The 103,845-nt window shown below is 44.7% G+C and carries 91 protein-coding genes, 1 pseudogene, 2 riboswitches and 1 other annotated feature (1 of these 95 cut by a window edge); of the genes and pseudogenes, 50 read left to right on the top strand and 42 right to left on the bottom strand.

Going from position 1 to position 103,845, the window contains the following annotated elements; all coding sequences use genetic code 11:
• A pseudogene (locus RH86_RS03050) lies at positions 1–1,045 on the top strand (hypothetical protein); the annotation flags it as partial.
• 188 nt (positions 1,046–1,233) lie between these two features.
• Positions 1,234–3,597, top strand: coding sequence for a DNA polymerase II (locus RH86_RS03045; RefSeq protein WP_009384905.1), 2,364 nt, complete (start codon positions 1,234–1,236; stop codon positions 3,595–3,597).
• Here RH86_RS03045 and RH86_RS03040 read toward each other — a convergent pair.
• Both RH86_RS03040 and RH86_RS03035 read right to left on the bottom strand, forming a co-directional pair.
• Positions 3,583–5,631 (bottom strand): EAL domain-containing protein, encoded by a 2,049-nt coding sequence (locus RH86_RS03040; RefSeq protein ID WP_009384903.1) that lies wholly within the window; start codon positions 5,629–5,631, stop codon positions 3,583–3,585. The two genes, RH86_RS03045 and RH86_RS03040, sit on opposite strands and share 15 nt — an antisense overlap.
• A gap of 221 nt (positions 5,632–5,852) precedes the next feature.
• Positions 5,853–6,620, bottom strand: coding sequence for a nucleotidyltransferase domain-containing protein (locus RH86_RS03035; protein WP_005599663.1), 768 nt, complete (start codon positions 6,618–6,620; stop codon positions 5,853–5,855).
• 178 nt (positions 6,621–6,798) lie between these two features.
• Between RH86_RS03035 and yeiP the strand changes: the two genes are divergently transcribed.
• Positions 6,799–7,365, top strand: coding sequence for an elongation factor P-like protein YeiP (gene yeiP / locus RH86_RS03030; protein ID WP_005599660.1), 567 nt, complete (start codon positions 6,799–6,801; stop codon positions 7,363–7,365).
• Positions 7,366–7,367: 2 nt separating this feature from the next.
• Positions 7,368–7,688, top strand: coding sequence for an HI1450 family dsDNA-mimic protein (locus RH86_RS03025; protein WP_005599658.1), 321 nt, complete (start codon positions 7,368–7,370; stop codon positions 7,686–7,688).
• Between the two features lie 137 nt (positions 7,689–7,825).
• On the opposite strand, the gene ihfA is transcribed toward RH86_RS03025, so the two are convergent.
• On the bottom strand, positions 7,826–8,122 hold the full coding sequence (ihfA, locus tag RH86_RS03020; protein ID WP_005599656.1) for an integration host factor subunit alpha: 297 nt from the start codon (positions 8,120–8,122) through the stop codon (positions 7,826–7,828).
• Positions 8,123–8,825: 703 nt separating this feature from the next.
• Between ihfA and RH86_RS03015 the strand changes: the two genes are divergently transcribed.
• The 7 genes from RH86_RS03015 to RH86_RS02985 all read left to right on the top strand — a co-directional run bounded on the left by RH86_RS03015 (position 8,826) and on the right by RH86_RS02985 (position 14,460).
• Positions 8,826–11,327: a response regulator gene (locus tag RH86_RS03015; RefSeq protein ID WP_009384901.1), complete on the top strand. Its 2,502-nt coding sequence runs from the start codon at positions 8,826–8,828 to the stop codon at positions 11,325–11,327.
• Positions 11,328–11,529: 202 nt separating this feature from the next.
• Positions 11,530–11,757 carry a hypothetical protein gene (locus RH86_RS03010; RefSeq protein ID WP_005599652.1) on the top strand — a complete coding sequence of 76 codons (228 nt, stop codon included), beginning with the start codon at positions 11,530–11,532 and terminating at the stop codon, positions 11,755–11,757.
• Positions 11,758–11,872: 115 nt separating this feature from the next.
• Positions 11,873–12,418, top strand: coding sequence for a septation protein A (locus RH86_RS03005; protein ID WP_009384899.1), 546 nt, complete (start codon positions 11,873–11,875; stop codon positions 12,416–12,418).
• Positions 12,419–12,578: 160 nt separating this feature from the next.
• The gene (gene yciA / locus RH86_RS03000) at positions 12,579–12,974 is read left to right on the top strand and encodes an acyl-CoA thioester hydrolase YciA (RefSeq protein ID WP_009384897.1); all 396 of its coding nucleotides are present in this window, start codon (positions 12,579–12,581) and stop codon (positions 12,972–12,974) included.
• 112 nt (positions 12,975–13,086) lie between these two features.
• Positions 13,087–13,383: a YciI family protein gene (locus tag RH86_RS02995; RefSeq protein WP_009384895.1), complete on the top strand. Its 297-nt coding sequence runs from the start codon at positions 13,087–13,089 to the stop codon at positions 13,381–13,383.
• Between the two features lie 2 nt (positions 13,384–13,385).
• Positions 13,386–13,778, top strand: a complete 393-nt coding sequence (locus RH86_RS02990; protein WP_009384893.1) for a GspS/AspS pilotin family protein — start codon at positions 13,386–13,388, stop codon at positions 13,776–13,778.
• Positions 13,779–14,238: 460 nt separating this feature from the next.
• Positions 14,239–14,460 (top strand): hypothetical protein, encoded by a 222-nt coding sequence (locus tag RH86_RS02985; RefSeq protein WP_005599637.1) that lies wholly within the window; start codon positions 14,239–14,241, stop codon positions 14,458–14,460.
• Between the two features lie 65 nt (positions 14,461–14,525).
• Here the strand turns inward: RH86_RS02985 and RH86_RS02980 are convergent, their stop codons facing one another.
• Entirely contained in the window at positions 14,526–14,783 is a 258-nt protein-coding gene (locus RH86_RS02980) for a DUF1289 domain-containing protein (RefSeq protein ID WP_009384890.1), read from the bottom strand.
• A gap of 152 nt (positions 14,784–14,935) precedes the next feature.
• Here RH86_RS02980 and RH86_RS02975 point away from each other — a divergent pair, with 152 nt between their 5' ends.
• The 6 genes from RH86_RS02975 (at position 14,936) to RH86_RS02950 (ending at position 20,928) form a co-directional block, all read left to right on the top strand.
• Positions 14,936–15,379, top strand: a complete 444-nt coding sequence (locus RH86_RS02975; RefSeq protein WP_005599633.1) for an META domain-containing protein — start codon at positions 14,936–14,938, stop codon at positions 15,377–15,379.
• A gap of 347 nt (positions 15,380–15,726) precedes the next feature.
• Entirely contained in the window at positions 15,727–16,869 is a 1,143-nt protein-coding gene (locus RH86_RS02970) for an ABC transporter substrate-binding protein (protein ID WP_009384888.1), read from the top strand.
• Between the two features lie 40 nt (positions 16,870–16,909).
• Positions 16,910–18,610: an ABC transporter permease gene (locus RH86_RS02965; RefSeq protein ID WP_009384887.1), complete on the top strand. Its 1,701-nt coding sequence runs from the start codon at positions 16,910–16,912 to the stop codon at positions 18,608–18,610.
• A complete protein-coding gene (locus tag RH86_RS02960; protein ID WP_009384886.1) occupies positions 18,576–19,244 on the top strand; it encodes an ATP-binding cassette domain-containing protein in 669 nt (222 codons plus the stop codon). Before RH86_RS02965 ends, RH86_RS02960 begins: the two co-directional genes overlap by 35 nt.
• A gap of 2 nt (positions 19,245–19,246) precedes the next feature.
• Positions 19,247–19,855 (top strand): CDP-alcohol phosphatidyltransferase family protein, encoded by a 609-nt coding sequence (locus RH86_RS02955; protein ID WP_009384885.1) that lies wholly within the window; start codon positions 19,247–19,249, stop codon positions 19,853–19,855.
• A 203-nt stretch (positions 19,856–20,058) separates the two neighbouring features.
• The gene (locus tag RH86_RS02950; RefSeq protein WP_223296318.1) at positions 20,059–20,928 is read left to right on the top strand and encodes a glycosyltransferase family A protein; all 870 of its coding nucleotides are present in this window, start codon (positions 20,059–20,061) and stop codon (positions 20,926–20,928) included.
• A gap of 39 nt (positions 20,929–20,967) precedes the next feature.
• Here the strand turns inward: RH86_RS02950 and RH86_RS02945 are convergent, their stop codons facing one another.
• The 4 genes from RH86_RS02945 to RH86_RS02930 form a co-directional block, all read right to left on the bottom strand.
• A complete protein-coding gene (locus RH86_RS02945; RefSeq protein ID WP_009384883.1) occupies positions 20,968–21,903 on the bottom strand; it encodes a class I SAM-dependent methyltransferase in 936 nt (311 codons plus the stop codon).
• An 8-nt stretch (positions 21,904–21,911) separates the two neighbouring features.
• Positions 21,912–22,607, bottom strand: coding sequence for a TIGR01621 family pseudouridine synthase (locus RH86_RS02940; protein ID WP_009384882.1), 696 nt, complete (start codon positions 22,605–22,607; stop codon positions 21,912–21,914).
• Positions 22,608–22,715: 108 nt separating this feature from the next.
• Positions 22,716–24,332 (bottom strand): methyl-accepting chemotaxis protein, encoded by a 1,617-nt coding sequence (locus RH86_RS02935; RefSeq protein ID WP_038219154.1) that lies wholly within the window; start codon positions 24,330–24,332, stop codon positions 22,716–22,718.
• Between the two features lie 170 nt (positions 24,333–24,502).
• A complete protein-coding gene (locus tag RH86_RS02930; protein ID WP_038219149.1) occupies positions 24,503–25,846 on the bottom strand; it encodes a sodium-dependent transporter in 1,344 nt (447 codons plus the stop codon).
• A gap of 389 nt (positions 25,847–26,235) precedes the next feature.
• Between RH86_RS02930 and cls the strand changes: the two genes are divergently transcribed.
• Together cls and RH86_RS02920 are read left to right on the top strand one after the other, a co-directional pair.
• Positions 26,236–27,690: a cardiolipin synthase gene (gene cls, locus RH86_RS02925; RefSeq protein WP_009384879.1), complete on the top strand. Its 1,455-nt coding sequence runs from the start codon at positions 26,236–26,238 to the stop codon at positions 27,688–27,690.
• A 146-nt stretch (positions 27,691–27,836) separates the two neighbouring features.
• Entirely contained in the window at positions 27,837–29,042 is a 1,206-nt protein-coding gene (locus RH86_RS02920; protein ID WP_005599619.1) for a cystathionine beta-lyase, read from the top strand.
• Between the two features lie 112 nt (positions 29,043–29,154).
• Here the strand turns inward: RH86_RS02920 and RH86_RS02915 are convergent, their stop codons facing one another.
• The 7 genes from RH86_RS02915 to pspA all read right to left on the bottom strand — a co-directional run bounded on the left by RH86_RS02915 (position 29,155) and on the right by pspA (position 36,556).
• On the bottom strand, positions 29,155–29,730 hold the full coding sequence (locus RH86_RS02915; protein WP_009384878.1) for a DNA-3-methyladenine glycosylase I: 576 nt from the start codon (positions 29,728–29,730) through the stop codon (positions 29,155–29,157).
• Between the two features lie 51 nt (positions 29,731–29,781).
• On the bottom strand, positions 29,782–32,880 hold the full coding sequence (locus RH86_RS02910) for an efflux RND transporter permease subunit (protein ID WP_009384877.1): 3,099 nt from the start codon (positions 32,878–32,880) through the stop codon (positions 29,782–29,784).
• Positions 32,873–33,958, bottom strand: a complete 1,086-nt coding sequence (locus RH86_RS02905) for an efflux RND transporter periplasmic adaptor subunit (RefSeq protein ID WP_009384876.1) — start codon at positions 33,956–33,958, stop codon at positions 32,873–32,875. Before RH86_RS02905 ends, RH86_RS02910 begins: the two co-directional genes overlap by 8 nt.
• 1 nt (position 33,959) lies before the next feature.
• Complete coding sequence (locus RH86_RS02900; RefSeq protein ID WP_009384875.1) at positions 33,960–34,991, bottom strand: efflux RND transporter periplasmic adaptor subunit; 1,032 nt, start codon at positions 34,989–34,991, stop codon at positions 33,960–33,962.
• Between the two features lie 198 nt (positions 34,992–35,189).
• Positions 35,190–35,606: an envelope stress response membrane protein PspC gene (gene pspC / locus RH86_RS02895; RefSeq protein WP_174269675.1), complete on the bottom strand. Its 417-nt coding sequence runs from the start codon at positions 35,604–35,606 to the stop codon at positions 35,190–35,192.
• Complete coding sequence (pspB, locus tag RH86_RS02890; protein ID WP_005599608.1) at positions 35,569–35,802, bottom strand: envelope stress response membrane protein PspB; 234 nt, start codon at positions 35,800–35,802, stop codon at positions 35,569–35,571. The genes pspC and pspB overlap by 38 nt, the downstream gene beginning before the upstream one ends.
• A gap of 85 nt (positions 35,803–35,887) precedes the next feature.
• Positions 35,888–36,556 carry a phage shock protein PspA gene (pspA, locus tag RH86_RS02885; RefSeq protein WP_009384874.1) on the bottom strand — a complete coding sequence of 223 codons (669 nt, stop codon included), beginning with the start codon at positions 36,554–36,556 and terminating at the stop codon, positions 35,888–35,890.
• A gap of 238 nt (positions 36,557–36,794) precedes the next feature.
• On the opposite strand from pspA, the gene pspF reads away from it, so the two are divergent.
• From pspF to RH86_RS02855, 6 genes are all read left to right on the top strand, one after another.
• Positions 36,795–37,796, top strand: a complete 1,002-nt coding sequence (pspF, locus tag RH86_RS02880) for a phage shock protein operon transcriptional activator (protein ID WP_009384873.1) — start codon at positions 36,795–36,797, stop codon at positions 37,794–37,796.
• Between the two features lie 193 nt (positions 37,797–37,989).
• Positions 37,990–39,609, top strand: coding sequence for an ABC transporter substrate-binding protein (locus tag RH86_RS02875; protein ID WP_009384872.1), 1,620 nt, complete (start codon positions 37,990–37,992; stop codon positions 39,607–39,609).
• Positions 39,610–40,572 (top strand): ABC transporter permease, encoded by a 963-nt coding sequence (locus RH86_RS02870; protein ID WP_009384871.1) that lies wholly within the window; start codon positions 39,610–39,612, stop codon positions 40,570–40,572. It abuts the gene before it with no gap.
• Positions 40,559–41,446, top strand: a complete 888-nt coding sequence (gene sapC / locus RH86_RS02865; RefSeq protein WP_005599599.1) for a putrescine export ABC transporter permease SapC — start codon at positions 40,559–40,561, stop codon at positions 41,444–41,446. Before RH86_RS02870 ends, sapC begins: the two co-directional genes overlap by 14 nt.
• Positions 41,446–42,441 (top strand): oligopeptide/dipeptide ABC transporter ATP-binding protein, encoded by a 996-nt coding sequence (locus RH86_RS02860; protein WP_009384870.1) that lies wholly within the window; start codon positions 41,446–41,448, stop codon positions 42,439–42,441. The genes sapC and RH86_RS02860 overlap by 1 nt, the downstream gene beginning before the upstream one ends.
• On the top strand, positions 42,438–43,223 hold the full coding sequence (locus RH86_RS02855) for an ATP-binding cassette domain-containing protein (protein WP_005599595.1): 786 nt from the start codon (positions 42,438–42,440) through the stop codon (positions 43,221–43,223). Before RH86_RS02860 ends, RH86_RS02855 begins: the two co-directional genes overlap by 4 nt.
• A 126-nt stretch (positions 43,224–43,349) precedes the next feature.
• On the opposite strand, the gene RH86_RS02850 is transcribed toward RH86_RS02855, so the two are convergent.
• Positions 43,350–44,255 (bottom strand): manganese-dependent inorganic pyrophosphatase, encoded by a 906-nt coding sequence (locus RH86_RS02850; RefSeq protein ID WP_009384869.1) that lies wholly within the window; start codon positions 44,253–44,255, stop codon positions 43,350–43,352.
• Between the two features lie 235 nt (positions 44,256–44,490).
• Here RH86_RS02850 and RH86_RS02845 point away from each other — a divergent pair, with 235 nt between their 5' ends.
• Positions 44,491–45,696, top strand: a complete 1,206-nt coding sequence (locus tag RH86_RS02845; protein ID WP_009384868.1) for a putative manganese transporter — start codon at positions 44,491–44,493, stop codon at positions 45,694–45,696.
• Positions 45,697–45,751: 55 nt separating this feature from the next.
• Here RH86_RS02845 and RH86_RS02840 read toward each other — a convergent pair whose 3' ends face one another.
• The 10 genes from RH86_RS02840 to RH86_RS02795 form a co-directional block, all read right to left on the bottom strand.
• On the bottom strand, positions 45,752–47,674 hold the full coding sequence (locus RH86_RS02840; protein ID WP_009384867.1) for a methyl-accepting chemotaxis protein: 1,923 nt from the start codon (positions 47,672–47,674) through the stop codon (positions 45,752–45,754).
• A 373-nt stretch (positions 47,675–48,047) separates the two neighbouring features.
• The gene (gene hisIE, locus RH86_RS02835; protein WP_009384866.1) at positions 48,048–48,683 is read right to left on the bottom strand and encodes a bifunctional phosphoribosyl-AMP cyclohydrolase/phosphoribosyl-ATP diphosphatase HisIE; all 636 of its coding nucleotides are present in this window, start codon (positions 48,681–48,683) and stop codon (positions 48,048–48,050) included.
• Positions 48,680–49,468 carry an imidazole glycerol phosphate synthase subunit HisF gene (gene hisF / locus RH86_RS02830; protein WP_009384865.1) on the bottom strand — a complete coding sequence of 263 codons (789 nt, stop codon included), beginning with the start codon at positions 49,466–49,468 and terminating at the stop codon, positions 48,680–48,682. Before hisF ends, hisIE begins: the two co-directional genes overlap by 4 nt.
• Positions 49,450–50,187: a 1-(5-phosphoribosyl)-5-[(5-phosphoribosylamino)methylideneamino]imidazole-4-carboxamide isomerase gene (gene hisA / locus RH86_RS02825; RefSeq protein WP_005599587.1), complete on the bottom strand. Its 738-nt coding sequence runs from the start codon at positions 50,185–50,187 to the stop codon at positions 49,450–49,452. Before hisA ends, hisF begins: the two co-directional genes overlap by 19 nt.
• 12 nt (positions 50,188–50,199) lie before the next feature.
• Entirely contained in the window at positions 50,200–50,814 is a 615-nt protein-coding gene (gene hisH / locus RH86_RS02820) for an imidazole glycerol phosphate synthase subunit HisH (protein ID WP_005599585.1), read from the bottom strand.
• Positions 50,815–50,823: 9 nt separating this feature from the next.
• On the bottom strand, positions 50,824–51,897 hold the full coding sequence (hisB, locus tag RH86_RS02815) for a bifunctional histidinol-phosphatase/imidazoleglycerol-phosphate dehydratase HisB (protein WP_009384864.1): 1,074 nt from the start codon (positions 51,895–51,897) through the stop codon (positions 50,824–50,826).
• A 91-nt stretch (positions 51,898–51,988) separates the two neighbouring features.
• Positions 51,989–53,029: a histidinol-phosphate transaminase gene (gene hisC, locus RH86_RS02810; RefSeq protein ID WP_009384863.1), complete on the bottom strand. Its 1,041-nt coding sequence runs from the start codon at positions 53,027–53,029 to the stop codon at positions 51,989–51,991.
• On the bottom strand, positions 53,029–54,330 hold the full coding sequence (gene hisD / locus RH86_RS02805; RefSeq protein ID WP_009384862.1) for a histidinol dehydrogenase: 1,302 nt from the start codon (positions 54,328–54,330) through the stop codon (positions 53,029–53,031). Before hisD ends, hisC begins: the two co-directional genes overlap by 1 nt.
• 4 nt (positions 54,331–54,334) lie before the next feature.
• Positions 54,335–55,231 carry an ATP phosphoribosyltransferase gene (hisG, locus tag RH86_RS02800; protein WP_005599578.1) on the bottom strand — a complete coding sequence of 299 codons (897 nt, stop codon included), beginning with the start codon at positions 55,229–55,231 and terminating at the stop codon, positions 54,335–54,337.
• Between the two features lie 52 nt (positions 55,232–55,283).
• Positions 55,284–55,418, bottom strand: a sequence feature (His leader region).
• Between the two features lie 216 nt (positions 55,419–55,634).
• Positions 55,635–57,230, bottom strand: a complete 1,596-nt coding sequence (locus RH86_RS02795) for a Na+/H+ antiporter NhaC family protein (RefSeq protein ID WP_009384861.1) — start codon at positions 57,228–57,230, stop codon at positions 55,635–55,637.
• Between the two features lie 111 nt (positions 57,231–57,341).
• Positions 57,342–57,525: riboswitch (Lysine riboswitch) on the bottom strand.
• 518 nt (positions 57,526–58,043) lie between these two features.
• Here RH86_RS02795 and RH86_RS02790 point away from each other — a divergent pair.
• Positions 58,044–58,451, top strand: a complete 408-nt coding sequence (locus tag RH86_RS02790) for an H-NS family nucleoid-associated regulatory protein (protein WP_005599573.1) — start codon at positions 58,044–58,046, stop codon at positions 58,449–58,451.
• Positions 58,452–58,558: 107 nt separating this feature from the next.
• On the opposite strand, the gene RH86_RS02785 is transcribed toward RH86_RS02790, so the two are convergent.
• A complete protein-coding gene (locus tag RH86_RS02785) occupies positions 58,559–59,863 on the bottom strand; it encodes an inosine/guanosine kinase (RefSeq protein ID WP_005599572.1) in 1,305 nt (434 codons plus the stop codon).
• A gap of 92 nt (positions 59,864–59,955) precedes the next feature.
• The gene (locus RH86_RS02780; protein WP_005599571.1) at positions 59,956–60,225 is read right to left on the bottom strand and encodes a hypothetical protein; all 270 of its coding nucleotides are present in this window, start codon (positions 60,223–60,225) and stop codon (positions 59,956–59,958) included.
• A gap of 322 nt (positions 60,226–60,547) precedes the next feature.
• Here RH86_RS02780 and mnmA point away from each other — a divergent pair, with 322 nt between their 5' ends.
• From mnmA to purB, 3 genes are all read left to right on the top strand, one after another.
• Complete coding sequence (mnmA, locus tag RH86_RS02775; protein WP_005599570.1) at positions 60,548–61,669, top strand: tRNA 2-thiouridine(34) synthase MnmA; 1,122 nt, start codon at positions 60,548–60,550, stop codon at positions 61,667–61,669.
• 27 nt (positions 61,670–61,696) lie between these two features.
• Complete coding sequence (hflD, locus tag RH86_RS02770) at positions 61,697–62,314, top strand: high frequency lysogenization protein HflD (protein ID WP_005599569.1); 618 nt, start codon at positions 61,697–61,699, stop codon at positions 62,312–62,314.
• 150 nt (positions 62,315–62,464) lie between these two features.
• The gene (gene purB, locus RH86_RS02765) at positions 62,465–63,835 is read left to right on the top strand and encodes an adenylosuccinate lyase (protein WP_009384860.1); all 1,371 of its coding nucleotides are present in this window, start codon (positions 62,465–62,467) and stop codon (positions 63,833–63,835) included.
• A gap of 146 nt (positions 63,836–63,981) precedes the next feature.
• On the opposite strand, the gene htpX is transcribed toward purB, so the two are convergent.
• Complete coding sequence (gene htpX, locus RH86_RS02760) at positions 63,982–64,851, bottom strand: protease HtpX (RefSeq protein WP_006714223.1); 870 nt, start codon at positions 64,849–64,851, stop codon at positions 63,982–63,984.
• Between the two features lie 349 nt (positions 64,852–65,200).
• Between htpX and RH86_RS20520 the strand changes: the two genes are divergently transcribed.
• A complete protein-coding gene (locus RH86_RS20520) occupies positions 65,201–65,368 on the top strand; it encodes a hypothetical protein (RefSeq protein WP_005599558.1) in 168 nt (55 codons plus the stop codon).
• Positions 65,369–65,473: 105 nt separating this feature from the next.
• Here RH86_RS20520 and bioD read toward each other — a convergent pair whose 3' ends face one another.
• Genes bioD through bioB form a run of 4 tightly spaced genes read right to left on the bottom strand, consistent with a single transcriptional unit; the run spans position 65,474 to position 69,151 of the window.
• On the bottom strand, positions 65,474–66,154 hold the full coding sequence (gene bioD, locus RH86_RS02755; RefSeq protein ID WP_009384854.1) for a dethiobiotin synthase: 681 nt from the start codon (positions 66,152–66,154) through the stop codon (positions 65,474–65,476).
• A complete protein-coding gene (bioC, locus tag RH86_RS02750) occupies positions 66,151–66,969 on the bottom strand; it encodes a malonyl-ACP O-methyltransferase BioC (RefSeq protein ID WP_009384853.1) in 819 nt (272 codons plus the stop codon). The genes bioD and bioC overlap by 4 nt, the downstream gene beginning before the upstream one ends.
• 3 nt (positions 66,970–66,972) lie before the next feature.
• The gene (bioF, locus tag RH86_RS02745) at positions 66,973–68,115 is read right to left on the bottom strand and encodes an 8-amino-7-oxononanoate synthase (RefSeq protein ID WP_009384851.1); all 1,143 of its coding nucleotides are present in this window, start codon (positions 68,113–68,115) and stop codon (positions 66,973–66,975) included.
• Positions 68,099–69,151: a biotin synthase BioB gene (gene bioB / locus RH86_RS02740; protein WP_009384849.1), complete on the bottom strand. Its 1,053-nt coding sequence runs from the start codon at positions 69,149–69,151 to the stop codon at positions 68,099–68,101. The genes bioF and bioB overlap by 17 nt, the downstream gene beginning before the upstream one ends.
• A 163-nt stretch (positions 69,152–69,314) precedes the next feature.
• Between bioB and bioA the strand changes: the two genes are divergently transcribed.
• Positions 69,315–70,601: an adenosylmethionine--8-amino-7-oxononanoate transaminase gene (bioA, locus tag RH86_RS02735; RefSeq protein WP_009384848.1), complete on the top strand. Its 1,287-nt coding sequence runs from the start codon at positions 69,315–69,317 to the stop codon at positions 70,599–70,601.
• 54 nt (positions 70,602–70,655) lie between these two features.
• Here bioA and RH86_RS02730 read toward each other — a convergent pair whose 3' ends face one another.
• Positions 70,656–71,330: a DUF2057 domain-containing protein gene (locus tag RH86_RS02730; RefSeq protein WP_009384845.1), complete on the bottom strand. Its 675-nt coding sequence runs from the start codon at positions 71,328–71,330 to the stop codon at positions 70,656–70,658.
• A gap of 88 nt (positions 71,331–71,418) precedes the next feature.
• Positions 71,419–72,411 carry a porin gene (locus RH86_RS02725; protein ID WP_009384843.1) on the bottom strand — a complete coding sequence of 331 codons (993 nt, stop codon included), beginning with the start codon at positions 72,409–72,411 and terminating at the stop codon, positions 71,419–71,421.
• A gap of 511 nt (positions 72,412–72,922) precedes the next feature.
• Between RH86_RS02725 and dinG the strand changes: the two genes are divergently transcribed.
• From dinG to RH86_RS20805, 9 genes are all read left to right on the top strand, one after another.
• The gene (dinG, locus tag RH86_RS02720) at positions 72,923–74,995 is read left to right on the top strand and encodes an ATP-dependent DNA helicase DinG (protein ID WP_009384841.1); all 2,073 of its coding nucleotides are present in this window, start codon (positions 72,923–72,925) and stop codon (positions 74,993–74,995) included.
• 74 nt (positions 74,996–75,069) lie between these two features.
• Positions 75,070–75,849 (top strand): sulfite exporter TauE/SafE family protein, encoded by a 780-nt coding sequence (locus tag RH86_RS02715; RefSeq protein ID WP_005599537.1) that lies wholly within the window; start codon positions 75,070–75,072, stop codon positions 75,847–75,849.
• Positions 75,846–76,394, top strand: a complete 549-nt coding sequence (locus RH86_RS02710; RefSeq protein WP_009384838.1) for a primosomal replication protein — start codon at positions 75,846–75,848, stop codon at positions 76,392–76,394. Before RH86_RS02715 ends, RH86_RS02710 begins: the two co-directional genes overlap by 4 nt.
• Before the next feature lie 2 nt (positions 76,395–76,396).
• A complete protein-coding gene (gene rsmS, locus RH86_RS02705; RefSeq protein ID WP_009384836.1) occupies positions 76,397–76,561 on the top strand; it encodes a pleiotropic regulatory protein RsmS in 165 nt (54 codons plus the stop codon).
• Between the two features lie 11 nt (positions 76,562–76,572).
• On the top strand, positions 76,573–77,712 hold the full coding sequence (locus tag RH86_RS02700; protein ID WP_009384834.1) for a cupin domain-containing protein: 1,140 nt from the start codon (positions 76,573–76,575) through the stop codon (positions 77,710–77,712).
• Positions 77,713–77,750: 38 nt separating this feature from the next.
• A complete protein-coding gene (gene xthA / locus RH86_RS02695) occupies positions 77,751–78,557 on the top strand; it encodes an exodeoxyribonuclease III (RefSeq protein ID WP_005599531.1) in 807 nt (268 codons plus the stop codon).
• Positions 78,558–78,755: 198 nt separating this feature from the next.
• The gene (locus tag RH86_RS02690; RefSeq protein WP_009384832.1) at positions 78,756–80,450 is read left to right on the top strand and encodes a type I secretion system permease/ATPase; all 1,695 of its coding nucleotides are present in this window, start codon (positions 78,756–78,758) and stop codon (positions 80,448–80,450) included.
• Positions 80,443–81,792 (top strand): HlyD family type I secretion periplasmic adaptor subunit, encoded by a 1,350-nt coding sequence (locus RH86_RS02685; RefSeq protein WP_005599527.1) that lies wholly within the window; start codon positions 80,443–80,445, stop codon positions 81,790–81,792. The genes RH86_RS02690 and RH86_RS02685 overlap by 8 nt, the downstream gene beginning before the upstream one ends.
• 97 nt (positions 81,793–81,889) lie before the next feature.
• Positions 81,890–81,969, top strand: a riboswitch (cyclic di-GMP riboswitch).
• Between the two features lie 32 nt (positions 81,970–82,001).
• Positions 82,002–84,977 (top strand): hypothetical protein, encoded by a 2,976-nt coding sequence (locus RH86_RS20805; protein WP_009384829.1) that lies wholly within the window; start codon positions 82,002–82,004, stop codon positions 84,975–84,977.
• Between the two features lie 197 nt (positions 84,978–85,174).
• Here RH86_RS20805 and fabV read toward each other — a convergent pair whose 3' ends face one another.
• The 6 genes from fabV to RH86_RS02650 form a co-directional block, all read right to left on the bottom strand.
• Positions 85,175–86,377 carry an enoyl-ACP reductase FabV gene (gene fabV, locus RH86_RS02675; protein ID WP_009384827.1) on the bottom strand — a complete coding sequence of 401 codons (1,203 nt, stop codon included), beginning with the start codon at positions 86,375–86,377 and terminating at the stop codon, positions 85,175–85,177.
• 196 nt (positions 86,378–86,573) lie between these two features.
• Positions 86,574–88,883 (bottom strand): acyl-CoA dehydrogenase, encoded by a 2,310-nt coding sequence (locus RH86_RS02670; RefSeq protein WP_009384826.1) that lies wholly within the window; start codon positions 88,881–88,883, stop codon positions 86,574–86,576.
• A 169-nt stretch (positions 88,884–89,052) separates the two neighbouring features.
• Positions 89,053–89,679, bottom strand: coding sequence for a TetR/AcrR family transcriptional regulator (locus tag RH86_RS02665; protein ID WP_009384824.1), 627 nt, complete (start codon positions 89,677–89,679; stop codon positions 89,053–89,055).
• Between the two features lie 456 nt (positions 89,680–90,135).
• Complete coding sequence (locus tag RH86_RS02660; RefSeq protein WP_009384822.1) at positions 90,136–90,552, bottom strand: GtrA family protein; 417 nt, start codon at positions 90,550–90,552, stop codon at positions 90,136–90,138.
• Positions 90,549–91,958, bottom strand: a complete 1,410-nt coding sequence (locus RH86_RS02655; RefSeq protein ID WP_009384821.1) for an ArnT family glycosyltransferase — start codon at positions 91,956–91,958, stop codon at positions 90,549–90,551. The genes RH86_RS02660 and RH86_RS02655 overlap by 4 nt, the downstream gene beginning before the upstream one ends.
• Entirely contained in the window at positions 91,955–92,959 is a 1,005-nt protein-coding gene (locus RH86_RS02650; RefSeq protein WP_009384819.1) for a glycosyltransferase family 2 protein, read from the bottom strand. The genes RH86_RS02655 and RH86_RS02650 overlap by 4 nt, the downstream gene beginning before the upstream one ends.
• A gap of 187 nt (positions 92,960–93,146) precedes the next feature.
• Between RH86_RS02650 and RH86_RS02645 the strand changes: the two genes are divergently transcribed.
• The 7 genes from RH86_RS02645 (at position 93,147) to RH86_RS02615 (ending at position 100,356) form a co-directional block, all read left to right on the top strand.
• Positions 93,147–93,824, top strand: a complete 678-nt coding sequence (locus RH86_RS02645) for a response regulator transcription factor (protein ID WP_009384818.1) — start codon at positions 93,147–93,149, stop codon at positions 93,822–93,824.
• Positions 93,821–95,080: a sensor histidine kinase gene (locus tag RH86_RS02640; protein WP_009384817.1), complete on the top strand. Its 1,260-nt coding sequence runs from the start codon at positions 93,821–93,823 to the stop codon at positions 95,078–95,080. The genes RH86_RS02645 and RH86_RS02640 overlap by 4 nt, the downstream gene beginning before the upstream one ends.
• Before the next feature lie 112 nt (positions 95,081–95,192).
• Positions 95,193–96,086, top strand: a complete 894-nt coding sequence (locus tag RH86_RS02635; RefSeq protein ID WP_009384816.1) for a 1-aminocyclopropane-1-carboxylate deaminase/D-cysteine desulfhydrase — start codon at positions 95,193–95,195, stop codon at positions 96,084–96,086.
• A 41-nt stretch (positions 96,087–96,127) separates the two neighbouring features.
• A complete protein-coding gene (locus tag RH86_RS02630; RefSeq protein ID WP_009384815.1) occupies positions 96,128–96,439 on the top strand; it encodes a DUF1496 domain-containing protein in 312 nt (103 codons plus the stop codon).
• Between the two features lie 206 nt (positions 96,440–96,645).
• Positions 96,646–97,620 carry a cytochrome-c peroxidase gene (locus tag RH86_RS02625; protein ID WP_038219145.1) on the top strand — a complete coding sequence of 325 codons (975 nt, stop codon included), beginning with the start codon at positions 96,646–96,648 and terminating at the stop codon, positions 97,618–97,620.
• Positions 97,613–99,982, top strand: a complete 2,370-nt coding sequence (locus RH86_RS02620) for an ATP-binding protein (protein WP_009384813.1) — start codon at positions 97,613–97,615, stop codon at positions 99,980–99,982. Before RH86_RS02625 ends, RH86_RS02620 begins: the two co-directional genes overlap by 8 nt.
• 125 nt (positions 99,983–100,107) lie before the next feature.
• On the top strand, positions 100,108–100,356 hold the full coding sequence (locus tag RH86_RS02615) for a hypothetical protein (RefSeq protein ID WP_009384812.1): 249 nt from the start codon (positions 100,108–100,110) through the stop codon (positions 100,354–100,356).
• 158 nt (positions 100,357–100,514) lie between these two features.
• On the opposite strand, the gene RH86_RS02610 is transcribed toward RH86_RS02615, so the two are convergent.
• Positions 100,515–101,945, bottom strand: a complete 1,431-nt coding sequence (locus tag RH86_RS02610) for an amidohydrolase (protein ID WP_009384811.1) — start codon at positions 101,943–101,945, stop codon at positions 100,515–100,517.
• A 337-nt stretch (positions 101,946–102,282) separates the two neighbouring features.
• Here RH86_RS02610 and RH86_RS02605 point away from each other — a divergent pair, with 337 nt between their 5' ends.
• Complete coding sequence (locus RH86_RS02605; RefSeq protein WP_005598529.1) at positions 102,283–102,801, top strand: Hcp family type VI secretion system effector; 519 nt, start codon at positions 102,283–102,285, stop codon at positions 102,799–102,801.
• A 135-nt stretch (positions 102,802–102,936) separates the two neighbouring features.
• Positions 102,937–103,845, top strand: the 5' portion of a protein-coding gene (locus RH86_RS02600) for a type VI secretion system Vgr family protein (protein WP_009384810.1). It continues 1,224 nt past the right edge of the window; only the first 909 of its 2,133 coding nucleotides appear in the window; its start codon is at positions 102,937–102,939; its stop codon lies beyond the right edge, outside the window.

Raw genomic sequence — 103,845 nt, 5'->3', positions numbered from 1 at the left:
CTCGTTAGTCGAACAATTTCCGATGCACGCGATTCCATCCGATACCGTAGAAGCGTTAAATCAAGCGGGGCTGCTTGAGCACCCCAACTATCGCGAATCATTTGGTACACGATTATTGCATCAAGCGAATGAAATTGATCCTGAACTCTTTGATGCTGCGGTTGCCGCCAAGCAAGGGGATTATCCTTCTGGCGATGAATACAGTGACACCGAACGTGCGGCGATTTTAGAGTTCTCTTACGAGTGGCTTAACTTTGAGCTATACGACTTGGGCTTAGAACGCGACCCAACCGCAAAGCGTTTAACCGAACTACTTTATCAACGCAGCCGAATTAAAGTCGATTCTCCGTTTTCACAAGCGCCGACACCGGAAATTTCACCAGAAAAAGGCCATGCCTCTGCTCGTAGCGGGTTAAGTTACCAATATAGTGACCACTATGGTCAACAAGCCACGTTAGAGTGGCGTGTTGCTTACCACGATTTATTGGATTCACAGCAAGGCTTTATTCCAGGAGCAAAAATCAGCTTCTTAGATACACAAGTCAGTGTCGATGAACAAGGCACTTCGCGCTTCGATCGTTTCTATCTCATCGATGCAATGGCTCTGGCGCCAAGCAATCGCATCTTTGATAGTTTGGCATGGAATGCGCGGATCGGTTATGACCGAATGCCAAACGACGGCAAGCTAGAAGGTCGCTGGTTCGGCCAAGGTGGTTACGGCAAAGCATGGGGCGATGCAAAAACGCTGCATTTTTACAGTTTACTGTCTGCTGAGATAAGTGGAGGTCAACTAACCGATTATGAGGCCACTTTCGGCGCCGGCATCGAAGCGGGTTTGATTTACCAACTCGCAGACCAACACCGGATTGGTCTAGAAGGCCAATTCCTTGCTCTGATAGATAGCGATGCCGATCAAAATGCCAAAGCAACCGCCAGTTGGCATTGGCAACTTAGTCGCAATACCGCATTGCGCAGCCAAGTGAGCTATTTTAATTGGGGAGAAGAAGAGTTAAGTGGCAAACTCACTGCCTATCTGTACTTCTAACCGAACCTGAGCGACCGACAAAGAGGGATACGTATTCGTATCCCTCTCCTTTTCTACTTCATTTTCATTCAACAATTCCAGCCACCAGCCGCTTTAACTTTGCGTCAGCTCGTCGACTCGTAATACAATCCCTAATCACTCCGCGACTATGCATCTATAATTCGCTCGCCATTGATAGGAATACATCGTTGACGATTCAACAAGGTTTTTTACTTACGCGCCAAGCTCGCGACCTCAATAACAGCACGCAAATTGAGCTCTGGCTGGCGACAGACCAAGGCCCCTATCAGCTGTTGGTTGATGGTGAGCGTCCAGTATTTTTCCTTGAACTGCAACAGCAAGCTGGTGCGATGCAAATTGCTGCGCAGCTCAATATTGCTTGTGAAATTAAACCACTACCACTGAAACATTTTAATCAAGCAGCGTTATGCGCTTGTTACTGCGATACCATTAAGGCTGCTCGTCAACTAGCTGAGAGCCTAAAACAACATGACATCACGGTTTATGAGGATGATATTCGTCTTGCTGACCGATTCTTGATGGAGCGTTTTATTCAAGGTGCGATTGAGTTCACTGGCTCTCAATCACAGCGTAAAGACCACACAAAAGTCACGCAGGCTAAATGCCGCAAAGCCTCTTACCAGCCTAATTTGAACGTCGTCTCATTGGATATCGAATGCTCTGAAAAAGGGGTGTTGTATTCGATCGGCTTAGCCAGTCCGATGGATAGCCGCGTGATCATGGTTGGAGAGTCGCAAGAATGTGATACGCCAATGCAGTGGGTCAGTAATGAAAAAGCGCTGCTCGAAGCTTTAATCGCGTGGTTTGCGGAATTTGACCCTGACGTGATTATTGGTTGGAACGTGATTGATTTTGACTTTCGATTGCTGCACAAACGCGCGGAATGGCACAATGTGAAACTCGCACTTGGACGGGCTAATCAAGCTAGCTTTTTTAGAAGCTCAAATACCACCCAGCAAGGTTTTATTTCTATTCCAGGTCGCGTCGTAATGGATGGCATTGATACACTCAAAACCGCCACTTATCACTTTCGTCGCTGGTCGTTGGAGTCTGTCTCTCAAGAGCTATTGGGCGAAGGAAAGCAGATTCACAACGTACACGATCGTATGGCTGAAATTAACCACATGTATCGTTATGATAAGCCCTCTCTGGCCCGTTACAACCTACAAGATTGCGTTCTCGTTAATAAGATATTTGAGCAGACACATTTACTCGAGTTTGCTATTGAACGTAGCAAACTGACTGGAGTGGAATTGGATCGAATTGGCGGCTCCGTTGCCGCCTTTACCAACCTCTATTTACCACAACTTCACCGCGCCGGTTATGTGGCGCCCAACTTGCAGCCGGAAAACTGGCTCGCGAGTCCCGGCGGTTACGTGATGGACTCGCTTCCTAATCTCTATGATTCGGTCCTAGTGTTGGACTTTAAAAGCCTCTACCCCTCGATTATTCGTTCCTTTTTGATCGATCCTTTAGGGCTGATAGAAGGACTCAAACTTGAATTAGGTAACGAAGCTAATCAAGCAGTCGCCGGCTTTCGCGGCGGTCAGTTCCATCGTAGCGCCCATTTTCTACCTAAGATGATCGAAAATTTGTGGGCAGCGCGCGATGAAGCCAAACGCAATAATGAAAAAGCCTTTTCGCAGGCAATCAAAATCATCATGAACTCTTTTTACGGTGTATTAGGTTCATCTGGTTGCCGTTTCTTTGATACTCGCCTTGCCTCAAGCATTACTATGCGTGGGCATGAGATCATGATACAGACCAAAAAACTGATTGAAGCCGAAGGTTATCAGGTGATCTATGGCGACACTGATTCAACCTTTGTCTCCCTCAATAGCCAAGTTTCACAAGCACAAGCCGATCTGATTGGACAATCGTTAGTCGAGCATATCAACCAATGGTGGACGCAGCATCTCAAGCAAGAATACAACCTCAACTCTATTCTTGAGATTGAGTATGAAACTCACTATAAAAAATTCTTGATGCCGACCATTCGTGGCCAAGAGACTGGGTCGAAGAAGCGTTATGCCGGATTAATTGGCGAAGGTGAAAAAGAAAAGATCATTTTTAAAGGTCTCGAAAGTGCGAGAACCGATTGGACGCCGCTATCACAATCTTTCCAACAACAGCTCTATCAGATGATTTTCCACGGTGAAGACCCATCCGATTATGTGCGCCAGTTTGTCGAGGATACCTTAGCGGGACGCTACGATGAGCGCTTGGTTTACCAAAAAAGATTACGTCGCAAATTAAGCGATTATCAGAAAAATGTGCCGCCACAAGTAAGAGCGGCGCGTATGGCTGATAATATCAATGAAAAGCTAGGCCGCGCATTACAATACCAAAATCGCGGCCAAATCGAATATCTGATGACCATCAATGGCCCAGAGCCAAAAGATTATCTCAGCAGTGCGATTGACTATCAGCACTATATCGACAAACAGTTAAAACCGGTCGCAGAAGCCATTTTGCCGTTTATCGGTCTCGACTTCAAAACCCTCAGTGAGCCGCAGTTAGGACTCTTCTAGCTCGCTAAGTACACGGTTACGATCCACCACATAGTGGCGCAACGCAGCTAAAGGAATCGACTTACTGTAAAACCAACCTTGAATCGATAGATGATTGCGCAATGGGATGCGTTCAAGTTGGCTTTCAGTCTCCACCCCTTCAACCACCACGGCTAAATCAAGGTCTTGAGCAACACTAATCAAGCCATTAAAGACCTTCTGCCCTTTAATGTTTTCAATCGTTTGCACGAAGCTACGGTCAATCTTTATTGCATCAATATCGAACATAGTGAGATAGCTTAGTGATGAGAAACCGGAACCAAAGTCATCAATATAAACTTTCGCCCCAACACTGTGTAGGGCGTGCAGTGAAGCGGAGACAAGATCCTTATCTAATAGTAGAGATTGCTCAGTGATCTCAACATGAACATATTCTCCTACTCTGCTGATATAGGAGGTTAACTGCGTCATGAGCTCAGTATCAATAATCGTTTCTGGCGTTAAGTTAACACTGGTCGGAACCGCCCACCCTTCAGCAATCGCAATCTTCAAGTCATGCACAACCTGAATCACCGCCCAGCGGTCAATGTCTTTCATCAACCCCGCTTGTTCGAAAGCAGGCAGAAATGCGCCCGGATATTCAATATTGCCTCGTTTATCCATTGCGCGAATCAGAGCTTCACTGCCAATCACTTGCCCCGTAACTCGACAAATTTGAGGTTGGTACTCCATACAAAATTCTTTTTCCGTAAACGTGTGCAGTTTGCGCTCCAGATCTTGCTGACGTTTATGAGCATTAACCAACTGAGTAACACGATCATCACTTAGGGTATGCGCTTCTTCTGCTCTTCTCGAATAAGTGGTATCAAGCGAGGAGAACTGGATGGTTTTTTCACCCATCGTTTTGTTTAGCATTAAAACAAAAGGTGCGTAAATCAAACCTGATACACCAATATTGAATAACTGCAATAAGCTGGCGTTGATATCGCCTTGTGTCACAATCCAAGCATTAAAAAAGACAGGACTGCTAAAAGGCATTCCCGTCACCGGAGCGCTCACTAATCCAAAACTGACCGCAAAATAAGCCACGATAGTATTGGCAACAGGGGCAAGTAAAAAAGGTAAAAACAATCTCGGATTAAAGATGATGGGTAAGCCGAACAACAGTACTTCATTGATGTTCAATAACCCCAATGGCAAACTCGCCAAGGCAATCAGTCGGTAAGCGCGATTGGTGCTTAATAGCAGTAGTGCGCACGTCAGACCTAAGGTGGCCCCCGCGCCGCCAACAAACGTAAATACAGCAAGGAACGAATGGTTAACGAAATGGTCAGTGACACCATAAGTCAGCATGTCATTTTGCGCGACATCAACAGCGCCTTGTAATACATCAACCCATGGCAATAAACCGTAGTATCCGTGTACACCAAGAAACCACAGGAACGAGTTCACCATGGCAAAAATCGCACCAAATTCTAATGGTGAATCACTGTATTGAATATCAAAAATAGATAAAACGCTGCTCGCTTCAATGATAAAGATTATTGAAGCATTAATCGCCAGCACACAAATACCCGCCAATACACAAGGCAAGATTAAGTTGAGTGATTCTTTTACAATCCGGCCAAGATGGTTGTTACGAACAAACTTCATCCAGCGCAGTTTATAGAGGTAGGAAATCAAAGGAACGGCATAGAGAGGCGTGATCATCGAAATGATCAATTCGAAGACAACGGTACTGCCAGTATAGCTAAATAATTGATTAAAAAGAGACAAATAAACAATCAGCACCAGCGCAATTGGAGGTCTTGGCAAACGCCAACGCATGGCCAAGATATACGCTAAAGCGGCAGTAAGTAGAATGGGGAAAAGGTCGTTAACGAAATAGTAGAGTTTAAACAGGGTGACGACCCATTGCTCATCTTTACCGAACAAAAATTCGCCAAGAGAAGCAACAAATAAGATCAATGAAATGATCATCAAACAAGGCAGTATCCACAGCAAGCCTTCGCGAACCGCCTGCAACTGCTCCGCAATGATCTTTTTCACTCTCATCAAACTCTGCGTAACGACAATTGACAATCTAATAGCCCCAATTTAACGTTTTATTATCTTCAATATAATAAAACAAACAATTACTTAGGGCTGTGAGGTCAATCACCTAACACGGTGCAGATAAAATCACCTAGTTGATATATACATCCGTTGTGTAAATATTTGTGACGCATTTCAATAGGTGCAAAAACCCATAGAGACAGCAAAAATACTTCGGTGACCTAGCCGATTCTAAATTCCGTTTTCTTATATTGCTTCACCAACCACTCGCCATATGAGTCCAATATTCCAAGCACAGAACGTTTTGCTACCACTCGGTTTGATAGCAAGATCACCAAGCGTTCAATTTCAACTTGGAAGCTTGGGTAGTAGCGAAGAAAATGCTTACCACAGGCCACAGGATCATCATGCCAACCCTTCGCGCGTGGGATCACCAGCGAATAACTCGCTCTGAGCAGTTTTTTAGCGATGATTTGCTGTGCTTTAAGTTGCTCAGCATCCTCTTTTGCACGCACAATTCGATTGCGATAGACCGACAACCAATCTTCCACATCCATATTCCAATGCTTAGCGATCTCCCAGCTTGGTTCATAATCGCCAAAGCACTCCGATAGATCTTCACCATGCACACAAACCGCGCAATGGCGTAATAAAAACCCCCATGAGAAAATGCTATCTAATGAGGCGATATCACTGACCAATGCGGTTTTGAAGGCCACTTCGGTTATATGTGGGTGTGACTTTTGAAAATGCCAACGCACCGTATTAAACACCGTACTGCGTTTATCAGCAAAGCTCTGCTGAGTAACGACAATAACGTCCAGATTGGAACGCTGTGGCACGGCAGTTTTACGCGCGACACTGCCAAAAACATAAACACTGTGCAGGTTATCACCCAAGCCCGAGCGTAAGAAACGCACCAAATCTTGGATCGCTTGACTATACTCAGCTTGAAACGGCAAGGCTGGATTAATTGTGGCTAAAATCATCAAAGAATCGTGGAATATGACAGATTATGGGACATGTTCTCTTAGTGTCGCTTTTCGATCAAGATAATCACGCTGAGAATCGCAGAAAACTCGCGATATCAGTGCGAGTTCAAATAGCATCTTCCAATTAGTTGGGTATATAATGCCGCCCTTACAACTCATATGAAGGAAATTGTTCATGCCTAAGGCGAGTGAGCTAAAGAAAGGTTTTGCGATTGAATCAAACGGCAAAATCCTACTGATTAAAGACATCGAAGTGACGACTCCTGGCGGTCGTGGCGGCGCAAAAATTTACAAATTGCGTTGTGTTGACCTAAACACTGGTGCACGTGCTGACGAGCGTTATAAGTCTGACGACGTAGTAGAAACTGTTGACATGTTCAAACGTCAAGTTGCTTTCTCGTATGTTGACGGTAATGAGTATATTTTCATGGACAATGAAGATTACACTCAATTTACTTTTAAGAAAGAAGAGATCGAAGAAGAGCTTCTTTTCATTACTGAAGAAATTAAAGGTCTTCAGGTTGTTCTGGTTAACGGCACAGCTGTTGCGCTAGAACTTCCAGCAACTGTTGAGCTTGTTATCGAAGAAACCGACCCTTCAATCAAGGGCGCTTCTGCGGCTTCTCGTACCAAGCCAGCTCGTTTTGCAACAGGCCTAACAGTGCAAGTACCAGAGTACATCGCAAATGGTGATCGCTTGATCATCAATACTGCTGAACGCAAGTACATGAGCCGCGCATAATTATGGCTGAACTCATTTCTTACGACGATGCAATCGACACCGCTTACGATATCTTTCTTGAGATGGCACCTGACAATCTGGAAGCTGTTGATGTGATTCTATTCACTGCTCAGTTTGAAGATCGTGGCGCAGCAGAATTGGTTGAGACCGGTGATGATTGGGCTCAACATGTCGGCTTTGATGTTGATAAAGAAATCTATGCGGAAGTACGTATCGGTTTGGTCAACGAAGAAAATGATGTGTTAGACGATGTTTTTGCTCGCCTATTGGTAAGCAGAGATCCTGAGCATAAGTTCTGCCATATTCTATGGAAGCGTGACTGATTAACCTCTCGTTATACAGTGACATCCGTATAAACAAAAACACCCAAGCTTAAGCTTGGGTGTTTTTTTATTATCGCGTATAAGAGAACTCCTCTCTTTCCACAATAATAAAACGACTTCAATCCATCGATAACGTGTTAACTGTCGCCCTTGATAGTCTCGACACGAGCTTTCAATTTTTGACCAGGGCGGAAAGTGACAACACGGCGCGCGCTAATCGGAATATCTTCACCCGTCTTAGGGTTACGTCCAGGACGTTCATTCTTTTCGCGTAGGTCAAAGTTACCAAATCCTGAAAGTTTCACTTGCTCGCCATTTTCGAGTGCTTTGCGAACCTCTTCAAAAAATGCCTCAACCGTTTCCTTGGCATCTCGTTTACTGTATCCAAGCTTTTCAAACAGGTTCTCTGCCAAATCGGCTTTAGTGAGCGCCATAGAATTTTCCTCAAAAGCTGTGTTAAACATCACTGTCGCTAGACAGCGCCAAAGCATTTCGCCTCGTCAATCAATAACATAGAGACATTACTTGGAAAGTGTATGCCAAGCTTCTGATTTTCGCCAACATTTTTATAGCAAGTTAACACTTTCCTCATAATTATCAGCGAGATAAACGTATCAAACATGGCGTTAATGTGATATTTAAAATTTAAATATCACATTAAATCAGAACTAAACTCCATATATATGCCAATTATGAGAATTAACAACTAATTGAGTCTATTTGATTTTTTTTGGATAATACGACTAAACTCATAAAAATCAGTTGCTTATAGCAAGCACTGCAACAAAAAAACCTTACATTGGTTGTTCTAATACAATCAACAACGAAAATTAACCTAATTCTAACAGATGAAATCGCGGCGGAATTCAATGCAAAAGCAACTTGATGCACATTAATTCACGAACTTTCGAAATATTTGTGATCAATCACTCGCGTGAACAAGCGGCCATCTATTTACAATATGCGAGCATCTGTGGGTTAATGACAAAGAAACGGCAACTTAAATAATAATGTTGGCTTAGATGAACAGTGATGTACCCGTCACTATATGGATGGGAAGCAGTTTGCTCCAATTTACTTTGTGGCTAAGAACCTTATGGTTCGCAAGCTTACGGCTACATTTTAACGGATGCTCAAATGTTTGAGCCTTTTGTGCACCCCATTTTATTGTTGCTGCTCGGTGTCGCGTCTCTGGTATTAGGCTGGACGGTTTATTTCGTTTACTCACTAAGGATATCTGGCGGCACGTTCGAACGAAAGATCAGTATTCCCTATCTGTTCTATTCGCTTTCTGTCTTTGCTTGGATCTTAAGCAATGCGTTTTTCTATTCTCCTTTGCTACTCCAAGTAGATAATGACGCCGTTGTCTTTATGGCATTATTCGCTAATCTCGCCTCGTCTTCTGCGTTCGCTTTTGCCTATCTCGTTACTCGCCAACTCGTCAGTGATATTGATTCCACACTCTCTAGATATTTGCAGAATGCACTTTTCATCGTGCTTATTTCGGCGGCTATTTATTGGAATCATCGTGCAGGCAGTACTGTCGAGGGGGTCTCTGTTTATGCGATCGGCCGATTTAACATTCAGCTTGGCGACCAAGCTACAACATTCTTTCTCTCTGCCATGGCTCTCATTGTTCTGTCGTTTCGTAATATTTTGCTTTATTCACGACACGCAAGGCCGCTACAACACATTAAGTCACTCTATATGTTGTTTGGCATCAGTGTATTTATGGTTTCAACCATTGTCATTCACGCTTTTATCCCACTCATTTGGGAGAGTTTCACCCTGTCATGGTTACCGCCAGCACTCGCTGTGACTGAAATGCTGCTGATGGGGTATGCACTTGTCACCTCGCGCTTCTACAGTAATCGGCACATTCTGTTTTCATTGTTATCCGTGCTGCTAGCCTGTATCACGGTCGCTCTGCCACTGGTGCTGCTGATTAATTCTATTTCACTCTACGATGCGGCAATCATCGTGACCCTATCTTGCCTAATGACAGGGCTTGCGTGGCGAGTTATTTTTCGTGCCACCACTCACCTCGCCAGTCAACTTGTGTATGGGCAAGCACTCTCTCCGACACAAAAACTCAATGCGCTGACCCGTGAGTTCCAAAAATCGACCCACTCTGCGATCAGTCAAATTGCACAAACACTTGATATTGACCAACACGATCTGCAATTGGTCTACAACTTACAAGATGAAAAGACATATACCTCACAACTGTACAATCAAAACAGTGTGATCATTTTTGAAGAAATTGAGGAACAGGTACTCACTCATTCCAGTGTCAGTTCCGTCTTAAAGCAGCTGTACGTAAAAATGAAGCGAGAGAGTGTTGCGCTCGTTTTGCCCATCTTTGATCACGAAGATCAAATGAGTCACTTACTGATTGCCCGCCAAAAGCGCAGTGGACACCTTTACTTCTGTGAGGAAATACATGCCTTGCAGTATGTCTTGAAGAAAGCGCAAGGGTATATTAATGCCGACAAAAAAGTGCATCAGGCGCAAGCATTGGCTAATTCAATCGCCCATGAAATGCGCAACCCGTTAGCGCAAGTTCAACTGCAGTTTGAACAACTCAATAACAAGCTGAAAATTAACGCACCAAAGATAGAGTTAGAGCAAGAACTTATCAAAGGTAAGGTAGCAATTGAGCGTGGCCGTCAGTTAATTGATATTATTCTTCGCGAAGTCAACGATGCGTCTCTTGAACAAGAGCCTGCCGTACAGACGTCAATTAAGCAGGCTATCGAACAAGCGGTTGAACGTTATGCTTTTGAATCTGACGAAATGCGTCAACGCCTGCACATCAGCATTGAGCAAGATTTTCATGCAAAAATCAACGACACCCTCTTTAACTTTGTGATATTCAATTTATTACGTAATGCCAGTTATTACTTCGATTCTTATCCACAAAGCCATATCGACATTCGAACCATTGTGGGGAAATATGAACACTTTGTGGTGGTACGAGATACCGGCCCTGGCATTCCTAAAAATCTCCAAGCACGTATTTTTGACGACTTCTATTCACACAATAAAAGTGGCGGAAGTGGCTTAGGCTTAGGCTACTGTCGACGCGTCATGAAAGCGTTTGGTGGTTCAATTCAATGTTATTCTAAACTCGGTCATTTCACCGAATTCCATCTGTCATTTCCTGTCGATTCACTGGTGAGCCCTGCGAACTCACCGGTAATAACAGAAGAAAACACCGCATTTATACCGATTGATATCGCGAAGCAAAATGATAACGCCGACAATGGATACACAATTTTGGTGGTTGATGACAAAGAAGTGCAACGTCAATTAGTAAAACTGCTACTTAATCAACTCGGTTACGATGCTATATTGGCAAACAATGGCCAAGTTGCACTAGAGATAATACAAAGTAATCCTGTTGATTTAGTGTTTATGGACATCCAAATGCCCGTAATGAATGGCTTTGAAGCGGCAACCATCATCAAACAAACCTATCCGCAGATCCCTGTCTATGCCCTTTCCGGTGAGTCGGGTCAGCGAGAATTAGATAAAATCCGTCAAATAATGGATGGCCACTTAACTAAACCGACATCTAAAGAAGCTTTACTCGCGACCATTCAAGGTGAAAAGCAAAAAACACCTGTCGACGCTTAGTGCAACATTATTCTCATTTTGCCTCTTTTATTGACGAGTAAATCCCAAGATCTTGGTTCAATTTAAGCGATTCATCCCCCAACGTCCTAATTACTCATTTCGGTTTATCATCCCAACGCTATCTATGTTGGCATCCAATATGCTTGTTGATCTGGTATCGAACTTCGCGATAAAACTCGCAGTACCCTATTGGAGAAATGTTATGGAGATGAAGCGCCACACCTACTATCACTTGATTCATCATGGCATTAAATGCTTGCTCGTGGATAGAATTGGCCACTTTACTGAGCCTGAATATCACCAATACCTTAATGTCATGACAGGAAAGTCAAGTTGCTTTTCAATGAGTAATGAGGAGCTTATCGGCACTGTCAATGCCTTACGTGATGAGGGATACCTGGAAGAATTAAAGACAACGATTCCCCACTAACACAACTGACCACAAGAGTGTCGTTTCGATTACACACGAACGGGTTGGTGTTCCTAGGTGAATTGGGTAGACTGAGAGCATTCCGATACTGATTCGATAGCTGCAGAACCTCACAATGAAACAATTGATCGATTTTATCCCTCTCATCATCTTTTTCGCCTTGTACAAGATGTATGATATTTACATCGCCACTGGCGCTCTTATCGTCGCAAGTGCCATTCAGATCATACTGACTTTTGCCTTATACAAAAAAGTCGAAAAGATGCAGCTGATTACCTTTTTAATCGTCGCAATTTTTGGTGGTATGACGATCGTTCTTCATGATGATAACTTCATAAAATGGAAAGTGACCATCGTCTACGCTATGTTTGCCGTTGGTTTGACGATTAGCCATCTAATGGGCAAGTCAGCCATTAAAGGGATGCTTGGTAAAGAAATTACCTTACCTGAACAAGTTTGGGCGAAAATCACTTGGGCGTGGGTCATCTTTTTCCTCATCTGCTCAGGATTAAACCTTTATGTCGCATTTAAATTACCCCTTGATGTATGGGTAAACTTTAAAGTCTTCGGCTTGCTAATCGCAACATTCGGCTTTACCCTGCTCTCCGGTGTATACATCTACAAGCACATGCCAAAAGAAAAAGAAGAGCACAGCGAGTAGCTTTGGTGCTTGGGCTGCGCTATATAGCTAATGACCTTCATTAGCCAAAGCAGTATAATAGTTGAATAAGCGACCATTGTTAGGTCGCTTTTTAGTAGATAACGCCGATTAATTTCAGTTCACTTAGCCGAACTGACGTCATTATGTTGTGGATGTCAAAATGAGTCAGGAAAACAGTTCACCAAGGGGGCAACTCCTTCTTCGTACTTTAGCCATGCCAGCGGATACAAATGCCAACGGTGATATCTTTGGTGGTTGGATCATGTCACAACTCGATTTAGCGGGCGGCATTTTAGCCAAAGAAATTTCTGGGGGTCGTATCGTAACCGTTTCAGTTTCGAGCATTACCTTTAAGAAACCGGTTCGAGTGGGCGATGTGGTGTGCTGCTATGGTGAATGTACCAAAATTGGTCGTACCTCAATGAGCATCGATCTTGAAGTGTGGGTCAAACCCGTCAAAGAGCATGGCATTGAAGATCGTTTTATGGTGTGTGATGCCACCTTTAACTACGTTGCGATTGACTCATCAGGCAAGCCACGCGCTATCGTTGTATAGCGAGTACGTTAAACATAACGAATTAGATTCACATTTTCCCTATGCGTTACTTTAAATTTTCCATCCCTCGCGTAGAGTTGCAATTTATCCCATCAGCTGACAAGGACACCATATGTGGTATGTAATTTTCTCTCAAGACGTAGAGAATTCACTTGAAAAAAGAATGAGCGTTCGCCCTGCACACTTAGAACGTTTACAACAGCTTCAAGATGAAGGTCGCTTGTTAACCGCAGGCCCAATGCCAGCTATTGACTCAGATAACCCAGGCGAAGCGGGATTCACAGGCTCAACGGTAATCGCTCAATTTAACTCGCTGCAAGACGCGCAAGATTGGGCAGATAATGACCCATACATTGCCGCTGGCGTTTATCAATCGGTTATCGTGAAACCATTTAAGAAAGTATTTTGATCATGAGAGCACGTTTGGCTTCAGCGTTACTGCTTGCCAGTTTTTTAATGGGGTGCGCCTCTGATGGAAATCAACAGCGCCAATTAGAATTGCTTGCGTCTAACCGTGCCAGTCTATTAGCTGCTGAACTGCCCTTAGAAGCGGGCCCTCTGTCGATCATGCGTGCATCGTCAAAAGGAACGACGATTGAAATCATGATGGTGTACAACCAAGAGCAGCAAGGTGCGAAACCATTGCAACAAGTGTTGACTACCAGCATTACTCGTTACTGTACCAACAAAGACACCAAGGCCAATTTGGATGCTGGATTAAGCTACCGAATTAAAATGCGCAATAGCCGTGGTCAATTGATGGCTGACGAATTTGTATCACAAGAGACGTGCACGACAAAATAAGCGATTAAGCGGTAACGCAAACAACTTATCGTGAACCACTAAAGAAAAAGCCTGCGACACTTCATTGTGCGGCAGGCTTTTTTGTTCGCGCTCAACCAAACGCCACCACCATCAGCGCTAAGCCAATAAATATACACAAAGTAAATTTCAGTAACGCACCTAGCTGACGACTTCCGCCGTTCGGCGCTTTATTACAACATGACATATATCTTTCTCGACTGAAGTTTTCACTCTCAGGTTAAGCCCTACCCTTACGGTAAGGTCAATATGAATATTTTATTGCAGATACCTTACAATGAAAGTTGGTTAAATATATGGCTATTCATACCTTTAACTACTCATTCACTCCAATTACAAGCATAAATAAAGCTTAGTAATAGAAAAATTATCTAAAAGTGCATTGACGCTCGAGGATTGGAGTTCTAACTTTTTTAAAGGCAGAACAACAGAGGATCCCGTTATGAAACGTGCTAGCAATACTTACCGTCTTCAACTTATCAAGGAAGTCGCGACGAGGCAGCATCGACTGAAAAGCGGTGATCCCATGGCGGAATATGTACAACATCTAATTGATGATGAGCCAGAGTTCGATAAAAACTACGAAGCAAACCATCGTTTTTCAGGATGCCACTTTGATGACCATGCTGGCGGCTGGGTGAGTGATAAATGGGGAATGAAATAACTAAGCGAGAAAAAGCGGATGAGTCGAAATGAATAGCTTAAACCATAGCAAAAGATCTCGTTCATTTAATCGAACAAGTCGCTTTGTGAATTGATCACCTCTTCGCTTTCATTGTTAGGCTGCGCGCCATTGTCGCGCAGTTTTTTACGCCGATAACGTTGGCGACACAGCTTAATCACATGCAACTGCTGCGCAGAGGTCATTGATAGCCAATTAAAGCGTTCTTCACGCTTACGCATGCAACCTTTGCAATAGCCTTTTTCGTCAACCGAGCAGACCCCAACGCAGGGACTTTGGATAGAAAAGAACTCTAACTGCTCCATACTCCCTCCATAAGTAGGTGAATTACAAAATAAAACATCAAACTATGACCAAAAGCTAACACAAACTTTGATGCATCACTTATAATTATGACCATTGAAGCTTTAATCAAGTATACATGCGTATACCTTATTGTTTTTTGGAGTTTATATCTATGAAGCTTAGTTCAAAAAAGCTACTTGCAGCACTTTCTCTTCCTATGCTGATGACTGCGTGTGCAAGCAATGGTGATGATGTGAAAGAAATCACAGCAGCCGATCTACAACACCACAACTGGTCTCTAATCAGTGTTGATGGTAAAGCAGTAACTGCAGAAGAAGGCCAAGCTCTGCCAAATCTAGAAGTCGGCGAAAAAATGACGGCAAATGGTAATGCAGGCTGCAACAACTTCTTTGGTCAAGCAGAACTGAAAAACAATCAATTCCGCATTGAAAAAATGGCACTAACCATGAAAATGTGTATGGGTGAGTCAATGGATGTTGAACAAGCATTCTCACAAACGCTTTCAGATTGGAGTGACATGACACTGACTAAAGATGGTCTAGTGTTAAAGAACGATGCGCACACGCTAACGTTCAAACTAAGTGATTGGAAATAATCTCCCCTCACTTAGCTTTGCAATATTCTAGCAGCCTTTATTGGCTGCTTTTTGTTCTCTTGAAACAGCGCATTTCTCTATTCTGCCTAGCCAAGCTCTGCGATTCCCTCTCGCTTAGATAGTCGTTTATTCGAACCCGATTGCCTTGAGCCCCTCAACGCTGGAGAATAATTTGGCCGAACACTTATCAAAATGCACACTTCCCATACAATTAGCTAACAATATTGCCAAATACCTAAAAAAATTCATCTTTTTTACGTCATAATGAATGAAATTGGTCTCAGATCCGGTCTAGCACAACAGACCCATTGATTAATGAAGCCCCATACATAACGATAGGAACTATTATGACAAGGCTGTTAACTTTTATTTTGACACTTTTTATTAGCTTTTCTTCCACTGCTGCGGATAAATGGCAAGAAACCATGACCCAAGCGCGAGGCCAAACGGTCTACTTTCATGCTTGGGGCGGAAGCCAAGAAATCAACAACTACCTACGCTGGGCCGCTCAACAGGTTCAACAACAGTACGGTGTCACTCTCAAACATGTAAAAGTCACCGACATAGCGGAAACCACATCTCGATTACTGGCTGAAAAAGCAGCGGGTAAAAATGAAGGCGGGAGTGTCGATATGGTTTGGATTAATGGTGAAAACTTCAAATCAATGAAAAATCATAATTTGTTGTTTGGTCCTTTTGTTGATGCCCTGCCAAGTTGGCAAATGGTCGACAAATCGCTGCCTGTCGACAGCGATTTTTCAGAACCGACGCTTGGTTTAGAAGCTCCTTGGGGGGTAGGACAGTTAGTCTTTATTCACGATAGTGAACGTCTTAATAACCCACCACAGTCTTTTGCCGAATTACTCAGCTACGCACAAGCTTTTCCTAATAAAATCACCTACCCTCGCCCACCAGAGTTTCACGGTACAAGCTTCTTAAAGGCATTATTGATTGAGCTAACAGCCAACGATACGGCGTTGAGTCAACCCGTTACGCAAGTCGATTTCAACACCGTTACCCAGCCGTTATGGCAGTATCTAGACGCGTTGCATGCGGTTGCGTGGCGACAAGGGAAGCAATTCCCAGCAAGCTCCTCAGAAATGACGCAGCTTCTCGACGATGGCCAAATCGATCTTGCTATTACGTTTAATCCCAACGCCGTTTTCTCAGCACAAGCCACCGGGAAGCTTGCAGATACCACCAAAGCCTATGCAATGGAAGCGGGCGCATTATCAAATATCCACTTTTTAGCAATTCCTTGGAATGCAAACTCCCCTCAAGGAGCACAAGTGGTGATCAACTTCCTTCTTAGTCCTGAAGCACAGTCACGCAAAGGCGATTTAAATATATGGGGTGATCCCTCTGTACTACAAAATCAGCACTTACAAGGTTCAGCAAAACAGACCAAGTTATTCCCTTCTGTGGAAGAACCGCACCCTAGTTGGCAAATCGCTCTCGAAAAAGAGTGGCAAAAACGCTACGGCAACTAATTTTAGCCAGTAGTTTTGAGTAAAAAATGACGAGAGCCCGATGTTTAGACTATCGTACCTAGTAGTGATTTTGGTTGGGATTCTACCGCTGATTCCCGGCCTAAGTGGCGTGATACTCTCGTCGTTTAATTACATCCCATCGCTCGGTTTTACGCAGCCTTCCTGGCTTGGTTACGTGCAATTAGCAACATGGAGTGGTTGGCAGCAATCGCTACTAATCAGTCTTTTTAGTGCATTATTCAGCACCTATCTTGCGGCTTTTTTCTGCTTTGCGGTTTTGCAGCAATTGTGGGGACGAAAATATTGGCACAAAGTGGAAACGCTACTCTCTCCGCTGCTTGCAATGCCTCATGTCGCCTTTGCCATTGGTTTCGCATTTTTATTTGCTCCCACAGGTATGTTCGCTCGGGTTGCCAGTCAATGGTTCGATGTTACCGCAAACAGCGCTAACACGACTTGGTTGGTCAACGACCCATACGCATTGGGCTTAACTTTAGCGTTAGCACTAAAAGAGATACCTTTTCTACTCCTAATGAGCATTCCTGTGTTGCAACAACTCAATCTACAGCGCAGCCAGCAGGTCGCTTATTCATTAGGCTATTCAACTCAACAAACTTGGTTCAAGTTAATCTTTCCACAGTGGTTGGCCAAGATGCGTTTCGCGCTATTTGCGGTCATTGCTTATGGCGTATCCGTGGTTGATCTTGCCTTGATCCTTGGACCAACAAATCCCCCTACTTTAGCAGTGCTGGTTTGGCAATGGTTTAATGACCCCGATCTCGCCTTAATGCCACGCGCGTCTGCAGGCGCAGTTGTGCTATTCCTATTGGCAAGCGGCCTGATGCTGATGGTGATCGGTATTGAAAAGTCACTGACGCAATGGTGGAAAACGTGGCAATTTTCAGGTCGATTCGGTTGGCGATTACCCGGTTTAGCCATTTTTTCCATCTCAGCACTACTCGCAGCCCTGATTTTTCCACTGCTGTTATTGTGGAGTTTTGCACATCGCTGGCGCTTCCCGGATCTCTTACCGAGTCGCTTTAGCGACCGTTTTTGGCAACTTGAATGGGCCAACATGGCACCGACGTTAACAAACAGCCTAGTTTTAGCGCTCGTCAGCGCCAGCATCGCATTATTACTGGCCCTGATTGCACACGAATACAAAACTCAGCACAATCGTCATATTCCTGATTATGTTATTGCGCTACCGATGCTGCTCCCACAGTTGTCGCTGCTATTTGGCTTACAGGTTGCGAGTTTATATTTATCCAGCGAACGCTACTTTCTCTGGGTGACATGGTCTCATGTTTTCTTTGCTTTCCCTTTTGTTTATCTGGCGCTTGATGGGCCTTGGAAAAGCTATAATCTCAATCTGTCTAAAACAGCCCTTAGTCTCGGCAAGTCACCACTGCGCGTTTTCATTCAGATCAAACTGCAGTTGCTCTTACCAGCGATCTTTTACGCTTGGGCTGTGGGCGCCAGTGTGAGTCTTGCGCAATACCTGCCCACACTGATGCTTGGTGCCGGACGTATCGCCACAATTACCACAGAAGCGGTCGCGCTATCGAGTGGCTTTGATCGCAGAGTGACGGCCATTTATGCTTTGTGGCAAGCTCTCTTACCCTTTGTCTTTTTCTCAATGGCTATCTTGCTTGGGCGCTTATCTCTGCGTCGCAAAATAAGTCAATCCAAGGAATATCGTATTCATGACACTTTCGCTCGAAAACCTCGTCATTTATAAACGAGACGGCCAAGCGCTGTGCTCACCAATTAGCCTCACGATTAGTAACGGGGAAGTTATCGCACTAATGGGGCCAAGCGGTTGTGGTAAATCTACCCTGTTCAACCTTGTTGCCGGCCATTTAAGTGACGAATTTCGCTATGATGGAAAAGTGCAATTAAATCAGCAAGAGATTGACCATCTACCCGCTCATCAACGCGCTATTGGCATTCTATTTCAAGACGACTTATTATTTCCGCACTTAAATGTTTGGCAGAACCTCGCGTTTGCTTTCCCTAATAATGTTCGAAAAACTGAACGCAGAATCCAAGCTCTCGCCTGTTTACAATCGGTCGATCTCATCGAGCTGGCTGACTCATTTCCCGAACAAATTTCCGGCGGCCAACGCGCCAGAATCAGTTTGTTGCGCATGTTGCTCGCCAAACCCAAACTTGTTCTCCTCGATGAGCCTTTCAGTAAATTGGACAAAACGCTGCGCCTACAATTTCGGGATTGGGTGATGACGCAACTTGCCATCGCTAATATTCCGACCTTGCTTGTCACTCATGATATTGATGACGTGCCAAGTCACGCTCATATTCTGCAATGGCCAAATCCAGTGATTAATAATGACAATATGAGCATTAAGGAATAAACATGCTAGATCGGTTCAGTATCCAAATAATTCGCCAACCGCTGCATTGCGCAGCAAAAAAACTTGATAGTGCCAATATCAAAGCGAATCAAGTCACACTGTTTGGCTTCTTTCTCGGCTGTTTGGCGCTACCGGCGTTAATTGAACAACACTACCTTTTGGCGCTGATTTTTATTGTTCTCAATCGAATTTGTGATGGGTTAGATGGTGCATTAGCGCGCATTCAAGGCATTACAGATGCGGGTGGCTTCCTAGATATTAGTCTGGATTTCTTATTTTACTCATTGATTCCATTTGGTTTTGTATTAGCAAACCCAGAACAAAATGCAATTGCTGGCGCGTTCATCATTTTTGCCTTCATTGGCACCGGATCTAGCTTTCTCGCCTTTGCAGTCATGGCGGGCAAAAGAGGGATCGAGAACCCGGTTTATAAACATAAATCACTCTACTATATGAGCGGCCTGACCGAGGGAACTGAAACTATTGCGTGCTTTGTACTGTTCTGTCTATTACCCCAATACTTTTCTGTCATCGCTTATGTGTATGGCGCAGCATGTTGGTTTACGACTGCAACACGAATTTACGGTGGCTATCAGGCACTGAACCAGTAATGCCTAAATATTGTGGATAAGATCCTGTAAATATGTAATTGATGAAAATTAAGTCGCAACTAGGATGGCGAGTTTCATTTACCCAATAAAACTCTCCACTTATTTTTCAATTCAGCTAATTATTACGCAAGTTTATGTGCATCAGCTTGTCATTAATAACACTCGAGGCTATGCACTTTAAAATATAATTTGTGAGACGCTTTGTGTTAAAAAAATTAATTACCAGAATAGAAAACCGATTTTCTTCTGATGGAAAAATTAAAGAATTTATACTAATAGATAAATATCAGAGTTCGTGTTTAGACTCAACGACATCACTTGTTGACCCAAATTCCACCGCAAACGTCGTGCTAAGTTTGACCACTTATACAACTCGTATAGACCATGTGTTTTTGACGATTGAATCTCTTGGCAATCAGACTGTAAAACCAAATAAAATTGTTTTATGGCTCGATGATAATGAGTTCAACGAAGAGTCCTTACCCGGAACTCTGAAAAAACAGAGAGATAAAGGGTTAGAAATTCGTTACACAGCCAACACGGGATCGTACAAAAAACTATTCCCTGCCATCGAGGCATTCTCTGATACGCACATCATTACCGTTGATGATGATATTTTATACCCATACGACCTTGTCGAACGTCTATTGAATCATCATACAAAGCAACCTTTGGCTATTATTGGTTGCCGAGCTCATAAAATCGTTCGTAATACTGATGCTACGCCGAAGCCCTATACAGAATGGCTAAACGAAGTTGATAAAGCAGACAATAATGATGCCTTTCTCACTTCAGGTGGCGGTACTCTTTTCCCACATACTATTGATCGAAAAGCATTTTTAAATAAAGACTTAGCATTAAAATTATGCCCTAATGCTGACGATATTTGGATCAATTATTTAGCAAAAGCGTCAAATATCGAGATCAATAAAATGCCACTCAATACTGCGTATAGAAACAAGTTTCACTTTCTTTCAGGTGATACGCCCGAGTTAAAGCATGTCAATGTATTAGGCGGGAAAAACGAACGTTGCTTGAGTGAGATGCAAAAAGAATTTGGCTTCCATTTATAATGAAAAATTATAATGAAAAAGCCCCTTTTGGGGCTTTAGCTATTTAGAGAACACTAAACACTTCAATGAGGCTTGCTCATTGATGTCAGCAAACTCGGGTGGATTATCAAGGCGTTCAATAAACTTCAGATCTGGCGCTTCTTGTTGCATACCATCGATAAGGAAACTGCAATCCACCGCTGGTGAATTGACACACGCAAGCACTTGACCATTCCCGGTCAGTAGTTCAGGCAAGCGACGTAAAATCTTCTGATAATCTTTGGTCAGCGCAAAACTGCCTTTTTGAAACGATGGTGGGTCAATAATGATCATATCGTAAGGGCCCGCTTTCTTTATCTTACCCCACGATTTAAAAATATCATGGCCTAGAAAACGTACCTGATTGATATTGTGATCATTCAATTTATGGTTGTCGCGACCTTTGTTCAAAGAGGAACGCGCCATATCCACGTTAACCACTTGGTCTGCACCACCCGCAATTGCCGCAAGTGAAAAACCACAAGTATACGCAAACAGATTGAGAACATTGGCATGCTTCGCATGCGCTTTGACCCAATCTCGGCCTAAACGCATATCTAAGAACAAACCAAAATTTTGGTTGCGACCAATATCAAGTTGGTATTTTAAACCAGACTCAACCACCACTGGGCGAGAATCAAAATCACCAAGCAACACTTCTGATGGCGCGCCATCGCTATAGCGATGTTGCAACAAAATGGTACGACCTTGTTTCTCTTGCCATGTCTGTGTTTGGCTTAATTGCACTAGACCTTGCTTTAACTGCTCTAAAAATGAGTCATCGACTGGCTTAAACAGATTTACAATCAATTGACCTTGTAGCCAATCACACGTTAACTGCTCTAGTCCCTGCCAACATTGACCTCGACCATGGAACAAACGGCGCACTTCATCTGGTGCAACATTGAGTTGCGCTTCCACATGATCAAAAAAAGTCGCTAATTGATTAATTTGCATAATACTTCTTATTTCTTAATTACTGGCCAATTGAGCTGCCAAGGAGATAACCACTGTTCGATCCCCGCCTGTACCGACGAGTTCAACCATTTACTGCCCAGTTGAGGATAGTCACGCGGATCACAAATGAAATCAAACGACTCGCCCAAATATTCAAAACGTAGCGCAAACGCATGTAGATAGCCTCGATCTGCGTGACTGGCAACGTTATAAATTGGATCGCCAACAATAGCAGAGCCAACCGATTTCAGTGCGACGCGGATCTGGTGTGTTTTACCCGTATGAGGTTTACATAGGAACAGTCGCTCACCTTCCTCGCCTGCCAATGAGAAAAACTGCGTTACTGCAGGATTTTCTAAGCTATTCAGTAGCATCCATGATGAACGGCGTGAGCGAACCATATCACCACGAACCAAGCCCTGTTTCTTTTTCGGTTTTTTACTGCCAATCGCAAGGTAGAACTTGCCCACCTGACGTTGTGCAAACAGCGACGACAACACACTCGCAGCCTGACTGTGCCTCGCAAGGATCAACAAGCCCGACGTCATTTTATCTAAGCGGTGAACCAGAAAAAGCTGATTGTCGCCCGATTGTTTGGCGACTTCCTGCAATAACATGGTGTCGCCATCATCTTTATGGACGGAAACATCAGGATGCTTATTGATGATGAGAAAGTCAGAATGGTTAAAGAGGATATCAAACATGAAAAAGGCTCCATTTGGGAGCCGAGAGTATATACACTCCTCTGCACCATATAAAGGCTTGAGGAGTGTTGAGTCGCGTTTAAGTGCAACGATTAATAAGCGATGTTGCTAGGCAATTCGAAACTTACCCACCAGATCCTCAAGTTGCGACACCTTCTGATTCAATCCAGCCACATTAGTTGAACTGCTGTTGGCCAGCTCCAATGAATGAGCCGAAATATCACTAATAGAAGTAATGTCCGCGGCTATTTCACGTGTCACCGCCGTTTGCTCTTCTGCTGCTGTCGCGATGGAATTAATCATGCTTTGTACATGGCTCGCACCTGCCACAATCTCTTCTAAGGCATTGACGGCACCTTCACTCTGGCTCACGCCAATTTCAACCAAACGACAGTTGTCTTCAGTATAGGTCACTGCCTCTTGCGTGCCCGCTTGTATAGATTGAATAATACCGGCCACCTCTTTGGTCGCATTCGTCGTTCGCTCTGCCAATGCTCGCACTTCATCTGCAACCACAGCAAAACCACGACCAAACTCACCTGCACGTGCCGCTTCAATCGCCGCATTCAATGCGAGTAAGTTGGTTTGTTCGGCGATATCTTCAATCACTTTGATCACCGAACCGATCTTTTCACCATGACTGCCAAGTTGATTCATTTGCGTCGACATGTCACCCATTTGCTGGCTAACTTGTTGAATACTTGCCACCATGTCACGAATAACATCTCGCCCACCGACCGCACTGTCTTCTGAACGTTTGGACTCTTCAAAAGTGGCACTGCCTTGCTGTGCCACTTCGGCAATTGTCAGGCTCAACTCTTCAGCAGCGGTTGCAATCAAACCTGCTTTATCCGCCTGCGCTGAAGCGCCACTTACCACATCTTGGCTGATCAATTCCAATTCATTGGTCACCACTTTCACTTCATTAGATACGGTAGAGATAGAGCCGATCAGCGTGACTAATGAACCCTGCATTCGATTGATTGATACCGCGAGATTAGCGAGCTCATCACCAGACTTGTCAACGATGGCTTCAGCGGTAAGATCACCCTCAGCAACCGCTTGAGCGACTTCATCCAATTTACTGAGTCGAGTAGTAATCGAATTCGACAAGATATAAGCAATGGCGCAAGTGAGAAGGAAAACGATCGAAGACAAAATAATAATTGTATATTCAATGGTCGTAAAAGAATCACTGAGCCCAAGCAATGCGGTATCAGTATCCGCAATCTCGGTCGTCGCGACTTCATTTAACATTGTTTCAATCGGGATTAAAAATTCATTGTAGTAACGACGCAATAACGGCATAACAGCCGCAAAGGTATAATTGCCTTCCAACATCGGCGCAATATTGGCTTCAAAACTCTCAGTAAACTGAGCCATCAAGCGCTCAATTTCTTCCACACGTTCTAAGTCGCCTGGACTGCTCGTTTCAAGCAGCTTAAGTTTGGCGACAATATCGGCAAATTCTTGTTTATTAGTATAATAATCGTCGATAGCCCCCTTCACTCCTGTGACAGCCCCTGTGGCATCACGATAAACATCACCAGCTTCATCAATCATGATGAGATAACTAACCACTTCGGGCACATCATCGAGACGAATTTCATCCGCAACGGCGTGTGATGACAATACTTCTTTCCAAATCAAACCGACCATTAGAATCAAAACTGCGAGAATTGAACCAAATCCCAAATACAACTTCTTTCTTACTGACAATGTCAAAATACACCTTCCTAGTGGTAATAAAGCTTAAATCTCACGTGCTTAGCACGATTTACCGATTATCATCTTGTTATCGTCTCGTCGTCAGGCTTCTTTATTATTAATTGGCTCAATATAAAAAAGCCCCCTAATAAAGGAGGCTTTATGCGAGTTAAGTCACAGCGATACCATTACAAAATGGAAAAAAGGAACACAGCCATAATCGCAACTGGACAGACAATACGCACATACCAAGGCCAAATCTTCCAAAATAGTCCTTGAGCGATCTCTGGGTTTCCTTCTTTTAGTTCATTAAGTAATTTGTTGCGATTCCAAATCCACCCGACCACAATCGCCCAAATAACACCAAGTAACGGCTGCATGTAGACAGTCGAAATATCCGCTACCAAACCAAACAGTGAACCAAAGTTAAGGGCGATAACAATACTCAGCACTAAGATCGCACCACCAATTGCCCAAGTTGCTTTACCCCGTGTCATATTCAGTTCATCTTGAGCACAAGAAACTGGCACTTCAAGCAATGAAATAGAAGAGGTCAACGCCGCTATCACCATCAAGACAAAAAAGCCCGTGCCGACAATAAAACCCATACTTCCCATGGTATCGAACATGGCAGGTAAGACAGCAAAAACAAGGTCACCTGAGCTCATCAGTTCACCGGCTGCATTAAAAATTTCCACCCCATTATTCTTGGCCACAAACATCGCAGGAAGAATCAATAAGCCGGCACTAAATGCTACAGCGGTATCAATCGCAGCAACTTGCGCTGCCGTTTTAGGGATGTTCACATCTTTCTTAAGGTATGAACCGTACACCATCATCGACCCAACACCCAATGACAGCGAAAAGAACGCTTGCCCCATTGAATCAACAAGTAAACTCGGAGTGACATGTGAAATATCCGGGATCAAATACATTTTAAGCCCGTCAATCGCTCCATCTTGCGTCAGGATATAGATAATCATCACACCAAATAGCACGAAGAGCATCGGCATTAAACGAGTTGACCATTTTTCAATACCATCAGCGACCCCTTTTTGCACCACGTAGATGGTTAAAAGAGAGAACAAAACAGCAAGAATGACATTGCGTGCATCGCCAAAGTTCACCAGCCAATCAGCCGCAGCTTGTAAACCGACAATCTCTAATACCGGTGCAGCGGCAAACCCCATTAACCAACCAGCAAGAATGGAATAGAAGCTCAAAATCATGGATGCGGCAATCATGGCTATCACGCCAAAAAAGCTCGCAGCCGCACGATTTTTGGTCCAAACGCTGCGTAGTGAAGCGATCGGATTGGACTGGCCGTAGCGACCAATGGTCAGCTCTGCCACTAGCATTGGAAATGCGAGTAGAAACACCATCGCTAAATAGATGACTAAAAAGGCCGCGCCGCCATTGCTCGCAGCTTTTGTTGGGAAGCCCCATACATTGCCAAGACCAACAGCAGAACCTGCCGCCGCCATAATGAAACCTAATTTCGTAGAGAAATGGCCTCTTGAATTACTTGCCATAATTGTTTACCGCTTTTTGTTGTGTGTACATTGTTGTGTGTCATCGCAGGCGTCAAACAGGATGGTGTAAATCAATGTTTACACTTCATTAAAAATTTAGTGTCGCACGATGTCTGGCAAGTAAAACAGTTTGAGAATAAAATTGGAACCCCGATAGGGATATTTACCACTCAACACACAATTATTAGCCTTTATTTGCTGCTTTTTTGATCAAATTTAACATTTTATAACAATTCACTCCAACTCATTACACGTATCGCCTATTTGTTAATCGGTTTGTGCTCCATCCTAGTTTCAGACCATTAATTACCTAATTTTGTTCGGCTTTTATTGTTATAGCTCGCAAAATCGGCCAAGATTGAAGCAATCATCCTTATCTAGGAATCTCGATGGAACAGTTCTATCACTACGTCACGCTTGCAGGTATCGTGTTGTATTGGATTTTGGTGGCCGGTGTCACTTTGCGAGTAGTCCTCAAGCGCCGCGCTGTCAGCGTTTCACTTGCTTGGTTGATGGTGATTTACATCATCCCAATTGTTGGTGTGCTCTGCTATTTCTTATTTGGTGAACTCAACCTTGGCCGTAAACGGGCCGATCGTGCTCGAGAAATGCTGTCTCCTTTCGTGGAATGGTTCTCTAAACTAAGTCACTGCCAAGCACACTCAACAGAAAACTTCGGTCGGCATATTTCTCGCATTGATGAGCTCTGTAATAACCGTCTTGGTCTCCCCGCCCTCAGCGGCAATGAACTGTCTTTGCAAAGTTCACCACAAGAGATCATGCGCTCGGTGATTGACGACATCAATCAAGCCACAACAAGCATTCGAATGGTCTTTTATATATGGCACCCAGGAGGAATGGCAGATGAAGTCGCTAACGCTTTAATTGCTGCTGCCCGTCGTGGCGTTGAGATCAAATTGTTACTTGATTCAGCGGGTAGCCCACGTTTTTTCCGTAGCGAGTGGCTGGCAAAGATGGAACAAGCAGGTATTCACGTCGTGCAAGCACTCGCTGTGAGCCCTTGGCGGATTTTTCTGCGTCGTCTAGATTTACGCCAACATCGCAAGATCATCGTGATTGATGAGAAAGTCGCTTATACCGGTTCGATGAACATGGTCGATCCCGCCTTCTTTAAGCAGAATTCTGGTGTGGGTCAGTGGATTGACATCATGGTACGAGTGACGGGGCCAACGGTAAATGTACTTTCTGCTATCCATAGTTGGGATTGGGAGGTCGAAACGGGCGAGCGTAGTTTTCCACTTATGCCTGAATGTGGTGTTGACAAGAGTAGCTCAGAACACCCTATTCAAGTCGTACCATCTGGCCCTGGCATGCCTGAATACTTAATTTATCAAGTATTGACGTTGGCAATCAACCAAGCCAATGATTCGGTTCGCATCACGACACCTTATTTTGTTCCAAGCTCTGATCTACTCGAAACATTAAAAATGACGGCGCAGCGAGGCGTTAACGTTGAGTTAATTATTCCCCATAAGAATGATTCGCTGATGGTGCAATGGGCATCAAGAGCTTTCTACAGTGAGCTAATGGAAGCGGGTGTAAAAATCTATGAATTTGATGGCGGTCTGTTGCATACCAAATCGGTCGTGATCGACGAGCAGTTTTGCTTAGTCGGCACGGTTAATATGGACATGCGTAGCTTATGGCTCAATTTCGAAGTGACCCTCGCAATTGATGATCAAGAATTCACGCAGAAAATGCATCAACTTCAAGCGGGCTATATTGCGCAGTCCCATACAGTCTCCTTAGACGAGTGGCGACAGCGCTCAATCTATTTCCGCTTCTTGGAGCGCACCTTCTATCTATTCAATCCGTTACTGTGATTTTATTTCATCATCCCAGACCGAGCTATGCTCGGTCTTTTTTTGCCTATTCAGCATGATAATGCCGACTACCCTTGCTTTGTCGTTATGAGCATGTTTTAAATATACCCAGTAAATAATCCCACGATTTAGGACAAGGACTGCTTATGTCAGAAGGAAAAAAAACCACATTCATCACCGCTGGTCGCGATAAAAAATGGACCAACGGTGTCGTTAATCCCCCAGTTCAACGCGCGTCAACGGTTGTATTTGATACCGTTGCCGAGAAAAATCATGCCATTCTTAATCGCGCAAAGAAAACCCTTTTCTATGGTCGTCGTGGTACCAATACTCACTTTGCGCTGCAAGATGCCATGATTGAAGTCGAAGGTGGCGCGGGTTGTGCTCTCTACCCCTGCGGCACCGCTGCGATTTCCAATGCCATACTTGCTTTTGTCGAAACGGGCGATCACATCTTGATGGTCGATACCTGTTATGAACCGACGCGTGATTTCTGCGACAAGATCATGAAGAAAATGGGCATTGAAACCACCTACTTCGACCCAACGATTGGCGAAGAGATACGAGATCTCATTCAACCAAATACGAAAGTGCTGTTTTTAGAGTCTCCTGGTTCTATCACTATGGAAGTGCAAGACGTGCCGACACTGGCCCGCATTGCTCATGAGCAAGAGATTGTGGTCATGCTCGATAATACTTGGGCGGCGGGGGTTAACTTTTCCCCATTTGATTTTGGTGTAGACATCTCCATTCAAGCTGCCACCAAATATATTGTGGGCCATTCCGATGTGATGTTAGGCACCGCGGTCGCCAATGAAAAACACTGGGATCAACTGCGCGAACAGAGCTACTTGATGGGACAATGCGTCTCCGCTGACGATGCTTACCTTGGCTTGCGAGGTATTCGAACCTTAGATGTGCGCTTGCGTCAGCATGCTGAAAACAGTTTAAAAGTCGCTCAATGGTTACAAACTCGGCCTGAAGTTGACCATGTACGTCACCCCGCTCTTACAACCTGCCCAGGGCATGAATTTTTCCAACGAGATTTTACTGGCGGCAATGGCTTATTTTCTGTGGTATTAAAAAGCAGCTATCCTAAAGCAACCACAGCATTACTCGACGGTATGAAACACTTTAGCATGGGGTATTCATGGGGAGGGTATGAGAGTCTTATACTGGCCAATGAACCAAAGAGCTTTAATAGTTTACGCACTGTCGCGCATCCAAACTTTACCGGCACATTAGTTCGACTGCATATTGGGCTGGAAGATGTTGACGATCTCATCGCCGATCTAGAGCAAGGTTTCGCTCGTTACAACGCACTCATTTTAGAAAAAGAGACGTCTTATTAAATCGCTCATCCGTTGTTTTAACCGATAACTTGGTTAAAAAAGCCCGCGTATAAACCGCGGGCTTTCTCATTCGCATCCATATGATGGGATATGTCCTCAGTGCGTGATTGTGTTACAAATGCGCCTTTTTGGGACAGGTTTGCAAATGATCATCAACCATCCCCGTCGCTTGCAGAAAAGCGTAGCAAATCGTTTCGCCAACAAACTTAAAGCCGCGTTTTTTAAGAAATTGACTCATCGCCTTAGACTCAGCACTCGAGGTCGGCACCTCTGACATCGTCTGCCAGTGATTAATGATCGGTTTATGCTCGACAAATTGCCATAATGCATTTGAGAGTGAACCATATTCTTCAACCAGTCGAAGTGCAGCTTGTGCATTACTAAATACAGACCTAATTTTTCCACGATGTTTGACCACATCAAACCGGGTAATGATCTCTTCCGTTCTCGCCTCAACTTGTTCGGCACTATAGCGGCTCAATTTGGTCAAATCATACTCTTCAAACGCTTGCCGGTAACCCTCTCGTTTTTTGAGAATCGTGATCCAACTAAGTCCCGCTTGCGCGCCTTCTAGAGTAATAAACTCGAACAGTGTATTGTCGTCATACACTGGTACACCCCATTCGGCATCATGATATGCCTGCTCTAACGGATGTTTTAGCGCCCAAGCGCAAGTTTCTTGTTCCATCATCGATTCTTATTATGTTGCGGCCTTCACCGACTCAGATATCCCTTCAGCTTAACTCGGAATAGCAACACGGTGGAAGAGTCGATAAAGCACTGGAACCACAATCAACGTGAGCACGGTTGCAAAACCCAAACCAAACATAATCGTTACCGCCATCGGCTTGAAAAAAATGTCCGGCAACAATGGCACCATGCCCAAAATGGTCGTGATGGCCGCCATACATACCGGGCGAACACGGCTTAACGCCGCGTCAACAACCGCAATATAGGCCTCTTTGCCTGATTGGATCTCAATGTTGATTTGATCTAATAGCACAATACCGTTTTTCAGCACCATGCCAGATAAGCTCAAGAAACCAAGTAATGCCATAAAACCAAACGGTGTATTGAGTGCCAGCAGACCAACCGTCACCCCTATTATCGCTAACGGTACCGTACACCACACAATCAGAGGTTCCTTAACCGTGTTAAACAAAAACACCGTAATCAAGAACATAAATAAGTAACCCATCGGCATAGTTGTAAATAGTGATGCTTGAGCTTCACCTGAAGATTCATATTCTCCGCCCCATTCAAGGCTGTAACCCGGTGGTAATTCAATCGCTTCAATCAATGGCTGAATTCGTTTTTGCAGTGTCGCGGCGGTTTCTTCACCCAGCAAGTCAGGATCGGCCATAATGGTCAGCATACGTTTACGATTCTTACGCACAATGATGGGATCCTCCCAACGCAAATCATAGCCTAAGGTGACTTGCTGCAGTGGAATGTATTCACTCAGCGCAGGACTCCAAATTTTCATCCCTTCGATATTGCGAATGTCGACCCGCTCATCTTCTGGTAATCGTGCAACAATCGGCATCAAGGTCGTACCATCACGATAAATACCAACAGATTTACCGGAGAAAGACATCGCCAGAAAATCATCCACATCGGATTTGGTGATGCCGTAACGTCGCGCTTGGCTTTCGTTAAACAACGGCTCTAAGATCTTGGTTCTTTCACGCCAGTCGTGGCGAATATTGGTCGCACCAGCATCCGCGCGCATGATCTCTTCCACTTTCGCACCAATTGAGCGTAATACCGTTGGATCGGAACCGATAATGCGGGCTTCGATTTTTGCTCCACCACCAGGGCCAAGTTCAATTTGCTTTAGCTTGTAATTTACTTCTGGGAAACCATTCTCTAAGTGTTCTCGGAACTGACTCATCAAGTCAGCGAGGACTTCATAGTTCTCCACTCGCGTGGTTATTTCACCATAAGCGGCATAGCTTTTTTCCGGAGCATAAGTCAGCATAAAACGTTGTAAGCCCTTGCCGGCTGTCGTGGTAACGTGACTCACCCCCTCTTGGTTAACCAACCACTCTTCCATCGCTTTTAGCTTGCTATTGGTGGCGCGAATATCCGTCCCCTCGGGCAACCAAACATCCGTTTGGAATATCGGTGTTGTTGAAGAAGGAAAGAAGGATTGCTTGACATGAGTAAAGCCATAAATGCTACCCGCTAGACCCATTAATAAAACTACAATGGTGAGCCAAGCTCGTTTCATACAGAACTCTAAAAAGTTCTTATAAACGACAAAAATGACCCCGTTGTACGGGTCACTCTCTTCATCGCCTTGCGGCGTTTTCATACCTCTAAAGAACAAATCAGCAAAAAATGGCGTTAAGGAAATGGCGGTGAACCAACTCAACATCAAAGAGATCAATAACACCGTAAATAAAGTGCCGCAATATTCACCCGTTGAGTCTTCCGAGAGGCCTATTGGGGCAAACGCTGTCACCGCAATCACTGTTGCGCCGAGCAATGGCCACTTGGTTTGCGTGACAATATCGGTTGCAGCTTGTAGCCTTGTTCTCCCTCGCTGGGTACCAATTAAGATCCCTTCCACCACCACGATGGCATTATCCACCAGCATCCCAAGCGCAATCACTAATGCACCTAAAGAAATACGTTGTAAATCGATTTGGAAATACTTCATAAAAATGAAGGTCCCCAGAACCGTCAGCAATAAGATCAAACCAATCAGCAAACCTGATCGCAGCCCCATAAAGAACAACAGCACAATGATCACAATCGCAACGGCTTGTCCCAAACTCACCACAAAGCCTTGTACCGATTTATCAACTTCTTTAGGTTGGCTATAGATTTCAGAAATCCCCACCCCGACCGGTTGTTGATACTTCAGCTCCGCCAGTCTGCGATCAAACCGCTCGCCAACTTCGACGACGTTGACACCTTGAGCAAAAGAGACCCCAACATTGAGCGCTAATCGACCATTAAACGTAATAATATTGCTCGGAACTTCAATATACCCGCGGGTGATATCCGCGACATCGCGTAAATAAATCAACCCTTGCGCACCACTTTCGGTAATGATCAAATCGCCGAGTTGGTCGACATTTTCAAACTCGCCAGTAGGATGAATACGGATATACTCATCGCTGATCCGCACCGCTCCCGCTGAAGAAACGATGTTTTGTGTTGAGAGCAAGTCAAATACGGTATTGGGCGCGAGACCAAGACTGCTCAAACGTTTCATCGATATTTCAATAAAGACTTGTTCTTGCTGCTCGCCTGAGACTGAGACCTTGCTGACACCATCAATCAATTCCAGCTCACGCCGCAAATAGTCAACATAGTCCAACAGTTCTTTATAGCTATATCCTTCACCAGTGACCGCGAGCAAAATACCGTACACATCGCCAAAGTCATCAATCACTTGAGGATCATTCACCCCCGGAGGTAATGTCCCTTTTAGATCGTTAACTTTGCGACGTAATTCATCCCAAATTTGTGGCAGATCATCTGGCCCGTAGTTATTTTTCATCGTCACGGTAATTTGTGATAAACCGCGACTCGAGATGGAGTTAATTTCATCAACATACGTCAGTTGTTGAATTGCTTTCTCTAGCGGGTAGGTCACCTCTTCTTCCACTTGCTGCGGTGTTGCCCCTGGATAAGAGGTCACCACCATGGCGTCTTTGATGGTGAAAGCTGGATCTTCTAAGCGGCCTAAACCGAAAAATGAAGCCACGCCACCAATTAAGAAAATTAGCGCAATCATCCAGCTGATCACACGATTTCGAATAAAGTAAGCCGCTACACCTGTGATTTCACTATCATCTTGCGGTGTGTTTGAGGTATTACTCATTATCAGCCTCCTTGCTAATGACCTCGACTTTCATACCATCTCGAAGCTTCGCTACGCCTGCTACCACCACTCTTTGCTTAGCTTGCAATCCAGCCAGCACTTGAATCGTTTTCTTACTCGCTTTTCCTACCGTTATTTTTTGCTTGGTCACCGTACTGTCATCGTTTAACACCCAGACGAACTTGTTACTTGGTGCCAAATCATCACCATCAGCGTTAAAGATCGCCTCAATCGGAATTTGAACTCCACGCTTTAAGTCCAAGCCAACTTGTTCACTCCTAGAGGTCACTTCAACGGCCATGCCATCCAAGATATATTCATCTTCGGGCATTGGCAGTGAAAGCGTAACATTGAATGTGCCTGTCTTTGGATCTGGCTCAGTGGTGAATTCTTTGATGGTGGCGTGATATTCTTTACCACTTTGTACTTTGACGATGGCGTCTATACGCGCCAAATTATCTTGCTGTGGCTGATTAACATAGATGCGGTCTGGTAGTTGAATCAAAACCTCCACATCATCAATACTGTGAATATTGACGATTTGCTGCCCCACTTGCACATTTTCAAACTGATCGACTGACACGCGTGATATGATGCCATCCACTGGAGCTTTTAATTGTGTAAAGGACAAACGTAGCTGTGCTAGTTGCAATTCAGCCCACGCAATTTGGCGCTGTGCAGCAATTTCATCAAATTGTGACTTAGCCAGCAGCCCCTTATCAACTAATGGCTTTGAGCGACGATACTGGCTGTTGATTACCGAATAGCGCGCAGAGGCATTATCCACATCAAGTTGAAAATCGGTCGGTTCAAGTTGGGCAATCATCGCGCCTTGCTCAACTTTGTCGCCTTCTTTTACGTAGAGCTTGTTGATTTCACCAGAGACACGAAAACTCAAATGAGAGCGCTCGGCGGCATTTGCCACAGCGGGAAAATAGAGACTGTCTCCTTGAGAGGCGCTATCAATCGTGACCACCGTAACCTTAGGCAAACCAAAATCGGCGTACTCCACGTTTTCCCCACAGCCAACCATGCCAAGTACGACGGTTATTGTGGATAAAATCACTGTAGTTTTCATTTTATAATCCCCGTTCTTTCACCCACTCACGTACTTTGATGCCCGCTTGAATACCACTAACGCCGGAAATCACAATTTGATCGCCATCTTCTAACCCCGAAACAACTTGTTGACGATCATTAAGTTCTACCGAGACTTTCTCAACAATCCCATCGGCTTTTACACGCCATACACAGGTATTGCCGTTCTCTTGAAATAATGCAGACGCGGGAATACGAGTTGCCGTCGAAGAAGCGGCAACCACCTGAACCGCCCCTGACATACCGGGTAAAATGCCAACATTAGCCGGGCGCTCCATCACCATGGTGACTTTATATGAACCCGTTTTAGGATCAGCCTCAGTATCTATTTCTTGAAACGTAAGCGGGTACTGACTATCAGGAAACGCATCAAATATCATATTTGCTTCAGGATCGGCACCGCTTGAAAAACGGTTGAGGAGATGATCAGGCAGTTGGAAGAAGACCTTGATCAATTGATTGGTTTGAATATTCATGACCCCTTGTTTCGCAGCAATGTACTCGTAGTTTTCACCGGGGATCAGTGAGATAGTGCCATGATAAGGCGCTATTAACTGGGTGTATCTGAGGTTCGCTTTCGCTTGATCTAAAGTGGCACGCGCGGAGTTGCGATTGGCTTTGGCTTGATCAAAATCTTGTTCGGAGACCACTTTATTCTGACGCAACTTTCTGTAGCGCTGATACTGCACATCGGCTAAACGAAACTGCGCTTGAGCTTGCTGAGCAAGCAATTCATATTCATCTGGATTTAGTGAAGCAAGTACATCACCTTTTGCCACCGCCTGGCCTGCAACCACATCAATCATTTGCAGTTGCCCGGGTACCCTAAATGCCAATACCGCCCTATCGCCCGCTTCTGACGTAGCAGGAAAAGTACGCACAAAGGCCGAATTACCGACGGTAACAGAGAAGAGTTTTGCAGGACGCGAGTCGGGTTCAGGAACGGGGGGGAGATCTTTACCGCAGCCATAAAGCATGATAGCCATGGCGAGTAGAAGACAGGTCTTGTGCATAATCAATCATCCCTAATGCTGGCTAACAAATTGCTGGCAAACAAAGCCTTAAACCAAAGATAGATGACCGTTGCATACTCTGCCACTTTGCGTGGCACTTTCCCATGGATGATTCATTAATAAAATGAACAGTTTGAGAGGTGATGAACACCCCTCAACGCTGTCAATCACTTGCGCTATAACCGTTTTCTGTGGTGATTATAACTTGCTAAACTCTCGGTTAACTTTAAACGTATCAGACGTCACGTAGGCTTCTATACCACGCACTTTACCTTCCAACTGTTCAAAGTCTTTCTCCAGTGTGTTAAGTAGCTGCTCCGGAGATTGACCTGCTTGCCACGGTTTATTTTTCAGCTTGTGCTCTTGCTGATTCTTCAAGCTCTCAACATAATTATCAGGCTGCTTTTCCAGCATAAAGCTAAGCGCGACATAGGCCAATAGCACTAAGAAAGAGCCTCCCAGCAAAGCGGCTGAAATGAATAAAATCCTCACCAACCATACTTCTGCACCGATGTAGTGAGCAAGACCGGCACACACACCGCTCAATTTACCATTACGCGTGTCGCGATAAAGTTCTTTACTCATAACGGCGCCTCCACGTTGGCGACTCCGCATCTAAAATGCGTTCAAGAGTGTCGACGCGTTTTTGCATCGATTCCGCACGCTCTGACAACTTTTCTAAACGCTGGTAATCTTCTTGCGATAAACCACTGCTGGTTTTTCGCTTACTGCGATAATGGAGAATCAGCCATATTGGAGCCACAAAGATCATAAAAACGACCAGTGGTAATGCGATCCAAAACGAAGACATAAGTCACTCCTAAATTAATCATTTAGGCAGGCTGTTAACCTGCCATCTAGTTCTTATCCGTCTAGCAAACTAGCAAATGTGCTGATTACTTTTTCTCTTCCATTTGCTGCTTAAGTTTCGCCAGCTCTTGTTCGATTTCGTCTTGCGCTTGCAGTTCTGCAAACTCTTGATCAAGCGATTTACCTTGGCCTGTTTTCGCGTAAATATCCGCTTCGGCTTCTAACTCATCGATTTTACGAGAATATTGATCAAACTTTGCCATCGCCTCATGAGTACGAGCGGTATGCAAATGACGCTGAACATCACGGCGGTTTGAAGCCGTTTGACTGCGAATAGCCAACGCTTGTTGCTTAGCGCGTGTTTCGGTAATTTTACTTTCTAGTTTACCGATTTCGCCCGTCAATTTATTAATGGTCTCTTCCACCAGCGTTTGCTCTGTGTGCAAACCTTTCAAAACGTCTTGCAGTTTTTGCTTTTCAATCAATGCAGCACGAGCCAAGTCGTCGCGTTGTTTTGTCAGTGCCAACGTGGCTTTTTGTTGCCAATCTTGCACTTGATCATCAATCGCTTCCACTTTGCGTGCTAACTCTTTCTTATCCGCAATCGCTTTAGCAGAATTAGTACGAACCTCAACTAACGTGTCTTCCATTTCTTGAATGATGAGGCGGATCATTTTTTCTGGATCTTCCGCTTTGTCTAAAAGCGAACTGATGTTTGAATTTACGATGTCGGCAAAACGAGAGAAAATACCCATGAATGACTCCTTATCAATGTTCATATCTACATAGCTTACTTACCATTACCTATATCAAATCGCATGCCAACTTTAATTAAAAGCAAAAACAAATACTTACAAAAACTCGTCGTAAACAAGACTTGTATGCATGACAATTTTAACCAACTATAGGTAAAATTTACCAACCGGCTTACTGACTCTTAAACTGGACAGGTAAATCCATTGATTACCCCACTACGCTAGCTTTAGGTGAACTATGAATCAGAACCTCATCGGCGAGTCCCCTGCTTTTCTCGCTGTCCTTGATAAAGTATCAAAACTTGCCGCAATTGAGCGTCCTGTTCTTATCATTGGTGAACGAGGCACCGGCAAAGAATTAATTGCCCAACGCCTGCACTACCTATCAAAACGTTGGGATCAGCCTTTAATCTCACTCAACTGTTCAACACTGAGCGAAGGTTTAATTGATTCGGAACTGTTTGGCCACGAGTCCGGATCATTTACAGGATCTAAAGGCCGCCATAAAGGTCGCTTTGAGAGAGCCGAAAATGGCACTCTATTTCTTGATGAATTAGCCACTGCACCTTTGTTAGTGCAAGAGAAGCTGTTGCGCGTAATTGAATATGGTCAATATGAACGTGTTGGCGGCCATGAATTACGCAATGCGAATGTACGGTTGGTGTGTGCCACCAACGCTGATCTACCGGCGATGGCCGCTCAAGGTAGCTTCCGTCCGGATTTACTTGATCGCCTCGCGTTTGATGTCATCCACCTACCTTCACTACGTGAACGTCAGGAAGACATTTTGTTGTTGGCACAGTATTACGCCATCAAGATGTGCCGTGAACTCGGTTTCGACTATTTTGTTGGGTTTAGTGAACAGGCACAACAGAGTCTACTCAACTACTCTTGGCCGGGAAATGTTCGCGAACTTAAGAACGTCGTTGAACGCGCGATTTATCAACATGGCGAATCCGAGTTTATGATTGACACATTAGTGTTTGATCCCTTTCAGCGACCAACTGAAATCGAAACCAATAAAGAGGCTGACACGCAAACGAACGACACCGCAGCCCCAATCGGTTTTCAATTTCCTCTCGATTACAAATCATGGCAAGAGCAGCAAGATCAACAGCTACTCAATGCCGCACTTGAACAAAGCAAATTCAATCAACGCAAGGCAGCCGAACTATTAGGCCTTAGCTACCATCAATTACGTGGCATGGTAAGAAAGTACGACCTAACACGCGAAGATTAGCTGCCAAACATCGATTAGACAGGAGTTCCATCGAGGGGGCTTCTATATTGACGGTATCGGTATAAACTAATAACAGTCGAGTTAATTGATCAAATCAGGTTGAAAAACCGTTTGTCATCAACAATTAGTAGTCAATGGAGTCTTGAATCGGGCATAATGGGGAGTTCCGTTGTGCTTTAAAAGCCAAAATTATATGAAAGCATTCATACAACTGACCCTGAGCTTTGTCGCCGCTGGCTTATTAGCCGGATGTGGGGAAGAAATCAGTCACGAAAAAATACGCCAAAACGGTTTTGTGTTTTGTGGTCAAGCCGGCCCAACCACATTTAACCCACAATTGGTGGACAGTGGCATTACGTCAGAAACATTAAGCTCTCAGCTTTTCGATACCTTATTAACACTTGATGCTAACACTTACCAACCGGTCGCAAGTTTGGCTGAAAGTTGGCAAGTAAACGAAGAAGGCACCGAGTACATATTCACGCTTAAGCCGAATGTCGCGTTTCAAACGACTTCGTGGTTCACGCCTTCGCACACTTTAACCGCTGATGATGTCGTGTTTAGCTTTGAGCGTATTATCGATACCAACCATCCGTTCCATTATGTTGGCGGTGGGCTTTACCCTTGGTTTACCGGTATTGATTTGCAAAATTTGTTAGTCGATGTCCAAGCTCTGGACGAGTTAACGGTTAAATTTACCCTTGCACGCCCTAATAATACCTTCCTATCAAATATTGCGACCAGTCATGCGGTCATCCACTCAAAAGAGTATGCCAATCAATTACTATTGAGTGACGAGCTTTCAATGATTGATAGCCATCCGGTAGGCACAGGGCCTTTCTATCTGGATGATTACCAGATCAATGATTTGGTCCGCCTAAAACGCCACTCGCAATACTGGGCGGGGCAAGCAAAAATGCAACAAGTGGTGTTCGATATTTCTCATCGCGGTACAGGGACACTAGCCAAATTGCTGCGCAATGAATGCGATGTGCTTACCGCCCCTCGTTCCAGCCAAATTCCAACTATCGAAAATCACGATGCGATAACGCTTACCGCTGATCCCGCCATGAACATTTCGTTTATTGCCGTCAATACAGCGCATAAAGCGCTGAGTGATTCACGTGTACGTAAGGCACTCAACTACGCGATCAATCGCCAAAATATCTTAGATTCGGTTTATTACGGCACTGGTAGCCAAGCGTATTCGGTATTACCACCAAGTTCGTGGGCTTATAACGGCGACAGCATTCAAGTGCGTTATGATCGCAATTATGCTATTGCGCTGTTACATGACGCAGGCTACAGCAAAGGATTGACCTTAAATATGTCAGTACCTCTGGAGCCACGTTCATACAACCCAAGCCCACGTAAAACGGCCGAGTTAATTCAAGCGAACTTGGCTGAAATTGGCATAACATTGAACCTGTTTATGGATGATCGTCTCGACCGTTCTGAAGTGAAAAACATCGACGATATGGACCTATATCTAACGGGTTGGATTGCTAACACCGGCGATCCTGATAACTTTTTACGTCCATTGCTCTCTTGCGACTCAAAGCGAGCAGGCTTAAACGTCGCCAGTTGGTGTGACCCCGATTTCGACTTCTTGCTCGATCTCGCACTGGAAGTTGATAAGCCGCGCTATCGCCTTAACTTGTACAAGCAAGCGCAAAATATTTTGAATGAAGAGTTTCCGGTGATTCCATTGAACCATGGCATGCAATTCCAAGCTCATGATAATTCGTTGACCGGCTTTAAAGCGAGTCCATTTCACGCTCAGCCTTTTGATAGTATTGAGAGGATAAAATAGATGTTGATCTATACCATCCGCCGACTAAATCTATTTTTCATCACCTTACTGATCTTAACGATTATCGGTTATAGCCTATTACGTCTCGATCCAACCTCGCCGTGGGCTCTGCAAGAGTACTGGAGTGGCTGGGCGACCTACCTTGGTGAACTTTCACACCTTAACTTTGGCGTCAACAAAGCCGGCGTGCCGATCATTGATGAACTTCGCGCTGTTTTTCCGGCGACACTTGAGCTGTGCATCATCGCCTTTACCATCTCACTTCTGGTCGGTATTCCTATTGGTACGATCGCCGGGATGAAACAGGGTAAGTGGCTAGATACGGTGATTTCATTTACCTCTATGTCAGGATCTTCTGCACCGCTGTTTTGGGTTGCGTTAATGATGATCATGATATTCTCGCTCAACTATCAAATCTTTCCCGTTGCAGGCCGTTATGACTTGCTCTACCAAATTGATCACATTACGGGTTTTGCTCTCATTGATGCCTTCCTAACGGAAGGGCCTTACCGTGCTCATGCGCTGCAAAGCGTCATTGACCATCTGATCTTACCGTGTTTGGTGCTGGCGCTCGCCCCAACCACGCAAGTTATCGGCTTGATGCGTACCTCAGTGGCAGAAGTGATGAGCAAAAACTACATTCGCGTGGCGAGAATTAAAGGTTTAGCGAATCACGAAATCGTCACCCAGCATGTACTGCGAAACGCGATTCCACCGATTATTCCCAAAATTGGCGTGCAGTTAGCCAGTATGTTGACTCTTACGATCATCACCGAATCGATCTTTAACTGGCCGGGCATTGGTCGCTGGCTACTTGATGCATTGTCAAACCAAGATTATGTCGCGATACAAGCAGGGGTAATCGTGGTGGCCACCTTGGTATTAACGGCCAACATTTTGTCAGACTTGATCGGTGCGATGATCAATCCGTTAATTAGGAAGGAATGGTATGCTAACCGATAATATCTATCAAGAAGAGCGCATTCCGACTCAGTTCGAGCGTTTTTGGCGGAGCTACAAAGCCAATAGTTTGGCTATGTTTGGCCTTTGGTGCTTAATTCTTATAGTCTTAATCACACTACTTTCGCCATGGCTCGCACCTCACGATCCACAAGCGCAAACCAGTGAACTGCTTCTTCCCCCTTCTTGGAGCCCAGCAGGCACCGTAGAGTACTTTCTTGGCACTGATGATTTGGGCCGAGATATCCTCTCGCGTCTGATTGCCGGAACTCAACTGACCTTTGGCGCCGCAGTATTGATTACCGCAATCGCCGCGGCGATTGGTTGCGCTATCGGTATTTTGGCAGGCATGACCAAAGGGTTACTCTCAAGTACCCTGAACCACTTACTCGATACTGTCATGTCGATTCCGTCATTGCTGCTAGCAATTATTTTCGTTGCCTTCTTAGGCTTTGGTGAGTTCAACATTTTATTAGCGATCTGCCTTGCGCTGATCCCTCGTTTCATTCGTTCGGTCTACATCGCCGTGCATAACGAAGTCGAAAAAGATTACGTGATGGCTGCCCGTCTTGATGGGGCGAATGACTTCTACTTATTGTGGAACTCAATCTTGCCAAACGTATTAGTCGTGATTGCTAGCGAAGCGACTCTTGCTTTGTCGATTGCGATTCTCGACATCACTGCACTTGGCTTTCTCGGCCTTGGCGCACAAGCACCGAGCGTTGAATGGGGCGCGATGCTAGGTGATTCTGTCGAATTGATCTATTTAGCGCCCTGGACCGTGACACTACCCGGACTGGCTATCATGTTTACTGTCGTGATGGTCAACTTAGTCGGTGAAGGTGTACGCCAAGCTCTTAACGCGGGAATCGAATAATGCCGTTATTAGATATTCGACACTTAACCATTGAAATTGAAACGCCACAAGGATTGGTGAAAGCGGTTGATCGCATGAGTTTGACCATGAACGAAGGTGAAATTCGTGGTCTAGTAGGTGAATCAGGCTCAGGAAAAAGCTTGGTCGCCAAAGCGATCGTCGGCGTATGTAAAGATAACTGGAAAGTCACTGCCGACCGAATGCGTTTAGGTAACATCGACCTATTGCAATTGACTCCGCGCGAGAGACGCCGCGTCATAGCGCGCGATATTGCAATGATTTTCCAAGAACCATCGACTTGTTTAGACCCTTCTGAAGAAGTGGGCAAACAGTTATTAGAATCGATCCCTCATCGCGCGTTTGAAGGCAAATGGTGGCAACGACTGACTTGGCGTAAAAAACAAGCCATCGCTTTGCTGCACAAAGTTGGCATCAAAGATCACAAACAGATCATGAGCAGCTATCCGTATGAACTGACCGACGGTGAATGCCAAAAAGTCATGATTGCGATGGCAATCGCCGCTAAGCCTAAACTGCTGATTGCTGATGAACCCACTAACGACTTAGACCCGATCACTCAGTCGCAGATTCTGCGTCTGTTAAGTCGTATGAATCAGGTGCATAACACCAGTATCATGCTAATCGGTCACGACTTAACGACCATCACTCAATGGGCGACACGCATTACCGTCATGTACTGCGGCCAGTCAGTTGAGTCGGCAGATACCGACAAAATTCTCGTCCAACCCAAGCATCCATACACGGTTGCACTACTAAAAGCGATGCCGGACTTTGCTGAATGGATCCCACATAAAGAGAAGTTGCAGTCGTTGCCGGGCAGTATTCCACCGCTGCAACATCTGCCGATTGGTTGTCGATTAGGCCCTCGTTGCCCGTACGCTCAGCGTCAATGCGTCGAGAACCCAACGGCTAAACGGGTTAAAAACCATAAATATGCGTGTCACTTCCCGCTTAATATGGAGAAGAAATCATGAGTGCTCTGTTAGAAGTGACGGGCTTGTCGAAAACCTTTAAGACTCGTTCTGGCTTGTTTGGTCGTAAAGAGCAGCACGCGGTTAAACCGGTTAACTTCACACTAGAAGCTGGACAGACGATTGGCTTTATTGGTCAAAATGGTTCTGGTAAATCAACCCTAGCTCGCATGCTTGCCGGTATGGTTGAACCAACGTCAGGTGAAATTCGCGTTAACGGCGATTTGTTGGAGCATAAAGATTACTCTACGCGCTGTAAGCTGATCCGTATGATCTTCCAAGACCCAAATACCTCGTTGAATCCACGGATTCAAATTGGTCGCATCCTTGAAGGTCCATTGAAACGAAATACCAGCATGCCACAGGAAGCGCGTATTAAACGCGTTAAAGATACTTTACTGCGCGTTGGCCTGCTGCCTGAACATGCCTATTTTTACCCACAAATGCTAGCGACAGGTCAAAAGCAGCGTGTCTGTCTCGCGCGAGCGCTTATCCTGCAACCCTCCATTATCGTCGCCGATGAAGCGCTCAACGGTCTCGATATGGCGATGCGTTCGCAGATCATTAACCTGTTCCTCGAACTGCAAGAAGAGATGGGCGTTTCATTTGTCTATGTATCGCAGCATATCGGTATTGTGAAGCACATTACCGATAAGGTGATGGTGATGCACCAAGGTGAAGTCGTTGAAGCAGGTGATACTCAACAGGTACTTAGTTGCCCAGAGCATCCGATTACTCAGCGATTGATTGAAAGCCACTTTAATAAAGCACCTTGCTTTAAATAAAGAGTGACCAAGCGCTAGCAACTCACCTAAAAACAAAAAACACCGTATTACAGACGAAAAAAAACCATCCACTCGGATGGTTTTTTTATTTCTACGCTGTCATTCAGTGACGACAGGGTCGATAGCTTACACTAGCTCAGTTTGTAGCCAAGGCCAGCCTTGTTTCTTACGGCTTAGCGTGTTTTCCATCATTAGCATGCCTTCAACTTCATGTTTTAGAAGTTTTTCAGACCACTCACCTTTATGTAGCAGACGAGTTTGTGCTGTTGTGATGTCAGTAAGCATTACTGCTGCAAATGCTAGGTTTTCTTCGATACAACGACGCTCTAGATCGGCTTCTAATGCTTCGATCATCTCTGCAACTTGCTCTAGCGTTGCTAGCTCAACTTGACCTACAACAACATCACGACCGTTGAAAGGGTAACCTTTCAGATCTTTCTCTACTAGCTCAGCAGCCGATAGACCTTCGATGTTCGTTTTTGCGATCAATAGATCTTTGATGAATGCGTCAACATCTTGTACGTCTGCGATTTGAGCAAGTTCTGCAACTGCATCTTTATCTTTTTGCGTACAAGTTGGTGATGTAAAGCCAACGGTGTCAGATAGGATTGCTGACATCATTAGTTTAGCGATTTGAGGTTTGATTTCGTGACCTTCAATCTTGAACATGTTGAACAGTACTGTGTTAGTACAGCCTACAGGCCAGATCCAAGCTTCCATTGGGTTTACGGTCATCACGTCACCTAGACGGTGGTGATCGACAATACCAAGAATTTCAGCGTCAGCCACATCGTCTGGAGCTTGTGCAAGATCTGAGTAATCTACTAGCCAAATTTGTTCGCCAGCAACGCTTGTACGTAGCTCTGGTGAAACGGCACCCGCTACATCTAAGATGTGTTGAGTTTCGCGGTTGATTTCGCCTTGGCGAATTGGCATCGCTTCAACGCCACGTGCTGTCAGTAGCTCAGTCGCTACGATTGCACTACAGATACTATCACTATCAGGGTTCTTGTGACCTACAACTAAAATCATTGCTCTTCCTATTAAGTCTTATTTCGTACCTCCACGTTTTGCATCGTGGTTTTCACGCTTTTAGTGTGATTTAGGCACTTTACTTACGAAAGTCGATACTTTACCTGATTTTTATCATTTGTCATCGCTTTCAGCGGATGGCAATCAAAAAGAAGCTTCAATATAAACATTTTGTTGCAAATAATTCTCATTTGCATATATTAAGAATGAGAATCATTTTTATTGAGCGCCTTATATGAATCCTATCTCTATTTCATCGCTACCTAACTGGCTGTCGTTAGGACAATTTAAATTAGCTTACAAACGTCTAATATTACCGGTCATTCTTATCGCATTGGTCGCGACGGATATCACCCGTAATGTAACCGTAAACACGCTTTCTGATGCCTTCTGGGCCGTCTCCAGTTACGTCGCCTTCACTTTAGCCATTTACCACTACGCTTCTTTATTTATGAATAAAGAAAGTAAGCTCATTTCGCTCTACAACAAGTCTCGCAGTCATCAAGTTGCGTTTGCAGCCCTTCTTGGCGCACTGCCTGGATGTGGCGGTGCGATCATTGTTACGACGCAATTCGTCAGTGGCCGTGTCGGGTTCGGCGCCATCGTGGCGGTACTAACCGCGACCATGGGTGACGCAGCCTTTTTATTGCTCGCCAGCAAACCCGATGTGGGATTAGCCGTCGTCGCCATGGGTGTCGTCGTTGGCTGTTTATCTGGTTGGGCGGTCAATGCTATTCATAAAGATGATTTTCTAAGACCAGAATTAAAAGAAGCTTTTCAAGCTAGAGCATGCAAAGCGAATTCAGCGCCAACGCAATTGGAAGAAAAGGCCATCAACCTGCAAGGTACGTTTTGGAAATGGCTGATTGTGCCGGCAACTATCATCGCAGGTTTAGGCTCGTTCCAAGTGGATATCAATCAATTATTGCACCTACCTGAAATGAGCATTGAATGGATTGGTACGGTACTGATCATCGTCAGTATGCTGTTGTGGGCGATGACCAAAGAAATTGAAGACTATGAGTCAACCGTATCTGAAGATAAAAAATGCGTCTCTTCACATCCTTTGCAAAAAGCGGCGCAAGATACCAACTTTGTGACGGCATGGGTGATTGTTGCTTTTATGGCGTTTGAGCTGACCACCTATTTTGGTCATATTGATTTACCAAGCATATTTTCTGGCTGGGGCGCCTATATGCCTCTTATGGGACTCGCCGTAGGCTTGTTGCCCGGTTGTGGCCCACAAATTTTAGTCACCAGTTTATATATCTCTGGCGCAGCACCACTCTCGGCACAATTAGCCAATTCGATATCGAATGATGGCGATGCGCTCTTCCCTGCCATTGCTCTTGCCCCTAAGGCTGCACTGGTTGCAACATTTTACTCAGCCATTCCAGCCTTAATCGTCGGCTATGGTTTCTATTTTCTGTTTGAGATGTAATAAAAAACCCCAGTTGCTTACTCAAACAACTGGGGGGATTTACTCATTAACGCAGCTATGATTTAACTTTGAATTGACTCATCTGATCCAATATCGTTTTCGCCAATTGCTTCACTTCCTCACTCGCTTGATTGGTTTGATTACATGCATCAACAGTGGTCATCACCACGTTGTTAATATTCACCACATTACGATTAATCTCTTCCGATACGGACACCTGCTCATTCGCCGCACTTGCGATCTGAATATTCATGCCATTAATCGTATCGACCGTGCTATTAATCTCATTAAGTGATTGCCCAGCTTTCCCCGCTTGATCAACTAAACGGTCGGTCGTCACAATGCTATCTTGCATACTCTTAACTGCCAATTTCGCCCCTTGTTGCAGCTCTTCAATAATATGCTTTATCTCTTCGGTTGAATGCTGAGTTCGACTAGCAAGAGCTCGAACTTCATCTGCCACGACTGCAAACCCACGCCCTTGCTCACCAGCACGCGCGGCTTCAATCGCTGCGTTAAGTGCCAATAAATTGGTCTGCTCGGCGATGCTCAAAATAACCTCTAAAACGGTATCAATTTCTGAGCTTTGCAGTTCTAGTTTCTCCAAAGCTTGGGCGGTATGTTTTATTTCATCAGCCAATTGATCAATATTGCTTTCCACTCCTTGGACGATGCTCAGCCCCACACTCGTCGCCTGGTCAGCAAGCTCAGTCGATGCTGCAGCGTCAGTGGTATTGCGGGCGACATCCTGTACCGTGGCAATCATCTCATTCATCGCGGTAGACAGTTGCTCTATTTCAATTTGCTGCCCTTGTATATTGGCATTGGTTTGATCAGAGACATTGGCCAATTGGTCCGCTGACACGTTTAAGTTTAGAGCGACTTGTTTTACATCAACGACGATGTCATGCACCTTTGTGGAAAACTGATTAAATCTCGCCGCAAGTTCACCGATCTCATTGCGTGCGCTGTCATCAAGGCGCGCGGTTAAATCACCATTACCATGCGCAATATCTTCCATCGCTTTAGCAGTACGGTTGATCGGATTAATAATGCTGACAGCAATAAAGTAGGCCACGAGAACACCAATAATCAGTGCAATCACTGCGCCCATTAGAGCATTAAGCAATAACTCAGATTCGGCCGCAACGTTATGGCTTGTATCCATAATGATTTCAATGACCGCTAAAGGTTGGCCGGAATAATCTGGTACAACGGCTAAAAAGGTTGTCACTGGAACACCGTTTAATTCACTACGAGCAGAAGCCGAGGCTTGCTCTCCCTTAAATACGGCTAAAATATCAGTTTGAGAAACAAGACCCACCTCTTTAGTGGTCGATGCGAAGGTATTAATCTTATCGCCGGTAAACGTATATAGATTACTATCGACCCCAAACGCGACCTTAAACTGCTCAAAAAAACTTTGATTCAGTGACATGCCAAATTCAACAGAACCAACATGCTGCTGCTGATAATAAACCGGTACAATACCGCGAATACCGATCCCTGCCACTCCACGCTCAAGACCGGTAACGGGCTTTTGTGTTTGATTGGTTTGAATCACGGTTTTGCGGAACGACGACAGATCATCACCAAACTTTGCCGGGCTATGAGCACGGAAGAAAGAAGTTGCAGGCTCAGTATGAAACTGAAATTGTCGAACATTGAATTCTTGCTTTAGTTGCTCAAACATCGGCACAGTACGCGCTGCCAACGCTTCTCGGTCTCGATTGGCAAAATCACGCTGTACTTCTGGCGTTAATGCCACAACCTCGGCAAGCGACGTGGCTAATTGACCACGACTTTCCATCTGTGCCAATGCAATATCGTATATTCCTTCAAGTTCACGTTGTTCCGCTTCGCGCAAGCTTTGATTCGATTTTGAAAACGACAGACTGATCACTAATGCCGATATAAACACGACTAACAGCATGATAGAAACGATCAAACGGGTTTTTATTTTTAATTTGCTAAACATGACTTATTACTATTCCTGCACTTTTTGAACTAAAGAGTAAAACAGCTCACTTGCCAGCAAGTCGATGTCAAAATTGATTTGAAAGAGACGAACTCTAAAAGTAAGAACAACCTATCAATAACTATTTCCGGCGATGAATTCACTCACAAAAGTTACACACACCAATAACCACCCTATATTTCGAGTGGTAACATTTTTTACTATTTTATAAATTAAACAGGGGTTAAAGTGCGACACTACCTGCATAGTGCTTGTTTATAATATTTGTCAATTCGATTAAAAATATGGATAGTTGCATTTATCCAACCGCGATGAATACAAAAAAGCCGTAAGTATTCACTTACGGCTTAGTAAAGGAGAAACTTAACTGTAATTAGCTATGGCGTTCTTTAAGTTTATTAATGACGTCATTCAACGATAGACCTTGGTCTTGCAGCAATACCAACAAATGGTAAATTAAATCGGCAGATTCACACACTAGTTCCGCCTTGTCACCCGACGTTGCCGCAAGCGCGACTTCAACGCCTTCTTCGCCCACTTTCTGCGAAATACGTTTGGTACCACGAGCGTAGAGGCTGGCGGTGTAAGACGAATCAGGATCGGCATTTTTACGATCAGCCAAAAGCTGTTCAAGTTGATGAAGCCACACCAGCTGCGACTCTTCTTGCTTATCGCCATCCCAACATGTCGTTGTTCCGGTATGACACGTCGGCCCAACCGGAGTCACTTTGACCAATAATGTATCGTTATCACAATCTAACGCAGCATTAACCAGTTTTAGTACGTTGCCAGAGCTCTCACCCTTGGTCCATAGGCGCTGTTTAGTACGTGAGAAAAAAGTCACATGGCCCGTTTCACCTGTCGTCACCAGCGCTTCTTGATTCATGTAACCCATCATCAACACTTGGCTAGAAAGAAAATCTTGTACAATCACAGGGACCAAACCATCGACTTTTTGCCAATCGATACGCTCAATCAGGGCGTTCACATCGCTTGTTTGAAAACTCATAATTTCACCTCTACTGGCCTAGCTTCGACACCTTGACGAATCAAGTACTGCTTCAACTCACCAATATTAATCACTTGTTTATGGAACACCGATGCAGCAAGTGCGCCATCGACATTGGCTTTATCAAACGCTTCAGCAAAGTGCTCCATCGCACCTGCGCCACCAGAAGCGATCAGTGGCACATGGCACACTTCACGTACCATATTAAGCTGCTCGATATCATAGCCGTTGCGCACGCCATCTTGGTTCATCATATTCAATACGATTTCACCCGCGCCACGCTTTTGCACTTCTTGCACCCAATCACGGGTTTGCCACTGTGTTGCTTTGGTACGAGCTTCATCACCCGTAAATTGGTAGACCTGATATTGTCCCGTCTCTTTATCGTAATAAGAGTCGATGCCTACCACGATACACTGCACACCAAATTTGTCGGCTAAATCAGTAATCAATTGTGGGTTAGCCAGCGCAGGAGAATTAATGGAAACCTTATCCGCACCAAACTCTAAAATACGCGCCGCATCTTCAGCCGACTTAATACCACCAGCGACACAAAATGGAATATCAATCACTTCGGCAACACGTTTCACCCAGCTTTTATCGACCACACGACCATCGCTTGATGCCGTAATGTCATAAAACACCAACTCATCAGCGCCTTCTTCAGCATAACGCTGTGCCAATGGCACGATGTCACCAATGATTTCGTGGTTACGAAACTGTACGCCCTTAACCACCTGACCATCACGCACATCAAGACAAGGAATTATTCGCTTTGCCAGCATGCAAATGCCTCCTCTGCGGTAAATTTGCCATCAAGCAAGGCGCGACCAACAATCACACCCGCTACACCCGAGCCTTTCAAGGCAGCAATATCATCTAAGCTGCCAATACCGCCTGAAGATTGAAATTGCACTTGTGGGTATTGCTGACACAAATCGATGTATAGCTCAACGTTCGAGCCCGCCAATGTGCCGTCACGTGAGATATCGGTACACAGTACGTGCTTTAGGCCAACCGTAAGGTAGTCGTTAATCAGCGCTTCAATCGTCACACCAGAGTCTTCTTGCCAGCCTGAAATCGCCACTTTACGCGTACCATCAGCATCGATATTAATATCCAATGCTAAAACGATCTTTTCTGCGCCGTACTTTTCCATCCAACCTTTAACAAGTTCTGGTTGTTTTACCGCGGTAGATCCCACCACCACGCGCTGCGCACCCGCTTCAAGTAAATCAACCACATCTTGCTCGCTACGCACGCCACCACCAATTTGAATAGACGCAGGTGTGCTGGCAAGCAGCTTGGCAATTAAATCCAACTGACGCGCGGTGGTATCTTTTGCGCCAGTCAAATCCACTAAATGCAGCCAATTTGCGCCGGCTTGATGGTAGAGGTTAAATTGCTCTGCTGGATCGACTTTGTATTCGGTTACTTGACCGTAGTCCCCTTGATAAAGGCGAACCACTTGTCCTTCAATTAAATCTAATGCTGGAATGATCACAAATAATTCCCTTTATAAGTTTAAGAAGTTTTCAATAAGCTTTGAGCCCGCTTTACTCGAACGTTCTGGGTGAAATTGCACGCCATAATAGTTGCCACTTTGTACTGCGGCAGTAAATGGATTGCCATAATCACATTCCGCAATAGTGTACTCTCCGACTGGCATGGCAAAGCTGTGCACAAAGTAGAAATACTCGCCCTCTTCAATCCCCTTAAACAATGGATGTTCAGGCACTGATTTGACGGTATTCCATCCCATGTGAGGAAGCGGCAAATGCCCCGTTTCCATCCGTTTTACTTCACCCTCACACAAACCCAAACACTCAACCTGTTGGTCTGCCTTTTGGCCCTTCTCTTGTGATGACTTGCCAAGTAACTGCATACCAAGACAAATACCTAATAGCGGTTTTTCTACTTGCTTAACCAAGCTGATCAAATCACGCTCTTGCAAGTTTTTCATCGCTTCACTGGCCGTACCGACACCGGGAAGAAATAGCTTGTCAGCACTCAGAACCACTTGGGGATCTTTCGATATTTCCACAGCAAAACCCAAGCGTTCAATGGCGAATTTTACCGAAGAAACATTGGCACAGCCGGTATCGATAATGACGACTTTCTGCTCGCTCATGACAACTCCTTACAATACGCCTTTGCTGCTTGGCAACTCGTTACCTTCCACTTTAATGGCTTGGCGTAACGTACGGCCAAACGCTTTAAATAAGCTTTCGATAATGTGGTGATCGTTATCACCCGTCGACGATAAGTGCAAAGTACACGCTAACGTATCCGTCAATGAGCGGAAGAAGTGCACCACCATTTCAGTCGATAAATCACCCACTTGTTCGCGGCTAAACTTGGCATCAAATTTAAGGTACGGGCGGCCTGAAAGGTCCAAAGCACACTGGGCCAAACATTCATCCATCGGCAAGCTAAAACCAAAGCGGCCAATGCCGCGCTTGTCACCAAGGGCATCTTTTAGCGCTTGGCCAAGAGCCAAAGCGGTATCTTCAATGGTATGGTGATCATCAATGTGGAGATCCCCTTCCACGGTACACTTCATTTGGAAACCGCCATGCGTCGCTATTTGATCGAGCATGTGATCAAAGAAGCCCAACCCCGTCGATATCTCATTGCCGCCCTGTTCATCCAAATTAACAAACACTTTGATGTCGGTTTCTTTGGTGGTGCGAATTACTTCCGCCACACGCGCCTTAACGGTGAGATCTTTGAGAATTTGCGGCCAATTCATGGTTTGCGGGTGGTATTGGATACCTTGAATTGCCATGTTTTCAGCTAACTGAAGATCTGTTTGACGATCACCGATCACAACCGAGTGTTGGAAGTCGACTTTACCGTTTTGCAGGTACTCTTTTACCATACCAAGCTTAGGTTTACGGCAAGAACAATTTTGCTCTTCAAAGTGCGGACAAATCAATACATCATCAAACTTGACGCCTTGCGATGCGAAAATCTCCATCATCATGTCATGCGGTGCGTCAAAATCGGCCTGTGGATAGCTATCCGTCCCCAAACCATCTTGATTGGTCACCATCACTAAGCGGTAACCAGCATCTTGCAACGCTAACAAGCTTGGGATGACATACGGCTCCAGCTTTAACTTATCTAAACGGTCAACCTGAAAATCAACCGGCGGCTCAACAATTAAGGTGCCATCACGGTCAATAAAGAGTATTTTTTGCTGCTTGCTCACTCGAACATCCTTATTTCTATTTTTACCCTCTTAATTAAACAAAAGGGTTTTCATTATTATTGCTATGCAAACTCTTAACGTTTTAGGGGGATTAAGCGTAAAAGTTGCGGATAAAGCCAACCGTTTTTTCACACTCATCACGGTTGCCAACACTGATGCGAACACAATTTTCTATCGGTGAATTACGCAAAATAATGCCGGTATCCCATGCCGCTTTAAACAGAGCATCACCATCACTAAACTTAACTAATAAGTAGTTGCCCCAACCTTCAAACACTTCGACGCCGGCAATCATTGATAGACCCACTTGTAAGTAAGCACGGTTGGCATTGAGATCGAGCATTTGGTATTTAGCGCGTGCAAGGCCCGCTTCAGAGAGCGCTTGAATGGCAATATCAGCAACCGGCACTGGTACTGGGTAAGGCGCGATCACTTTGAGCAAGACATTGATGATCTCTTCGTTTGCCAAAGTAAATCCACAACGCAACCCGGCAAGAGCAAACGCTTTAGATAAGGTGCGCAAAATCGCCAAGTTAGGATATTGTTCCAGCAAATCAACCGTCGACGCTTCAGGGCAAAAATCGATATACGCTTCGTCCATAACGACAATAGCGCGATCCTTGGTCATTTCTAATAGTGAGACAATATCTTCACGCTTGACCAAGTTACCCGTTGGGTTATTTGGGCTACAAACAAACACCAGCTTAACCTTCTCTAGGTTTTGCTCGATAGCCGCTAAATCCAATTGCCATTCTGCGGTCAGTGGCACCACATTACGCGCAACGCCCATGGTTTCAGCACTAATGCCGTACATTCCATAAGTCGGCGGGCAAAATAGAATGGCATCTTCATTTGGCTCACAAAAAGCGCGAATGAGCAGCTCAATACCTTCGTCAGCACCACGAGAAGTGAGCGTTTGCTCTGGCTTCACGCCCGCATAAGAAGCGTAAGCCTCAATCAACTCTTTCGGCTGACATTCGCTGTAGCGGTTAAGACGAGCAAAATCGGTCTTATATTCATTATTAAATGGCGATTCATTTGCGTTAAGCCATACATCACCGCAGCCACCAATACGGCGCGCTGATAAATATGGCGTTAGCTGTTGGACCTGCTTACGCGCTAACTTTTCCATTATGCTTCTCCTCGTTGAAGCAATTTTTCAACACGAATAGTCACCGCACGTTTATGTGCATCGAGACCTTCTGCCTCTGCCATTGTCACCACAGTTGGTGCCAATGCTTTTAAACCTTCCGCCGACAACTCTTGAACCGTCATACGTTTAGAAAAATCGGATAAGCCAAGGCTTGAGTAAGTGCGAGTGTAACCATAAGTTGGTAACACGTGATTGGTCCCTGAAGCATAATCACCTGCAGACTCTGGCGACCAATCTCCCAAGAAGATTGAACCGGCGTTATCCAGTAACGGCAGCAATTCACGTGGATTTTTGGTCTGCACAATCAAGTGCTCTGGGCCATAGAAGTTTGAAATCGACACTGCTTGCGTCAAGGATTCCGAAATAATAATCAAACTAGAGGCAAGTGCTTTTTCGGCAATATCCGCACGCGATAATTCTTTTAGCTGGCGCAGTACTGCATCTGCCACTTGATCGGCAATGACAGGAGAAGGCGTGACAAGAACCACTTGGGAGTCGGGACCATGCTCCGCTTGGCTAAGCAAATCAGAGGCGATGAACTCTGGATCAGCGGTTTCATCTGCAATAACGAGCACTTCAGAAGGGCCTGCGGGCATATCAATTGCCGCCCCGCGAAAATCATTGCTCACTTGACGCTTAGCCTCGGTCACATAAGCATTGCCCGGGCCAAAAATCTTATCGACTTTGCTGACCGACTCTGTGCCATAAGCCATCGCCGCTATCGCCTGACCACCCCCAACGTTATACACCTCGTCGATGTTACATAGCTTAGCGACGTAAAGGATTTCATCAGCAATCGGCGGTGGTGAACACAGCACCACTTTCTGACAACCGGCAATTTGTGAAGGAACACCGAGCATCAACACTGTCGATGGGAGTGGTGCACTACCGCCAGGAATATACAATCCCACATTTTGGATCGGGCGTGTCACCTGCTCGCACATCACTCCCGGTTGTGTTTCGACTTTGATCGGCTGCGGCTTCTGTGCTTTATGAAACTTAGCAATATTGCTATACGCTTGTTCAAGTGCCTGTTTCATCGTGTCAGTTAGACGCGCTGATGCTTGATCGATTTCTTGTTGTGAAACGCGAATCGATCTTGGCGTTACGCGATCAAATTTTTCTGTCAGTTCAAGCACTGCAGCATCGCCCTGTTGGCGAACTTGCGCGATCACTTGCGACACTGCTGCGGTGATATTTGCCCCTTCTGCAATCGCGGGACGCTCTAACACCGCATCTTGCTGTGTTTCGCTTAGAGATTGCCATACCACTGTTCTCATTGGCTTACTCCATCATTTTTTCGATTGGAAGGACTAGAATTGAACTTGCACCTAATTCTTTAAGCTGTTCCATGGTTTCCCAGAAAAGGTTTTCGGTACTCACAAGGTGAACCGCAACTTTTTGTTTATCTGCAGAAAGAGGCAACACCGTTGGATCTTCTGCCCCCGGTAGCAAGGCTTTCACTTGCTCTAAACGATCTACAGGCGCGTGTAACATGATGTATTTTGATTCTTTTGCTTGTTGTACGCCTTGCATACGAGTCAGCAGTTTGTCGATTAACGCCTGTTTATCAGCGGCAAACTCACCAGTGCGTTGAATCAGGGTCGCTTTAGAGCGGAAAATGACTTCTGCTTCTTTCAAGCCATTGGCTTCAAGTGTTGCCCCCGTTGAAACAAGGTCAGCGATTGCATCGGCTAAACCCGCACGAGGTGCAACTTCGACCGAACCAGTCAGCATACAAGTAGAGAATGGGATACCTTGCTCATCCATATAGGCTTTCAATAGGTGTGGATACGTGGTTGCGATACGTTTACCCGCCAAATCTTGTGGCCCTTGGTATTCTTGATCTTTGTTAATCGCAATAGAGAGACGGCAACCACCAAAGTCTAAACGGCGTAACTGTAGAAACTCATTTGGCTCACCGAGCGCTTTGCGATCTAAGCGAACTTCCTCTAGTTCGTTCTCGCCAATAAAGCCCAAATCAACCACACCATCCATAATCAAACCAGGAATGTCGTCGTCACGAACCAGTAACAAATCAATTGGCATATTTTGTGAATGAACCACTAGGCGCTCACCCATGATTGTGAATTTTACGCCGCACTGTTTCAGCAGTTGCTGACACTCTTTACTTAGGCGACCTTTCTTTTGAATTGCGATTCTTAGGCGTTGTGTTTGCATTGCGATATCCCTGTGCAAATTTCTGATAATTCTTAGTTTTCAAGCCATTAAAATTGAAAAACCCTCGGAAGATGTGAGTCTCCCGAGGGTTAATTCTAAAAATCTTTGATTTAGCCTCCGGGAGTTTCCTGTCCCCCGGGTATGCGTTCATCTCCCGAAAGACTACATTGGGTGATGGTGATGATGAATATTCATTACTAATTTACGCATACTTATAAGCTCTTCAATTCCGCTTGGTTGATTACCACACTAACCAAGCCATTAACTTTTTTCAACCTTTAATTTAAGTTTTTTTAAACGCACTACACACACTTATTCGATCGACTGCCTTAACTGAGTTTGCTTAAAACAAAAAAGAGGGCCTAAGCCCTCTTCATCAAACAAAGTCACCCAACTGTGGCGGTTACTGTGTCGTCATTTTTGATTTTGACAGTATGTTCAATACAAAACACACCGCCACAAATGCAGCACTACACGCGGTTAGAGACAACATTAGCGATTCTGTCATACCTAGCACAATAAAGCCGATACATGAAATCAGCGCCACCGATAGTGCATAGGGTAGCTGCGTCGTTACGTGGTCAATATGGCAACAACGAGCACCGGTTGAAGACAGGATGGTCGTATCTGAGATTGGTGAACAGTGATCACCGAATACTGAACCGGCTAGTACCGCACTAAGCATTGGTAGCATAAGCGTAATGTCAGTGTTACCCGCCATATCACCGGCGATTGGCAACATAATACCAAACGTGCCCCATGAACTGCCGGTTGCAAAAGCCATCACACCAGACAATAGGAATAGGATTACTGGCAACCAGTGAGGATTCACATTACCTTGCGCCATCGTCGAAAGGTAGCTACCTGTTTGCATATCACCAATCACAGTGCCAATTGACCAAGCAAAGATCAGAATTAAGATCGCGCCAAACATCGATTTTGCGCCAATGACTAAAGTACGCGTCACTTCAATCGCTGGAATGCGCTGACGAATGACCGTAATCAAGGCAACAATTAGACCAACTGAACCGCCGTAGATAAGTGAAATGCCGACATTGGTATTTTCGAATGCGCCTAATAGTGCAAATGGCTTACCACTTTCTGCCAACACTTGACCACCGGTGTACAACATAGAAGCAACGGTCGCAACAATCAGCAATACAATCGGCAGGATCAAATCAGACACTCGACCTTTGTCGCTTTCACGAATATCAAGTTCTTCATCCAATGAACGCGCTTCTTCAAGCTCATCCATTTGGTTTTCATCATCAAAACCACGCCCTTGTGAAGCTGAGATCTCGTGCTCGCGCATCTTACCAACCGATAAGCCAAACCACGCTACGGCAAATACCATTAACAACGCAAAGATAGCGTAAAAGTTCATTGGTACTAAGCGCATGTACGCGCCTAAAGCAGAATATTCCGTAATACCGTGCGAGACCAAAATACCACTAATAATGGTCATGATGTATGCACCCCAGCTAGAAGCGGGCATCACAACACACATTGGCGCAGCAGTTGAATCAAGAATATAAGCAAGTTTCGCGCGTGATACATAGAAGCGATCAGTCACAGGACGAGAAATCGCACCCACTGCAAGGCTATTAAAGTAATCATCAATGAAGATGAAAATACCTAAAAATGCCGCTAATAGCTTCGCACCGCGTTTACTTTTAATGCGTGATTGAGCCCAGTCAGCAAACGCGCGTGTACCACCAGACAATGTCAGCAGGGCTGTCATCATGCCAAGCAGTAATAGGAAGCCAATAATGCTCATGTTGCCAGCATTCAAAGAGCCATCTTCAACAAAAACACCGAATACGGTATTTTTCACATAGCTAGTCGCACCACCAAGTGAGTAATCTGCAAGTAAAATAGCGCCTAAAACAATACCCGCACCCAAAGAAAGCAGTACGCGACGAGTAATAATAGCCAAGCTAAGAGCGACTACCGGAGGAAGCAATGATAAAGGGGATGTAGCAAAATCGATTAAATTCATGATCTTCAAAAACCAGTAATAATTGGTTAGAGATCTACTGCAGACGCATAAACTACATAGATAGCCTATACATTTAAAAATTAGCGATAGGAAAGTGAATACTTATCCCAAGCCTACAGTAGCGCTCCATAGTTATACAAATAATAGACTATGGCAGTGTTGTCCCTATTCGAGTACAACCCCAGCGAGAGATGTTGATGTATCAGCTCACTTCGGCGGATAAGACCTTTTACGTTTGCTCATTGGCATCACCCCAACAAACGCGACTCATTCATTCCGCTCCTCTACCGCACTATCCAAAGACAATGCTAAATTAAACAATGTTTAACATAGCTTTAACTAAGATAACGCATCAGGTGACGACCATTGTACTTATCTTAAACATCATTTCAATACATCGACCTAAACTTTTATTGCTCTTTTTAATTACTCCAACCCTTTTCAAACGGGGCCTTAATATGCAACTAGACCAGAGAGACCGCTCTGTAAAAAGCGCATATATTTCATACCGCAGTGTAAAGAGACCGTTAATAACCACTTATATCGACACACTGAATTTATAAAACTCCAGCAATCATTATGACAAATAATTTTTCTTCCTGACTAGCATATATGAAACCACGCACTAAACTTAAAGTCGTTACTTCTATCTAAATTGAAGTATGAGGTAAACAATAGAATGTGAAGTGAGCTTAAAACTTACTTTCAAGAAAATCGTTCGTATTATTTTTTATTTAATTTTATATAATTGAATTGTAATATCCACATTACCGGATTAATATCCATTTATCGCTTACTATATTGGTGCAATTTATGTCGGAATTAACAAAAACACTTTTAAACATTCGTAGCCTACGTGCTTTTTCTCGTGAACTAACTCTAGAGCAACTAGAAGAAGCACTAGAAAAATTATCGCTTGTTGTTTCTGAGCGTAAAGAAGCTGACGAAGCTGAATTAGCAGAACGCGCTGAGCAAGAAGCAAAGCTTGCTGCTATTGCTGAACAAATCGCAAAAGACGGTATTGATGTAGAAGCACTAATTAGTGCACTTGCTGGTGAAACTAAAACAAAAACTAAAGCAAAACGTGCACCACGCCCTGCAAAATACAAATATGAAGACGCTAACGGCGACGAAAAAACTTGGACAGGCCAAGGTCGTACACCATCAGCAATCCAAGCTCTACTAGATTCAGGCCGTAAGCTTGAAGAGTTTTTAATCTAATTTCACAATAGATTAAAATGAGATTTAAAAAAGGCTCCTTATTAGGAGCCTTTTTTTCATCAATTAAAATAATACCCGCCAAGTAGCAGCAGGTATTATTCGAGCAACTATCTTTCCCAGTATGCTTCTTCCAAGCTATCTTCGCGTTCCGGTAGACCACGAGATAAACGAGGGGAATGCTGCACTAATACTTCATAGCTTGCACGGTTAGAGTATTTGCACACTTGTGAGAATGACGAATACGTTAAGAATGCGTGTGCATGTTTGCTCGAATTAGGCACATTTTCTCTATGGTACTTATTTGCTGCCATATCATGCAATAAAGCCGATAACGCAGCATCACCAGCGCCATTAGTATTCTTAATTTTTTCGGGGCCACCCATATAAGGTGAAATATGTGAATAGACTTTAATCGGTTCTTCACACAATGCTTTCACTGCCGGACGGCTAAATTCATATTGGTTAAATTCCGCAATACAACCCGGTAATAACGGTAATGAAGTTTCGCGTTTAGCGCCCTCTTCCGTATAACCTGCCATATAAAGACCTACAGGGCCTGCAGTACAAAGTACAAGATCAACCCAATCTAACGCTTTATCTGAAGCCGCTAGTGGATCAACTTCACCTGTTAAAGCTTCTGCTTCATCTTCATTCATCGCCACAACAGAAACATGGTCGCGTAAAAAGTCTTGCCAGAATTTAGGGTCGTCTTGAATAACGAACTTAGTACCAAGTGTTAATACCACTGGTACATCATATTTCTTCGCGTATTCAATCGCGCGCATGGTTGCTTCAGGCATAGGATCGCCTGGCTTACAACGCACTAAATAAGCAGTAAGTACTAAGGCTGATGCATTTTTGAAAATCTTTTCAGGAATGCTATCAGGGCGAAGTTGGTTCATTTGACCTTCGCTAATCGCAAAAGTACGTTCGCCATCTTCGGTAATCAATGCAAAACAACGGCCAATCGCACCTTCAACACCTTGTAGGTAGTTAAGATCCATTCGGCTCGATGTATTACACAAATAACGGTAGCCGTAGCTGCCAATTTTAATATCTTGGCTCATAACACCCAGTAATGTTGAGCGGTCATCTGCCAACACTGAGTAGTTATGAAGTGTATTACCAATGGTACCACCCGCATATTCGTTAGTAATAAGCGCTTGGTCTTTCAATTCGTTATATAACGCTTCTGCCGTTTGGTCATCAATAACCAATGAGTGTCCCTTACTCAGTCCGTATTTTTCGATCAGCTCCGAACCGACTTTCGCTTCAATGTCCACTAACGTCTGATCGATACCAATAATATGGGTACGAGACATCTTCTTGCTCTCTTGCGCTTGGCTTACCAATGGGTCGCGAGCATGGACGGGAAAATAGTGCTTCGATTTACGTTGACCAGGAAATTTCATAACTATGATTCTGATTAAGGGATGACAGGAGCGCGGATTCTACCGCGCTGTGGATAGCGCGGCAATAACTGGGATTATAGCAAACGTTTGCCCTATTCACCTTCCATAAAGTAGAGGTCTGGCAGGCTATCTAAATGCTCAGAATAACGCTTCAAATTAAATTCTCCACCATTTTTCATCACATCAAAAATTTCAATTGAAACCGCACAAGCCATCATCGCAACGGCATCATCACGACTGGTGCCACTCATACGCAAGCGCATTAGAGTCTCTGTCACTTTTACAGGGTTACGATCTTCAAGCTGATTCTCTATCACTTCAATCAAATCGGCTTCTTCTAATACTTGGTTTTCATCTGTCACTTGGTTGTACCTTCAACTTACCACTTGAATTTTCGCCACTATGCCATATATAGAAGACTTATACCCAAATTACTTGAACATTTAACCGCTGGCACGAGTGCCCCCGAAAGGCCAGAGACATCCGGCAGCGAGCACAACAAGGCAAAGCCCATACCACGGTAACATCAAGTAAAACAGCTATATCATTAATCGTTAATGCAGACTCTTTAAGCAAAGTGGTTAAAATCCCTTAAATTCGAAGTGTGATTTCGATCTCGGATCTGTCACCGTGAAATGCTTTCTGTTAGAATCTGCCTCCAGTAAATTTTTGTGGTGTTAAGCAATGTCTGAGAACTGTACTGACAACAGTCAAAAGAAAGTCATCGTTGGTATGTCTGGCGGTGTTGATTCATCGGTTTCCGCGTATCTTCTAAAAGAACAAGGCTATCAAGTCGAGGGTCTTTTCATGAAGAACTGGGAAGAAGACGACAACGAAGAATACTGTACCGCGGCCCAAGATCTGGCCGACGCGCAGGAAGTTTGTGACAAGCTTGGCATCCATCTGCACAAAATTAACTTTGCCGCAGAGTATTGGGACAACGTGTTTGAGTACTTCCTGGAAGAATACAAAGCAGGTCGCACCCCAAACCCGGATATTCTTTGTAACAAAGAAATCAAGTTTAAAGCGTTCTTAGAGTACGCTGACGAAGTTCTTGATGCCGATTACATCGCCATGGGTCACTATGTTGATCGCTCTTTCCCACAAAACGGTGAAAAACCGCAAATGCTACGTGGTAAAGACAGCAACAAAGACCAAAGCTACTTCTTGTACACGCTAAGTCACGAACAAGTTGGCCGTAGTCTATTCCCTGTAGGTCAGATTGAAAAACCTGAAGTTCGCCGTATTGCGGAAGAACAAGGCCTGATCACAGCGAAGAAAAAAGACTCCACCGGTATCTGTTTTATTGGTGAGCGTAAGTTTACTGACTTCCTTGGTCGTTACCTACCGGCGCAACCGGGTAAAATCGAAACACCTGAAGGTCAAGTAATCGGCGAACACCAAGGTTTGATGTACCACACATTAGGTCAACGCAAAGGCTTACATATTGGTGGCCAAAAAGGCGGCGGCGGTAACGAAGAACCTTGGTACGTAGCAGAAAAAGATCTAAAACGTAACGTGCTTATTGCAGTGCAAGGTGCTGACCACCCACTTTTGAAATCTAATGGGTTGGTTGCATCACAATTACACTGGGTAGATCGCACCCCGATTAAAGAACCGTTAAAATGCACAGTGAAAACACGTTATCGTCAAACTGACATCGCGTGCACTATCATTCCGGTCGATGATGAAACCATCAAAGTGATCTTTGACGAACCACAAGTCGCGGTAACCCCTGGGCAATCCGCTGTATTCTACCAAGGTGATGTTTGTCTTGGTGGTGGTATCATCGAACAACGCATTTAATTGACGTATAACTAGGAGTAACTCTACGTGGCGAATACTCTTTATGACCGTACCATCGCATTTGCTGGTATCTGCCAAGCAGTCGCTTTAGTTCAGCAAGCAGCAAAAAACGGCCATTGTGACTCAGACGCGTTTGAAACTTCACTAAAGGCGATACTAAACACTAACCCAAGCAATACCGTGAGCGTATTCGGCCGCGAGGCCGATTTAAAACTTGGCTTAGAGTGTCTAGTAAAAGGCATTGACAGCACTCCTGCTGGCAGTGAAATTACGCGTTATATCATTAGTTTAATGGCGCTTGAGCGCAAACTAAGTAGCCGTAATGATGCCATGTCTCAGCTTGGTGACCGCATCAAAATGCTTGAAAGACAAGCTGACCATTATTCGTTGACTGACGAACAAATGATGAGCAACTTAGCGAGCGTTTATCTTGATGTCGTTAGCCCTGTAGGCCCTCGAATTCAAGTGACTGGCACACCATCTGTACTGCAACAGTCGAGCAATCAAAATAAAGTACGCGCCTTGTTACTTTCTGGTATTCGTTGTGCGGTATTGTGGCGTCAAGTCGGCGGAAAACGCCGCCACTTAATTTTTGGTCGCAAGAAAATGATTGAGCAGGCGCAGATTCTACTCGCTCGCATGTAAATAAAATTAAATAAGAGCTCGCATCAATTGCGAGCTTATTTTTTTAAATCAGACAACCCTTGCGCAAACGTTTGCGCAATGTTCGTGACAATTGCCACAGTTATTGGTATAAAGCACACGAATTTTAGAAACCCAATTCAGGAGAAAATCATGGAATTGTCAGCATTGACAGCTGTTTCACCAGTAGACGGTCGTTACGGAAGCAAGACGATTGCGTTACGCGAAATTTTCAGTGAATACGGTCTATTGAAGTACCGTACTATCGTTGAAATCCGCTGGTTACAAAAGCTTGCTGCTACCGCTGAAATTGCGGAAGTTCCAGCATTTAGCGCGGAAGCAAATCAATTCCTAGATAACCTTGCAGAAAACTTTTCTGAAGCAGACGCACTACGCATCAAAGAGATCGAACGTACCACAAACCACGATGTTAAAGCGGTTGAGTACTTCCTTAAGGAAAAAGTTGCTGGTATTCCTGAACTACACGCAGTAAACGAATTCATTCACTTTGCTTGTACTTCTGAAGACATCAACAACACTTCTCACGCTCTTATGCTTAAAGAAGCACGTGAAACCGTGATTCTTCCAGAAATCCGCAACCTAATTGACGCAATCAGCAAGCTTGCTGCTGAGTACCGTGATATTCCTTTCCTATCACGTACCCACGGCCAACCAGCATCTCCTTCTACCATGGGTAAAGAGATGGCGAACGTTGCTTACCGTATGGAACGTCAATACAAGCAAATCGAGAATGTTGAAATTCTAGCTAAAACCAACGGCGCAGTAGGTAACTACAACGCTCACCTTTCGGCTTACCCAGAATTAGATTGGCACAAATTCAGTGAAGAGTTCATCACTGAATCACTCGGAGTGACTTGGAATCCATACACTACGCAAATCGAACCTCACGATTACATCGCTGAGCTATTTGATGCAGTGGCACGTTTCAATACCATCCTAATCGACTTTGATCGTGATGTTTGGGGTTACATTGCACTGGGTCACTTTAAGCAAAAAACCATTGCTGGCGAAATTGGTTCTTCAACCATGCCGCACAAAGTAAACCCAATCGATTTTGAAAACTCAGAAGGCAACCTTGGTCTAGCGAACGCAGTATTTGGTCACCTAGCGCAAAAACTGCCTATTTCTCGCTGGCAGCGTGACCTAACCGACTCAACCGTTCTACGTAACCTAGGTGTAGGTGTTGGCTACGCAATCATTGCTTACACTTCAACACTAAAAGGCATCAGCAAGCTTGAAGTAAACCGTGAAGCGCTACTTGCTGAGCTTGACCGTAACTGGGAAGTATTGGCTGAGCCAGTACAAACCGTTATGCGTCGTTACGGCATTGAAAAGCCATATGAGAAGCTGAAAGAGCTTACTCGTGGTAAGCGTGTTGATGGTGAAGCGATGCGTAACTTTATTGACGGTCTTGAGCTTCCTGAGCACGAGAAAGCGCGTCTTAAAGAGATGACACCAGCGAACTACATCGGTCAAGCAATCGAGCTAACTGACAAGCTGTAATCGCCATTAGAAATACCGCAAAAGGGTTGCCCTAGTCTTCTAGGGCAACCCTTTTTGTTTTTTATTCAGCAGGTAAACAATATCACAAAAAAGGCTTGGAGTTTATCCAAGCCTTTTGTCGTAAATTGATGAGGTTAACTAAATCGTTACAAACCGTTACGCAGTGCTGCAATACGTTTGTCTAATGGCGGGTGGCTCATTAGCAGTTCAGTCATTGACGCTTTACCATTAATACCAAATGCCATCATTGAGCCTTCAAGTTGAGATTCGTGGCTCATTTTCAAACGCTCTAGCGCAGCGATCATTTTCTCTTTGCCGACCAATTGAGCAGCACCAGCATCGGCATAAAACTCACGATGGCGGCTGTACCACATCGTCAAGAAGCTCGCTAAGAAACCAAACACCAGTTCAAGCACCATCGAAACACCGAAGTAAACCATCATGTTGCTACCACCTTCACCTTCTTCATCACTGTTCGATGAAACGATGTTAGCGATAAAGCGCGATAGGAAAATAACAAAGGTATTCACCACACCTTGCATCAAGGTCATTGTCACCATGTCACCGTTCGCAATGTGACTCACTTCGTGTGCAAGAACCGCTTCAGCTTCGTCACGAGTCATATTGTGTAGTAGACCAGTAGAAACAGCCACTAGCGAATCATCACGCTTAGCACCTGTCGCAAATGCGTTAATATCACCCGATTCGTAGATCGCGACCGTTGGCATACCAATACCAACTTGTTGAGATTGGCGGCGAACCGTTTCTAGCAACCAATGTTCAGTTTCATTACGTGGGCTCTCAATCACCATGCCGCCAACTGAGCGTAGGGCCATACCCTTTGACATCATCAATGAGATAAATGAACCACCAAAACCAAATACAGCAGCCATGACCAATAGGCCAGATAGACTACCAGGCTGCATCCCCGTAACAGCATAAACAATATTCAGAACAACACTTAAAACCAAGACGACGGCTAAGTTGGTTGCAAGGAATAACATGACTCGTTTCATTACTTTTCTCCGAAACAGAAAGCTTTTTGTTAGTGGCTAACGTGCATAGCATATCGAGTTAAAGATAAATTACACCGCAGCCTTTAGTCTACCATCTGATTCCACTCATCCGGTTAGCATATAGATATAGTCTAATCACTTTAAACACAAGGGCTAGAAGTAAATTGAAACATTTGTTTGCACCTTAAATTAAAAGCTCAACCGCCACAAAACAGATAAACGGCAGAATACGGCCCAAGACGTTAGACTTTGGTCTTATTGTAGACCACGAGAAAAGTGCTAAATTTCTAAAGATACAGTTATTTCGCTTGTATCTATATTTCATGCAACAACGTCAAAGGAATGCAAAATGGTTGAAACAAATAACTATCAAATGGCTATCGATCTTTTGTGCTGTCACCTTGGCATTACTGAAGATGAAGCAAAGCAACAACTAGGCTTAACCACTGATCAACAAATGCAGCAGCGCGTTGCAGAAACGCAATCAGCCCTGTTTGGCATGACCGCTGAGATGTAATACCACCACTGCCATAATCTGGTTGGTGTACACTTATTTGATAAAAAAAGGCTGCCAAATGGCAGCCTTTCTTTTTTCGAACGCTTCTTTTATCAACCGGTATTTCTACGCAAGTAGTGGAGAAACATCAATATACTTAGCGAGATCTTTTCTCTTTACTGCGGGTACATACGGGATTTCACCAATTTTTGGCGCACTGATTTTTTGCTCCAGCATTTCAATGATTTCCGCGTAGTTTTCCGTACCTGGGTTAATGCGGTTCGCCACCCAACCGGCTAACTCAAGGCCATCGGCTTTGATTGCATCCAAGGTCAGCAATGCATGACTTAAGCAACCTAATTTAATGCCAACAACTAAAACGACAGGCAACTTCTCTTGCTGAACCCAAGTTGATAGGCAATCCGTATCGGAAACAGGAACGCGCCAACCACCCGCGCCTTCAACCAATACGATGTCTGAGTTTTGCTTGTGTTGAGCAAGCTTCTCACTTAATACCGCATAATCAATCACGACATTTTCACGCTTAGCCGCAATATGTGGCGAAGCCGGCAGCTCAAGCGCATAAGGGTTTACATCCGCATAATCAACTTCAACCGTCGCGGCATTCTGTAGATATAAGGCGTCTGAGTTGCGCATGCCTTGTTCTGTTTTTTCGCTACCGGCCGCAACAGGCTTATAGCCTATCGTCTGTAAATTCTTTGCCGCTAACGCGTTCAAAATCGCTTTTGATGCGACTGTTTTCCCAACATCGGTATCCGTACCTGCAATAAAAAATGCATCAATCATAGATTAATTATCCCCAAACAAACCTGATATGTTGCGGGTAGAAGACCCTGATGTTCTTGACGAAAGATCTGATATTCGCGCTCAAGCTGTCTCAACGAATGTCGACTCGTTAAACCTTGAGAACGCCCTACAACATGATTTGCCCCAATGCCTTTTAAATCTCGCATCAAGCCAAGTGCAGAATCATACCAAACCACAATTGCTGGCAAGTCTAAGTGATGGGTATGACAGTGAGATTGAGCTAACGCAATATTTACCTGATTGAGTGAGATAAAATCGTTGACGTGTTGATATGTGTCAATTTTCGCCCAAGCCTGTTTAAGTTCGCGTAAAGAGCCATCTAACAAAGTCGAAAACAACAGCTGTCCACCGGGTTTGGTGACTCTGCGCATTTCTCGCAGTGGCACCGCAAGATCTTGGCACCATTGCAACGCCAAACTTGAAAAAACATAATCGAATTGATTATCAGCAAAAGGCAATTGCTCTGCATCGCCCTGCTGATAGTGGACTCTTTCGTCCCCGCAACGATTTTTAGCTTGCTGCAACATCGCCCACGAGAGATCAAACGCAACGACCTCTGCCCCTCGATCTCTTAACTGCTGACTAAAATAGCCTGTCCCACAACCGACATCGAGAATACGATAAGAGGAGAGATCGCTCGGTAATTGGTTGATCAAACGTGTCCCCACCTCACGCTGGAAAGCGGCGTGCTGATCATAGCCTAATGCCGCTTTGCCAAACGCGTCGGCAATCGCGGTCTTATCGATATAACTTACATCCATATCGAGTCCATCGACTCGTAAAGCAGGATTCATCAATCAGTTCTCCAACGCCAATTTCAACTCAGAGGCCAACTGAGCCACTTGTTCTAGAGTGTGATTCGCCGTTAAGGTTATTCTCAATCTCGCACTGCCGACAGGAACGGTCGGCGGCCTTATCGCGGTTAGCCAGAAGCCCTTCTCTCTAAGTCGCGTTGCCAGCGACAATGCTCTCTCAGTAGATCCAACTAATAACGGCTTGATCGGTGTTTGAGTATCGACATAGCCTGGTAGTTGTCCACACAGATCGTGATAACACGCTTGCAGCTGTTGGAGTTTATCGCGACGCCATTGCTGGCTATCAATCATATCGATGGCATGAGTCAGGGTGTATGCGAGGCTAGGAGGGATCGCCGTGGAATAAACATGATGACGAGCAAATTGAGTGAGGTAGTCCCCCGTTGGCTCATCACACAGTATCGCCGCCCCTGATAAACCAAAGGCTTTACCAAATGTCACTACCAATAACTGGGGTTTGATTTTCGCCTGATCACAACTGCCACGACCCTGTTGACCTAACACACCAATACCGTGGGCATCATCCACCGCCAACCACGCTTTATCACCAGTGATGTCCGCCATCGCTCGCAAAGGTGCGAGGTCGCCATCCATACTAAAGACGCCTTCAGTCATGACTAACGAATGATCTTCGATAATATGCTGTAGATGAGTGAGGTTATTGTGCTTAAAGCGTTTCATTGTCGCTTCTGACAACATACCCGCTTCCATTAATGAGGCGTGATTGAGTTTATCTTGCAGCAATAAATCGCCTTTTTGCAGCAAAGCAAAAATCAACGCTTGGTTGGCAGAAAATCCCGAACTAAATAAAATCGCGCGCGAGTAACCCAACCATTGGCATAAACGCTGCTCTAGTGCTTGATGAGCATGACTAAACCCAGTAACCAGTGGAGAAGCACCGCTGCCATTACCAAACCGATCAATGCCTTTTTTCCAGACTCCTGCCAGCTCTACATCACTCGCTAGCCCCAAATAATCATTACTGGAAAAGTTAATATAACTCTGATCATCTTGGTATAATTTGGCGGTATTGGCGCACTCCAAACGCGTCAGTTGTCGCTGAAGTCCATGCTTTTGCCGTTCAGCAAGAGCTTGGCTTATGCGCTGATCAAACGTTAGCTTCATAAAAAAGATCATCCGCCGAAGGTCTTGCTGCTACCCGTTCCACAACGCGATCAAGCAATTCGTTTTCTTCGATCTCATCAGGACGTTGCGACACTTGCTGACTATTGATTCCCAGCTTGTTAAATAGCTGCATATCTTTGTCTTCAGACGGGTTTGGTGTAGTCAGGAGTTTGCAACCATAGAAAACCGAATTCGCGCCCGCCATAAAGCATAAGGTTTGCATCTGCTCATTCATGTTTTCACGCCCTGCAGATAGGCGAACTGCTGACTGCGGCATCATAATTCGGGCAATCGCAATAAGGCGGATAAAGTCGAACGGTTCAACATCATCAACAGTTTCTAGTGGCGTGCCTTTTACCTTAACCAACATATTAATCGGTACACTTTCAGGGTGAGTGGGTAAGTTTGCTAACTCAACCAAAAGACCGGCACGATCACTGGCACTTTCTCCCATGCCGATAATGCCACCGGAGCAGATTTTCATTCCCGCATCACGCACGTGAGATAAGGTATCAAGACGATCTTGGTAAGTACGCGTAGTAATAATATTGCCGTAAAACTCTGGCGAGGTATCAAGATTGTGGTTGTAGTAATCAAGGCCGGCCCCAGCGAGTTTTTCCGCCTGATCTGGCGTGAGCATGCCCAAGGTCATACACGTTTCTAAACCCATGCCCTTCACACCTTTGATCATTTCCGTTAGATGGGGCATATCGCGCTCTTTCGGATTTTTCCACGCTGCACCCATGCAAAAACGAGTGGAACCTGCACTTTTGGCTTTTTGCGCCGCATCTAGAACGCGTTCAACTTCCATCAAACGTTCTTTTTCAACATCAGTCGTATAACGAGCACTCTGTGGGCAATATTTGCAATCTTCTGGACAAGCGCCCGTTTTAATTGAGAGCAACGTACTGACCTGTACATAATTATGTTGCTGAAATTGACGATGAACCAATTGTGCTTCAAACAACAGATCCATGAACGGCTTTTCCATTAGCTGCTGCACTTCTGCAACAGTCCAGTTATGACGAACTTCCACGTGTTTTCCTTTTTATATCCCTGCTAGTTCATGATGAAACTAGAGTGCTCACTTGAATTTTGCTCTTGGCTAGTCTAACCACAGACGTTAGACTGTCAACACAAATGAAAAATCAAAGTTTACAACTGATTATTTATCGCACAAACAAATCATGGAAGTACTTATGGACTTAGCGTTTGATCGTAGTCATATCTGGCATCCCTACACCTCAACCCTGACACCTCTGACCTGCTATCCTGTCAGTCGCGCCCATGGCGTGTATCTACAATTAGAAGATGGTCGTGAGTTAATCGATGGTATGTCCTCTTGGTGGTCAACCATCCATGGTTACAATCATCCGCATCTTAACCAAGCTGCTCATCATCAAATCGATCAGATGTCCCATGTCATGTTTGGTGGCATTACTCATCAACCAGCAATCGATTTATGTAAGCAGTTGGTCGCAATGACAGCCGAGCCTCTCCAGCATGTTTTTCTCGCCGACTCAGGTTCAGTGGCTGTCGAAGTTAGCCTAAAAATGGCATTGCAATATTGGCAAGCAAAAGGCGAATCGCGCAGCCAATTTCTTACCCTGCGTGATGGTTATCATGGCGATACCTTCGCGGCGATGTCTGTCACCGATCCTGATAATTCAATGCACTCGCTCTACAAAGGCTTTCTGCCTCAACATATCTTTGCTCAATCGCCAAAAACCGGTTTTTGGCAACAATGGGATGAGAGTGATCTCGATGACTTTAAAGCCAAACTTACCCTGCACCACCGCGATATTGCAGCGGTGATCTTAGAGCCAATCGTGCAAGGTGCTGGCGGGATGCGTATTTATCACCCAAAATTTTTACAGGGTGTACGCCGTTTATGTGATGAATTTGGCGTGTTGCTGATCTTAGATGAAATCGCGACAGGATTTGGCCGCACAGGCAAGTTGTTTGCGTATGAACATGCGCAAATCGAACCCGATATACTCTGTTTAGGCAAAGCACTCACCGGCGGTTACATGACACTTTCTGCCACGCTGACCACCTCGCATGTTGCCAATACGGTTTGCGGTGGGAAAGCAGGTTGCTTTATGCATGGGCCTACCTTTATGGGCAATCCCCTCGCCTGTGCAGTTGCCAACGCCAGCATGGAGATTCTTGCGCAAGGAGAATGGCAAGCACAAACGCAAGCGATTGAAACCCAATTTGCACAGCAACTGCCGCTTTTAGCCGATCACCCTTTAGTTAAAGAGGTTCGCTGGCTCGGCGCGATTGGGGTTGTCGAAGCCACCAGCGCGGTGAATATGGAAACCATCCAAGCGCACTTTGTTGAGCAAGGGGTTTGGATTCGCCCGTTTGGTAAACTGATTTATATGATGCCGCCATTTATTAGTACGCCACAACAAATCGACACACTGATTGCAGCGATCCACAGTGCATTAAATCGCCCTGAGTGCTTTCAATCCCACTCGTAAACGAAAAAGGGTTGGCACTGTGCCAACCCTTTAAAATCTGTTTATCGAACTCAATTACTCTTGATCGATCATCCAACGACGGAACTCTTTACGTTCTTCTTTACTGGCTTTCAAATACCAAGCTTTTAGCTGTTCAACATTCTTCACTACAGCTTTAGGTGCTTGAGTAGTTGCTTTTGCAGTGCTATTCGCAGTGGCTACTGCCGATGTAGTCGCAACAGCTACTGGAGCCAATTCAGCCGCTGCTGGCGCATCCACAAGCTCACCATTATTAAAGTAAATACCACGTTGTTTGTTGTGCTCAGCAATCAAGTTTTCCATGCCCGCGTAAGGCATAAAACCCTTTTTACCTTCAAGAACTGTTTGTGTAAATTCAACCTCTTGGCCATTCACTTCGACACCCCAACCCGGTTTTGCTTTCGAAAACTCTTCAGTAGCAGCCATCTCACTGTAAAACTTAGGAAGCGTGATTTTGTAACCTTTATCTTGAGCATCAAAATTGATCACATAAGGTTTTGAAGTAAACACATTTCCTTTACCTAATTTGTCATCTAAACGGACAACAACCTGAGTAAATCCTTCACCAACCTCATTGATACCTATTTTTTGCTCAGCCGCTTGACCGTTGATATACAAAATAGAAACACCGCGACTTGCTGTAACCTCCGCAGCATGAAGAGGAAGTGCAAGTAACGTAACCGCAAGCGCAATAAAACCTTTAGCGTTCAAAGAAAGCTCCTTATAAATCTCTGTTTTATAATTTAAATTGAAAAAGCCACCCGAAGGTGGCTTTTAGTATAACTATGTTAGCGCATTCTTAGAATGATGCTTTAACACCTACAGCCATTGCTGTTGTGTTGTCACGGCCATCAGTTTTACCGTCGTTACCAGCAACTTCAGCGTAAACTGTAGTGTTAGGCGCTAGGTTGTAACCCGCGTTTAGGAACCAGCTGTTTACGTCTTCAGCATTTTGTTGTGCAGCTAGAGAGTAAGCAGTTGCGAATGTCCATTTGCCTAGGTAGTAGTCAGCACCAAACGTGTAAACGTCTGCATCTTCGCCTTCGCCATCAAGATCAGTAGCGTAGTAACCAAGACCTAGACGGATGCTTTCTAGACCAGCGTAATCAACTTCAAAACCGTAAGCGTGCTCGTCATGTTTACCAGCTTCTTTGTGGTCTAGGTTTGCGTAGAAAGCAGATAGGTCAAAATCAGCTACACGGTAACCGAAGCGAGAGTCGTAGTAGTTTACGTCTGTTGCTTCAACTACTGAAACACCAGTGTCGCCTAGTTTAAACACGTCTGGGTTACCCATCTTGTCTTGTACGAAGCCAAGAGTAGTGTAGAAAGAACCGTTGTCGTAATCGTAACGGATTGCTTCGTCATGACATGCGAAGTCACCAGACGCACCGTTGTACAGTTTGTTTACGTCAAACTGGTAATCGCTAGTGATGCCACCTAGGTCATCGACAGCAGTACATAGGCGACCAAACTTGATAGAACCGTAAGTTTGAGAGTAAAGCGCTACGTAGATGTCGCCGCTGCGAGTTACTTCTGCGTTGTTAGAATCAGAGCCGTCGTAACCCCAGAAAGCACCGAAAGTAAATTCTTCGTTTAGAGCGTAACGAGCATCAAAACCGAAATCTGCATCTTCAATTTGTTGCTTCATTGAGCTGTCAGAGAAAGAGTTTTGGTAAGTAACTTCGATATCACCAACTAGATCAACTGTTACGCCATCTTGGTTGTAAAGTTCGATCGCTTGTGCAGATGTTGCTGCAAAAAGTACTGAAAGAGCTACTAGAGTCTTTTTCATAATAATCCACTGCCTTTTCTTTAGAGAGGAAATCCGTATCCGGTTCCCTTTATGTTTGGTGGCGATTTGTGCTCTTTAATGGCTCAATATCACCGCTCTCAAATTTCGAAGCCTAGATTGCAAAAGATTATTCTGCGTGTCAAATCTTATAAAAACCAAATATAAAAAAACATAAAAACTATTAAAAACAGTAATTTACATAATTTACACTCCATTTTTCGATTAACTTCTAACCATTATGATGCTTTTATCACTAGATGAAGTACGTCGCAAAATCAGTGCATTAACCTTAATTTATGCGACAAAAATCACCAAGACAGGATTTTGTGCTATTTTTGATGTCATTTTGCTTGAGGATATTTTTCACATTTAGAATTAATTCTAAGTTCATGAAGGTTCAATCTTTTTTTGTGAAGGAGATCGAGATTTAGCTGAAAAGGATTCTATTTCGTGAACTACGTAACGCTTAGATAAGTGTGCTACACTCGCTTTCCGTGAGAAAGGCGCCCGTATGTCAAACAGTAAAATACAGCAATCAATTCGTAAAAGTTATCAAAACCTCCAAGCTCAACTGGATAACTTTGTCCCCCGTCGAGCACAGAACTACCTTGTTGCAGAAATTACCAAAACATTGTGCGGTGAGTACCATAAATCAAACCGTATGATTGTCGCTGAGGCAGGAACAGGGATCGGAAAATCACTCGCCTATCTGATGGCCACCATACCGGTTGCGGTACAAAGTAACCGCAAGGTAGTGATTTCGACTGCAACCGTGGCGCTGCAAGAACAGTTAATCGATAAAGACTTACCTCTATTTCGTCGTATCACCGACCGTGAGTTTTCATTCCAGCTTGCCAAAGGCCGACAACGCTATTGCTGCGCTGAAAAGCTCGCGACCGCCTGTGGCGCTGACGGCGGTCAACTCGCTATGTTTGAATCTAAGCCAAAGAAGAAAGATATCGAACTGCTTGAGCGCTTACATAAAGCATTCCAACAAGGCAAGTGGGATGGTGACCGTGACTCATGGCCAAAAACCATTGACGACGAGTTATGGCTGCATATCATCAGTGATAAGCATAGCTGCAACAACAGTATGCCCTCACATCGAGGCTGCCCTTTCCAAAAAGCCCGTTCAGAGCTCGACAAGGCCGACGTTATCATTGCCAATCACAGCTTAGTGATGGCGGATGCCGATCTTGGTGGTGGCGTAATCTTACCTGAACCTGAAAATACCATTTATGTGTTCGATGAAGCGCACCACCTGCCGCATGTCGCGCGAGATCACTCCTCGGCCGCCGCTAGCCTAAAAGGCGCAGCAACATGGTTGGAACGCCTTAACCAGTCGGTGACCAAGTTTGCCAACTTGGCGGATGAAAAGCGCGTAAGTCGCTTTCGTAATGAACTTCAAGATTCAATCCAACAACTGATCCCCTCATTAACACAGTTATCAGGCCGTTTCGATCCTGCCCACTTTGTTGATGGTCTCTACCGTTTTGAACACGGTGAATTGCCGAGTTGGTTAGAAGAAGAATCAAAGCAGCTAAAAATCCTGTCACATAAAGGCGCACAAGCCACCGCTAAAATTGCTGACCTGATTGCCGAACGTGTTAAAGAGGGTGAAATTGCTGCGCGTCTTGCTGAACCAGCGCTGGCTGAACTGGGTTTCTATATCCAACGTATGGATAACCTCGCCCAAGTTTGGCGCCTAATGGCAGAGCCACAGCGTGAAAAAGGCGCCCCACTGGCACGTTGGTTAGCCGTCAGCCCTGAGCGAGAAAGTGATTTTGTTGTGAATGTGTCACCGTTAGAAGTTGGCTGGCAGTTAGATCAGCAAATTTGGAGCCGCTGCTTAGGCGCTGTATTGGTGTCAGCGACAATGCGCGCACTCAACTCGTTTAGCTTCTTTTGTCGTCAAGCCGGTATCAGTGAGAAAAACGAGGATGGCACTCGCTTTCTGGCGCTCGCTTCACCGTTTGATTATCAGAATCAAGCGGAATTACACATACCAAAAATGAAGTATGAACCGCAAGCGAGTGAATTTACGGAATATCTTATTGATATTCTGCCTAACCTAATTGAAGACAAACAGGCCAACTTAGTTTTATTCTCTTCTTACTGGCAGATGAATCAGGTCGCGCAAGCACTTGAATCTCTATTTATAAAAAAAGGTTGGGCTTTACAAGTTCAGGGGAAAGAGTCGCGTACTGAAATTCTCAATAAACATAAAACCTTAGTGCAATGTCAAAAAACCAGCATATTGTTTGGGACTGGTAGCTTCTCCGAGGGGTTAGATCTTCCCGGCGAGTTATTAGAAAACTTGATAATCACTAAGATTCCGTTTGGCGTACCGACTTCACCCGTAGAACAAGCTCACGCAGAGTACATTGAGCAAAAAGGCGGTAATCCTTTTATGCAAATTACTGTACCTGACGCGAGCAAAAAGTTGATTCAATCGGTGGGACGTTTAATACGTAAAGAAAGAGATTGTGGCAAAGTGATTATTCTTGATCGGCGTATCGTGACTAAACGCTATGGTCAATCACTACTGGACTCATTACCTCCGTTCAAACGAATCATTGAATAAATTAAGTGGTACAAGCTAGCGACATACGATCTAGCCGATATAAAAATAGAACCACGGACAAAGAAGAAGACTAAATGGAAATGTTAGAGCCAACCATGTTGTTGGTATTAGCGCTTGTCGCATTTTTTGCTGGATTTATTGATGCTGTTGCTGGTGGGGGTGGCATGTTAACCGTGCCTGCCCTCCTTTCTCTCGGGTTACCGCCACATGTTGCGCTTGGCACCAACAAACTTGCGGCCAGTTTCGCCTCTTCTACTGCGGCCTTTACCTACTATAGAAAACGCTTATTCAATCCTCGTTGTTGGGGACGCTCTTTCGTTGCAACCTTTATTGGCGCGATTATTGGTACGCTGGTAGTGGACTCGATTAGCACCCAATGGCTTGAAAAAACGCTGCCTCTGATCATTTTAGCCGCTGCTATTTATACCATTTGGCATAAAACACCGAAAAATAGCAGTAATGAACCACCACCACCCTGCCCTACCTTTCATAAAAAACAGGTTGGCCAAGGCGTCATTCTCGGTTTTTATGATGGCGTGGCAGGGCCTGGAACCGGTGCTTTTTGGACCGTTAGTACCATGGCACTCTACCGCCTCAACATATTAGTGGCCTCAGGTGTTGCCAAGGCGATGAACTTCACGAGTAATTTCACCTCGCTGATCACTTTTGCTATCTTAGGCCATATTGATTGGGTACTCGGTTTAACAATGGGCGTATGCTTGATGGCAGGCGCTTTTGTTGGTGCGCACTCCGCCATCCGATTTGGCGCCAACTTTATTCGCCCGATCTTTGTTACTGTCGTCAGCATACTGGCGATAAAACTGGCTTATAACGCGTGGTTTGTGGCTGTATGAATCAACTAAAACAACTTGTCGCGACACTCGACCAACTCGCCATCCAAGCGGCACAGATCGATCGTCGACGTAATGAACACCATCAACCCCTGTTTGATGAAACCCTTTTTCACTGCAAAGCTCGTTTATTGGTTCCTTGTGTTAAAGAAACGCACTCAACGCTAGACACGATTATTCGCGAACAAGATAGCGGTCGACTGACCTCATTACGAGCCGAGTATTTAACCGAACGTTTATACGCTCAATTGGCGGCGCTGCAACGCGAAATCGCCACTCAGCCAATCCGTAAAAACGAGCCGAAGCACTATAGCCATTACCAAAAGCCGATCAATGTGCTCTATCAAGAACTTGCCCAACATCAAGACTGGGAAAGACGCCTGATGGAAATGGTTCGCGATAAACTTGCCGAACTCGAAAGTGCTCCCCCGTTTGCACAACAAACCGCTCAACAAGCGTTACTTTCTACTGAGCAGCGTCTAGAACGCTGTCGTGCTGCGAAGCTCAAACTAGAAAAACAAATTACCTACCGTGAGAGACATCAATAACTATGACGCAATCTGTAAGCTGCCTCGATAATGCGCCAGATGAGATTAAGCTGGCCGTCGATCTTATCTATCTATTAGAAAGCAACGAAGTGGATCCTCAAACCGCATTAGCCGCGCTTGAAATCGTCCAATCGGATCTTCAAGCCAAACTGGCCACCCAAGCATAACGGAAAGAGAGATGTTCACACTCAATATCAACATCGCCGAGTTTCTAGAAACTTATTGGCAAAAAAAACCGGTCGTGATCAAAAATGCGTTCAAAGATTTTGTTGACCCAATTTCCGCTGAAGAAATTGCCGGCCTCTCGCTAGAAGAGATGATCGATTCCCGTTTTGTCTCCAACAAAGATTCGCAATGGACAGCCCAACACGGCCCATTCGAGGAATCTTTCTTTGACGATTTACCAGAAACCCATTGCCAGTTGATCGTTCAGGCTTGCAACCATTGGCACAGTGAAACCGCACAACTGATCGAACCTTTTAAGCAGCTACCTCAATGGCTGTTTGATGATGTAATGGTTTGCTACTCCGCTCCTCACGGTGGTGTTGGCCCACACATCGATCAATATGATGTTTTCATCATTCAAGGCCAAGGCAAAAGAGAGTGGAGAGTTGGCGCTAAAGACATTGGTCAATACCAAGAAGTCATTCAAGGCGGTGCGCTGCGACAAATCGAAGGCTTTGATTCAATCATCGATGAAACTTTGCAACCGGGCGATATGCTCTATATCCCGCCGGGGTTCCCTCATGAAGGGACAACATTAGAAGCCAGTTTGAGTTATTCACTGGGCTACCGTTCACCGACGGAGCAAGAGCTATTGAGTCATTTTGCCGATCATCTGATCGCTCATGATATTGGCAACACTCACATGCATGATCCAGCGCTTCCTGCACAAACTCAGCATGGTCAAGTTGGTACGCAAAGCCTCAACGTGTTAAAGCAAATGCTGCGTAACGCTCTAGAAGATGATGAGGTCATTGATCGCTTTATTGCGACACAGCTAAGTCAATCTCGCCACCAAATGAATATCATTGAAGTCGAACCGGAATACAGCCTCGAAGAAATCGATCAACTATTGATGCAAAATACGGTTTGGGAAAAGGTAGCTGGATTAAAAACTCTCTATCTCAATGGAAATTCAGAGCAGTTATTCGTCAATGGTGAATGCTTCGATATCGATAGTAAAGATAAGCAAATTATCAGCTTACTGTGCGATCAAGAATCCTTCAGCAGTGACGACATTCCTCGCGAATTGCAACCTAAAACTCGTCATACCTTAATGACGCTGATTAATCTCGGCTATTGGTACGTAGCCTAACCATCGTATCCGAAAAGAAATGAGATAAGGAATCAAACATGAAAGTAGTTTCTTTTAATATTAATGGCTTGCGTGCAAGACTTCACCAACTCGAAGCGCTAATTGAAAAACATCAACCTGATGTCATTGGCCTACAAGAAATCAAAGTTCATGACGAAGCTTTCCCGCTAGAAGCTGTCGAAGCGATGGGTTACAAAGTTTACTATCACGGCCAAAAAGCCCACTACGGCGTCGCAATGTTATGTAAACAAGCACCAATTTCGGTACAAAAAGGTTTTCCAACCGATAACGATGAACATCAAAAACGCATGATCATGGCAACATTTGAAAATGCGGCGGGGGAAAAAGTGACGGTGCTAAATGGCTATTTCCCTCAAGGTGACAATATCAACCATGAAACCAAATACCCATACAAGCGCCAGTTTTATAAAGATCTGATGAACTACTTAAATGATCATCACAGCAGCGATGAACAAATTATCGTGATGGGTGATATTAATATCAGTCCACTCGATAGTGATATTGGTATTGGCGAAGTGAACCGTAAGCGTTGGCTAAAAACGGGTAAATGCTCATTCCAATTAGAAGAGCGTGAATGGTTAAAAGATCTACTTGATTGGGGATTCATTGACACCTTCCGCCAAATTCATCCTGACGTGACCGATAAATATTCGTGGTTTGACTACCGCTCTCGTGGCTTTGATGATAATCGCGGTCTACGTATTGACGTTATTCTTGCAACAAAATCATTAGCTGAACGTTGTATTGAGTCCGATATTGATTACCCTCTGCGTGGTATCGATAAGCCATCCGATCACGCACCAATTTGGTCAACGTTTAAATAAAAACAATACCAACAAGGTATTGCTGCATAATTAAAGGGTTTCTTAAAAATAGGAAACCCTTCATATCCACCTGATTTTAAAACATAAATTTTTACCGAATATTATTCAAAGCTAATATTCGCCATTTGTCTTCCTCGCTCTATTGATTATTACAATGTTAGGATTGCGTTAATTTTTCGCGATGTAGCATTGGTTGATATGGAAATCAAAAAGAAAGATTGGGAACAACTTACCCCATTTAACAAAAAGGTATTCTATACCCTTATTATGGCGGGGTTTGTTCTTAACGCTCTTATTTTGGTTGTTCCGATTTACAGCCTACAAGTTTTTGATCGCGTACTCACTAGCCAAAGTCTCGATACCTTATTTTTAATCAGTATGATTGTTTTGTTTTTACTGATTATCCAATCTATCTTAGACATTTTAAAAAATCGTTATCTACACCAAAAATCAGCCAAGTTAGATGCGTTGATTTCCAGCTTTTTCTATCAAAGACTGACGATAAGTAACGGTAAAAATAGCGCCAGTTTGCAAGATGTGCGCGAGATAAAATCCTTCATGACCTCTCCGGCATTTTTGCTCGCCTTTGATATGATTTGGGCACCATTATTTCTCCTGGTGATGTTTCTTCTCCATCCTGTCGTGGGGTTTGTCGGTCTAAGCGCCGTTTTACTTGTGGGTGGTTTTTCTCTCTATATTTATAGAAGTAAAACGCAGCAACATGCAGACTCACAAGTTGCAACGTCTGCGTGTCGTTTTGCGAGCGAACAAGCCACCACCCAGCGTGACAATATACAAGCTCAATACCTAGCCGATGGCCTCAATCAGCAATTTCAACACATGACAGCAGAAAGAGTCTGGTTTGATCAACAGCTTGGCTTGACCTCAACAACATTGGCTTCTATCGCCAAATGTCTACGTTTCACTTTGCAGATGGCCATAATGGCTGTTGGTGCTTGGCTGGTTATTGAAAACACCATGTCCGCTGGTGGCATTATTGCAGGTTCCATTCTTATGTCTCGTGTGCTGCAACCTTTTGAGCAACTGGCCAGTACTCTGCAAGCATGGCAACATGCCAATGCCGCCAATCAACGCATTTGCGCCTACTTTGCCAATCTACCTCAAAGCAATAACACCACCCAGTTTAGCGACATTAATGGTTCACTCCATATTGACAATGTTTCTTGGTATCCACCAAAAGCAAAGCTACCACTACTCAAAAATATTCGCCTTAAGTTGGAGCCCGGCAACCGTGTCATGATTATGGGTGCCAATGGCTCGGGAAAAACCGCTTTATGTCAGCTATTGGTCGGCTTATCACAACCCAGCTCAGGCTCTGTGAGAATCGATACTGCGAGCTTACCGCAGTGGGATGCCAATCAACTAAAAGGGGTCATTGGTTACGTACCACAAAAATTTGATTTTTTGCCGGGAACGATCAAACAAAATATCGCCCATTTTGATCAGAACATAAATGATAGTGACGTTATCAGTGCTGCCAAAGCCATCGGCATCCATCAGGATATTGTCCGCCTTGAGCATGGCTATAATACGCCGTTGGGCCCCACTGCTCTGCCTATTTCAATGGGACTTGCGCAAGCAATCGCCATTGCCCGCGCCCTCTACTATCGCCCTAAGCTGCTTATTTTCGACGAAGCAAATGCCCACCTCGACGACATCAGGCTCGGTGCTTTCAAGCAGCTGCTCCTACAACAAAAACAGCAAGGTAGCGCTGTGGTGATGATTTCTCATCAACGCGAGCTGATTGCGTGTGTCGATTGGGTGGTAACACTAGAGCAAGGTGAAATTACAACGGCGAAAAAGGCGGAACAAATCACTGCCGAACAAGAAAACAAAGTGCGCGAAATAAAACAGGCGGTATCCCATGGCTGATCCTATGTTTCACCAAATAAAAAGTGAAGGTATCGAGTATCAAGATTCACGCAGTTTGAGTTTTGATCCCAGTACCACCAGCAAAATAACGCTTGGTGTTGTTCTATTAATGTTGTTCGGCTTTATGCTCTGGGCAACCTTTGCCAAGCTGAGTAGCGCCGCGATCGCTCCAGGCGTCATCATTGTTGAGTCAAAACGTAAGCCGATCCAACACCTAGAAGGGGGAATCGTTAAAACCATTCATATCGCCGATGGTCAAGCGGTTGAACGAGGCGATCTATTGATCACCCTTGATGCGTCACAAGCACACGCTCAACTTTATGGTTTACGTGCACAATGGCAAAGTGATCTTGCGCGACTAAATCGATTACAGTCCGAACTCAGTGACCAAAAACGCATTCAATTTGATCCTCGCTTAATTGAACTTAAAGACGATCCTCGCGTGCAAACCATACTCGACACACAAGCGAAGTTATTCGATAAACGCCGCTCATTACGCCGTGGTGAGGATAAAATCCTCAACGAAAAAATTGCTCAAGCAAATCTCGATCTTGATGGGCTGCGTAAACGCTATCAAGCCGATGAACAAGGTTTGGTTTACTTAACTGAGCAGTTAGAAATGCACGAAACTCTGCTTGAGACAGGTAATACATCCAAATCTCGTTTGCTCGATTTAAAACGAGAATACAGCGATTTAAGCGGCAACCTAGCGGAATTAGATATCAAGATTAATCGCGCTCAACGTGGTGTTTCAGAGGCACAATTGCAAGACACCAATGCCGACTTCGATTATGCCAAGCAAATTGGTGAAGAGATTCAACAACTCGAGCGTTCAATCAACGAAACCAATCAAGCCATGATGAATGCCCAACAAGTTCTGAAGCGAATTGAAATTCGTGCGCCTCAGTCAGGCGTCGTGGTTGGCCTCTCTGTATTTGCTCAGCAATCGGTCATCTCGCCTGGGGAAAAAATCATGGAAATTGTTCCTCAGCAAGATCAACTGATTGTAGAGGCTTTGTTGAAACCAGAAGATATCGATGTGGTTTACCTTGGACTGGATACCCAAGTTCGACTCTCCGCGTACAACTTTCGCCGCACCCCGCCAGTAAGGGGAAAACTGGTCCACATTTCTGCTGACCGAATCACCGATCAAGCATCTGGATCTTCAGCTTACCTTGCCCAAATCGCGCTAAATCAAGACGATTTAGCCGTACTGCAAGACGTGACGTTATACCCAGGTATGCCCGCTGAAGTAATGATACTACTCAATGAAAAAACACCGCTTGATTACTTACTTAGTCCATTATCGGTCAGTGCGTATAAAGCGATGCGAGAAATTTAGTTAAGGGAAATGAGCGGGATATCTCCCTTTGTTTTACTAGTGCCAATCTACATCACTACAAAGCAGATTAGTACAGCGATATCCCAAACAACATAACAACGAGAAAAGCCAAACCTATCGCGAGGTAGGGACGGAAAGCTGCAGGTCTCATTCCATTGAGATGGCTGAGCCGCCTCACATTAATCATCCGATTGATAGAGGAAATTTTCATGACAGTTAAGCACCAACAATCCGATAACAGCGAAAGCCGCTTAGCAGCCCTAGATGTTGCACCCGATGCTCTAGAATTACCTGAAGATCAGGTTGTTATTGATGTCGACGGCATTAACAACATCACAACCCAAGATGGTAATGACATCATTCTTGGCCTTGATGGCCATGATGATATTCAAGCCAACGGGGGTGACGACATTATCGATGGTGGTAGCCAAGGTGACTTCATTCAAGCCGGTTCCGGTGATGACTTTGTTAATGGCGGCAGTGGTTATGATCACGTGGTAGGAGAAAATGGTAATGATGTTTTACTGGGTGATGACTTCTCGCAGCATCTGATTCTCGATCCTGTAAGCGGTGAACTGACTGTCGATTTTAGCCATGCGACAACGGCCGATATGGGCCAAGCAAAGGTATTCAACCCAGATGGCACCGAAGCTGTACTGTTTGAATCTAATGGCCGATTTGGCGTTATTGGTAATGATGAAAGTGGCGTTGCCGGCCAGATTGGCTACAGCTTTGAAGATGAAGGGCAAAAAGGCGACCGCACAGGCGCATCAGAAGTGCTTTCAATTTCTGTGGATGAGCACTCCTATGCGGCTCAAGTTTCTATCGACAAGCTCTTCAAAGATGAAGGGAAATCTGAAGGGTCTAAAGTTCGTGATATCGATGAAGTAGGTGTTTGGACGGTATTAAGAGACGGTATTGTTATCGAACGTGGTTATTTCACGGCTGGTGAGTTTGATCAAGCCACCCTTGATGCCTACGGCCTAGACCCTGCAACGGATAACCTTAAAGTGCTTAGCGATGGCAATGGCCGATCAAACGGTATCTTCACCATTGAACCAGAAGATACTGGTTTTGTTGCTTTTGATGAAATTCAATTTTCAGCCGCTATTGGTCACTTTGATAAAAGTGGTTATGGCTACTTAGATTCCAGTGACTTCTTTGTCCGTGAAGTTAAAACGGTCGCATTAGAGAGTGACCCAAGCGACATCACTTTTGATGATCTCTATGGCGGTAATGATGATGACGTGCTACTTGGCGGTGACGGTGCTGATTGGTTATTTGGTGATGATAGTCATAACTTTGAAGGCACGCCAAGTATCGATTTGTCCGCCGCAAGAGCAAGTAACCCTGTTTCAGGTACTGGGGTAGTTAGCCAAGGTCAAGATGGGGGTGTCGGCGTAGAAGGCAATCAAGAGTCCGGCGTTGCCGATCAGCTTGGTCACACTTTCGACCCTGATACTCTACAAGGTGAATCTGAAACCCTCACTTACAACCTTGGTGAAGATCAGTATGCCGCTCGCGTGCAAATTGATCGTCTGTTCGCAGATGAAGCGCTTAATGGAGCCAATGAAGTAGGTGCATGGACGGTATTTAATGACGGGAAGATTGTCGCTTCTGGCTACTTCACTTCCAAAGATATTGATCCTGCGACCCTTGAGACCTTTGGCATAGACCTAAGCGACAATATCAAGGTACTGGCAAATAATTCAGATTCAAACGATGACGGTTTCTTTGATATCACCCTACAAGACACCAACGGTCAGAGTTTCGACCAAATTCAGTTTTCCGCTGCTGATGGCGTGTTTGATAAAACGGGTAGCCAATATTGGGACTCGAGCGATTACTTTATTAAAAGTATCACCGTACTCGATAGTGATTCACTTGAAGGAAGCAACCCAGAAGGCAATGACTGGCTTGATGGTGGTGCAGGTAATGACCTTTTAGAAGGCGGTTATGGCCAGGATGTGCTTATTGGCGGCACAGGAGACGATATTCTCATTGGTGATTACACCCAAGCCACCACGATTACGGCAGGCACTGATGAAACCCTCGGTGAGGCTATTGCACTTAACCCTGATGGCAGCATCAGCGATTTAGCCGAAAACAATAATGGTTTTGGTGTTGAAGGCAATAGTGAAAGCGGTGTTTCAAGCCAAATTGGCTTTAGTTTTATTGATGACGGCGCTGGTGATATCAGTGGCGAATCAGAAACACTCTGCATTGCGGTTGATGACAATACAGCCGCAGCCAATCTATCCGTCGATAAACTCTTTGCCGATGAAGCATTTAATGGTGCGAACGAAGTTGGCGTATGGACTGTCTTCGATCAAGGCGTTGAAGTGGCCACGGGTTACTTTACGGTCGGTGAAATGGACGATGCATCACTAGCGACTTACGGTATCGATCCTACCGCAGACAACATTAAAGTGCTTGAGCAAGGCGATGACTGCTGCCATGGTGAATTCACCATCTCACCATCCGATACGGCAAACACCACTTTCGATGAAATCCAGCTCTCAGCGGCTAAAGGCACCTTTGATAAAAGTGGCTTTGGTGCAACCGATGCCAGTGACTACTACTTGTCGTCCATCACCACCTATCAAATGGATGACTTACTGGTGGGCGGCGAAGGTAATGATCTTATCGCTGGCGGTCAAGGTTTTGATGTTATCGATGCCGGTGAAGGTAACGATTTGATTCACGACAATGGCAACGATTATATCGATGGCGGTGATGGCTTTGATGTGGTCACAACTCAAAAGGTCGGTTATTTCTATTCAGAAACTAATGTTGCAGAGAGTGTGAAACATGCGGTGGATTTTGAAGTAACGCAAAGCTCAAAACTACAAAACATCGAAGCGGTCATCGGCACGGATCAACAAGATACTTTATTGCTTGATCTCAACGTCGTCAATGAGTCAACACAATCTCTGACAGGCCAGTCATCGGATGTTTTCTTTGCTTCAAACATAGAGCAACTGACACTGGCTAATGATGACTTCCAGCTCGCAGCCGTCAATGAGGCACATGTTGCCGATCTCGATAGCGCATTGCAGTCTCATCTTGAACAATTGGGGGTTGATGGTGCGATCTACAGTTACACCTTTGCCAACGGCAGTGATACCGTTTCTGTTTATAGTGATGTCGAGTGGGACTACCTTGAGCCAGAAATCGGCGTATAAATAGTCATTGATGAATGACTATGGTCGATAACGAAAAACCGTTCGTTATCGACTCTCTTCGCAAGTCTTGGCGACAGAGAAAGACCTTAATGCGCGATATTAAAACGCGACACAATACTATCAACAGATAATAACTGACGACACACAATAAAAAACCGAAGCAAATTGCTCCGGTTTTTTTATGACATCAGCGCAAATTAGATTGCGATAAAGCCCGCTTCTACTGCTGGGTTTACATCTGCTTCGTAATCAACACCTTCAATACCAAAGCCGAATAGTTTCAAGAACTCTTCTTTGTACTCAACGTAGTCCGTTAGCTCTTTTAGGTTTTCAGTGGTGATTTGAGGCCAAAGTTCACGACAGTGTTGCTGAATGTCTTCGCGTAGTTCTAAGTCATCAAGACGTAGACGGTTGCAATCATCCACCTCCGCTGCGCTGCCATCTTCTTTATAAAGACGCTGGCTGAACATACGGTAGATTTGCTCCATACAACCTTCATGGACACCTTGCTCACGCATTTTCTTAAATACCATCGCGATGTACAAAGGCATCACAGGAATCGCAGAACTTGCTTGAGTCACAACTGATTTTAGAACTGCAACGTTTGCGCTACCGCCTGTCGCTGCCAGTTTGGTATTCAGTTCTGCAGCGGCACGATCCAGATCCATCTTCGCTTTACCTAGTGCGCCATCCCAGTAGATAGGCCAAGTAAGCTCAGTACCGATGTAGCTGTAAGCAACGGTTTTGCAACCTTCTGCCAATACGCCCGCATCAGACAGTGCATTGATCCAAAGTTCCCAATCTTCACCACCCATAACCGTTACGGTATCTTGGATTTCTTGCTCTGTTGCAGGCTCTACGCTTGCTTCAATGATCATATCTTTATTGGTATCAACCGCCGTTGATGTATAAGTTTGACCAATTGGTTTTAGAGCAGAACGGATAACTTCACCCGTTTCAGGCATTTTACGTACTGGAGACGCCAGTGAGTAAACCACCATATCAATCTGACCAAGATCTTCTTTAATCAAATCGATTGTTTTCTGTTTCGCTTCGTTAGAGAAAGCATCACCATTTAGGCTTTTCGCATATAGGCCAGCTTCGCGTGCGAGTTTTTCAAATGCAGCGGAGTTATAAAAGCCTGCTGTACCTGGTTTCTTCTCTGAGCCTTCTTTTTCGAAGAACACACCAATGGTTGATGCGTCGCCGCCGAATGCCGCAGCGATACGAGAAGAGAGACCGTAGCCACTTGAAGAACCGATCACAAGCACACGTTTCGGTGCATTTCTGATAGGGCCTTGTGCTTTAGTGTAAGCAATTTGTTCTTTTACGTTAGCTTCACAGCCGATTGGATGTGTAGTGGTACAGATAAATCCACGAATTCTAGGTTTGATGATCATATTCAACTTCCTTTAAAAATCTTCGCTAGGATAAAAGGTTCGTCGGGAAATCGCATCTAATTTCTTAAAAATTGCAGGGAAAATGCAAGTGGTTGGAGCACTTTCACTCAATAATTTGTGGTCAGAAACAACAATGGCACCCTTTCAGGTACCATTGCTTAGTGAAATTAAAACAGTTTCGTTGGTGCCGCGCCGTTTATGCAACACTATTTAGCTTAGCTTTTACCTTAGTTTTTTTGCTTGGCTTCTCCGCCTCGCTATGAGTGCGTACCTGACTAAAATCATGGCTAAAGTGATCCACTTGAATCGCTTTATAGCGCAGCTTATCTGCCTGCAACACTTGCTCGACTTCTTGCAGCGTCAATACGCCAGCTTGCTGGGCTTGCTCTAAACGCGCTTGCAAATCGCCTTTACGCGCCACAATGCCATCTTTAGCCGCTCGATTGAGTTTACGCTCCTGACTTTTCACGCCATACATGGCTAAAAAGGCATTCTCCATTAACCCCACACTGTCATTTTCATCTTCACCGATATAGCAAAGGTGAGTCAGACGATCACGATGTGCTCCAGGCGTCATTAGGCTCTCAGCTAAGTTCACCGTTAAATCATCGCTTGGCTTTTTATAACGATTACCCAATGGGAAGATGATCACTTTAAGTAAACGCCCCACCCCTTTGTGCGGATAGTTACTAAAAGCTTGTTGTAGCGATTGTGCACCTTGGTACAAACAATGCTGCACAGCATAATGCACATAATTCAGGTCTTGTTGCTGACGTCCATCATCTTCGTATTTCTTCAACGCAGCCGACGCCATATACAAATAAGCCAAAACATCGCCAAGACGAGCTGAAATCAATTCTTTACGCTTGAGATCGCCACCGAGTGTCAGCATGGCAAAATCAGCACTCACCGCTAAGGCTCGACTCAAGCGAGTCATCTCACGATAGTAACCTTGAGTTGCGCCGCTCATATCGGCCTTAATAAAACGTGAGCCAGTTAATGCCGCGCCAAACGCACCCAGTGTGTTTTTAGTGGCATGACCAATATGTTTGAACAGCAGTGAGTCAAAATCTTTGGCTGCTTGCTCTTTATCCGGATTGGCTGCCGCTTCCATCTCTTGTAAAACGTAAGGATGACAACGTGTTGCCCCTTGACCGAAAATCATTAAGTTACGAGTCAGAATATTCGCGCCTTCAACCGTGATCGCGACAGGAATACCAAGGTAATGGCTGGCAAGATAATTCATTGGACCATCTTGAATCGCACGGCCTGAATGGATATCCATCGAATCATTCAAAATCGTACGAGCCATTTCCGTCATGTGGTATTTGGCAATTGCGGTTACGATGCCCGGCTTCTCCTTCATATCAAGTGAAGTCGTAGTCAACGTTCGTGTCGCTTCCAACAAATAGGTTAAACCACCAATTCGCCCGAGTGCTTCTGCTACCCCTTCGAATTTACCAATCGACATACCAAACTGCTTACGCACATAAGAGTAAGCCCCCGTTGTTCGGGCTGTTAAATGGCCAATAGCCGTTCCAAGTGCTGGCAGTGAAATACCGCGCCCTGCGGACAAACACTCCACCAGCATACGCCAACCTTTACCTGCGTATTCTTGTCCCCCAATCAGCCAATCCATCGGGATGAAGACTTCTTTACCGCGAGTTGGGCCATTCATAAACGCTAAACCTAACGGATCATGACGCTCACCAATTTCCACTCCTGGATGTTCGGCAGGGATCAACGCACAAGTAATGCCCAAATCTTGTTCTTCGCCTAGTAAATTCTCTGGATCATACATTTTGAATGCCAGTCCAAGAACTGTCGCGACAGGCGCTAGAGTAATGTAGCGTTTGTTCCAGCTAAGGCGAATACCAAGTACCTTTTCGCCATTATGTTCGCCATAACAGACGACACCTTTATCTGGTATGCCCCCGGCATCAGAGCCCGCTTCAGGACCGGTTAGCGCAAAACAGGGAATGTCGGTACCATCCGCTAATCTCGGCAACCAATACTCTTTTTGCTCTTGGGTACCATAGTGAGAAAGCAACTCACCAGGGCCCAGTGAATTAGGCACCATCACCGTCACCGCGGCACTAATACTACGAGTAGCGATACGAGAAACAATGGTGGAGTTTGCCAATGAAGAAAACTCACGACCACCGTATTGCTTAGAAATGATCAGCGAAAAGAAACGCTCTTTACGCAAGTATTGCCAAACTTCGGCAGGTAAATCGCGATCTTCTTTATTGATCTTATGATCATCAAGCATAGCTAATAACGTATTCAGTTCATTATCCATGAACGACTGCTCTTCACTCGACAAGCTTGGTTTTGGGTAATGGTGTAACTTGCTGAAGTCAGGACGCCCTGAAAAAAGTTCGCCATCCCACCAGACACTACCCGCCTCCATCGCTTCTTTTTCCGTTTCAGAAAGCGGTGGTAACACTTGCTTAAACAATTTGAATGCTGGATCGCTGATCCATTTTCTGCGTAGAGAGCTCATAACCAGTTCCTTTTGTTCACGTTATTACCTTTGCAGGTCTGTTGTTATTGTTATTACAGCTTTTGTTATTACGTTTCTTAGTATCAAATTTTTTATTACGATGTCGCTATGGGGGTGAGTTATTCATTGGCACACCCTATTTATATACGTCATTGATGCGCTAAAAGTGCTACGGCGCAGAAACGCCAGCAGCGAGGTATGGAATTAATTGATCCAGTACGGCCTGTGCGTCGGCATTTTGAGCGTAATCATTGTGCGCAATTTCTGCTAAAGCTTGGCTTGAAGCCATGGTGAAAACACAAGCTCCCAATGTGAAGTGCAGTCGCCAAAACAAGGTTTCACGGCTTAATTGCGGATTGGCAGCAAGCACTGATTGAGTAAAAAGCCCTAACGTCTCTTGATAACGGGTACTGATAAACCAACGTAGGTGACCTTGCACATCGGTATACCCTCGCCCAATCAGTAACATAAATCGACTGGTGCCATTCGGTCTTACATGATTGAGTGCCATTAAAGGCCCTCTTAGCGCTTCAAAAACCTGCTTCATCGAATAATCTGGATTGAGATTCAGTGTGATCAACGCGTCTGATACCGCTGGCATAAAAGCCTCTAAGTAACGACTCAACACTGCACGAACTAAGCTCTTCTTATCCCCAAAATGGTAATTGACCGCGGCAAGGTTCACCCCTGCTTTCGATGTAATCGTGCGTAGTGAGGTATCATTAAAGCCTTGCTCGGCAAACAGAGCTTCTGCTACATCCAGAATTTTCTCTTTGGTTTTGTGCTTGGCAGTCATTTCAATCACCCGTATCAAACGCTTGTTTGAAAATATACACACCGCACACAAACTTAACAAGCAGTTAACATCACACTTTTACGCACTGGTTAGACCAGAATAACAAACTAGCGAAATAAGCCTCTGAAAACAGGCGAAAAGAAAAGAAGCAAATAATTTTAAACTTTTTTGGAACTGAATGAAAAAAGGTGGGTCTGAATAAATGTAGATAGCAAAGATAATGAGTTTAACTGGCCGTCGAGCTCACTTTGCTTCTGAAAGATTTTTACACTGCTTTTCCAAATTAACTCCTATACTTATATGTATCCGCCCAGAGCCACTTTTGCTCTGGGCTTTTTTTTATTCCTGCTAACTACGTTTCAGAAATAACGAAGTCTTCGCTGCGTAAACGCAAACGAAGACTTAATCATTCTTTGAGAGGAACTACCGTTTTAGGCGATATTCTAATCAACTAGGCTAACGAAACACCCAGCGGCAACTTAAAATATAATTGCTCAACATGCCGACAAGCACTCCAGCGGTGAGCGCAAACAAAGGTACCCAACCTTGTTTGCCCAAGCCTAAGATAATCGATTGGAAGACAAGAAAATTTGGCAATGCCGAAATTAAAGCGCAGCTCATAAAGGTTAACCATTGGCTAAGCAAATTCTTGATATTATCTGTTTGCCAAGAAGCCTGCCCTTGTCTAAAAGTAAAACGGCGATTGCCAAACCAAGTGACCGAGGCCGCGCAGCAAAAGGCGATGCCCCGAGCCCATAATAAAGGTAGAGAAAACAAATAAGCGCACAACATGAAGACCAACGCATCGGCGATAAAACCAATCCCCCCAACAAGAGCGAACTTAAGCAGCCGATGCTGCTGTAGCCGTTTCACTGCCGATCCTGCTGACAACGATATAATTTGCGTTTGCTTTTCACTGTATGCTCAACCACACAGTTAAACTTATGCTCCTCAACTAATTTACTAACTTGCTGCGGTTTACCAACCAGTTGAAACTTCGCCAATCTCAAAAGCTGATCATATTGCACCAGTGTTTGTGCTTTTCCTTGGCTATAAAACTGCCCAGAGAAGGGCCTTTTTCCCACATAGAATATGGGTACCGACAAATCGGCACGAGACAAAATCATTTTGTCGCTTTTCTTAGCCCCGACTCCTGATTGAATAACACCAACAGCAATAATCAAAAGGAGTGGTATCGCCCCGGCAATGAACTTAAACCATTTAGGATCATGCTTTATATCATTGAGTAAAATAGCAATGACCAACCCCAATGCAGGCACTCCTGGCAAAATATAGGCTGGAAGAATATTGCCAGAGAAAGTAAACAACACGAGAGGTGCAAGCATCCAGCAAAACGCAAAACTAACGATCGGCTGGTATTTGTCCCACCACGGTTGCGGATTATGTTTTGCTCGCCAAAACAACAACACCGGTAACACGATAGACCAAGGTGCCGCAGAACAAAGCCAAAACAGCCAAATCATGCCTCTTGGTTCATCATGGGCGCTGCCGTATAAGTCACCCTCCCAACCACTGACGACAAAACGTTTAAAATGCTCCCCAACGATAAAGTAATCGATAAAACCCGGCGTCGATTTTTCCGCTAACCAATACCAAGGCAATGCAATCGCCAGCATTAAAGCGCTTCCAATTAACAATGGAAAACGTCGCCATAATTGAACAAATGCCCCTTTGAACCCATGCTGAAAAATGAGCCATGGCATAACAGCAATGCCGACCAATACAATGACCAATGGACCTTTAGCAAGCAAACCTACCGCCAGGCCAACAAACCCAACGTAACCCCAGATTCGCTCTCCCTGCCAACAAAAATAGAAACCGACCATCGCAATCGTCATGCCTAAGGTCAGTGCCATATCGGTCATAACGGCACCCGCAGCAATCGAAAAAATAGCGCAAGTTGCTAGCACAACTGAAGTAACAAGCGCATTGATCTCTAAACGCTTGGCGAAATAAGCCGTGATAGCAATAACGACAACACCAGCAAACCAATGGGGTACTCGAACCGCAAACTCATTAATACCAAACCATTCAATACCAACAGCACTCATCCATGTGAACAATGGTGGTTTTCCCCAAAATGGCACGCCATAATCAAATTGGGGAGTTAGCCAATTACCCGTATCAATCATCAAGCGAGCCATTTCGCCATAGCGAGCTTCGGTGGTATCCATTAATGGATAAGCCCCCAATGAAATAAGGCGAATAAGCAAGGCTGAACCTAAGATAGCCCAAAGGTGAACTCGATTAAAACTCACGCGCGCTTCTCCATTACTTGAAACAACATCACTGCGGGTTTTTCTTTAACTGACTGAACGAGATACAACGGTCTTTGCTTCGACTCAATAAAAATTCGACCGATGTACTCCCCTAGCAAACCAATACTCAATAACTGAATTCCCCCCAATGCCAGCATCACCACCATCAGTGATGGATAGCCGACCGTAGGATCCCCCCAAAGCATCGTTTTCAATACGATCACTAAGCCATATACAAAGGCACTGCCTGCAACCAATGTTCCTACCACTGTCGCCAGACGCAAAGGGCGAATAGAGAAGGCAGTGATGCCATCGACGGCCAACCCTAACAACTTGAAATAATTCCATTTGGTTTCACCGCAAAAGCGCGGATCGCGATCAAATGTAAGCGTGACTTGATTGAAACCCGGCCATGCAAAAATCCCTTTCATATAGCGATTTCGTTCAGGAAGTTGGTTAATATGCTCAACGACTCGGCGACTCAATAAACGAAAATCACCGACATTTTCAGGAATGCTTGATTTAACCAGAGTATTAAGTAAACGATAATACAGAGCAGCAGATTGACGCTTTAGCCACGTTTCTCCGTGACGAGATTGACGCTGCATATTGACCACATCAAACCCTTCTCTCCACTTCGCTAGCATCTCAGGGATCAGCTCTGGCGGATCTTGCAGATCAGCATCAATCAACACCACGGCTTCACCATGGCTATATTGCAATCCTGCACTCGTCGCCGACTCTTTGCCAAAGTTACGGCTCAATGAAATGCTGCGTACCAGACTGGTAGATGATTGAAAACACTCAACGATAGCCAGACTTCCATCATGGCTACCATCATCGACATACACGATTTCACACCGCTCCGGAAGCGCGTCTAACACTTTCGTTAAACGTTGATGTAGTGCTGGTAGCACGGATTCTTCATTGAAATAAGGCACGACGACCGTCAATGTGATTGCGGACTCAACACGCTTATGAGGAGATGTGATTACGTTCATAAAACCGCCTAATTACTTTTATCCGTATGGCAACTCTATTAAGCTCCATACTCAGAGATGATATGCTGGACTTTATCGCTGACAGTGTGAAAAGAATGTTATTGACGTTTTTTTCACTTTTTTTTGACTGGCATAACGATAAGATCCCCCTCATTCGATCTCTTGTGGAATAAGTAGTAGGTAAGACATGAACAAAATTCTATTGGTAGAAGATAACCGTGAAATTGCCGGTATCTTGTTTGACTACTTTGAAAGCCTAGGTATGGAACTTGACTACGCCGATAACGGTGAGCTCGGACTGCAGCTTGCACTCGAAGGCAATTTTGACATGATTATTCTCGATCTTATGTTGCCAAGAATGGACGGTCTAACCGTTTGTAACAAGTTACGCGATGCGGGAAATTCCACACCCGTTTTAATGCTTACCGCACTCGATAACCGAGAGGATATGTTAGCCGGTTTCAATCATGGCGCGGATGACTACCTAACGAAACCGTTCGATTTAGACATTCTCGAGGCCAGAATGCACGCTCTGATTAAACGTTATCGAGGTAAAACTGCATCAACCAAGATCACAGTTGGCCCTCTATTGATAGATCAAAAAACTCGCCAAGCCTACCGCGAAGAGAAACCCCTTGCACTTAACCCGACCACTTACACCATTTTAGAGATGCTGGCAGTCAGAGCCCCCGAAGTGGTGAGCCGTCAAGAAATCACAGAGCAACTTTGGCAAGAATCGGAACCAAACAACGATGTGCTACGCAGCCATATTTATCAACTAAGAATTCAGCTTGATAAACCTTTTGCCACGGCGATGCTGGTTACGGTACCCAAATGCGGATTTCGTCTTGAGTTGCCGCAATGATTAATTTGTTAAACAGCACTCGCTCGCTCATCGGCCGACTCGCAGTCTTTTTCATTGGCATCTCAATTGCTCTTGGGCTGTTTACTCTCGTTATTTTCTCGTTGGCGTTGCATTGGTCAGAGGATCGGGTCGGAGAAAGACGGATTCTACTCGACAAAGATATCGCAATTGAACGCTTTATCGCAGGTGAAAGTGGGAAAATTAAGATTGATGTCCTGACCATCGCCTATAACGACCTCTCGTTGATTCCCGAAGTGTATCAACACGATTTGAGTGGAAAAAGCCACTTTCTCGGCGAGCTCGAAGTCTCTCTAGAGCGTGACTCCCGCATGGTCTATAAAGGACAATATACAGATCAAGGCCAACTGCGCGATATCGTACTTTTAACAACGATTGATACGGTTGAATTTAGTGCAGAAGAAATTGTCTACTCCAGTATCATCGTGGTGACAATGGTTGCCTTACTGATGTTTCTCTTTGGCACACTACTCTACCGTTTGTCCAAACGGCTAATTGAGCCACTAAACGGTATTGTGCTGCAACTCGAACAACAAAGTGGCGATAGTGAAAGCGAATTCACAATCTCCAATGAAGCAGCACAAGAATTTCAAGTGCTGACGCAACAACTCAACCAATACCGCAGTGATCTTCATTTAGCCTTAAAGCGCGAACAAGCCTTTGCTCGCTATGCCAGCCATGAGCTAAGAACCCCTATAACAGTCGTGAAAGGCGCAAGTAAACTGCTGAGCAGATCAGATCAAACGGAATTTAATCAACGCCAAATTACTCGCATTGATAATGCTAGCACTCAAATGAGTGGTATGGTTGATGCATTGTTGAGCCTAGTTCGTTACGAACGCAACACAGACGATACGCCATTACGCAGGGTCACCGAGAGCGAACTCAATACGATCGTGATGAACAACTCATCGCAAGCTAATGAGAAAGCATTGAGCATCAAACTGCTGATTGAATCGCTACCACAAGTGCAAGCCACCACAGCGGTGATGAATATGATTCTGGGTAATCTCATCCGTAACGCGATTGCCGCAACAGCTCATGGGGACGTGACGATTCACGTAACTGAACAAAGAGTGACCATCACCGATGATGGTTCAGGACTCAGTGAACAGCCCTCTTTGCATGGTCACGGTCTTGGTTTGTTGATCGTTGAAGATCTCAGCCGACGCTACCAATGGCATTTTGAGTTATACAACCATCCAACGCGTGGTTGCGTAGCCAAAATAACGTTTTAGTACTCAAACACTGATGAGAAAGTAAAGTCTTTATGGGGTGGCTAAGGTATTATGTGCTTTGATAACATCGCCTTAGCCTAACTAGAATAGTGACACAATAAAGTACCGCCTTATGAAGCTTGCCGACACGCCCATCACCCAGCACCAATTTGCCAATATTGATTTTTATCTCAAGCGTGATGACCAGTTACATAGTCACTTTTCTGGAAACAAAGCTCGAAAGTTCATGGCCCTATTGGAACAAGACTTTCCACAAGTAGATACACTCATTGGCTACGGCAGCCCGCAAGCTAACTCGCTCTATTCGATGGCGGCACTCGCTAGCATTAAAGGTTGGCAGTTAGAGTTTTACGTTGATCGTATCCCTAAATGGCTTGTAGAGCGCCCAATGGGAAACTATCGCGGCGCATTAGAACTTGGAGCAAAAATTATCGCTACCGCAGAGAGTGGTTTACACCCAAACGACTACATTCCCCAAGTTCGTCAACCTAATGAAGATTGTTTAGTTGTACCTGAAGGTGGCCGCTGCTCGTTAGCTGAATTTGGCGTAAATCAGTTAGCATTAGAGATTCTCAGTTGGGTTCGACTACAAACCAACAAACAGTTTGTCGTTGCGCTACCAGCAGGTACGGGCACCACCTCACTTTTCCTCCATAAAGCGCTCAAGGTACATGGCATTGAAGTTCTTACATGTGCCTGTGTGGGAGGAAAAGAGTATCTCACCAAGCAGTTCAACGAACTGGGAGAAGCCGATCACCCCACCATTCTTGAACTAGAAAACAAACACCATTTTGGTAAATTGTATCAAGACGACTATCTGATTTGGCAACAGCTGCTGAGCGAAACGAATGTGGAGTTTGACTTACTCTACGATCCGATGATGTGGCACTGCTTATTAAATTGGTATCCAAATAATATCGACAAGCCTATTATCTATATTCACCAAGGTGGATTATTAGGCAACGAGAGTATGTTGCCTCGCTATCAACGCAAATTCGACGTGTAACCCAAAGCACGAAGACGAGACGCAAATATTAGGAGAGAAAAATGGTATTGAGGTTAAACCGCGCAGTCATGTTAGCGCTCGTTCCGATTCTTCTTCTCACCTATGGCCATCATGCACTTGCAAATAGTGAGACAAAAAGCTTCTCTACGCCCAAAAAAACGGCCGTGATCGTCAACAGCTCCAATGTCAAACACCGCATCTGCTATTACCAAGACCAAGCTTATTCTCTTGGTGCTCTTATCGAAGTCGGTGGCTATATTATGCGCTGTGATAATGCGAATGATTTTGAAAGCAACGGCGCGTTAAAATGGATTACCCTAGATAAGTCGAACCTAGACCATTCTCAACCTTAGTGGCTATTTCTCATGCCATTGATAGTGGCTATCCTATTCACTATCATAGAAAAAGAGGAAAATACCACAGCAGCAAACATTGCCTAACACCTCAATAAAACTAGCCTCAACGGTTCTCAAACCACGGTCATATTGCATTGCAAAATTGAATTAATGCGAAACGCAACTAAATTCATAGTAAGGGAATAACGCTTTGGCAGGCAGATATGAGATGCAAGACATGGATAGTGATGTTCTTTATTTTTTCTCCTTTGGTTATCGCACATGATCATAGTCATGGCGATCATGCGCAAGAAGTTGAGTTGCGCTTAATCGAACCAATACCACAAAATACAGAATTTAATCGCGACATAGCTAAGCTCGGTTGGGTATTGTTTAACGATCCTAATCTATCTTCCAATCAAGCCGTCAGTTGCCAATCTTGCCATGATTTATCGACTAATGGAGCAGAAACCACGCGTGTCTCTACTGGCGTCAATGGCATTGGTCTTCGAAACTCACTAACCGTATTTAACACCGCACTTAACTATCGTTTTTTTTGGGATGGCAGAGCCAATACCTTAGAAGAACAAATTAACGGCCCTATCACTAATCCTTTAGAAATGGATTCTGATTGGCTGCAAATAGAACGTTATGTTTCACGCTCGGCCCGCTATCAACAGCTTTTTTCTTCAGCTGATAACCTTCCAATTACAAGTGACTCAATTCGTTTTGCCTTAGCCGAGTTCATGCGGGCACTGCAAACGCCTAACTCCGATTTTGACCGCTTCTTACAAGGCGATGAAACAGCCCTTTCAGTACAAGAACTTCGGGGGTGGCAAACCTTTCAATCTGTTGGTTGCGTTCAATGCCATCAAGGTAAGAATGTTGGTGGAAATATGATCCAAAAATTTGGTTATTTCACTTCAATCAATTCGATTCAAGATACGGGTAAGCATCTCATCACCGAGCAAGGCCAAGACAAATTTTACTTCCGGGTTGCCAGCTTAAGAAATGTCGCTCAAACACCGCCTTACTTTCACGACGGTAGAACCGACACCCTTGAACAAGCCATTAAGGTGATGGCTCAGGGGCAGCTCGGGATCACCATGGATAGCGAAACAATCTCTGACGTTGAAGCCTTTCTTCACACACTTAGCGCACCAAGGCCAAGCATCTTAGAGGAGTTTGAAAATGAATAGCCCAAAAATCCTTACACTCCTCCTCTCGTCAATTGTCGCAGCGCTTTTTACCGTTGCCTATATGAGCTATCAAAACAGTCGCCACATCGAAAACGCACTCACTGATGTCACTATGGTTGGGCACGAATTATTGGGTCATAGAGATACTATTTTGAACTACCAGTATCAGCAGCAACGACGCCATTTCTTGATCACCCAGAGAATTACTGAAATTGAAAAGCTGGCCAAAGCCATGCTGAAAAAGAACACGACAATCACCTGGTTTCCTATTAGTAGCAACGTAAATAAAACCAGTCAGAAGTTAGTCTCCTTTGAGAAAAAACTTCTCTATACCAGTAGCATGCTGGATATGCTCGTGGGTATCCAAGTGGCTCGGAAATACGCTTACTTATCTTTAGAGTCCTTATTCAAGCAAGCATTAAACGAACGAAATAGTCTAGGTCTCGAATGGCACTTTGTTGATTTTATGAATCAAAATTTACTTAATAACAATGTGGCCCACCCACAAATCAAACAATTTGCAATGCAACTTCGCCAAATAGACGAGCGAAGAACGTCATTACGAACTGATTTGCTCAATGAGCATAATTATGATTTTATCGAAAAAACCGAAACAGCCTTGCGCCAATATAGCCACAATGAACTAAACAATGCTCTAATGTACTGTCTGGGGGCAGTCACCGTTTTGATATTAATATTCTCGATTCAAGCTTATTTGCGTTTCACTCACTTAAAAGCACTCAATAAAGAGATGTCAGCAGCATCAGAAAAAGCCTTAAACGCAGCTAAAGCAAAATCACAATTTCTTGCCACGATGAGTCATGAGTTACGCACCCCAATGAATGGTGTGCTGGGCATTGCTCAAATCATCGCAGGAGAGACGCACGAGAGCGCCACTAAAAAAAATGTCGGTATTATTCTGGAATCAGGCCAGCACCTCATGACTGTGCTCAACGACATTCTCGATTTTTCAAAAATAGAAGAGAACAAACTGGAACTCGAGGCTGTTCACTTTCATCTTAACCAAATCCTCATGCCGGTTGTGAGCGCCATCACCCCGCTCGCTGAAGAAAAAAACTTAACCTTAGAAATCGACAATCAGATTCCCGACAACATCTATTTCATTGGTGATAGCGCAAGACTAAGACAAATCCTATTTAACTTAGCGGGTAATGCGATAAAATTTACCGCCAAAGGCAAGATCACCATTCAAGCTCAACTCGAAAATGTCACGCCGTCTCATCTCATTCTTAGTGTTTCCGACACGGGTATTGGTATTCCGCCACACAAGCACGATGCTATTTTTGCCTCATTTGAACAAGCCGATGCTTCAACGACTCGTGAGTTTGGTGGTAGTGGATTAGGTTTAGCCATCGTGAAAAAACTCACCGAACTCATGGATGGCACCATCACCTTAATGAGTCGCGAAAATGTCGGTAGCACGTTTACCGTAACCATTCCCCTCCCTCGAGGAGAAAAGGCGGTTGTTGCCAATCAAGATCCCGTTAGTGCTTCACCGCTAGAAACCCGACCACTCAATATTTTGCTCGCCGAAGACAACCGCGTAAATGCGATTGTGGCTAAAGGCTTCTGTAACAAATTAGGTCATCATGTTGATATCGCAGAAAATGGACAAATCGCCATAGATAAAGCAACAAAAGAATCATACGACCTGATCTTAATGGATAATCACATGCCCGAAATGAATGGCATCGAAGCGACCTATTATTTGCGTCAAGTACTTGGTATCAACACCTTAATATTTGCTTATACCGCCGATGTGTTCCGCGAGGCTCATGATGATTTTATCAATGCAGGGGCGGACCATGTTCTCACTAAGCCATTACAAAATGAGAGTTTCTACGATGCGATCAGTAATTTTAGTCACCGCATTCAAACCCAGAACACACCGGAACTGTCAGGCACCAATGTGATACATTTACATCGTGAAGATGTCCACGATTTGCGCTTGACTGAAGAAGAACTGTCAAAAAGTGAATTACTCAACGAAGTAAAGCAAGATATCGATATCTACCAGAGTTTGTTGCAATCTCTAATTGAAGATTTTGAAACTCATATCGATGAGCTCATTAGCGGCTTTGAGGCTGACGATACTGAGCAATTGGGCAAAACATTACACTGCTTGAAAGGGATAACGCTCAACTTACAACTTGATAATCTCGCCAATCTAACCATCGAAATGGAACAACAGGTCCGTGAGGATAAAATACCGTGTATCGATAACTTTCAAAAATTGATCAATCGCTTGAGTGTCAATATTCACCAAGGTAACCGACTAATCGAAAAAAACGTCGATGCTGTAATAGTGAGCAATGAAACTGCGCCCGCTAAAAAAGCCTAATGATGAAAAATAGCCTCTCGCTACAAAACACGATGGATTTTTTCAGCCATGATAGCTAAAGTATCGCTCCTAAATTTTTAGAACTGGTTTCGATAATAACGAAAACAGCTAACCGAGACGATGCCATGATTACTGATGATAAAATTATTGAAACTTTAGACGAGCTAAGAGCGTTTCTAATTGCTGTAGAGAGTGGCGTACTAGGCCTACAAAACGTCGCAGGTTTGGCACTTGCGACACACAATAGCAGCGGTCGTCACTTTGTTGCGGCATTGGATGATAAGCACCAACTCCTACTTGGTCGCTGGGTGAGTGAAGAAGTCTTTAAGACCGGTCAAGATATGGTTCGTAGCGGCGTTAAACCGACCCACTAAACCTCATCAGGTTACGCTCATCCAATGATAAAGGCCGTCTTCAACACTATCTTTGAAGACGGCCTTTATTTTTCTAGCTGACTACTTTTTGTTCACCTTGGTTCATCTCATTCTCAAGCGATTGACTCGCAACACTCGAGCTAAAACAGGAGACGTCACTAGTCCATCAAGCTTTTCGATTTAATTGCTTTTTTCGCCAACTCTTTGGCAAATGCACTGATATCAGCTTCCATTGCGTCAATCGTGCTGCGTACATCATCGAGCGCGACCGTCTGCATCTGGCGATTTTCCATCACCACTTCACCGTTCACAATGGTTGTATCCACATTGCTTGGGTTGGCTTGAAATACCAGTGTTGCGTATGGATCATAGTTTGGCATCATATTCGCTGATTGCGTTTCGACAATAATGATATCCGCTTGCTTGCCTACTTCCAAAGAGCCGATACGCTCTTCCATATGCAAAGCCTTCGCACCGCCCATCGTTGCCATTTCAATCACTTGTTCTGGGATCATAATGGTTCGGTCATCATGTTTAAGACGCTGCATCGTGCTGGCATAGCTCAACGTGCGCCATAGATCGACTTGGTTTGAGCTCATTGGCCCATCAGTACCTAACCCCAAGCGAACATCCGTGCGATACATCTCCCACGCTGGCGCCATGCCTGTCGCGCCTTTTGCGTTTGCCATTGGGTTATAAGCCACGCCCGCATCAGCCTGTTTAACCAACTCAATGTCCTTTTCAGAGAAATGAATCCCGTGGGCTAACACCACACGTTCATCCAAAACACCAATTTGCGCCATGTACTCAACTGGCGAACTCGCTTGGTGCTCTTCTTTGATGCGCGCTTCTTCATTAGGGAATTCCGCCACGTGAATCAACACTGGCACATCTTGCTGTTTAGAAAGTTGATTGATTTTCTGGAGTTTCTCTTTACTCACAGTGTACACCGCATGCGGTGCATAAGCAGGCGTGATCAAAGGATCACCTTTATACTGGTCAATAAAGCCCTGTGCGTACTCAATGCCACCATAAGGAGCACTGCTATCCACCACTGGGAACTTAATCACGGTTTGGCCAAGCACGGCACGCAAGCCTACTTCTTTGGTCGCTTTGGCCATCTCATCCATGTGGTAGTACATATCGACATACGTCGTCACTCCACTTTGCGCTAAATCGATGGCGCCTAATTTCGTCGCATTGTAGATAAGCTCACGGCTTAGCTTCTCCCCCTCTAACGGAAAGAAGTAAGCAAACAATCGATTCGAAATGCCCTCTTCGCCCAAACCACGAAACGCAATCATCGGCAGATGGTTATGAGTATTAATCATGCCTGGCATCACAATGCCATCTTGTGCATCAATCAGCTTCGGTGCACGGTATTGCTCAGCAAGATCCGCCTCACCCACCGCAATGATTTTGTCGTCTTTCACCACAACAACACCATTTTCAATCACTGACATATTGCCATCAATCGTTAGTACTTCGCCGTTAGTGATGATGAGATCGGCATTGTAGCTTGGCGCAAACTGCGCACAACCAGTAAGCGCTAGCGTAATAATAGAGGCCAGCAAAGTAGGTTTGTTCATTATTGTTCTCTTTAAATCGGCAATTAAGCAAACGTTAAACTAAAATCGCGCGCATCATAAAAGAGCCCATCAACCAAAGCGAACAGTAAGATGTAAAAGAATGAGATCGTGAACAAAAAAATCGTCACTTCGCTGAAGAAATCGACAGAATCCTATCGTTCTTTCCCTGATGCGAATTTTTGCCCGCTTTGGTAGTTTTTTGCCCAGCCTAAGCAACATCTTGCCCTACAAGCAAAATTATCACTATAACAGACTGATTTTACTTACTTCTAACTTTGGCACACAACTTGACTATAGATAAGGGAATTTATGTAACTTAACTCAAAAGGAATGAAACATGCCAACTCCATGTTATATCTCAATCGAAGGCGAAACTCAGGGACTTATCACTGCGGGTGCTTGTACTGCAGATTCAATTGGCGACTCTTACGTAGAAGGCCATGAAGATGAAATGCTAGTACAGCGCTTTGATCACACGGTAACCGTACCGACAGATCCTCAATCTGGTCAACCTTCAGGTCAGCGCGTACACAAACCATTCAAATTCACAGTGTCACTAAACAAAGCCGTTCCACTGCTTTACAACGCGCTTTCTTCTGGTGAAAAAATGAAGAACATCGAACTGAAATGGTACCGTACTTCAATTGAAGGTAAACAAGAGAACTTCTTTACGACCAAACTTGAAAACGCCTCTATCGTTGATATTCAATGTGAAATGCCTCACTGCCAAGATCCAGCTATGGCGGACTTTACTCAAAATCTTACTGTGTCTCTTTCTTACCGTAAGATCACTTGGGATCACGTTAACGCAGGTACTTCTGGTTCTGACGATTGGCGTAAACCTGTCGAAGCTTAATCGCTTACGACAATTAGCCCGTCATTTGGCGGGCTAAATTTCCAGATTAATTAATGCCTTAAGCAAGACATTACGACGTAGTCTCTTGCTTAGGGCTTTGATGTTTAAGATTTTGATATTTAGACAGGGACGACTATGGCAACTCTTAATTTCAATTTTCACGTTGATGGGCTTGATGAAAATACCTTCGTTGTCAGAGAGTACCAAGGGCAGGAAACACTATCGAATGGCGAGGCAACACAAGGACGAGCATGCTTTGGTTATCATTTCGATATCGCCCTCGCGAGTCGTAACAATACTCTCTCAGCCGAGAACATCGTTGATAAAAACGTGCAGCTTGAAATCGTTCGTAATGGCGAAATTGTGCAGCGTATTCATGGCATCGCCCGTAACTTCACCGTAGGCGATACTGGCCACCATCATACCTTTTATCAGCTCACCTTAGTCCCGGCATTAGAGCGCCTTTCTTTACGTCACAACAGCCGTATTTTTCAATTACAAACCGTACCGGAAATTCTTTCTGTACTACTGCAAGAAATGGGTATTCATGACTATGCCTTTTCACTCAAACGCGAGTCTCTACAACGTGAATTCTGTGTGCAGTATCGCGAGACTGACTTAGATTTTCTACACCGTTTAGCCGCTGAAGAAGGCTTAGTGTATAGCTTTATCCATGAACAAGGAAAACACACCCTACTCTTTACAGATTGCAGTGAAAGCCAACCTGAGATCTCAATGCCAATCCCTTATAATGCGCTCAGTGGCGGGATCATTGATGAACCCTATATCTCGACTTTTACCACTAACACCCAATCCCATCCCAGCCATACGGCATTGCAGGACTACAGCTTTAAAAAACCACAATATCACTTTCAGCAAAATACTGTTGGGACAGAAATGAACCACCAGCGCACCGATGTTTATGAGCACTTTGATGCCCCTGGGCGCTTTAAAGATGATGAGAGTGGTAAAGCATTCAATCAAATCCGCTTAGAGTTTTTACGCCGAAACGCACATACCGCCCAAGGAAAAAGTAACCAGCCT

Origin of the sequence: Vibrio sp. N418, from assembly GCF_000222565.1 — a bacterium.
Lineage (GTDB): Bacteria > Pseudomonadota > Gammaproteobacteria > Enterobacterales > Vibrionaceae > Vibrio > Vibrio scophthalmi.
This window is presented reverse-complemented; position numbering and strand designations above follow the sequence as displayed.

Bases quoted from the DNA above. Each gene is read 5' to 3' on its own strand.
- RH86_RS02910 (WP_009384877.1), bottom strand. From the start codon at position 32,880: ATGAGTAATACCTCAAACACACCGCAAGATGATAGTGAAATCACAGGT.
- pspB (WP_005599608.1), bottom strand. From the start codon at position 35,802: ATGTCTTCGTTTTGGATCGCATTACCACTGGTCGTTTTTATGATCTTT.
- RH86_RS02850 (WP_009384869.1), bottom strand. From the start codon at position 44,255: ATGATTTTAGTTGTAGGTCACAAGAACCCTGATAGTGATAGTATCTGT.
- RH86_RS02855 (WP_005599595.1), top strand. From the start codon at position 42,438: ATGAGTGCTCTGTTAGAAGTGACGGGCTTGTCGAAAACCTTTAAGACT.
- RH86_RS02690 (WP_009384832.1), top strand. From the start codon at position 78,756: ATGGAAATCAAAAAGAAAGATTGGGAACAACTTACCCCATTTAACAAA.
- RH86_RS20805 (WP_009384829.1), top strand. From the start codon at position 82,002: ATGACAGTTAAGCACCAACAATCCGATAACAGCGAAAGCCGCTTAGCA.
- RH86_RS02965 (WP_009384887.1), top strand. From the start codon at position 16,910: ATGTTTAGACTATCGTACCTAGTAGTGATTTTGGTTGGGATTCTACCG.
- RH86_RS02860 (WP_009384870.1), top strand. From the start codon at position 41,446: ATGCCGTTATTAGATATTCGACACTTAACCATTGAAATTGAAACGCCA.
- RH86_RS02900 (WP_009384875.1), bottom strand. From the start codon at position 34,991: ATGCACAAGACCTGTCTTCTACTCGCCATGGCTATCATGCTTTATGGC.
- RH86_RS02715 (WP_005599537.1), top strand. From the start codon at position 75,070: ATGGAAATGTTAGAGCCAACCATGTTGTTGGTATTAGCGCTTGTCGCA.
- RH86_RS02940 (WP_009384882.1), bottom strand. From the start codon at position 22,607: ATGTTTGATATCCTCTTTAACCATTCTGACTTTCTCATCATCAATAAG.
- RH86_RS02985 (WP_005599637.1), top strand. From the start codon at position 14,239: ATGAAACGTGCTAGCAATACTTACCGTCTTCAACTTATCAAGGAAGTC.
- purB (WP_009384860.1), top strand. From the start codon at position 62,465: ATGGAATTGTCAGCATTGACAGCTGTTTCACCAGTAGACGGTCGTTAC.
- RH86_RS02875 (WP_009384872.1), top strand. From the start codon at position 37,990: ATGAAAGCATTCATACAACTGACCCTGAGCTTTGTCGCCGCTGGCTTA.
- RH86_RS03010 (WP_005599652.1), top strand. From the start codon at position 11,530: ATGGAGATGAAGCGCCACACCTACTATCACTTGATTCATCATGGCATT.
- RH86_RS02970 (WP_009384888.1), top strand. From the start codon at position 15,727: ATGACAAGGCTGTTAACTTTTATTTTGACACTTTTTATTAGCTTTTCT.
- RH86_RS02980 (WP_009384890.1), bottom strand. From the start codon at position 14,783: ATGGAGCAGTTAGAGTTCTTTTCTATCCAAAGTCCCTGCGTTGGGGTC.
- RH86_RS02725 (WP_009384843.1), bottom strand. From the start codon at position 72,411: ATGAAAAAGACTCTAGTAGCTCTTTCAGTACTTTTTGCAGCAACATCT.
- RH86_RS02605 (WP_005598529.1), top strand. From the start codon at position 102,283: ATGCCAACTCCATGTTATATCTCAATCGAAGGCGAAACTCAGGGACTT.
- RH86_RS02790 (WP_005599573.1), top strand. From the start codon at position 58,044: ATGTCGGAATTAACAAAAACACTTTTAAACATTCGTAGCCTACGTGCT.
- RH86_RS03025 (WP_005599658.1), top strand. From the start codon at position 7,368: ATGGCTGAACTCATTTCTTACGACGATGCAATCGACACCGCTTACGAT.
- RH86_RS02785 (WP_005599572.1), bottom strand. From the start codon at position 59,863: ATGAAATTTCCTGGTCAACGTAAATCGAAGCACTATTTTCCCGTCCAT.
- RH86_RS20520 (WP_005599558.1), top strand. From the start codon at position 65,201: ATGGTTGAAACAAATAACTATCAAATGGCTATCGATCTTTTGTGCTGT.
- RH86_RS02650 (WP_009384819.1), bottom strand. From the start codon at position 92,959: ATGAACGTAATCACATCTCCTCATAAGCGTGTTGAGTCCGCAATCACA.
- RH86_RS02955 (WP_009384885.1), top strand. From the start codon at position 19,247: ATGCTAGATCGGTTCAGTATCCAAATAATTCGCCAACCGCTGCATTGC.
- fabV (WP_009384827.1), bottom strand. From the start codon at position 86,377: ATGATCATCAAACCTAGAATTCGTGGATTTATCTGTACCACTACACAT.
- pspA (WP_009384874.1), bottom strand. From the start codon at position 36,556: ATGGGTATTTTCTCTCGTTTTGCCGACATCGTAAATTCAAACATCAGT.
- RH86_RS02700 (WP_009384834.1), top strand. From the start codon at position 76,573: ATGTTCACACTCAATATCAACATCGCCGAGTTTCTAGAAACTTATTGG.
- RH86_RS02840 (WP_009384867.1), bottom strand. From the start codon at position 47,674: ATGTTTAGCAAATTAAAAATAAAAACCCGTTTGATCGTTTCTATCATG.
- RH86_RS02795 (WP_009384861.1), bottom strand. From the start codon at position 57,230: ATGAATTTAATCGATTTTGCTACATCCCCTTTATCATTGCTTCCTCCG.
- bioF (WP_009384851.1), bottom strand. From the start codon at position 68,115: ATGAAGCTAACGTTTGATCAGCGCATAAGCCAAGCTCTTGCTGAACGG.
- RH86_RS02670 (WP_009384826.1), bottom strand. From the start codon at position 88,883: ATGAGCTCTCTACGCAGAAAATGGATCAGCGATCCAGCATTCAAATTG.
- hisF (WP_009384865.1), bottom strand. From the start codon at position 49,468: ATGCTGGCAAAGCGAATAATTCCTTGTCTTGATGTGCGTGATGGTCAG.
- RH86_RS03040 (WP_009384903.1), bottom strand. From the start codon at position 5,631: ATGAGAGTGAAAAAGATCATTGCGGAGCAGTTGCAGGCGGTTCGCGAA.
- cls (WP_009384879.1), top strand. From the start codon at position 26,236: ATGGAACAGTTCTATCACTACGTCACGCTTGCAGGTATCGTGTTGTAT.
- yciA (WP_009384897.1), top strand. From the start codon at position 12,579: ATGAGTCAGGAAAACAGTTCACCAAGGGGGCAACTCCTTCTTCGTACT.
- hisIE (WP_009384866.1), bottom strand. From the start codon at position 48,683: ATGAGTTTTCAAACAAGCGATGTGAACGCCCTGATTGAGCGTATCGAT.
- RH86_RS02920 (WP_005599619.1), top strand. From the start codon at position 27,837: ATGTCAGAAGGAAAAAAAACCACATTCATCACCGCTGGTCGCGATAAA.
- RH86_RS02995 (WP_009384895.1), top strand. From the start codon at position 13,087: ATGTGGTATGTAATTTTCTCTCAAGACGTAGAGAATTCACTTGAAAAA.
- bioC (WP_009384853.1), bottom strand. From the start codon at position 66,969: ATGAATCCTGCTTTACGAGTCGATGGACTCGATATGGATGTAAGTTAT.
- ihfA (WP_005599656.1), bottom strand. From the start codon at position 8,122: ATGGCGCTCACTAAAGCCGATTTGGCAGAGAACCTGTTTGAAAAGCTT.
- RH86_RS02685 (WP_005599527.1), top strand. From the start codon at position 80,443: ATGGCTGATCCTATGTTTCACCAAATAAAAAGTGAAGGTATCGAGTAT.
- yeiP (WP_005599660.1), top strand. From the start codon at position 6,799: ATGCCTAAGGCGAGTGAGCTAAAGAAAGGTTTTGCGATTGAATCAAAC.
- sapC (WP_005599599.1), top strand. From the start codon at position 40,559: ATGCTAACCGATAATATCTATCAAGAAGAGCGCATTCCGACTCAGTTC.
- RH86_RS02845 (WP_009384868.1), top strand. From the start codon at position 44,491: ATGAATCCTATCTCTATTTCATCGCTACCTAACTGGCTGTCGTTAGGA.
- RH86_RS02610 (WP_009384811.1), bottom strand. From the start codon at position 101,945: ATGAACAAACCTACTTTGCTGGCCTCTATTATTACGCTAGCGCTTACT.
- RH86_RS02990 (WP_009384893.1), top strand. From the start codon at position 13,386: ATGAGAGCACGTTTGGCTTCAGCGTTACTGCTTGCCAGTTTTTTAATG.
- pspC (WP_174269675.1), bottom strand. From the start codon at position 35,606: ATGCGGAGTCGCCAACGTGGAGGCGCCGTTATGAGTAAAGAACTTTAT.
- pspF (WP_009384873.1), top strand. From the start codon at position 36,795: ATGAATCAGAACCTCATCGGCGAGTCCCCTGCTTTTCTCGCTGTCCTT.
- RH86_RS02630 (WP_009384815.1), top strand. From the start codon at position 96,128: ATGGTATTGAGGTTAAACCGCGCAGTCATGTTAGCGCTCGTTCCGATT.
- xthA (WP_005599531.1), top strand. From the start codon at position 77,751: ATGAAAGTAGTTTCTTTTAATATTAATGGCTTGCGTGCAAGACTTCAC.
- dinG (WP_009384841.1), top strand. From the start codon at position 72,923: ATGTCAAACAGTAAAATACAGCAATCAATTCGTAAAAGTTATCAAAAC.
- RH86_RS02975 (WP_005599633.1), top strand. From the start codon at position 14,936: ATGAAGCTTAGTTCAAAAAAGCTACTTGCAGCACTTTCTCTTCCTATG.
- RH86_RS02930 (WP_038219149.1), bottom strand. From the start codon at position 25,846: ATGGCAAGTAATTCAAGAGGCCATTTCTCTACGAAATTAGGTTTCATT.
- hisH (WP_005599585.1), bottom strand. From the start codon at position 50,814: ATGAGCGAGCAGAAAGTCGTCATTATCGATACCGGCTGTGCCAATGTT.
- RH86_RS02960 (WP_009384886.1), top strand. From the start codon at position 18,576: ATGACACTTTCGCTCGAAAACCTCGTCATTTATAAACGAGACGGCCAA.
- htpX (WP_006714223.1), bottom strand. From the start codon at position 64,851: ATGAAACGAGTCATGTTATTCCTTGCAACCAACTTAGCCGTCGTCTTG.
- bioD (WP_009384854.1), bottom strand. From the start codon at position 66,154: ATGATTGATGCATTTTTTATTGCAGGTACGGATACCGATGTTGGGAAA.
- RH86_RS02615 (WP_009384812.1), top strand. From the start codon at position 100,108: ATGATTACTGATGATAAAATTATTGAAACTTTAGACGAGCTAAGAGCG.
- hisC (WP_009384863.1), bottom strand. From the start codon at position 53,029: ATGGAAAAGTTAGCGCGTAAGCAGGTCCAACAGCTAACGCCATATTTA.
- RH86_RS02640 (WP_009384817.1), top strand. From the start codon at position 93,821: ATGATTAATTTGTTAAACAGCACTCGCTCGCTCATCGGCCGACTCGCA.
- RH86_RS02635 (WP_009384816.1), top strand. From the start codon at position 95,193: ATGAAGCTTGCCGACACGCCCATCACCCAGCACCAATTTGCCAATATT.
- RH86_RS02915 (WP_009384878.1), bottom strand. From the start codon at position 29,730: ATGGAACAAGAAACTTGCGCTTGGGCGCTAAAACATCCGTTAGAGCAG.
- mnmA (WP_005599570.1), top strand. From the start codon at position 60,548: ATGTCTGAGAACTGTACTGACAACAGTCAAAAGAAAGTCATCGTTGGT.
- RH86_RS03005 (WP_009384899.1), top strand. From the start codon at position 11,873: ATGAAACAATTGATCGATTTTATCCCTCTCATCATCTTTTTCGCCTTG.
- RH86_RS02620 (WP_009384813.1), top strand. From the start codon at position 97,613: ATGAATAGCCCAAAAATCCTTACACTCCTCCTCTCGTCAATTGTCGCA.
- RH86_RS03035 (WP_005599663.1), bottom strand. From the start codon at position 6,620: ATGATTTTAGCCACAATTAATCCAGCCTTGCCGTTTCAAGCTGAGTAT.
- RH86_RS02945 (WP_009384883.1), bottom strand. From the start codon at position 21,903: ATGCAAATTAATCAATTAGCGACTTTTTTTGATCATGTGGAAGCGCAA.
- RH86_RS03015 (WP_009384901.1), top strand. From the start codon at position 8,826: ATGTTTGAGCCTTTTGTGCACCCCATTTTATTGTTGCTGCTCGGTGTC.
- hisG (WP_005599578.1), bottom strand. From the start codon at position 55,231: ATGCAAACACAACGCCTAAGAATCGCAATTCAAAAGAAAGGTCGCCTA.
- RH86_RS02625 (WP_038219145.1), top strand. From the start codon at position 96,646: ATGAGATGCAAGACATGGATAGTGATGTTCTTTATTTTTTCTCCTTTG.
- RH86_RS02710 (WP_009384838.1), top strand. From the start codon at position 75,846: ATGAATCAACTAAAACAACTTGTCGCGACACTCGACCAACTCGCCATC.
- RH86_RS02645 (WP_009384818.1), top strand. From the start codon at position 93,147: ATGAACAAAATTCTATTGGTAGAAGATAACCGTGAAATTGCCGGTATC.
- RH86_RS02870 (WP_009384871.1), top strand. From the start codon at position 39,610: ATGTTGATCTATACCATCCGCCGACTAAATCTATTTTTCATCACCTTA.
- rsmS (WP_009384836.1), top strand. From the start codon at position 76,397: ATGACGCAATCTGTAAGCTGCCTCGATAATGCGCCAGATGAGATTAAG.
- hisD (WP_009384862.1), bottom strand. From the start codon at position 54,330: ATGAGAACAGTGGTATGGCAATCTCTAAGCGAAACACAGCAAGATGCG.
- bioA (WP_009384848.1), top strand. From the start codon at position 69,315: ATGGACTTAGCGTTTGATCGTAGTCATATCTGGCATCCCTACACCTCA.
- RH86_RS02905 (WP_009384876.1), bottom strand. From the start codon at position 33,958: ATGAAAACTACAGTGATTTTATCCACAATAACCGTCGTACTTGGCATG.
- RH86_RS02665 (WP_009384824.1), bottom strand. From the start codon at position 89,679: ATGACTGCCAAGCACAAAACCAAAGAGAAAATTCTGGATGTAGCAGAA.